We start from the raw sequence: 115343 nt of genomic DNA, 5'->3' as shown, positions 1-115343 counted from the left end.
TTGGTACAAAATGTAAACTGAAACAAAAATTAGGAGTCCCAAATGTTAGCTCACAACACTAGCGAATCTCAATTTGAGCCGATCGACAATTTTCACAAAACCCAAGAATCAGATATTCCCAAATCTGAGATTGGCGACAGCAGACCAACTCAAACCCGCATTCGCATTCGTGTTCCTAAAGAATACCATCAGGAACCTGTAATCTCTAACCTGATTTCTGAATACGGTTTGACGGTAAATTTTAATGCCGCTTTGTTGGGTGTCAAAACTTTAGATGACGGTTGGTTTGATCTGGAACTTAACGGTACAAGTAAACAGATTGAAACGGCTCTGATTTATCTCAATGATTTGGATGTAGAAATCTGGAGCAATTCCAATAATCCCGATGAAGAAACTTGGTAATTAGTGAGTCTGGGACGCACCAACCTGGAAGATCAGCTAAGGATCGCTAATTAAATAATTTACACTCTTGAAAGTGGGATGGGCGTCCCGCCCGTCCAGAAAGGGCGGGCGGGACGCCCATCCCACAAGAACCATCACGCATTCTAAGTTATTTAATTATCATTCCTAATATTCTGGACTGACACGCATATTTTTTTCGACCCGATTTATTGAGCCTAATAGTCTCAAGTAATGTTAGTCATGAGTCAGCCTATCTCTTCCTGTAAAATAACCGTTATCAAGGTTCTAGTGAGGAATGCAAGCCTTCATAAAACTCAGAGGACTTGTTGCATTCCTCCCTACAAAGCAATTTAATGGCGGTTGTTCGTTAGCGAAGCTTGCAGAAGAGGATCGCACATACCCATCATTCAGCAGCTAACAACTACCAAATAACACCAGCTTACAGCTAATAATCGTGACTGATGACTCTTGATTAACAAATATCGATCGCCATCAGTTAACTATTCGATTGACAATTTTTATAAAATCTGGTTTTTTCTCCATCTCTGGCATATCAATAAACAGCGCGCAAGTCTTCTCCAACATTTGTGTAACAGCCGGAACAATATCCCCCTTTAAAACTTCTAAACAATCAAACTAACTCAGTTAGGGTAGGGGTGCATATAAAAACATTTTTGTCAATATTCAATTTAGGTGAAATTTAGGTTAGGTGGCAGTTAGGGGCGATCCTCTTCTGCAAGCTTCGCCAACGACTCTCATCCGCACTCAGCGGGAAAGCTCGATCGCTGCTGCGGTTGGTTTGTGATATGAATTTGATGTGTGCGTGTACCAGGAGAATTTGAACGTGGAACTCTATAAAGAACGGAAACACCAAATAGTTTTTGCTGATTCACAAGTTAAAGATTGCGAAAGTTTAACAGAAACGGTCAATTCCGATACAGAAATTGTTATTCTCAAAGCCGATCGCGACGGCATTGAGCAAATTGCCGAAACACTTAAACAGCGGAAAAACATTGCAGCCGTCCACATTTTGTCTCACGGCGCAGCAGCCAGCTTGCAACTGGGAGCAACAGAACTAAATCTGTGCAACATTGAAAGCTACCGCAATTATTTAGAAACATGGTTTGCTTTGCCAGCAGTCGAAGCAAACTCGAACTCTTCAATTACAGCTAAACCAGAAATTCTGCTTTACGGTTGCAACGTCGCCGCCACAGAAGCAGGTGTGGCGTTCGTCCAAAGGCTGAGCCAGCTCACGGGGGCAAATATTGCCGCTTCCGATAACTTGACTGGCAATGCTGCGTTGGGGGGAGACTGGGAACTCGAAGTAACTACGGGCAACATAGAAACACCTTTAGCATTTTCGGCTGAGGCGAGGGAAGCTTACAGTGGCGTACTGGCTGACTTGAACCAAAGGACTGGCGACTTTAACGGACTGGTAAATGCCATCAATGTTGCCAACATCAACACTGGCATTGACACGATCACTCTCACTGCCGATATTACCCTCGCAGGGCAATTGCCGAGAATTACCGACACCACCACTATTGTTGGCGGTGGTTTCAAGATCAGCGGCAATAACAACCGTGCCTTCGTAGTTGATAACACAACATTTAACATCTCAAACCTCACCATTGATTCCGCACAAGCAGTAGGCAACGCAGGAACCATCGGTGGTGGTGGCGCCGCAGGCTTAGGTGGCGCCCTTTTTATCAACAGCGGTACAGTCACAGTTGACAGAGTTACTTTTTCTAATAACTCTGCCGTTGGCGGTGCAGGTGCGGCGGGGAATGGTGGCAAGGGTGGTAGCGCGGATCTGGCTACTGTCTTTGGAGGCACAGCAGGGACAAATGGTAGAAATGGTAGAAATGGTCTACCAAGTAATGGCGCTGCCGGTGGGGTTGGCGAAGATGGCGAGGCTGGCGGTACTGGTAATGCTGGCGGTACTGGCGGTATTGGCGGCACTGGCGGTACTGGTGTTGGCGGCACAAACGGTGGTGCTGGTGGCATTGGTGGTGCTGGTGGTGCTGGTAGTGTTGTCGGTAGTGGCGGCGGTGGTGGTGGTGCCGGTGGCGGTGGCGGTCCTGCTGGTACTGGTATTCCAGGTAATGGTGGCAATGGCGGTGTTGGCGGTGCTGGCGCCTTTGGTGGCGGCGGTGGTGCTGGCGGTACTTCTGGTACAGGTGCGGTGCTTGGTGCTATCGGCGCTGGAGGCATTGGCGGCTTCGGCGGCGGTGGCGGTAGTGGCAATGGTGCAAGCGCAGGAGGCACTTTTGGCGGTGCTGGTGCTACTGCTGGCGGCGGCGGTGCAGGTTTAGGTGGCGCGATTTTTGTTGGCGGTGGCACTTTGACCATGACCAACAGCACCTTATATAGCAACACAGTTACGGGTGGCAATGCTGGTAATGTTGCCGCAGGTGCGGGTACAGCCGCAGGTGGTGCAATTTTCGTCAACTTAGGTGCTACAGCTACCCTCACTAACAACACGATCGCTTATAACTCTGCAACAGCCGCCACAGTTGGCACACCGGCTAGTCTGATTGCTAGTGCCGGAGGAATTTACAACAACGGCGGTACAGTTACAGTCAAAAACACGATCGTCGCTGGCAACGTTGCTACTACCGACACTGATGTTACAGGGACATTCACCGGGAACAACAACCTGATTGGGGTTCTCGGCAGTAGCACTGGTTTTACAGCGACTCAGCAACTAACCGGTGCTTTGACAAATGTATTAGCACCAGTCGGCTCTGCCGGATTGAATGGCGCAACGGCTCCGGCTCCTTTCACCCTTGCCCTAGTTGATAACAGCCCGGTCACAACTAGCACTAACCAAGCCATTGGCGGTGGCAACAGCGCCGACGCAACAGCGGCCGGTTTAACTACTGACCAACGCGGTACAGGTTTCCCTCGGAAAATCGACAATACTCTTGTCAGCAAACCTAGTGTTGACATCGGTGCTTACGAGTACGGCCCAGTGGTCGTGGGTCAGAAATTCAACGACCTGAACGGGGATAGCCTGCAAGGTGCTGCGGCAACTGAACCAGGTCTAGGCGGCTGGACTATTACCGCAGGTACGAAGACTAATGTAACATCTGCGGTTGCTGCCACTCTCGGCCAATACACTCTCACGGATACTAAGGCCAATACAGCGATCGCAGAAACGTTACAAACCGATTGGGTGCAGACTTTAGCACCAACGGTGACGACTGGTACTGCTGATGTTACGGGTGCTAACTTCGGCAATTTCCAACTGACATCGATCGCGGGCAAAACCTACACCGATCTCGTCGGCAACAAAGTCTTAGACCTTGGCACCGACACCACATTAAACGGCGTCACGGTAACTTTATACAAAGACACCAACAACAACAACACGCTAGAAGTCGGCACAGATACGGTTGTGGGCACTCCACAAACCACTGCGGGAGCCGGAGATTACACATTCGCGGATATAGGCCCCGGCAATTACCTGATACAAGCCACTGCCCCAGCCAACTCCACTATCTCTTTCCCCGCTGCCGCACTTCCCGTTACCGCCCAAAGCGGTACTCCCGTCACCGGTCAAAACTTCGGCATTTTCCAAAACATCACCGTTAGCGGCACCAAATTCACCGACCTCACAGGTAATAGCTTCTCTGCTGACGACACCCCCCTCAACGGCACTACCATTCGCTTGTTCAAAGATACTAACGATAACAGCACTTTAGATAGCGGTGATACGGAAATTGCCTCTCAAGTTACCGGTACAGCGCCAGCGGCGCCTGGGACGTATAGCTTTGCCAACGTCGGCTCCGGTCGGCACTTTGTGAGAGAAGACGTGCCGGATGGTTTCTCACAAACCGCAGGCCCGACTTTTTATCCAATTAACCCGGTCAGCGGCACAAACATTACGGCTCAAAACTTCGGCAATTTCCAACTAGGCAAAATCAGCGGGATCAAATTTAATGACCTCAACAAAAATGGCATCCAAGATGGGCCAGAAGAACCACCGCTAGGAGGCTGGACAATTTACTTGGATGCCAACGACAGCGGCAGCCAAGATGCAATACCAGGCGAAACAGGCACCAACGCCACCGTCACCGATGTCGCCGGTAAGTATCAGTTCACCAACCTGCCAGCCGGCACTTATACAGTGCGGGAAGTGCCACAAACCGGCTGGACGCAAACTGTACCCCCCGTCAACCCAGCTAGGCCTACTGTTCCCGGCGCGTTTACGATCGCCGTCACCAGCGGCACAGACTCCCAAAACAACAACTTCGGCAACTTCAAGCCCAACTCGATTAGCGGTCTGAAGTTCAATGACCTCAACACAAATGGCATCCAAGATGCGCCAGCAGAAACAGGACTACCCAACTGGCAATTCTTCCTCGATACCAACGATAACGGTACTCTCGACACTGGGGAACCGAACACCCTCACCGATGCCACCGGCAACTACAAATTCCTCGATTTGTCAGCCGGAACCTATAAGGTGCGGGAAGTCTTGCAGCCTACTTGGACGCAAACTACCTCCGACCCGGCGGACATCACTGTCACCAGCGGTCAAGATATCGCTAATATCAACTTCGGCAACTTCCAGTCGAGCACTATCAGCGGTCAAAAATTCAATGACCTCAACAACAACGGCGTTAAGGATGCCGGAGAATTGGGGCTAGCTAACTGGCAAATATTCCTCGACAGTATCACTCCCGATGGCATCTTTCAGCAGGGCGAACCGACTACCATCACTGATGCAGCGGGCAACTACACTCTCCGAGATATACCCGCAGGTACTTACCAGGTAAGGGAAGTTCAGCAAACCGGCTGGACGCAGACGACCCCCAACCCCGCCCCCGTTACGGTTAATCCCTCGGATAACATCACAGGCATTGACTTCGGCAACTTCCTGCCCCAACCGGGGGCGATCCGAGGTCTGAAGTTCCAAGACACCAACAACAATGGCACTCAGGATGCTGGAGAACCGGGTTTACCCAATTTCCAAATTCAGTTAACCAATGTCGTAGCTGGAACTGCTCCTGCTCCTGTTACTACTACCACAGACAACAGTGGCAACTACCTGTTCGCGAACCTAACGCCGGGAACCTACCGCGTCAGGGAAGTCAACCAAACTGGGTTTACCCAAAGCACACCCGACCCTGCCGACATCGCCCTAACTTCAGGCGCTATTGTTACGGGCATCAACTTCGGGAACTTCCCAGCGCCGCCGCCGCCGACGCCGACTCCGACGCCGACTCCGACTCCGACGCCGACTCCGCCGCCAGTGCCACTGCCACCTGTACCGACGCCGACGCCTGCACCTGCGCCGACGCCTGCACCTGCGCCGACGCCTGCACCTGCACCTGCGCCGACGCCTGCACCTGCACCTGCGCCGACGCCTGCACCTGCACCTGTAACGACGCCGACGCCTGCACCTGTACCGACGCCGACACCGACACCGGAACCTGTACCGACAGATTTGGTTTGCCCTGAGAACTTCCCCAGGATAGCTACTCCCACTGAACCAGGTACTCCGACCGCGGGTAATGTGATCAATGGCCCTAACGGGGACGATACGATCGTGGGTAGTGCTGGCAGTGACTCTATCTTCGGGTTGAGCGGCAACGATTTGATCTTTGGTCGAGGGGGCGGTGACTATATCAATGGCAATACGGCCAACGATACTGTCTATGGAGGCATCGATAGCGATACTCTCTTTGGTGGCAAAGGGTTTGACCTGATTTTTGGCGATCGCGGTAACGATACGATTTATGGCAATCGTGGCAACGACTCTATTTCTGGCGACGAAGGCAATGACTTATTGTACGGGGGCAAAGCCGATGACGTAATTTTGGGAGGCGCTGGCGACGATGTGCTCTTTGGCGATCAAGGCAATGACACTCTCTGCGGCGACGACGGTAACAATACCTTAATTGGCGGCAGCGGTGATGATTTGCTCTTTGGTGGCACCGGCGATAACTTGCTCTTTGGTGGCATTGGCAGCGATACCCTCGTCGGTGGCAGTGGCAGCGATGGTTTTGTCTTATCAGCGGGGGGAGGAATTGACACGATTTTCAACTTCACTGCAGGAGTTGATTCGATCGAGTTGGTGGGAGGCTTGGACTTCAATCAACTGTCGTTAACCGAAACTAATGGCTCGACGGCGATCGGAATTGCCAACAGCGACCAGATTTTGGCTATACTGACGGGCGTACAGCCGAGCCAGTTATCGGCTCAGAGTTTTAACTTGCTGGTTTAGTCTGCCGATCAAAGTTTCGAGTGTCAGCCAAAGAAGGGGAACGAATTCCGTTCCCCTTCTTTGGTCAAATTTGTTCGAGATACTTCAGCAAGTCGGCCATTTCTTGCGGACTCGGTTGAAACTGCGGCATTGGTGGGGTTTGCCCGCTGGTGACTTGCCGGATCAGATCCAATTCGGATTTGCGCTCGGAAACTCCGTGCAAGTTGGGCCCGACTTGACTGTCTGAAACGGAGATGTGACAACCCGCACAGTTCATTTGAAAGATGGCGGAACCCTGAAACGGGTTGCCCGTGAGGGATAGGACGCTTTTGACGTAAGGATCGGCGACTTGAAATTGACGTATTGTGATAATTGCCAAGATGATGGCAAGCAACACCGCTAGCGCAAATATGGCAAGTCGCTCGATCGGGTTTTTAATTTCATTCCTGGCAAGTTGGTTATTCAAAGGAGTTCAATTAAAAATAGTATCTACAAGAAAATTTATTTCTCATAACATAGCTTAATCGTTCGCAGCGGGGAGAGCAAGGTCTGAGACCCACGGAAGGCTGCTTTTGGGAAAATTCATCTGTGTAAGTGCTGGTAATATTAAAAATAGGTTGTTAAATCTTAACGTTGAGGAGCTCTCATGGTAGAACCGCTACTTTCAGGTATTGTTCTGGGTCTAATCTTTGTTACTCTGGCGGGGCTGTTTTTTGCTGCTTATCAGCAGTACAAGCGCGGCGATCAGTTGGGTATCAATAAGTAAAAGGCTTGTAGGGGCGGTGCCTTGAGTGCCCGCCCTGCCTTGAGTGCCCCCCGACTCATCCGTGTATCCGTGTCCAAATCCGTGTTGGGCTATTCGCCTTTGTTTGTTAAAGATATCGATCGAGAATAGCAGCAGTTTCCAAGCCTGTTTTTTCCCAGCTAAATTGTTTTGCCCTAGCCAAACCGAGCTCCCGCAAGTGCGATCGAACTTTGGCATCGACTGCAAGCTCTTGCATAGCAGAGGCAATTTCCTCGACGCTGTAGGGGTTGACTAATAACGCGCCGTCCCCCGCCACTTCGGGCATTGAAGACAGGTTAGAGGTGATGACAGGAGTGCCGCACCCCATTGCTTCGAGCACGGGGAGCCCGAATCCTTCCCAAAGACTGGGGAAAACCAGGGCGATCGCTTGGTTGATGACTTTGGGTAAGTCTGCCGCGGGGAGGTAATCTAGGAATTTTACTCGATCGGCCAATCCCAATTCTTGAACCTGCGCCTTCAGTAGCGGGGTATAGCGTTTGTCTTCCGAACCTGCTATCCACAATTCGTACTCGGAATTATCATGCAAAGCAGCAAAGGCTGCTACAACTCGCTGCACGTTTTTATACGGATTGTGGCGGCCGATATAAAGAAAATAATTGCTTGTTGGCAAGTCTAAAAAACGGAAAAAACTGGTATCGTATCCGGGGAAAATTGGCGTAATTAAATTAGTAGGAATATTGCAAAAATTAGCGATATCTTTGGCAGTTGATTCAGAGTCACAAATGACGTGTTGAGCCTGCCGCAGCACTTGGGGAATGTAGTAGCGGTGGTAAGGTGTCAGAGGATCGAAGCGGCGGGGAAATCGCAGCGCTATCAAGTCATGTACTGTAATTATATAGCGGCAACCTGCAAATAGAGGAGCTTCGGGAATTGGGGAAAATAACAGGTTAGATTTTAGCTGTTTGTAAATTTTGGGGAGTTGGGTTTGTGTCCACAGCAATCGGTTGATGTGTCCTTTGGTTCCTTGTTCGGGTGTTAGGTTGGCGGGGATTTGGTAGCAGTTGTTATTGGGAATTTTTTCGGCTGTTAGTAATGTTGGGTTGAGGGGTTTTAGGTGGGGAAATAGGTTTTTGGCGTAGATGGCTAAGCCGGTTGGTTTGGAAATTAGGAAGGAGAGGTTGATGAGCAGGTTGGATTGGGGATTGGGCATGGGATAATATGTAGAGTGCGGTTTTTGGGTGGGATTTTTTTTATTTAACCGCAGAGGGCGCAGAGGACGCAGAGAGGAGAAAGGAAGAGAGGGAAGATTTAAAGATATTGTTGTAAGATGTTGGCGGTTGCTTTTCCGGTTTTGTGCCAACTAAACTGAGATGTTCTGGCTAAACTAGCAGTTTTTAAGTTCGATCGCACTTTTGAATCTGTGGCTACTGTTTGCATGGCTTCGGCTATTTCTGGGATGCTGTAAGGATTGACTAATAATCCGGCATCTCCGGCTACTTCTGGCATTGATGACAGGTTGGATGTGATGACTGGTGTGCCGCAAGCCATTGCTTCTAAAATTGGTAAGCCGAATCCTTCCCAAAGTGTAGGGAAAACTAGGGCGATCGCCTGATTCATCAGTACGGGCAATTGAGAATAGGAAACGTAACCGAGAAATTTTACCAAAGATTGTAAACCTAATTCTTCAACTTGTGCTGTCAACTGCGGCGTGTAGGCATTGGGAGGCCCTGCTAGCCACAATTCGTAGTTTGCGCGATCGGGTAAACTCGCAAATGCAGCAATTAATCTCTCCAAGTTTTTGTAAGGATCGTGTCTGCCGGTATAAAGAAAATAATTTTTGGCGGGCAAGTCGAGATATCTAAAATTAATATTATCGCAAGCTAGGGGAATGGCGGTCATTTTCTTAGAGGGAATCTGAAAAAAGTTAGCAACATCTGCCGCCGTTGCTTGAGAATCGCAAATAATGTGTTCTGCTTGTCGCAAAACCTGCGGTATGTAGTAGCGGAAATAAGCTGTTAATCGAGAAAACCGTTGGGGAAATCGCAAAGGAATTAAATCGTGAACTGTGACGATGTAGCGGCAGCCGGAATACAAAGGTGCTTCGGGAATAGGCGAAAATATCAGGCTTGACTGCAATTTTTTGTAAATTTTAGGTAAGTTGAATTGAGTCCACAGCAGCCTGTTAATTTGTCCTTTTGACCCTCGATCCGGTGTCAGAGTTTCTGGGATTTGATAGCAAGTATAATTGTTAATTTGCTGGGAAGTCAGTAATGTTGGTTCTAGCGGTTCCAGTTGCGGGAAAAGATTAGCGGCGTAAGTCCCGATTCCAGTTGGTTCGGGTGTTAAGAAGGACAAATTGATTAACAGTGAATTAGACATGATTTTAGGGAAAGATATCCGGCGACTGGAAGTCGCGACTACACATACAAAGTCCGCCTACGCGGACTAAAGAAAACGCTAATAAAATCGACTTTGATATTAGTCCTATGCAAGAGGACTTTAGCTTTGAGCCCGGGGTTTTAACCCCTGGTGGACTATTTAATTAGCCTTTAAGTTCGATCGAGCATTTGAGCTATATCGGCAGGATTTGGCAGCCGAATTGTAGCATACTCTTGGTGAATAATATCAAAAAAACTATTGACTTTTTTCTCAAAATGTGCAAGTCTAAAGTTCTGACTGCGTTGCTGTGCACCAGCTTGAAGTTCTGCTAGCAAATCGGGATTAACAATTAGTTGATGTGAATGCTGGCACAGTTCCTCAACGGTATTGAACAAAAAGCCCGATCGCCCATGTTCCACAATTTCCGGTTGGCCGCCACCGTTGAAAACAATCGGAGCACAATAGTTGTGCATTGCTTCCACAGTCGCCATCCCGAAATGCTCAAATCTTTGAGGATTGACTTCACCCAAACCGCAGCCGTGCCAAAATATACTTGCTCTAGCATAAAGTGATTTTACCTCATCAAAGTCAGCATTGACTTTTAGCTCGATCGCCCTTGAATCTTGCTTCAATAAGTTCTGAACAGTCTTTAAATAAGGATTTTTCGGAATGCTGCTGCCAACCAAAATTAGTCGCCATCCTTGAAAATCTTCGGGATAATCCGCTAGCAAACTGCGGAAAGCTTTAATTAGTTCAATTTGCTTTTTTGTTCCCCCAGCTTCAAACTGTCCCACAGCCAAAATTATTTTTTCTTTCGGCACTTTAACTGTTGCCATTTCCACGGGCGGATAAAGCAGAAAAGTTGGCTGTAGGTTCCAGCGTTTTTCCAACCACTTGACGGTAAATTGACTGTTGACAATAATGAAAGTGTAATCATCGACAGCAAAGTGACGGTTGCGGAAGGTATTGGGAAAGTGACAGAAAAATACTGAAATTGGCGACAGTGGTTTAACTTTTTCCAGTTGGTTCGCGTTGATGAAAATATCGTAGTTTTTGCTTTCTCTGGCAATTTCATCAAAGGGATTTTCCATATCTTCCACGATGATGCTGGAATCGATGCACTGCATTCCGCGTTTATCGTAAAACGCCAAGGGCATAATTTTAATTTTGCATCCTGAAAGGTTGAGTCCGTACCACGATTCTAAGTCGGAAACAGCAACTGGTTTGTTGGCGATAAAAGTAATGTCAAATTCATTTTGCAGCAGCGAGGCGAGGGTAGCAACGTATTTTTGACCGCCACCAATAAAATGCAGTCCGTGATCGTAAATGGCGATCGACATTTTGCGATCGCCCCGAACCACCTGTAAGCGAGACAAAATGCGATCGATCTTCATCCGACTGTAAATCACCGCCAACTTTTCCGACAACTGTGGCAATACAGTTTCGATGATTTCTGGTTTCTGATAATCTAGCAGTTTTTTAATCGCTACAAATATACTCTCGAACAGCAAATCGTACTGCTTGTTAGTAAAAAAATCCGAAGTATGAATTCCTTTGACTAATTGCAACGGTTCATGTTTTGCCAAATACAAAAACCGATTGCGGTTGCAGAAATACTCGGTAAGTTTGCTACCTTTACTCGAACCCCGATACTCGTGATGGGCGATGGCGGCGGGAGTATAAAGCATTTTCCAACCGCGTTTGTGGCAGCGTTTTGCAAACTCTACATCCTCAAAATACATCACAAAATCTTCATCTATAGGCCCCACATCTTCCAGACATTTCCTGCGGAAAAGCACCGCCGCCCAACAAAGCCCTTCGACTTCCCGTTCTGTATCGTACTGTCCCGCATCTTTTTCGCCAAAGCCGACATCTTGCCAATAAAAGTTAGGTAATTGCTGAATACCAGCGCTGTTAATTCGCCCGTCTTTAAACAACAATTTGCCGCTAGTCGCACCTACTTCTTTATTAGTTTCTAGCCGTTTTACAAGAATCTCTAACCAGCGACTGTCAAGGGTAGCATCGTTATTTAGAAACCCGATATATTGCCCTTTTGCTTCGCTGATGCCGAGGTTGAGGGCTTTCGCAAAGTTGTTGGCAGTATTGACAAAAATCCGAACTTTGGGAAATAGTTCGCGCAGGAAATTAACGGAATCGTCTTGAGAACAATTATCAATTACAATTAAATCGAGTTGCGATTCGGGATACGCAAGTTTTTGTAGAGATTTTAAGCAATCTTTCGTGTGGCGCAGACCGTTATAGTTGACTATAATTAACGAGCATATGGGCAGTGCAGTCATTCGATTTTAGATTTTAGATTTTAGATTTTAGATTGAGGAATTTAAGGATTGAAGAATTTTCGATTTGGGATTAAATCATTGAAAATTTGAATCATTGAAAATTTGAAGAATTGAGGAATTTTCGATTGGGGATTTAGGATTTTAGATTGAGGAATTGAATAATTTTCGATTTTTGATTGAAGCATTGAAGCATTGCTCTCGCGAATAAATCTGGGGCCTTGTGACCAAATTATTTTGGGTCATCTTTGATGCTTTATTTTTGTCGATCGAGCAATTGAGCGGTAATCTTCTCTAAAATAGCAGTATGTTGCTGCTGCACTGCTTTAATTTGCTCTATTTCAGACTGAAAAGTTGCGATCGCTCTTTGTTGAGTCTCAAGCTGTGCTGTAACTTCGGGATATTCGCTGCTGAATTCCGATTCAATTTTTTCAAAGATAGTTTGTTGATTTTCTTGCAATTTTTGCAATTGTGTGCTTAATGTATGCACGACCCGCGTATTAGCAAAATTGTAAATTACTTGTCGTTCGAGTACCGGTCTGAGCAATTTTCGGACTATTTTCCTAACGACGATGACTGCGGAACCGAGTCGCCTTTGGTAAGAGGTAATGGGGATATTATAAATGTCGAAACCTGCTTTTAAAAGGGCGATATCTTCGTCATCTTCATTTTGGGCGATCGCACTATTTTCTGTTCCCAACAGCGACAGCTCAGCAATACCAATTCGCGGCTCCAAAGTTTGCCGCAATTTATGTATTATCTGTTGAGTTGGTATTTCTTCGTACTGCAAACTTTCCTCTCCTTTAGATAACTTACTATGACTTATTATGGAACAGGAATCTTTGCTGTTTCCATCATTGTAATTAATTGTGGAACAGGCCGGAAAGCCTGTTCAAGGGCGGGCAGGATGCCCAACCCCTACTCCCCACAAGAAAATTTATCTCTTGCTAAATCAGGATTATTGCTTCCGATATTGGCAATATCTCAATTTAAGCTATAGCAATCCTAAATCATTTGTGAATTTCTTACTCCCTCCCCGAACCCGCGGGGAGGGTTGGGGGGGGGTAAAAAGTTGACGACTCCTGCAAGGATTGCTATAACTCAATTTGACTGTCATCACCAATCATAAACCGCAGAGCTTTTGGACGAGCCGGTGCATTGGTGAGTTGAGCTCGCTGCCCGATCACGCTGTCAACAATTCGCTGGTGAATGCCAACTATTTTCGCCCCTTGCAATATTACACTGTGTTCGATATCAGCATCAATCATCGTCACGCGATCGGCAATACTGCTGTAAGGCCCGATAAAGCAATTTTCAATGCGGCAATTTTCCCCAATAACCACCGGCCCGCGAACTGTAGAATTAATAATTTCCGTTCCTTCTCCTATTTGCACTCGCCCGATAATTTGACTTTTCGCGTCTACTTTTAATTCAGTTGAAGCTACGATACAGCTATCTAAAATGATTTGGTTTGCACTTAGCAAATCGTCTTTTTTCCCCGTATCCAGCCACCAACCCTCTAAATTGCAGGCTTCTACCTGTTTTTCCTTATTGATGAGTTGTTGAATGGCATCGGTGATTTCCAGTTCGCCGCGGGGCGAAGGTTGAATTTGATCGATCGCCTCGTGGATAGTAGGAGCAAAAAAGTAAATCCCCACCAGTGCTAAATTGGACGGCGGAACCTTGGGCTTTTCTACTAACTGCAAAACTCGGCCTTTCTCATCAACTTTTGCCACACCGAAAGCAGAGGGATTGGAAACGGGACGCAGCATAATCAGAGCGTCTAGTTTCTGCGTGTTAAAAATCTCTAAAAACGGATCTAACTGATTCTGAATTAAGTTATCTCCCAAATACATAATAAATGGAGAATCGCCCAAAAACGGTCTGGCAACTTTTACCGCGTGAGCGAGCCCTGCCGGCTCTGCTTGCAAGATATAAGTAATTTTCGCACCGAAGCGAGATCCATCTCCTGTTTTCGTCTTCACCTCTTCCCCGGTTTCGGGACTAATAATAATCCCAATATCCGTAATCCCAGCCGCCACAATTCCTTCAATTCCGTACCACAGTATCGGCTTATTTGCTACAGGAACCAACTGCTTAGCACCCGTATAGGTGAGGGGACGCAAGCGTGTTCCTTTACCGCCAGAGAGGATGAGTGCTTTCATTGGGTGAACTCTGAGTTATGCTTTAGGGTTTGCGGTGCTGGCAACTATTGCCTGCACTTGTTGCTCTTGTTGATTTTAAACTACCGCTACCCCGCTGGCAATAGTTGCAGTGTCTCCTGACACCAATGATTTATTTTGCTCATACTTTTATAGTGCTGGACACACAGAGTTTCAATCGATTTTAGATTTTAGATTTTAGATTTTAGATTTTAGATTTTAGAATTGACTTGCGCGAGATAAATACGTTCGGCAAGTTTCATCGGATACAGGTTTTTTATTTCTGGACGGATGAATCACGTGGCGGGTATCCTCGATGCTTTCGGTCAGAAACCAGGTTTATTGCCACAGGAAGCAGTTAAAAGCTGAGTTTTTTGTCAAAAAAACCCTTTCTTAAGGTTGCAAGTGCGCCCGTCCCGATTTAATTGTCTACCCTTTTAATAGCGGCCATATCGGGCAATCAATTGACTACCACTATTGTTTTGATTTGTCAACCAAGCCCACATCTGATCGCCCAGACAAAAATGCCACCATTCGTTTGGATGCTGCTGAAAACCCGCAGCTATCATCGCATCTTTTAATATTTTCCTGCGACGGTGATATTCTTGTTTTTTCGGATCCTTACTATTACAGAAGTAATCTGGATAAGAACGTTCTGATATTTCATCAATCGGAGAACCCATATCAATTTGCAGATTGTTTTCATCCACTAAAGTTATATCTAAAGCTGCACCTGTACTGTGAGGGGGCGGCGTTGCGCGATCGAGGCTCGGTACTGCCCAAAATTGATATACGTGTTCTATAATCACTTGGCGTTTGTCTTCGGAAACCGGAAATTCGCAGCCTTGAGCTAGGGCAATTTGATTAAAAGTATAATCTACCATAAATTGCTGAACTTCCACCGGCCGATAAGCGTCAAATATCAGAATTTTCCAATTTTGATGATTTTGCTGTAGCTGGGTTTGAGCGGCGATTAAACTATCTACAACTCCTTGCCGCAAGTAGAAAGGGGAATCTGCTTTGCTGTTGTGATAGGGTGCACCCAACTTTTGATAAGGGTGCGGTATTTCAAAGGCAAAATGTTCTGCTGGAATAGGGACTAAAGGTTCGCCACATTCGTCGATCGCTATTTGCTGGTATGGTTTCATATCAAGGTGTTACCCTACTTTATGATTACTGATGAACTACAATACTCAGTATATGCTTTTCACTTGAGTCAGCCGCGCGGCAAATAGCAAAGCAGCTAGAATATCCTCATGTTCTAAATCGTCATAGTCATCTACAATTTCTTTAGCATTCATACGAGAACTGAGTAATTCAAGAATTAACTCTACTGGATATCGGAGACCGCGAATACAGGGTTTTCCGTGACAGATATTTGGATCGAGTGTGATGCGCTGCAAAAGTTCGTTTTCCATATTTTAGGAGCACATATTAAATATATCCTAACCTAAAGAGCGTAGCTTTCGATCGGTTTGTAGTAAGGACTTTAGTGCTTTCAATCTTCACCTAAAGTCCTAAAGTCCTTACAGCCAAAAAATCCTAACTTTGGCGGTAAGCAACTACCGCATAAAATGGATCGCCGCTTGGTATTCGCAGCATTTGCATAAAACTCGGCAAGTTAGGCTTGCGAGCAATTACTTCCGGCTTGCTAAATCCGGGTATATTCGCTCCTTTGACAGAATCAAAGTAACTCTTGACTAATTCTACCCGATCGCCCTCGGAACCTTCCCGCCAAGCCGCGATCGCCTTTTGATAAAACATCCGGTTGGAAAAGCTCATAATTGCTACGCCACCAGGCTTCAAAATGCGGTGAATCTCGGCAAAAATCGCATCCGGGTGCTGCAAATACTGTACCGAAACACAGTTGACAACGGCGTCAAACTCTGCATCCGGCAGTGGCAATTTGGGATTTGCGTTCAAATTCTGCACGAAATAATGATTCAGTCTGCGATTTTTTGCCAACTCTTCTTCATTCATGCCGTGCCCTTCAACATGGGCAAATTGCATCTCGTCGGGCAAGTGAGAAACCCAACTGCTCATCATATCAAAGACCCGAGTATTCGGTTTCAGCCGTTCCCGATACAAATCGGTTAGTTGCTGAATGAATCCATCGTCTACGTGCGTTACAAACCGAGGATAGGAGTAGAACAAATTGTCGTCGGTGTCATCTAACTTGGTGCGCTGGTCGGCTGGAAGCAACATAAATTCAGATCGCGAACTAGATTTACTCTTTCTAGTTTAAGAACAATTAAGAATTGTTAACATATCCGGCAGAGGGTGGATTCCCGCTTTTAGCGTAGCATTCGATCGCCAAAAAACTGACTTGCACCCTTTGGGGCTTGTGGCAAGAAGACGGTTTGCCGACTTCCAGCATTGGCGACAAACTGCAAGAGGTAGGCCAGACGCTGACAGGCGCGATCGATCGCATGGAAGAAACAGGCCTAGTCCGCCGGGAGAGATCCACGCGCGGCTGACAGATGCAGGTAGGGAACTGCAAAACGTCCTACCGCCGCTAGTAGCTGAAATCCGAGACAAGTCAATGACTGGAATTTCACAGCCCGATCAAGAACGCTTCTGAGAATCGATCGGGCGATCGTCAATCTTTCCTAAACCGACAAATCGCTCTTTTGGATGAAACGCAGGAGCCTCTACCTCTACTAAATTATAAATAACCGCAAAATACTACGCACTCTTAAAAACAGCAGTCTTAATAAATACTTGGACACGGATACACGGATGAATTTATAAGTCGGGGATTTGAGTTGTTTAGGGTTAAGGCCGACTAGCAGCAGAAATCCCGGACTTCTGGGAGTTGGAGAAGTTTGAGAAGTCGGGAATTTGATTATTTTCGGTTAAAGGCGATCGCCCTTGCAATATCATCTTAAAAAGTTAGGTATCTGGTATAGCGATCCTCGCATCATTTCCATAATTCTTGTAGGGGTAGCACTACCCCTACAAATCCTCATGAATGATGCGAGGATTGCTATAGTGAAAACCCAACCGAAATCTCGTTCACCAGCTAGAAAACGTATTGTTGCTTTGTGATGAGTGGCGATCGATTCAAATCGGAAAAATCTAATTGCCAAGAAAACCCTTCTATGGTATACTAGAAGATTGTGAATATTAATCAAAAGTAAAGTAACAAGCCGGGAGAAATCAAAATGACACAGCAAACCCTGCACGGAACCAGCCGCAAAAGAAAAAGAACATCCGGTTTTCGCGCCAGAATGCGTACCGTAACCGGTCGATTGGTAATCAAAGCTCGCCGCAGCAAAGGTCGCCACCGCCTCGCAGTCTAGCACTGCATCAAGGTTGAGAGGCCTCAACGATCGCCCTACGCCATGTTGCCCGATACAAACCGACTTAAGCACCGAAAAGACTTCAGCGCCGTATACCGCAAGGGAATGCGCCGTAACTCGGCCCATTTCAGCTTAAAAGCTCTGCGTAAACCAAAAAGCGCCGACTTTGCGAAACCGACAGCCGAAAAATCCTTGCAGCCAACTCGCACAGGCATTTCCATCAGCCTGAAAGTCAGCAAACGCGCTGTAGTCCGCAATCGGATTAAGCGTCAGATTCGGGCAGCTTTGCGACAGCTATTGCCCCGATTAAAATTCGGGTGGGATTTAGTAATTGTCGTGCGTCCGATCGCACAAGAGTGCAATTATGCAGAAATTCTGCAAGAATTAGAGCAGTTGTTGGTAGAAGCCGAGGTACTAGATGGGAATTCGAGAGGAAGTATATTATGAAGGCGGCCCCGCGCCCGGAGACTTGATCCTCAATTTACTCCTGGGGCTGACTGTGGTGGGAATCCCCCTAGCAGTAGGAGCAATTGTCCGGGCTCTGTGGCTGCGGTATCGGATCACGAGCCGCCGAGTGTCCGTAACTAGCGGTTGGATGGGGGGCGAACAGACAGACGTTATCTACTCAGATATAGTCAAAATCGTCACAGTACCTCGCGGTTTCGGGACTTACGGAGACATGGTGCTCACCATGAAAAATGGCAGCCGCTTGGAACTCAGAGCTATGCCGAAATTTCGAGCAATGTATGACTACATTAACGAAAAACTGCCCGCAGCCGCTCAAAAAGCAAACGCGGCCCAAGCTAAATAACCGAACCGCTTTCACCCAGATTAGAGGCCCAATTCAGTGCGAGTATTGGCAAACTCATTAAAACAAACCCGCAGACCGGGCGGTCGATCGACGGGCAATGTCCTAAGATAGAGACAAAACCCTAAAAATTGAGGCGGCTCGCCTTCAGCGGGTAAAAATAGTTCTCAACAGCAAACATAGAGCACCTAAATTAACTCAAAGCGAATGGATTTCGGTATCTCGTTTCTCTCCAACAACCTCATGCTTCCGATCCTAGATTTTTTCTACGGGATCGTGCCAAGCTACGGTTTAGCGATCGTAGCTCTGACGCTCGTGATTCGCTTTGCTCTTTATCCTCTCAACGCAGGCTCTCTTCGCAATATGCGGCGCATGAAAGTAGCGCAGCCATTGATGAAAGAGCGAGTAGATCAAATTCAAAAACTCTATAAAGACAATCCTGCCAAACAGCAGGAGGAAATGAGCAAAGTATACAAAGAATTTGGTAATCCTCTAGCAGGATGCTTCCCCTTAGTGCTGCAAATGCCAGTGCTGTTTGCACTGTTTGCAACGCTCAGGGGTTCGCCGTTTTCTGACATAAATTACAGCGTTAACGTTCAAGTTTTGCCCAAAGAACAAATCGAAAATGTTCAACCGCAAGCTTTTGCTACACCGCCCCAAAATATTTACGTCACAGGTACTTTTCATGCTCCAGTTGTGGGGGTAATTCCAGGGGGCGACAAAATCGCAGTCGGCGACACAACAAAGATAAATTTTCAAACCCCAGAGGGCAAACCTCTAAAAGTTTTAGCTGCAGAAAATAAGAGCGAAATCGACTTTGAACCCGGCTGGAAAGTCATCAAAGGCGAAGAAACTGTCAAGGTAGATGAACAGGGCAACATCACAGCCTTAGCGCCCGGTGAAGCCACAGTTCAAGGCACAATCCCCGGATTGGCTAGTAACAAAGGATTCCTGTTTATTGAAGCTCTAGGCCGCGTTGGCGCGATCGACTCAGACGGTACACTCCACTGGGATATTTTGGTGATGATCCTGGGCTTCGGCATCAGTTTGTACATCAACCAAACCCTTTCAGGACAAGCACAAGGGCCAAACGACAACCCCCAACAGGCTACAGTTAACAAACTGACGCCAGTCATATTTTCAGGGATGTTTTTGTTCTTCCCGCTGCCCGCAGGCGTGTTGATGTATATGCTGATTGCTAACATCTTCCAAACAGTTCAATCGTTTATTTTGTCGCGAGAACCGCTGCCCGAAAACCTCCAAAAAATAGTGGACGAAGCAGAGGCGAAAACCCAAAAAGAACAAGGATTAGATGCACTTCCCTTTGAGCCCAAGCGTTCTAAGAAAAAGGCTTGATTTTAACAACAATGAAAGACTCTCAAATGCAGCGCGGACAGGCATGGTTAGAAGAATTGCTACAACTGTCCGCAATTCCTTCAAAAGTGGTATGCGAACAACAAAAAGATTGCTATTGGATGACAATAGATGAAAGCAATCTGACTCCCGAACAAGTTGCAATCTTAGTCGGGCCAAACGGTAATGTAATAGATGCCATTCAGTACCTCTGTAACACGGTTCAGAATATAGGTCAGGAAGTAGAGGAGTCAATTCCTTATACAGTTGAACTAAATGGCTATCGCATCCGCCGCCAAGAGGAATTGCGATCGATGGCAGAGTACGCAGCAGATCAAGCCCGATCGACGGGAGTTGAAGTTGAAATAAAATCGCTGTCTTCGGCAGAACGCCGTCAAGTCCACAGCTTTTTGAGCGAATGTGAGGATATAGAAACTTACAGTCAAGGACAAGAACCCGATCGGCGTTTGGTAGTGCGGCTGCGCTGACGCTAAAGAAGGAAGAAGGAAGAAGGAAGAAGGAAGAAGTTAAAAATTAACTATTCCTTTTGACCTTTGAATTCAAGAAGTAGGAAGGCAAAAGATTATGGAGACAATTTATATCCCTCATCTCCTCACAAAAAGTGAGCGGAAAGAGGTCATTGATTTTGAAGAATTTATCCCCGATTTAGAAACTCTTACTCCGGTGCGAGGACGACTGCAAGTGACTCACCAAGGGAATTATCTTGAGGTGAAGGCGAAAGCAGAAACAATAGTTACTCTCACCTGCCACAGATGCTTGAAACAATACAATCATCGTTTGGCACTCAACTCATCGGAACTAATCTGGCTCGAAGAAACAGCAAATCAAACAGATTCCAGTTCAGCAGAAATAGAAGTGGCTTTAGAAGATTTGGTGGAAAATTTGTCCCCAGGTGGCTATTTCTCTCCGGGCGATTGGGTGTACGAGCAAATGTGTTTGGAACTGCCGCACAAACAGATATGCGATATTGAATGTCCGGGAATTTCTTTAACTGATGATGCCAATACAGAAAGCACCGAAACAGTCTCAGACAGTCGCTGGGCGTCTCTGGAAGCACTTAAACGGCAATTGCCTTAGTCAGTTGGCATTGGGCAGTTGGCAGTGGGCAGTTGGCATTAGCTAATAAGAAATAACAAAGAACAAATAACAAATAACCACTGACAACTAACAACTAACCACTGACAACTGACTAATGACTATTTTTAGCGACGAGTTTGAACTACTCCTGCGATCGCGCTACCCCCTAATTTACATTCCCACACGGGAAGAAGAGCGCGTAGAAGCCGCGATCGCCCAAAGTGCCAAAAAACAAGGTTCTCGCGCCGTCTACATCTGGGATTTTGTTGATGGCTACCAAGGCAATCCCAACGATACAGGTTTTGGCAAGCGCAACCCGCTCCAAGCTTTGGAATTTCTCGAAAAATTGCCCGCCAGCGCGCCGGCAATTTTTATTCTGCGCGACTTTCAGCGGTTTTTGGAAGATGTCTCGATTTCCCGCAAGCTGCGGAATTTGGCGAGACTCCTCAAATCAGTACCCAAAAATATTGTCATCATATCTCCTATAGTTTCGATCCCCGAAGACCTCAGCGAAGTGATGACTGTTTTGGAGTTTCCCCTGCCTGCGGCGGCGGAAATCAAAATTGAGGTAGAAAGGCTATTAGGGGCTACCGGACAAGCCATTGAGGGGCGTTTGCTGGACGAAATAGTACGCTGCTGTCAAGGGCTGTCGATCGAACGAATCCGCAGAGTTTTGGCCAAGGCGATCGCCACCAGAGGCGAACTCCATTCCGACGACGCGGAACTGATTTTAGAAGAAAAGCGCCAAACAATTCGCCAAACTCAAATTCTGGATTTTTACCCTGCCCGCGAAAATATTTCCGATATCGGCGGTTTGGACAATCTCAAAGAATGGCTGCTGCGACGTGGCGGTGCTTTTACCGATCGAGCTCGCCAATACGGTTTGCCCCATCCCAGAGGTTTGTTGTTAGTCGGAATTCAAGGAACCGGAAAATCCTTAACAGCAAAGGCGATCGCCCACCACTGGCATTTGCCTTTACTGCGGTTGGATGTCGGGCGCTTGTTTGCCGGATTAGTCGGAGAATCGGAATCCCGCACCAGGCAAATGATTCAGCTAGCGGAAGCTTTGGCCCCCTGCGTGTTGTGGATTGACGAGATTGACAAAGCTTTTGCCGGATTAGACGGTAAAGGGGATTCCGGGACAACCAGCCGGGTGTTCGGGACATTTATTACTTGGTTGGCAGAAAAAACTTCGCCGGTGTTTGTAGTCGCAACAGCCAACAACATCCAGTCTTTGCCGCCAGAAATGCTGAGAAAAGGCAGGTTTGACGAAATATTTTTTGTGGGTTTGCCCAGCCAGGAGGAACGGCGGGCGATTTTTGAGGTACATTTGTTGCGGTTGCGATCGCACAGCATCAAAAATTACGATGTAGAGCGCTTGGCTTACGAAACTCCCGATTTTTCAGGGGCCGAAATCGAGCAAACTTTGATTGAAGCAATGCACATTGGGTTTAGCCAAAATCGAGACTTTACCACTGATGATATTTTAGAATCAGCTAGTCAGATGGTGCCCTTAGCCAGAACGGCTCAAGAACAAATCCAGTTTCTCCAAGATTGGGCCGCTGCTGGGAAAGCTCGCCTTGCTTCTAGATACGGCAGTCTGAGCCGCCGGATTCAAGGCTAACCTTTTGAAGTCAGTAGTCAGTAGTTCGTAATCACTTGTCAGTGGGCAGTTACCAGATTTTACTCAATATTCAGCAGTCAACACTCAACCTTCTTCCTTCTTCCTTCTTCCTTCTTCCTTCTGCCCTCTGCCTTCTGCCTTCTGCCTGACATCCGTTACATCCGTTACAGCATCCGTTGCCGAACTTCCTTCATTTGCGGTTTTATGAACACTGTATATAGCGTTTTCAAATTTTTAGTGGGTTTTCTGCTCGCGATCGTCCTGATGGCAGGTGCTAGCGTGGCTGCTGCACTTTACTTTGCCGCTAAGCTAACTACTATCCCCGAAAAACCTGTTTTTTCCAACGACAAAACACCAGCTCAGGTTGCGGGCGCTGCGCCGAAGTCAACAGCCCAGGCTAGCCCTGTTTCTACATCTAGCGATGCCCCGTCTCCCAAACCGCTGGAACCGGGAGCTTACCGCGCGATGGTGACTCAGCCGATCGGCTTAATTCTCCGCGATACTGGTAGCCGAGACTCGAACCGCATTGGCGGTGTTGCTTACAAGGAAAGAGTCGTAGTTTTGGAAGAGTCGCCCGACAAAGAGTGGCAGCGAATTCGCATTGAGGATGGCAATCGCGAAGGTTGGGTCAAAGGTGGCAATACTGAAAGAATTGAGGGCGAATAGGAATTAGATAACAAATATACTCATCTCATTGTGAGGGCAGCGAACCAATCGCAGTGTGAAAATTGTTCACCAACGCCGGGTTTTTTCCTGTGTATTGTTGCCAAGGGCTATATACACATTTATTGCAAAAAGTCAAGTTAAATTTATTTTCGATATTTGAGATTGCAGTTTGATGCGCTGAGACTGCGGGTGCGATCGCCCCTGCCAAATCCTGAATTTGACATAAAAGCCCAGCAGACAAAAGGTTTCAAGAGCTCAAAGTCAACATAAAAACTTGAAAAAACATAATTTTAACTTATGTAATTCAGGAGAGTATGTTAAGAAAATTAGCAAAATTTTAAGGTTAGTTGCAAAACCCAGGCTGTTGTCACCGCTGAACAGGTAAGAGTGGTAGCTTGGATTACAAGATGTAAGTTTTCTGCTATTGAGCTAGCAACAATAAAAAATATGTACGACAAACGTCCCGATCGAGATTTGGCGACTGCTGCTGTTACTGCGGCTTTGGGAGCTGGGGTCGTTACCTCTTTTGCCGTGAGCAGAGGCCAAAACCCGCTGGTAGCCCTCGCAATTACTGTTTTTGCAGCAGGAGTAGCTGTAATTTGCGATCGGTTCGGCTTAATTTAAGCGAGCGTCGATTTTTTAATACACAGTCAACTTACGAGATGTTACACCATTCTCAATAAGCTTTTTATGAACAGGCAAGAAGCCTATTCCACAAGAAAATTCACTCTTTGTGGAACAGGCATCTTGCCTGTTCTTAAGAATGATGCAAGATGTGAGCTTATCAAAAAATCCCCGCCCTATTTGCAACTAGCAAAAGTGGGGATTTTTAGTGGCTAGTTTTTTCGTTAATCAGCGGTACTTTCCCAGACGCACTCGCCACATGAAGAAGCCGCGTTTCTTAACAAAAAACCTGCGATTTCAGGCTCTTTACCCGACAACAAATTAAGGTGAGGACAACCTGCGCCCAAGTCTTGTGGGAATTTCTGCGGCAGCCAGATAAAATATTAGCCAGCACTACCCCAGAACTTAATTGTCTTTTGACCTTAAAGGCTAAGACTATGCCTGCAAACTTTTTTGCTGAGTCTCGCGTCTCTAGAAGCAGCAATGCTATCTTGGTTGTTACCTGTAATTATTTTTGACAGTAAATTTTTTAGAAAAACGGGTGCTTCGCGCTTTCCCAGTAGAACTTAGCGTTGATAAAATCCAAGCCAAGCGTGCTAAAAATGATTTTTGGCAGTTTGCTCACACAACCCACCCACAATTTCACACTAAAAAATTATGGAATCTCTTGCTTACCTCGAACTTGCTCTTGTTTGCGAAGCACCCGCCGAGTCGAAAATTTTTGATGAGCCCAAGTGGCAAAACCTATCGAGTCAGACTTACGTCCGTTTGCTGTCTGTGGCTTTGATGCTGTCGGTTTTGAGTGCAGCCGGTTCGGCTTTTGCTCAAATAGATCCGGGATATCCAAATTTGCGCTCTGTTCAAGACAGGTTGCGGGAACTCGGTTATTTTCCCAGATCATCGACAGGTCAACTCGGCCCGGTAACAAAACAGGCGCTGACTAACTTTCAGCGAGACTATCAACTGTCGCTGACTGGTAGGCCCGATCGAGCTACTGTGATCGCACTCAACAGTTTTGCCGGGGACGATCGACCTTTTAATACTATTTATACAAATTATCGGGAGCTGCGTTTTGGAGACGCGGGTGCAGATGTTTCAGCTCTCCAGCGCAGGTTAAAGCAGCTAGGCTACTTCAGCGCCCATCCCACAGGGAGTTTTCGCGAAGTTACTCAAAATGCGGTTAGATACTTCCAGCGAATTAATCGACTGCGGGTGACTGGAATTGCCAATAGGCAAACTTTAGCTTTGCTGTTTGGTTCCACCCGGCCGATTCCCCCCGTTACTCTTCCGGGGGATATTTCGGGAAATGGCGGTTGCAAGGGGCTGCGGTTCGGGGACAGAGGGGCGACGGTAGACTTGATCCAGCGGCAATTAAAAGCTTTGGGCTATTTTGAAGGCGGCGTTGACGGCAAGTTTCGGGAACGCACTCTCTACGCTGTGACTCGTTTTCAGCAAGATTACAATCTCGTTTCTGACGGCTGCGCTGACACTGCTACTTTGACTGCTATAGATGCCCAGATGAGGCAAGCTCAAATTACCTCATGGACTGAGGAAGATTATCAACAGAGTAATGCCGGAGATTTTCTGGAGTTGGGCGACAGAGGCCGAGAAGTAGAATTTGTCCAGCGGCGGCTGCAAGAATTGGGTTATTACAGGAGCCAGATTCACGGTTGGTTCGATCGACCAACTCAAGCAGCTTTGATCCGCTTTCAGAGAGATAGCGGGATGTTCGGGACTGGAAGAGTCGATCGCAGCACTCGATCGGCTTTGTGGCAAGGCAACAGGCAGGCCTCCGCGCCTGTGCCGCAAATTGCCGCTGGTTTGCGACGGGGCGATACTGGGCCTGCTGTCCGACAACTTCAGTCTGCGCTCAGAAGTCTGGGCAAAAACCCCGGCCCGGTGAACGGAGTATTTGGAGCCGAAACCGAGTTTGCCGTGCTGTCGTTTCAGCAGGAACGCAATTTGTCACCGGCGACGGGTATTGCCACTCCGGCGACTTGGGCTGCGATCCAAAATGGATTAGCTGGGCGGGTAGCTGTTCCTGCTGTTCCAATTAGCAGCAGTTTCAACTCTCGTCGATCGAGCATTCAGCAATTACAAAGGCGGCTGCAAGACCTCGGCTTTTACACAGGCTCGATCAGCGGAGTTTTTGATACTCCCACGAGAGACGCCCTCGATCGAGCTCAGCGCAGTTACGGGGTCAGCAGCGACGATTTGTTGAGCCAAACTTTTTAGCCCCAGCCTTGCGGCTACATCAAGGAAATCGGGTTTCTGCTTTCCGACTCATTCCTGAAATGATGTATTTTTCCTAAGAAACCCGGTTTCCGCGTAACTGCGATCGCACTTGGGCTACCGATTTTTGTTAAAAATTGTAACAAGCCGTACTTAAAATGCGAAAATAGTGTACCGTCACTCGATTGAATCCGGGGCGCTGCTGCCGTTTTGGGCGATCGACCTCGGACAAGACCAATTGCTGGAAACCAAAGACGGCCATCCCATCCGCAAAGCTTCGTGGCACACCGTATGAATGGTTAGCTGGCAGTCTAGCAGGTGCAACCCGGACTTTTCAGCTTGCTTCATGCCAATTTTCAAAATCGAATCGTTGTTAAATTCGATCGTTCTGTTGCACTGAACGCAGACTAGGTGGTGGTGGTGATGCGGGTAAGGCTGGTTTATTTCATAGTGTTTGTGACCTTCTGCTAGTTCGAGTTCGCGGAGGAGGCTCATCCTTGCCATTAACTTTAAAGTTCGGTAAATGGTGGACAAGCTAATGTTTTCGCCGCGATTTTTTAACAAAGTGTACAAATCCTCCGCACTCAGGTGATTGCCTTTGGGGAGGTTCTGAAACACGTGCAAGATGGTTTCCCGTTGGGGAGTCATCCGCCAGCCTTTGTCATTGAGTTCGGATTTGAATGAGGACGCGGTATAAAGTGCCATAGTGACCCTCTCAAGAAAGTCTGCCTATTGACAATAATACACAACGATCGAGATATTTTGCAAATATCGCAGCTTATTGAAAAAAGATTGAGGAAAAAATTTGGTTTATGATATTTATTGACTTTTAACCAGCTTTATGAATGATATCAAATCCGGTAGCATCGGAATTATTCCTCTCTGTATTCTCTCCCTCTGCGTTCTCTGCGCCCTCTGCGGTTAAATCATTCCGATAGAACCGGAAACGATATGAAAGCATCCAGGATACAAGCCCCCGGATTCATCCGTGGGGTCAATTCTTTAATCTAAAATCTAAAATCTAAAATCTAAAATCGATTGACTTGCTGCAGAGGACAGAGAAGCTGTTGAGAAGTAAATATTGTTACTTCTGCCGAATGCCTCATGCCTTCTGCACAAGTGCCAAATGCCTTGATCCCTGATTAATCGCGCTGACTGACCGCCCAAATTTAAGTCAAAGACTCCAGATAGTCGCGGACGCGGTTGCGACGCTTAGGTTGGCGGAGTTTTTGCAAAGCTTTGGCTTCAATTTGACGCACTCGTTCGCGGGACAAGTCGAGGGCGCGACCGATTTCTGCCAGCGAATAGGGGTGTCCGTCACCCAAACCAAAGCGCATCAGAATTACATCTCGCTCGCGGCTGGTCAAATCTGCCAGCAATTGCTGCAAGTCGCGGTGCAGAGCTTCTCGCATCAGCATTTCTTCTGGGGAGATGCTGTCGGTTTCGAGCAAGTCGCCCAACTCTGTATCTTTTTCGTTGCCCACTTTAGTTTCCAAAGAAACAGAACGGGGGACTCGCAGCAAAACTTCTCGGACTTGGGGCGCCGTCATGTCCAACTCAACAGCGATGTCTTCGATCGTAGCTGTCCGACCTTTTTCTTGAGAAATTTTGCGCTGGGCTTTTTTGATTTTGTTCAGTTTTTCGGTGATGTGGACGGGGAGGCGAATGGTGCGGCTTTGAGTGGCGATCGCCCGCGTAATTCCCTGCCGAATCCACCAGTAGGCATAGGTGCTAAACCGATAGCCCCGCGTCGGGTCAAACTTTTCTACAGCTCGCTCCAGTCCGAGAGTACCTTCTTGTATTAAGTCGAGCAATTCTAAACCGCGATTTTGATATTTTTTCGCCACCGAAACCACCAGGCGCAGGTTCGCCTTAATCATGTGGTCTTTAGCTTCGACGCCTTCAGCTTGAACTCTTTCGATCGTCTCAACCGTCATCTCGGCTAACTCGGCCCACTGGCGCTTGCCTTCGGCCATAATTCGCTTGAGTTCTGGCACGTCACCGACGCCGGCAGTTAATGCCCAGCGTTCCAAGGAAGGTTTGTGTCCCAACTGTGCGGACAAGCGATCGCGCACTTCAATTAAATGCACGAAACGCGCAATTAGCCCTTCTTCCTGGGAGGCGACGGTGTTGCGTAATTCCAGCAATTTGATATAGCGCTGAACTTTTTGAGCTTCCGAGACTTCTTCGTCTCTACCCAAGAGACGAACCCGACCTATTTCTTGGAGGTACAGGCGCACTAAATCTGTAGTGCGACGGTTGGCATTTTTTTGCAATTTGGCTGCTGGGTCTGCATCTTCTGTCTCTGCTGGGTCTTGGTCGAGCAGTTCGTCTCCAGCTTCTTCAACATCTTCATCCAACACATCACCTGGCAAGGGATTGACTCGCAGTTGTTCGTCGAATTCAGCTTCAGCGTAAAAAGAGGTGGCTGGCATAGTGATTTTCTCAGTGGCTCCGGTGAAAAGATGCTACGCTTGGCGGTTATTTATAATTAAGATGCCCACTTGGTTAAGACGAAGCATCACCGCTTTGTGTTTCTTTAGTAACTTTCCTGACTTTTTTGCTGTTGGAGAGATCGAACTTTTGCTGCCCCACTTGTTTTACCAAGATTCTGGAAAACGCTAAGAACTTTCTGATGTAACAGGTTGAAGGCCCGAAAAGTGTGTTGTACTTCTTTGTTTATGTAGCTAGTATAGATAGTGACTCGCTATAAACAAGTGACGTTAGTCAGAAGTTAAGTTAATCTTCATCACCGATTACCTGGTTCCCGATCACTTCGGAAAATTAGCCATTTTTTTAATAAAACTTTATATAACTCGGCGCTCTTGATTAAATACGCTGCCGTGAGCGCGGAAGTTTAATCCATTATAGAATATGGGTCTCAGAGTTGCTAGAGTCCCCTGTACCGAGTTATTGGCTGACGCAAAAACCGGGTTTCTCGATGTCTTTTGCGTAAGTCATGAGTTTGAGGGGGCGATCGACCGATAATTGTTTTGCTATGGGCTGCTGCTTCGGGCTTAACATCAGGCCGAGAACCCCAGCATCAGAAACGGGGTTTTTTGCACCATGCCGTCACAGAAAGCGCAGGTTTTTCGTTGCTGTTGACTCGATCGGGTCTTAAAGCCCTGGACGTAGGGGTGCGTCGAAACCGGGTTTTTTCACCAAAATACTTGATTAAAGCCCTAAATCTCGGTTAAAAAACCCGGTTTCTTTGTGGGCGAGTGGCTCAATCCTATCTTACTGAGAATGGTGCGATCCTCTTCGAGGGCTTCGCTAACGGGCGCGAGTCAACTCAAATTAAAATTGCTAGCGTGGGTAAAGTTTCATCAGTTCCCTCACCTGTTCGGCGTGATAGGAACTGCGAGTTAAGGGAGAAGCGACAACTTGCAAGAATCCCAAAGATTCGCCAAACTTTCTCCAAGCATCAAACTGTTCTGGAGGCACAAAGTTTTCGACGTTCAAGTGCTTTTGAGTCGGTTGCAGGTACTGTCCAACTGTTAAAATATCGCAGCCGACAGCCCGTAAGTCCTGCATCGCCTCCCGAATTTCGGCGTCTGTTTCTCCGAGTCCCACCATGATGCCGGATTTGGTGTAAACCCCAGGTGCGAGTTCGCGGCTTCGCTGCAATAGTTCCAAGGTGCGATCGTACTTTCCTTGCGGCCGCACCTTCCGGTAAAGTCGCTTTACGGTTTCGGTATTGTGGTTGAGTACCTCTGGCCCGGCTGCGAGAATAATTTCTAAAGCTTGCCAGTTGCCGCACAAGTCGGGAATCAAAACTTCTATAGTTGTATCGGGCATCGCCGATCGCACTGCTTGAATGCACTCGACAAACTGAGACGCGCCCCCATCCGGCAAATCGTCCCGGTTGACAGAGGTAATCACGACGTGGTTGAGTTTAAGCCGCTGCACCGCTTGGGCCAATCTTTGGGGTTCTGTGGGATCTAAAGGTTGGGGCTTTTTCTCAAAATCGATGTCGCAGTAAGGACAAGCGCGGGTACAAGCCGGGCCCATAATCAAAAATGTCGCAGTACCTGCGTTGAAGCATTCGCCGATGTTCGGACACGACGCCTCCTCGCAAACCGTATTCAGGGATAAATCCCGCAAAATTTCTTTGACGTTGCCGACGCGCTCCCACTGGGGGGCTTTAACTCGCAACCACTGGGGCTTAACTGTCACGTCTGTCTCCGCCTGAGTAGTGTTTTACAAATAATTATATACGAGGTTGCTAAATTTTTACTTGAATGTGATAAGCTTAAAATCTAGTGACTAATTTCGGGATGTAGCGCAGCTTGGTAGCGCACCTCGTTCGGGACGAGGGGGTCGCAGGTTCAAATCCTGTCATCCCGATTGCTTTTAACTCTTCACGGGTAACGGGTTCCAAATTTATTACCCTCTAGGATATTCCACTTTCCGCTCATCCTTCGCTCAGTCCGACTCTTCTAAGTAGCTGAGTATCTCTAAAACTGTTTGCAGATCAGCCAAGTCCGCTCTCGACTTTTTACGCCGCGCTTTCAACTGATTGAGCAAGTCGGCCGGCTCTGGCAATTCTGCGACGGTGGGAGCTGAGTTTTTATTTGCTTCCCGTGAGCGCCGCAGTTCCTTGAGTTCTTGCTCCAGCATCTGAACCTTCAATCCCAAGTCGATCGGGCGATTCCCTACGGGATAGCTGCGCTTCACGGGCGGGTTAATTTTCCTTTGCCAAAAAATCAACTCTAGCGACTGTTTTGGCAGACGGAATTATAGAATAAAACGTAAACAATCAGAGCAGCAGTAGAGAGTAGAGAACAAGTCTTTGCCTTCTCCCTCTGTGATGATTTGGGACTGTGTTCGATCGCAGGTACTTACTCAATGCTGAGAACTTTGAGCAAGGTTTGAAACCGGAGGCAAGTATAAATACTGCAATAATTCTTAAATACAAGTTAATTAAGATTTACATCTTGAGATAGATGAATTAATAGCTGAATGAGCTTATAATAAAAGATAGTTCTTAGCGGGTCTAAAATTAACCCGAAAACCGGAGGATATTCCAATGCAAATAAGTGGCAAAGCCTTCGGCTCCTGCTCTCGCTGCGAAACAGTACCCGCAAAAATAGAGGGCAGCGGAGGTCTATACCTGTGGTTTCCAGTATCGCACACGCTCAAAAAGGTTATTTCTGCACTAACCAAGGCTAAACTTGAATTCAAGCTTTTAGAAGAGAGCAAGTGTTTGTACGTTATGCTTGAGGGAATAGCGAGAGAAAATTTTAGCGCACTAGCATCATCGGTGCTGACAAGTCAAGAGTTGAAAGAGACTAAAGTTTTGTGGATGCGGGAAGTTGAACAGCCTAAATTTAGCGATTTTTATCGCAGCACTTCCTTAGACTCTTTTATTAATTTCAGCAAGTCTGATTGGCTGTTAGATTTATTGTCCGAAGAACGAATTACTACGCATTTTCAGCCCATTGTTTATACTTCAGATACTTCTAAAATTTTTGCTCATGAAGCCCTACTCCGAGGAATTGACGAGCAAGGAAACTTAATTTATCCGGGTCGGATTTTTGCCCAAGCAGAATCAGCAGGCATAATTTTTCAACTAGATGCTTTAGCCCGGACTCGCGCTATCCGGGAAGCCCATGTGTACGAGCTCAAAGAATTACTTTTTATTAATTTTTCTCCGACTTCAGTTTACGATCCCGCTACGTGCCTGCGAATGACTGTACAGGCTATTGATGAAGCGGGAATTCCTCACAGCAATATTGTTTTTGAAGTAGCGGAATCTCAGCACCCCCCCGATATCGATCACTTGATTAATATTCTGAGGTTTTACCGAGAGGCGGGATTTTTAATTGCCCTAGACGATTTTGGCAGCGGTTCTTCTAATTTAAATTTGATGCACCAATTGCGTCCAGATTTTATTAAGTTGGATATGCAATTAATTCGCAACGTCGATCAAGATTATTATAAGGCCCTAATTACTGAAAAGATGTTAGAAATTGCGTCTAAATTAGAGATTAAAACTGTTGCTGAAGGTGTGGAAACTTTGGAGGAGTTTGAGTGGGTGCGGGAACGGGGAGCAACTTTTGTTCAAGGTTATTTGATTGCTAAGCCGACTTCTCCGCCGATCGCACTTACAAGCTATATTGGTGCTCAACCACTACCTATTTCTGCTTAAATGGTTTTCAGGTGCGATTTTGCGTTACATTTGCTCATTACCAGGCAGAGCCTGGTAACGAGAATTACTAGCACTTTAAACGCTCAAATTGCGCCGCAAAAAGCTTTCTAAGGATTCCATTTTCATGCTGTAGATTGATTCCAAGTTTTGCACTTCTTCGGGAGTACAGAAATACTCATTACCCAGCAATACCCGCAAAGTTCCTAAGTCTTTTTGAGCTTGAGGATTCAATAAACCCAAGGCATTTCTCAAACCGTCAAACACAACCAGTGGCGGGTTGATTACCATCGGTTCGCGCTTGAATAATCGTCCGAAAATGCGGGGAATGTCATCCCTTGTCAGCACATCCGGGCCACCGACTCGCAGAATTTGGTTGCGTGCGCCTTCGACTGTTGGCGAGTTTGCGGCAATATGAGCTAAGTCGTCGGTACTGACAACAGAGGTGCGGTTTTTGCCGTCGCCAATCAGCAGGTAAAGTCCGGTTTCTCGAAATCTTTCTGCTAGGGGTAACAAGCTGGAAGCAAAACCGGCAGGCCGCAAGATTGTATAATTCAATCCACTGTTTTGCAGGTATTTTTCTACTTCTCGCTTGGCTTTGAATACTGCGGAATCTTCGTATCCTCGATCGACTCCCAGTACCGAAAGAAAGACAAAGTGCTGCACTCCGGCTTCTTTGGCACAGTCGATCAATTCTATGTTAGCGCGGTAGTGTACTGCTTGAACGTCGCCCCCGGTGCCGTGGCTGCTGATGATGTACTGCACTCCTTGGCAGGCTTTTTTAATATCTTTGTCTTGTTTCAAGTCGCCAATAAAAATCTCAGCGCCTCGGTTTTCTAGTTCAGAGTAGCGAGATGCGAGGCGAACGAATGCGCGGACAGGCTTTTCTTGCTGTCTGATTTCTCGTACAATTCGGCGGCCTAGTGCGCCTGTTGCTCCGGTTACTAAGAACATGATTTTTGGTTGTTGGTTGTTATTAACTGGATCGGGACTTACGCATAGGATCGAGAAACCGGGTTTCTTAAATTTATCGTTGCTAAACCTAAGATTTATGGTAGAAACCCGGTTTCTTTTGCCTTAGTTTTATTTATAACTCATAAATCAAATTTCGACAATTACGGGGGCGTGGTCGCTGGGTTTGATTAATTTTCTGGGAGCAATGTCTATTGTACAGTTTTTTGCTTGTTCGTACAGGGGAGGGCTGAGATAATGGTGGTCGATTCTCCAGCCGTTGTTGCGGGGAAATGCGGCGGCGCGGTAGTCCCACCAGCTATAATGGCCGCCTTCTGATGTGAATTTGCGAAAGGGGTCGTTTAATCCTAATTCTATGATTTCTGTTAGTGCGAGGCGCTCGGCAACAGACAAGCCGACGGAGTTAGCATTGGCTTTGGGATTGTGGATATCTCGATCGTCCGGGACGATGTTGAAGTCGCCGCAAATGCACAAGTTGGGGGATTTATCTAGTGCTATTTTGAGGTATTCTTGCAGCAGTTTGAGCCACTTTAGCTTGTACTCATATTTCTCGCTGCCGACTTCGGAACCGTTGGGAACGTATACGCAAATAATGCAAATATCGTCTATAATCCCCGCTATGAGGCGTTTTTGTTCGTCAAACATACCTGTGGCTTCGTCGCCGAGAAGGGGGGCAAATCCGGTGCTGATTTGCGTTAGGGGCGATCGGCTAAAAATGGCAACGCCGTTGTAGGATTTTTGACCGGAAATGTAGCAGTTGTAGCCGAGGTTGGTGAAGGGTTCTAGGGGAAAGTCTTTGTCTGGAACTTTGGTTTCTTGGAGGCAGAGAACGTCTGGGGAGTTTGTTTGCAACCAGCTAGTAACGTGTTCTATGCGGGTGCGGATTGAGTTGACGTTCCAGGTGGCGATTTTCATTAATATAGTAATCCTAAAGGTTAGGTGAGAGGGAGAGCGATCGCACCTATTTTAAGCTATTTTTTGCCGGGTCAACTCACTTGATTTGATAAATGTAAGCATCTTCGACCCACGTCTGATTAATCCGATCATTCGTCATTCTTCTGCCTGATAAGTCTAAATTCCAATCTTGTTGTATCTGACGTAAGCCCTCAATTAAGTCATGTTTTGGGCTTACTGCTACGAGGGCTGTCCAATCGATTTTCAATTCAGGTTTAACTTCGCGAAAGACTGACAGAATTTCCCCATAAGTTTTAAGAGGCCCTTCGCTATCGTACAGAGGTGAGGTGAGCATTAGCCGCCATGTTTCTGGTTCTGGTGCGTAGTTCCAGAGAGCAGAGTCAACTGATAGATGTGCTGCATTTAGAGCGTCTATTAGTCTTTGACCTTCTGCTATTTCGTGACTTAATAATGTTGCTGTAGCCATTGTAAAACTCCGTGAGTGGGGTCAGTAATTGCTAAGTATATATCCAGGGCTTTTTGTTGGCTATGTGTTTGGTAACGGCTTTCTTCTGACCAGTCTTTGATCATAGACCATCGCAATGAAAAATTAGGATCGTCGAGGAGAGACTTTAACTCTTTATCAAGTTTAGCAACTTTAACCAACTTTTCTAAATCGTGGGTGTAACTGTCCATAACATTTTTCTTGTCAGGAAAATCAAATTCCTGAGTTTGCTTGGCAATGCAAGCCTTTAAAGCGCATTCAATCACATAACCGCTGAGGTAGTAAGCACCTGAGTATTTATGATTGTCGAGCAGCACTTCTACTTCTTCAAGTCGAGTGAGTGCTAGGTTCTGTAAATCCTGCCTATTCACAAGTTTAGCATAGCTCCATAAAAGTTTACTATCTTAGCTCTAGTTTAGCTGATTCAGTCCTGGACGCATCAATATCAAAGAAACCGGGTTTTTTACCAAATTCTAGGCAGGTATGCAGTATTTTCGTAAAAAACCCGGTTTCTGCCTCCACGACTAAAATTGATAAGTTTATCAGTTTTTGTGTCGGGTTTTGTTGATTATATACTCTCTGATTACTGGCCCGATCGTAAAGTGCGATCGCCCATTTTGTTTTACCGTTTCAACTAATGACCGTCGTCCTAAAGATTGCATGACTTTCAAGAGTTCGGGCGGTGATAATTGCAGGTTTTCTGGTATTTTTGAGATGTCTCCTGGTTCGGGGGTATTGGCTAGCCATGCGATCGCCTGTTGTTCAGATGCGGTTAGGCGATCGAAATGCTGGTGCAGGAGTGATTCTAAGTCTCCTAAGAATAGGGTATCATAGGAGAGGAATTCGGAAACGCTACCGCCGAATAAGTCTTGAATCAAAGTTGCAACTATATTTAACCATAAGGGATTGCCTCGGTAAAGGTCGATTAGTTCTGACCATTTCTCCGGTTCTGCTAAACCTTTTTCTCTGAATATTTCTTGTGATTCCGGGCCTAAACCGTTGAGTGGCAGGGATTTGCAGGGGCGATTTTCGCCTTCTAAGGCGGCAATTTCTCTGGGTTTTTCCCAACTCAGGAGGATTAAGCAACTGTTGTGGGATGATTCTGTTATTTGTTTGAAGAATGCGCCGTAATTTTCATATCCAGGTTGGTAATTTCCTGCGAGTTGTCCGCTGCTGAAGATGGTTTGGATATCATCGAGGATGATGAGACAGCGGTGCGATCGCAGATATTCTAGTAGGGGCAATCCCCCCGTGGTTGCCCTTTCTTCTGGATAGGGGGCGGGCACGGGGGGGGCGGGCACGGGGGCACCGCCCCTACAGAATTTAATTAAGTCGGTTTGGAGTGATGCCAGCGGTGGAGAGTTGCGGAGACTTCGCCAGATGATGTAATCGAATTCGTGTTGAATTTGTGGGATTAGTTGGAGAGTAAGGGCGGTTTTGCCAATACCGGATAAGCCTAAGATGGTGATGAGGCGGGTGCGGCCTAAAATCCAGTTTTGGAGGGTGGTGAGTTCAGATGTGCGGTTATAGAATAGGTTGGGTTCTGGTGCGTCAGCTAAATCTAAATGTACTTTAGGTTCGGAATTGCTTGTTTTTTCGTAAAACTTATTCTTTTCTTTCGGTTCAGATTGTAATTTTTTTGAGGAGTGGGAACTATCAGCAGAGATGTTACCAATATGGATACAGCCATTGCCAAAAAGGGAGATATTACCAACTTGTAAATTTTCCAACTTAGCTCTAAAATTTGCTTTAGATACTTGTTCCTCGCCTAATGCAACTGATAAAAGTTTCCATAATTTAAAGCCTACCTCTTTAACATATTTCTCTGAACGGTTGTGATGCTGTGCAATTTCTTTATATTTCTGATTGTCCCAAGCGCCGCGCAGTATAGCTTTTTGCAGACTATCTAAGTGTTTTCCCGTAGTAGTCAAAGCTAGATGGTCTACAAATTCTAAAGCTTCTTCAACGTCCATCGGTCACGTAGATGCAAGGGGTTGACCTGATTGTAACCCAACTAAATATGACTTTTTCAGTAGCAACCAACTAAATGTGACTTTTTGTGACCTAGTTGGGATGGAAAAAACTACTAAATATGACTTTATATGCCTTGACAAGCTTTGGCATTTAGGAAAGAATTTATACTTAAGACAACAAAAGGTTATGCTCAGCGCTAGTTGTATTTACCTGTTATGACACAACCGAATATTTTGGAACTCGCGAAACAGGGAGATGCAAAGGCGATCGCGCTTCTGCTGAACCGCCAGCTACAAGCTAAGGGCATCACCGCCGCAGCTTCCCTTAAGGATGGTTGTTTACAGGTGATGCTGGAAGCGGCAGAAGCGCCTAGTCAGCAAGTCTTGGCCCCGTGGGTGAGTAAGTCGATCGCTGGTTTGGGGGCTGCATCGATTGAGAAGGTGAAGGTTTACGGGCGACAGACGGGCGCAAAAGTGCCGGCGTGGAGTCAAGAGTTTGAAGGGGCGGGGCAAAAGTTGCCTGTTGCAAATGTCACAGAGGAGCGGGCAAGTTCTAGTGATAATACGGAGTCAAATCAGCTTAGTTTGAAGGAACGGGCTAAGCTTGGGGATGTGGATGCGATCGCATCTCTGTTAAATCTTCCGTTACAGAATAAGGGAATTAGTGCGACTGCGAGTTTGCAAGATGGTTGTTTGCAAGTGATGCTGGAGGGCGATCGGGTTCCTGATGAGGAGGCTTCTATCAGGATTGTCCGCAGGGAGTTGACGAATTTGAAGGCGGGGGCGATCGCTTCTGTGAAGGTTTACGGGCAGCAGGCGGGTGAGGATTTCCCGGCTTGGAATCGAGAGTTTGAGTTGGTGGCACGAGCAAGTCAATCGTCCCATAATCTAGGAGTGAATACTACAAATCAGCTTTCGGCTAATAATTCCTATGCAGAAACAACTCAGGAGCCATCCTTAATACAAATTTTTAATGAAACGTCAACAGGACTATTATCAGACAATCAATGGAATGCTGCATTTATAATCTTGAGTGTAATAGCATTCTTCATGATTTTTGTGAATTTCACCTTGGCAGTTATTCTAGCTATTGCAGCAAGTATTGCTTATGTAAAGTATCAAAATACTCCTACTGGGAAAGCTGCTGCTGCTAAGCGACAGCTAGAAGCTTTACAAAAGGCTGAAGAAGATTTACAAAAGGCTGAAGAAGCTGAACAGGAAAGGTTAAGGCAGGAAGAGCAAAAAAGAATCTTGATCGAAGCGGCTCAATCCCAAGCTAAATTATTAACAACTAATCTAGCTCATACAGCCTTGGATGAATTCAGAAAAGTGAATGCTAGATTAAGCGTAGGTGTAAACTATATGGAATTATCAGGTGTGATAGCTCCAGCTAAATTCGCAACTCAGAAGTTTGAAAAATCCACTGATTACAAAGTTTGCCCATACTTAAGTGAGCTTATAAGTAACAATATGTTATGGTATGAACTTTCTCAGGAATGCTTTCAAGAGAAAGTAATGCATAAATCTTTAAATCCACAATCAAGACAAATTCTACAAGCTGAATTTGCAGAACTCAAGGGCGTATTTACTTCTTTTGGTTCGGACTCAGTTATCAGTAAAATTTGGCAAAAAGCTTACGCTTATTCGGATGAAATAGAAGTAATACTTGAATCATCAGACAATCTTAGTGGCTAGAGGGTTTTTACATTTCAAAAAATTAATTAAAATCCAAATATTGAATAACTTAAGATGTCTGACATAATCTCAATAACCACCGAACACCTAGACTACCCATTCCTATTAGTCACACACATGGTCTGTGCGGATCAGCAGATTCATAGTGAAGAGTCGAAAGCACTACGCGAACTAGCAATGCAGATCAGCGCTTCTCAACGCACTCTAGCTGAGATGGAAAAAATTCTGGCTCAAGATGAAAACCACCTTTCTGTAGAAGATTTAGCTCGGAAAGTGTCGCCCGGTGAGCAAATTGAGGCCATGTCCCAAATGTTGGCGATCGCCTATGTTGACGGTTTCTGTTCAGCATTAGAACGGGAGATGGCGGAACAAGTAGCACGAATTTGGAACTGGCCACCGGGAGAAGTACAGCGGCAGCTTGCAGAAGTTGGAGCCTTTAGTGATACTCGATTTATAGGCGAACATAACCAACAACAGAAACCCTCTATAGGTGCGCGTTTCCTTAAAGGGGCTGATTCTCTCCTTTCACGCGCATTAGTGGATAATGTAGCAAAGCTCACTGGAAGTGAGCAAAAAGTTGAGCAAATACGCCGGGAAATCCTGTTAACTGGGCCAGAATATGACGAGGCAATTCGTCAGTGTGCAGTCATCGCTGATGAAGATTACAAATTTGCAGAATTGGCACTTGAAAGTGCTGATAAAGCTCTTTCCAAGTTGGCAAAAAATATTCAAGTGGCTATCGAAGACATCAAATATAAAACAGGTGGAAAAGATCAAGCTACCACTGCTAAGGAAGTCGCCAAGCAACTTGAGGATACTAAAAACTCTCTGACTGCCGAAATTATTAAAGAAATTGAGAGTGTACGGGAGTCGCTTCGGGCCAAGGAACGCGCTCTTAATCATTTCAGCATCGCTTTTATGGGCAGAACTAAGGCGGGGAAAAGCACTCTTCACGCCATAATTACAGATGGTGGGTGGGATGCGATCGGTGTAGGCAAGCAGCGCACAACTCGGTTGAATCAGGTGTGTGAGTGGAAGAATATCCGCATCATTGATACTCCTGGGATTGGCGCTCCGGGCGGCCAAAGTGATGAAGAAATTGCTAAAAGTATTATCGACGAGTCAGATGTGATTTGTTATGTAGTGACCAATGACAGCATCCAAGAGAGTGAGTTTGGTTTCTTGCGGCTATTAAAGGAAAAAGCCAAGCCATTAATTATTTTACTGAATGTCAAGAATAACCTGCGCGACTCTCGCCGGTTGGAGCATTTCTTAAAGAACCCCGATAAAATGTTTGTGATGGATGGTCAAAGTGGTCTACGCGGACACATTGAACGTATCCGTCGCTACGCTCGCGAGCATTATGCTAATGACTATTTCGATATTGTTCCTGTGATGCTGTTGGCGGCGCAGCTTTCCCGCGAACCTGAACACGCAAAGAAGAAACAGGAGCTTTTTAAGGCAAGTCGGATGCAGGATTTTCTTCATTCAATTCGTGTATCTCTGGTTAATCATGGCGCAATTCGGCGCTCTCAAACTCTTCTCGGTTCTACCGTAGGCGAAATCGATAAGCCTTATAAGTGGGTAAATAAACAAGCTTTAGTCTATGAAAAATTGGCACAAACTCTGAAAAATAAGCGTGAGGCAATCCAAAATAATATCCAAAAAGCAGCTAAGGATGCTAAAGACTCTTTACTGCAACAAATCGAGAGTATTTTTCAAGATGCTATAGAAGCTGTTCCATCTTTTGCAGAAGATCATTGGAACTGTAACGAAGTTACCATGAAGCAGGAATGGGAAAAAAAATTAAAAGCACTTCGATTTGAAAAACGCTTAAAGATAGCTTATGAAGAGGCTAGCAAAAAATTCAATAAGGAAGTTCAGGAAGTTCTGGAGGAAATAGGAAATGAATTACAGCTAATATCTGAGCTTGGCAGTAGCGATTTCAACTTTACTGAGCAGGATTCAAACAATTTTCGAGATTTTGTGCGAATTGGCGGAGGTCTTCTAGGGATAGCAGGAACTATTATAGCGTTATTCGTTGCTCCTCCTGTTGGTATCGCTATCGCGATTGGAACTGGTGTTTTTAGCATGATGACAGGAATGTTTAAATCTAAAGATGAAAAGCGACGCGAGGCTGTTATAAATATCTCTACTTCATTAGAAACTCAGCTAAACACTCATAGGCAAAGGACTCTACAGCAGGCTAAGGGGGACTTTGGTAAGTATTCTGATTCTGTAACCACGAATATCAACATCTATTTTGAAGAATTGATTGCAGGACTAGATGCGATCGCGACTCATTTTGAAAGAGCAAAAAAGAAGTTATCAGGTATAGAAAATTATCTCAATCGTGCTTATGCTATGCGAATCATTGACTGGTGTGCTGGAAAAAATGAAACTCTGACAGATGAGTGTATCAACCAAACCATTGCTACAGTCGAACGAGATTTCGGGCGCAACATGAAGATTGTCACAAAATCCAAAGTTCAACAACTAAAATCACTAGAGGATATTAAACACATCCTTCAAGAGGATATTTCCTTTAGCGATCTCAAATCTCCCAAATAAGGACTAAACTACCATGACTCAGAACAACCCCAACTTTAAAGCCGCTGATGTCGGTGCATCTTTCAAGAAAACGCTAGTAAATTTTGACAACTTACTGGCTCAGGGAAACACAACCGAACTAACAGCTATCCGCAAAAAAGTGCGGGCTGAATTAAAAGATTATCGAGAGCAGGGGATTCTCGGAGTAGCTTTTGTTGGTCAGTACAGTGCAGGTAAATCAACTATCATTTCTGCCATGACAGGACGGCGGGATATCCGCATTGATGCTGATATTGCTACCGATAAAACTACCAATTATGACTGGAACGACATCAAGCTAATTGATACGCCTGGACTTTTTACAGACCGCCAAGATCACGATGAAACTACTTATGAAGCGATCAACAAATCAGACTTGCTGGTTTTCTGCCTCACCTATATGCTCTTTGACTCACTGACAGCAGAGAATTTCAAGAAATTAGCCTATCAAAAAGGCTATCGCTGGAAAATGATGTTAGTCATCAATAAAATGTCTGATGAAGCAGGAGAAGAAGAGCAAAAGATTTCCAACTACCGCCAAAGTCTTGCCGATGCACTGAAGCCTTACAGTCTTGATGAATTTCCGATCTGCTTTATTGATGCCAAAGACTACTGTGAAGGCATTGACGGCAAGGATGATTTCCTGACGGAAATCAGCCGCTTTCCAACTTTTATTGATGCTCTCAATCAGTTTGTAGAGCGTCGTGGCTCCCTTGCTCGTTTTGATACACCTGTCCGAATTGCTCTAAGCTGCGTTGATGAGGCTCAGTTGAGCTTTACTCGCAACTCTAGCGAAGACTCTGCTTTTTTTGAAGTGCTAAACCGTTTATCTCGTACAGTGCGTAAAGAGCGCGATCGCCTGCGAACCAAGGTTAAAAATATAGCCCTAGAGATGTCATCAGGAGTTGCTAGCGAAGGCAACACTCTTGCCGCAGCAGTAGGTAGCGATCAGAAATTTGAAAATCTGAATAAACAAGCTGAACTGAATGTGCAGAAGCACTATGAGAAAGCAGAAACCAAACTGCAAGATGCTGTAAATATAGCAGTTGAAGAGATCCGGCAGGAGGTTGAAAAAGTGCTAGAAGGTGATCTAGTCAAGAGTTTTGTTGCTTGCCTAGATAAAAGTCAAAACATATCAGCCCAAAATCTAGGGGCTGGTATGGATGTGGAGCGACTCAAAAGCCAAGTTAACTGGTTTAAAGCCATTGGTGAGACGGCCGGGGTGAAGCTGACCACTTTGGCATCCAGGAGTTTTGCAAAAACGGCTGCTGAACAAGGATTTCTACGTTCTATAGATGTAGTGGGAGGCGGTCTACATCAAGGTGTTTTGGAGGTAGGCAAATTTGTCGGTTTCAAGTTTAAGCCTTGGCAGGCGGTTGGTATTGCCAAAAATATCGGCAATGCTGCTAAATTCCTGGGGCCTGCTCTAGCAATTGTTTCGGTAGGAGTAGATATTTTACAAATGCAACAGGAACATGAGCGAGAAAGGCAAATGGCTGATGTCCGTCGCGATATTACCAGTCAATTTCAATCAATAGCAAAAGACTTGGAAAATCAGATTGAAATACAGCTCTTTGAATGTGAGCAACAAGTTTACGGAGAGATTGAGAAGCAAATTGCAGCCGCTCGTCAGAAGGAAGAGGAATCGATTTCTACTACCAATACTTGGGTAAAACAATTGGCAGAAATCCGTAAGGATTTTGACGTGATTATCCAGTACATCACGAAGGCAGTAGCTAACCCGAATACTTGAATCTGAAAAAGCGCGATCGCCCTTACGTCCCAACTTGTCACAAAGCGCGTGAAGCGCAGCTATCCCGTAGGGAATCGCGCCTCTTCCCCTGTACTTGCAAAAAAATTACATCCAAGATAAACTAGGAAATAGAAACTAAGCAACCTCTGATGCTGAAAGCAAAAATATAATGAAAACTAAAAGCTTCACAGTCATCATTTACAAGAAGAAGATATGTACATGGCCGAATGTCCAGAAGTCGGCACAATTGACCAACGCGAAACCATAGAACAAGCGATCGCTAATCTCAAAGAAGCTACAAGGCTCTATCTCGAAGAGTGTCCTTTACCCGACGAAATCACTCCCAGGTTTGTAACTAGCATAGAGGTTAGCTATGCCTAGGTTGCCCAGAATATCAAGTAAGCGAAGTAATTCGCGTACTAGAGCGTTTAGACTTTAAAATACAGTCAATCCTAACAAAGCTATTTAATAAACGTGGTGTTCTAAATAGGAAATAACTCCTGATTCTACTTGCTTTAATACCGCTTGGTGCTGATTTAATTCCGGTAAAATATGCACAAAAACATAAGCTACCGAAACCCCACTTGCTGCTGAAAGCCAGCGGTTGCGAGGAATAGGGGCAAACCGCAACTTGCCGCAAAATAAATGTGTCAGCGCTAAACCAATGCCACTCAGCGCGGTTAAAGCTAAAGCATTAGGAGCCGATCGCAAAGCTGCTGTTATTACCATAACTCTGCTCAACAAAATTAATCCTCTCCTAAAGCTTTAATGACTTGGTGATACCGTTCTTGCACATCTTTCTGGTCTTGCTCCTGAGAGATTTGTTCGCGGCTACTATTTAAAATCATCTCCGCGTGACGGCGTAAAGCTTCTCGTTGTTGGGAATTGCGGGTGTAAGTGGCGATGCAAGCTATAGCTTCCAATAAGCGAATTGTTACCGCCACATCTGATTTGCTGTATTGGCGAATTTGGTTAAATGCAGTATTGACTAAGCCTTCAAACGTCACTCCTTCAACAATGACGCGCAAATTATGTTCATCGTCGTAGCGATAGGGGGAGGGAAAATCCCTTTCAGCGAGGCGGGATAATCCGGCGCTGAGTCGATCGATACAGCGAATCGCAGTAAACGGATCGTTGATACCAGGAGAAATTGCACGCAAGGCAATTTCAACTAACTGATCGATGGGAAATTCTACATCTTGATATTCATTCCGTTCTTTGCCCAGAATAAAAGCATCATTAATTTTTTGGTTCAGGCTTTGATTCACCTGTTTTCCCGGAAAAACCATCGCTACATCGCTACCCTTGACGATAAACTTTCCCGGTCGAGTTTTAAGACGTACAAGCAGATTGTACTGACGGGAAATTTTCATTAATTCCTCGTCATCGATTGCTTGCAAATAACCCTCGCCAGTGGCTTTAATTGGACTTGCTTCCGAGTCAAAATTTGCCGGAATTTCTCCCACTTTTCGCGAGTTGTTCGGTTTACCTTCTCCGATTTTTCCGGGAAACAGACGATCTAGAGCTTTGTCTAAATCGCCACTAACCTGAGTAATTACATGGGAGGCTTGAATAATGGTTGATGCGTGATGGATAAAGTAAATCAGTACGCCGATACTGGCAATTGCCAATCCGGTACCAACTGTAACCGAGAGTTGGGGTACAAAGAGACTGTATCCTTCTCCTTCTGCATGAATGGTTCGCAGTACGAGTAAACAGTAAATAAACGTGGCAATGAAGGTGCCAAGCACGATTTGATTGCCCGTATCCTGCATAAAACTACGCAGCAATCGGGGCCCAAAATTGGAGCTCGCCAACTGAAGCGCCACAATAGTAATGGAAAAAGCTGTAGCAACAACGCTGATCATTGAACCGGCAACCGATGAAAGAACCGCTCGCGCACCATCGGCTCCACCCGTGTAAATCCACCTCCAGTTTGGTATATTACCCGTGCGGTCAATTGTCAGCATGGCGATCGCCAAAATCATCGACCCCAGCGCCATCAAGGTTGGGATAAACCAGTAGCTAGAGTGCAGCGAGTCCCAAATTTTGCTTAACTTGACATTTTTCATGAGTTGTGGTGGGGTGGCGATTGTCCGTTGCCGTCAGATTGCGATCGCTGTTCAATTAGTTGTCGCAGAGAACCGCTGATGCTGCGGGGTTTGGGAACTTCGCCATTACCAGCGGGCCATCCTTCGCGTTGACGTTTGCGATCGCCATCCGTCTCTTCGGTTTGGTCGTGAAACAAAATTTGCTGCGTAGGAAAGGGCAAGTCGATGCCATTAGCAGTCAGCTTTTCCTTAATCGCAGAAAGTACCTTGTCGCGCGATCGCAAATCGTCAATTCGTCGCGGCGGAGCAATCCACCATCGAGCGCGGATATTGACGGTACTTCCTGCAAGTTCCATCAGCAGCACGTCAGGAGCAGGGTCATTCAAAACCTCATCCACACTGTGCATGGCTTCCATCATTAACTCCTTGGCTCGGTGAATATCATCCCCGTAGCCGATACCAACGTCGTATTCCATCCGGCGTTTATCAAACGCGGTATTCACCATAACAGAATTGGTGAACAATTCCGCATTGGGAATTACAATCCGGCGACCATCATAGGTTCGGATTGTTGTAGCGCGAGTTTCAATATTTTCTACCGTTCCCTCAAAGTTTTTAAACACAATCTGGTCATCGATTTGGAACGGTTCCGTCAACAGAATTAGGATACCAGCTAGGAAGTTTTGTAAGATATCGCGAAAGGCAAAACCAATCGCTACCCCGCTAATTCCCAGCAGTTGCACCAAATCGCCTGCTCTAAATGTGGGAATTACAATCGACAAGGCAATAAACAGACCAACCAAAACAGTAATACCCTGCGCTAACCTTCCCAAAACCAGTCCCAAATTCCGGGATTGGCGGTGGTTGCGAGTAAGCCGCCTGACCGCTCTCTTAATTGACCTCCCAACAAAGAAAAAGATTCCGAAAACAAGGAACGCTAGTATCATATTAGGCAGCAGGACAATGAAGTCATTGATCATGCTCTCAATCTTGTCCCAGACTCCAGATATTTCTGCTGTCATAAAAGTTCCTCTTGCATCAGTCGTTATTGATAGTAGTGAAATTAGCCACGTCAAACTCTATCTTAAGGCTGTAGATTACTTTAACGTGAGACTAATTTAGGACTTACACAGCCCCAGTAAATATTGGGGATGGTTCGTTAGGCCGAAAGCTAACGCACCAACAATTTTTTTCAAGTGGATATCGAAGCCACATCTTCACCGTTGAGTTTTTGTGCGATCGCATCCAGCACCCTCTGTTCTGCTTCAGAAACCTCTCCGCTATTTTCGGCAATGCGACGGCATTGAGCTAATAGCGGTACTGCAAAGTCCGGGTTAAGTTGCTCTAACAATGCACCCAATGGTTTGGGGGACTTGATGTTAGCAGCAATCCTTTGGAGAGAATCGGCATTTAATTGCAATGCCTTCAATTCTGGCAGAATATCTTCCCAGTTTTTGTTGGGATAACTTGCCAAAATCATGTGAACCATAATTTGATCCATTCCTGCTTGCTGGGCGATCGCCACATCAAGATATTTCTCGCTTTGTTGCTGAATCGCTTGCAGCGTTTCGGTTCCAGGTTCTTCAGTCTCTTCCCTCACTTTGGCTTCGTAAAACTCGCGCGCCGCATATCCCAGCGCGTACAGCATCGTAGCATTCGTACTCGCACCAATCATCGCGCCAGCCAGCGGTACGTTGCGTAAAAAGCCCAAACCAGCTCTCATGGCGTTGCTACCGCCGAGCGCTAACCCAAAAATTGCCAAAACCTCACCTTTTCGGGCTGGCTGTTGCAAATCCATCCCATAAGCGGCGGCAATTTCATAAACCATTTCGGTTTGAATCGCAGTAGTCGCCGCTAAATCGATCGCCAGCAGTGCAGCCGCGACACCCGGTAAAATGCTGCTAGCAAATCCGACACCACCGGCTTGAATCGCTTTTTCCACCATAATGCGATGGGCAATTTCGCTGGGATATTCATTGGGATACTTTTGTTGGAGTTCATTGACTTGAGCTTCGGCTTTGGCTAAGTCGATGCGATCGCTGACCCCAACTAACCAATCAAGCCTGAGTACCCCCGCCACTTGTTTAACAAAGGGAAGATTGCCAACATAAGTTACCGCATCTCCGGTTCCTTGCGTCGCTTGTCCAATCAATCGATAAGTTTGTTTAGCAGCAGCTTCCCCCCAATCAACTGCTGTATCAACAACCGCTTTGCCTGTATTCAGTGCAGATTCTGTTGTCTCGGCAATGAAATTTAACAAACCAGGTTTTTGCTGTGAATTAGTTTCTTTTTTGGGGTTTGATTGGTCATCCATCACTGTTTTTTCAATTAACTACAATACGCCAGGTTTTCAGCTTGGACGTAGCCTCTCAGAGGCACTGTAATCGGCACCCAACCATCTGTTCCTATACTTTCAATCGTCACTCTTCGTCCACTCGCGACGACTCCAACCCTTTCCCCATCAGTGGAAGGTGCTTGATGTACATTAATTCCTCTGGCTGCTGCAACTTGGCGGCAGTCAGTAGGAGGCGGGGCGGTTGCGGCTTCACACGCTCCGAGAAAACCACCATATACGTAGCCTTGTAGCGGGGCTGAAATTGGTACCCAGCCATTCTCACCAAGATTTTGAATCGTCACATTTCGTGCGGAACCGATGATACCAACCGCTTCGCTGTTAGCCGTCGGTTGTCGCCGAACATTAAGGCCATTCCTCGCAATAACCTGGCGACAGTTGTCTGAAGCTTGCGCTAGTAGATAGTCACCTTGAATCTGTTTTTGATTTGTATTAGCGGCGAACGAGGGAGCAACTAATACCGTTGCCGTTAACAAGATCGAACTTGTTAACCTGGTATATTTTTGCCAGATACTCTGCTGTTGCATCGCTTTATCTCCTTTTAAATCTCTATGCCAAAACCTTAGAAAAGGTTTTTAGCTTGTTCATCTGTCTTCCCCCTTGGAGACCCCCACGCTCACCTGTACTCAGGGAGCGTGGTGGGAGTCCAAGGGGGGCAAGGTTTATGCTGCATACGAATAACCATCCTTTCTGTGAATAATTGAACAATATTTGTGGCTAACCCCCGACACCAATTCTGATGCGGAAATATTAAACGAACCACTTGTTCTGACGGCAACACGCCCAACATATTTACCAACTTTCTTGCCAGAAGTAACGATTGCTTTGACAATATCTCCAGTTTGAAAACCTTTAACAAACTTAAGCCGGGGAACATAGCGACATGGAAATCCAAACTTATCGGTACGACACATTTGGCGCGTCCCATGCCCAGTAGCTTTAATTAACAACGGCTTGTTTGTTAAAATTTTCAGCGATTCAACGTTCCCAACACAAGCTGCATCTAACCAGTGAGTTTTAGCTAGACTTAATCGAGTGCGATTGAACTTTGTTAAGCCACCACTGCCAGTAGAAACAGGCAAACCAATCATGCTAAGCCGATTAAATAATGCCCAACGAGTTGAATTGACGGCTGTCGCATCTTTTAAAGAACGCTTTGCTTGAGACAAAACCCGTTTTAAAACATCTGGCTTTTTAGACAGGAATTGCTCTATATTTTGAGTTCCTTTCTTGATATTGCACTTTTCACAAGCAAGGCAAAGATTAGAAATGCGATTAGAACCACCCTTAGCTTTGGGATGAATATGTTCGACTTGTAATGGTGTATTTGTAATACCACAGTAAGCACACTTTCTCTCCCACTTGTTGAGCAAATATTCCCGAACCTCGTAGCCACACAAAACGCCTTGTTGGTACTCAATTCCAGAAATTTCCGGGTTTTCTAATTGTTGTAAGTCAAACCGCACAAGTTCTTGAACAATAGAAACAATGGGGGCTACTTTCATCAATTTAGTCACCCATGTTATAGTTGTTTCAACGCGATGTTGCAAACTTGGGGCTAGCCAACCTTTAAGGCGAGTTCTATTTAGGAATCTAGCTGGACGATAACGAGTATGGCGATTTCTCCGGACTCTACGTAATGAACGACGAGATTCAAGGCTGGCTTTAATAGCTTGACCTCGGTGAGTCAGTTCTGCGCCAAAGATTACTTTTTCTCCTTGCAGTAATGCGAACCCAGTGGTTTGAGAGCCAGGGTCTATTTTGAGAGTGATTGGTTTTTGGGTTGCTGTTACCTCTACCTTGAGAATTAGTGTGAATGGATACCCTTTAAAAACAGCAGCTTTGCCATTAGTTAGCAATTTACGGGCCATTCCTGGGTGGATTGGATTGAGCGGTCGTTTTTGGGTATCTAGTACAAAAACAAAGTTAGACATTTTAAGTCCTCCCTTTCGGGGTAATGTTAGCTTCGTCAATGTTTAAGGTCGGTAACTATCTTAAAAGCACTGGCTTAACCCTTACACCTGTTTAACTTTTAAGTTCTAGAGCAGAGAACTAGCAACGCATTCTCTGGTAGGTCTTTAACACTTGCCTTAAACGTAGTGATTTAACACCTAGACTGGTCAACTTGGCAATTTCTGTGCCCCCACTATATCGGTACTCCGATTAGTGGTGGGTGGTTGACCGCTAATCAAGCATAAACGCGAGGTTTGCGAGCGCCAACAGCACCACCCATCATTGCCGCTGCCAAACTCAGCAAAGAGCCAAGTAGAAAAGACCAAGTAGCTTTAGCTGTATTACCAGCTATATCGCGAACTTGATTTGGGCCTACATTCTGGGCTTGATTGGGTATATTAACGCCGCCCTGTTGTTGTACTTGATTGGCAATTTCTCCAGCATTAGCAGCGGCAGCGCCAACAGCACCCGATATCCCGCTTCCTAATAACCAAGCACTAAGTGCTAATGTAGCTCCCCAAAGAATTGCTGCATTCAAAAATGCTGTTTTCTTGGTCATCGGGCCGCAGCTTTGAGCCATCACCCAACCGCCTAAAAAAAGGGAAATCAGCAAACTGATAATCGACCAAATTACGACCCCAATACCAACGGAACCTGCATCCGCGCCTGTTGCACCTGCGGTTAATCCGATCGCCATTCCCAAAGCGCTTAAAATTAGTTGAGTACCCAGAGCGATCGCAATTCCTGCCAAAATTGGCCCCCACCTCACTCGATCGTGGTAATCCACCGGCGGATTGACGATTGTAGGATCAGTGAGTTGACTGCCCGATCGATCTGGATAAGTCATAAAAGATTAACCCCTGCGTTACGTTGTTACTTGTTTTCGTTGCTTGTAATTTAATTTTACTTAATAAGTATTACTAGAATATCTACCGAGGGGCATAATATTTTCTTATTTGATGATTTTAACGATCGAAAGTAGTAATTTCGATTTATGAGCGAAATCTCATCCAGAAAAAACCCCAGCAGCTAGTTAGAAATGTCCTTAATTTTGTAGGCTCTCGCGTAGTTGAAGTGATAATAAAACCTGAGAAATCCTTGTGAGAGCTTTTGGCATAAAGGTTGTAAGTTGGCTCAACCCAACCTACGAATAATTAGATAAATTTATCACAATCAGTAGGGGAGAGATAAATTCATCTACCTAAAGATAGAAAAATATAAAAAAAAATCGCTCTTTTGATGATTCTCAATTTGCTGAATCATTCATAAGAAGGAAGTATTAGAACTGATATCTATCTAAAGTAGGTACACAAGTTGATCTAGATAGTACAGGAAACAACAATGTTACTTTACAAAATTGAGGATTTTAATCCCAACTACCGCCAAGCCGCTTTTGAGGACGATGATATCAAAGGGCTGGATGTGTATGGCGGAAGTACCGATGATAAAATTGGCACGATCGATACTGTGCTGGTAGATGAGACAGGACGTTGCCGCTATTTTGTGGTAGAGACTGGTTCTTGGATTTTTGACAAAAAAGTTTTACTTCCCATCGCTCTTTGTCACATTGATTTTAATGGGCGGCGTGTTTACGCTACAGGTTTGCAGAGTAAAGACAAAGTGGAAAAACTACCCAGGTATGAGCATGGGATGGCAGTTGATTACGATTATGAAGAACAAGTGCGGGGTATTTATCGAACTTCAACAGTAGAAGCGTCTGTACCAGTAGAAGCATCATTACCTTTAGAAGCACCCGTTCCAGTTTCTACAACGCATTCTGTCTTGCCTCAAGCTAGTAATCCTGCTTATGACCGGGATACCTATACTTACGAGCGAGAGCCCCAATTGTATCAGATGAACGAACAGGATCATCAAAAACTCAAACTGTACGAAGAACGATTAGTTGCAGATAAAACCCGTCGCAAAACAGGCGAGGTAATAATTGGCAAACAAGTTGAGACCAAAACGGTACAACTGGAAGTTCCTGTAGAAAAAGAGCGAGTTGTGATTGAGCACACAACTCCCGAATATGTAGGGAGTCGCGTAACTCCAGATACCGCCTTCAATCAAGAAGAAATGGCACATTTGGAAATCTACGAAGAAACCGTCAATATCAAAAAGCAAGCGTTCGTGCGCGAGGAAGTGCAAATCAGAAAAGAAGTTGAGCAAGATACGGTTGAGGCAACAGACACAGTACGTCGCGAAGAGTTAGATGTTGTAAAAACAGAATGGGAATCGGATAGAAAAAAACGTAATCCGCTTTAACTCAGCCAAATAGTATCGTTAAAAATGCAAAAATCAGGAGGAAATTTATCATGACTAATCGCAGGCATTTACCGTCAATCAGCGTAGCCTTTTTAGCTTTAGCAATTAGTGTCAGTGGCACTGGCTTTGTGCTAACTTCCCAGCAAGTTGCTGCTCAACAAGCTAAATCGAAATTTCCTGATGTACCGCCGAATTACTGGGCGCGTCCGTTTATTGATTCCTTAGCTGAAAAAGAGATTGTTACCGGATATCTAGACGGAACTTTTAGACCCAAACAGGCTGTGGATCGGGATGAATTTTCGGCGATGATCCGCCAAGCTTTTAATCGAGCCAGCGTTAGAAAGATACCGAGTGGAAGTTACTTTAAGGATGTGCCTAAAAACTACTGGGCAGAAACTCCGATTCAAGAAGCTTATGAAACGGGATTTATGAATGATTTTCCCGGAAATGAGTTTCGTCCGAAGCAGTCCTTGACTAAGGCACAAGCATTAGTTGTGTTAATGAGGGGTTTAAATATGGATTACAATCCCCCTGTTGTCAAAACCGATCGATCTGCTGCAACTCCAGCAAGGCAAACTCCAGTAAATAAACGTCGAATTGCTAGGAACCGTTTGGCATTTCCCCTCGCAGCGACTGTTTTGATGCAGCCGTTATTACCTGTAGTCGCAAGGCTGCAGCCTGGGGCGGCCCCCACACCTAAACCGGCTAAGACTGTTCCACCAACAACGACAAAAGCTGCAACTGCGCCTGCTAAAAATTCGGCATTAGATTTTCTCAAGTCGTACTATAAAGATGCCGAGAAACTTCCTAAATATGCGGTTGAACCCGTGGCAGCAGCGACAAAGGCAAAGATAGTGGTCAACTATCCAGATCCCAGAGCTCTTAATCCGAACGAGTTGCTGAGTCGGGGTAGTGCTACTGCCCTAATTCATCAAGCTTTGGTCAATCAAGGTCAGATACAACCGCTTCCAGACAAGAATACTGCTAAGTACATTCCTACGAGCCCACGTCGCTAGTTCTTCCCTCAACATTAACTTTTTTACCCCTGGATTCGATTGACTCGAAACCAGCGATAGCCGTAGGCTTCTAAGGGAATAGATGGCGATTCGGCATCGAGAGATTCATAGAGCCGATCGCCAAATAAGTCGCACAGATTGCTGTATTCGTTAGATTTGAGCGTAGCGGTACAAGGTTTGTCGGCGAGATTGTGGACAGCAATCACCGTCCTGCCTTCCCAGTCGCAGCAGTGGGCTAACACCGAGGGACAGTCGGTTTCCAGAAGGTGCCACTTGCCCCTACCCAACTCAGGACATTGCTTGCGGATGCTGATTGCACGTTCCATCCAGTTAATTAATGAGCCAGGATCGCGCTGCGCTGCGACGACATTGACTTGTTTGTAACCATATTCTCCCGTGGCGATCGCAGGTCTGGCAAGAGTATCAGTTGCAGCCGTCGAGAAGCCACCATTCGCTGCATCTGACCATTGCATCACCGTGCGAACGCTGTCTCTACCTTCCAGCGAAAGGTCATCCCCCATGCCAATTTCTTCCCCATAGCGCAGCATGGGTGTACCAGGCAGGGTGAACAGCAAGCTGTAGACAAGTTCAATCCGGCGACGAGATCCTCCCATCATCGGTGGTAAGCGGCGACGAATCCCGCGCCCGAAAATTTGCATAGTTTTCTCAGGCGCAAATGCTGCAAAAATTTCCTCTCGTTCCGATGAAGTAATGCGATCTAGCGTCAGTTCATCATGGTGGCGCACAAAATTAAGCCACTGACAAATATCAGGAATATCCGGTAAGGTTTTTAGTCCCTCGCGCAATGCTGTGGATTCTTGACGCGCCAGGGCCAAAAACAGATGCTGGTTCAGCAAAAAGTTGAACAGGATGTGCATTCTGTCGCCCTTAGCAAAGTAGATAGAAATTTGCTCGCGATCGACATTTGCTTCTGCCAGCAACACAGCATCACCCTGACGCGATGACACAAAATCTCTCATTTCTTCCAAGAAACCTCGCAGCTTTTCGGGGTCTGCACCTTCGATGCCAATTCCTTCAATTAAAAACGGAACAGCATCAATGCGAAATCCAGACACGCCCAGTTCTAGCCAGAAACCCATAATTTTGCAGATTTCTTCTCGTACCGCCGGATTGGCAATATTCAAATCTGGCTGTTCTTTGTAGAAGTGATGCAAATAGTAAGCGTTTGCTTGTTCGTCGTACTCCCAAATACTTTCCTCAGCATCGGGAAACACCAGCAACTCTGGATCTGTTTTGGGTGGATTTTCTGACCACACATAGTAATCGCGATACTTGGAGTTTTTATCGCTTTTGGCTGCCACAAACCAAGGATGCTGATTGGACGTATGATTTACTACCATATCGATCAGTACGCGAATGCCTCGTTCCCTTGCTTGGTGCATGAACTCGACAAAATCTCCCAGGGTTCCCAGTCGCGGATCGATGTTGTAGTAATCCATCACGTCATAACCATTGTCCCGGTTAGGGGAAGGATAAAACGGCAGCAACCACAAACAAGTAATTCCTAGCGCGGATAAATAGTCTAGGCGGTCGATCAGTCCTTGAAAGTCGCCGACACCATCGCCGTCCGAGTCCATGAAGGTTTCAACATCGAGGGAGTAGACAATTGCGTTTTTATACCAGAGGTCTTTCATTGCAGTAAATTTCTTAATAGAGAAACTGTTGGAAATGGCTTTGTTCAGAAACCCTGCCACAGGGCTATTTAGGAAGCTGAATGCCACCGATATAGCTCATTTTTAGGAATATGAGCCTAAGTTTTGTTTGTCCAGATTCAAAATCTATCCATCTCAAGCTCGATGAAATATCTGTCGCTATAATAAATCAATTACGAAAAAAAATGGTTGCTCAGACTGACTACCATTAGCAGGAGCGATCGCTATTTCCGATTAGATGTTCATGCAAATAGCCAACTTGTTTAGCTTGTAGCTGCACTGTCTTCGCTCTCTGGGAGCCAAGGCAGTGCTTTCGCCACCAACCTTAGTTAAATCGGCCAGGCCTTGTCAATCATAAGGACATAGAAGTTGTGTTTGCCTTTAGCGATCGCCCATGGTGCCAACTACTCTTCTACCCAATTGAGTAACCCAAGAGAAGTAACAGCTCCAAAAAAGTGAGCGCCAATCAGATTGACGTTTGCCATCGTCACAAAAATATCTAGAGAACGAATCACATTTTCTGGCGTATAAGCTGCGAGCGCTTGCGGTTGACTCAGAGTTTTTGCTAGGACTACAGCCACTGTTTCTTCAGATGCGACAAACGCGATTAATACCCCCACCAAACTAGAAACTAATCCAATCCGTAAGGTGTGAGTAATATGTTCTTTGCTGGGATATACCTGGGAATTTTCGGCGTGCAAAAGTCGGCCTAAAAGCCGATAGCGAAAATCCCAAAATATTCTAAACGCCAGCAATAACAGGCCCACTATTGCTAAAACTACCCCGAAACCAATACCTGCATTATTGGTTTGTTCGCCCATGTTGCGACCCAACATAGCAAATAATAAAACAATGCCGGAAACAGCACCCAAGAATAACTGTATCCAGAAGCTAAATCTACTAAACAAGCGAAAAGTTGCGACGAATTCGCTTTGGGTCAGCGGTTGCGGCACGGATTCTGGTTGATTCATTATATCCACCTTATTGCTGAATTGAGCATCAAAATAAACGAGGTAAGAAAGAGGTTCTGCTTGTCTTCCTGTCGCAAGCGATCGCCTGGTGGTTAGCTATTAGACTTCTGCAGAAAACTCGGTTAAGGGCAGGACAGGATGCCTAACCCCTACTCCCCGCAGTAGTTATGAGAGAGGTGTATTGGTTACTGAGGAATGGCTGACGGATATACTCCTGTAGCAACTAAGACAGGTTTGTTGGTATACTCGGCTTCTAGCTTCTGCTTCAAGGTCAAATCCCATTGCAGATCGTAGTCCCGCTCAAGTTCAGCGACGACAAACGAACGCAACTCGCCGGTTACGGCAACCTTCTCACCTTCTTGCACGGTTGGTTTTGGAACTGTGTGTATCACTAACAAGTCTTGTCCGCCAATTAATTTGTCTTCATCCAAAGTGAACGAGTTTGGACTTCTGAGGCTTTCGACTTCACCGCTCACCGCCAGTGTCTTGCCGTAGTATTTTTGGGGGTTTGAGGTGAGTTCACCCGGTGTGGGGGCTAGCGCCATCGATTGTGCAACGATCGCAGGTTTACTTTCGTACTCAGCGTACAAGTTTGGCTCTAAGCCTAATTTGTACTCGCGCTCAATATCTGCAAGGACAAAATTGCGAACTGTTCCTGTTACTTGAACTTCTTGATCTGATTCAGTCGGCAGCACAAAGGGCTTGCCGGTGGCATTGACAACCAAAATCGATTCGGTGCTAAAAAACTCCTTATCGCTAACTGTAAAGGTCGATGGCCCCAATTTTTTGACTGGTTCGCTTCTGATGGTCACAGTTTTGCCAAGCAGTTGTGCTGTGTTATCAACCACATTCTCGGTTGTCGTGGGAACCGTACCGGGTGTTGCAGGTGCAGGTGCAGGTGCCGTTGCTTGTCGCTGTGGGGTAGTACAAGCCGGAAGCAGGATAGCTGCTAGTGCGAGGGCGATCGCTCCTCCCTTAGCATTCGAGAGCTTTTGAGTGTAATTGTTCAAACGATTATTAACCATTGAAAAACCTCCTTGATTTTTTCTGTTTATTTTGTTGATGAAGCTACAGAATTTGTGTTTAAAACCGGGTTTTTTTATAGCCTAATTCAAAAACACTTGACCGTCAGGGTGAACTCTTAAAACTCCTTAATTGCCATCCTATTTAGTCGTTTCATCTGAGGAGTTGCTGATGCAACAAGAGGCATGGTTGGCATACCGATTAATAAACTGCCAGAGATGATTTGTAATATCCCTGGCGTTTTTTTTCAGGGATTTTTTAGTTGATACATAGATATCTCCTGATGGAATCTTTCAAATTTAGTCAGGTGTGCCCGATTTTGCGCGGGCAAATAGTCGCGAGTCACCGCTCAATTTTGAAACAGTACCAAAGTTTCTTCGCTGGTGCGATCGCCTCTGCTAGAAGTGAGATTCACCTCGTATCGGGTTCCTGGTAAAGAAATGGTCGGCTTAAAAGCAAAGCTGAATTTACCTTGTTCATCCGCCCGAATTGTGCGTTCGAGGATATTTCGTTCAACTCCAAATAAACCTGCCACAGAAGAGGTAGCCTGAACGTTGACATTAACTGTCGCATTTGGGGCGCTGCGTCCTTCCACTTCAACCGTCCCGCTGACGCGAGCATTTTCTTCGGGAGTGATAATTTCTAGCGGGATTTCGGCAGTGTTGGAACTGCCATCATCGCCAGCAATTAGTTCTCGATCTAAACGGGAACGAATAACTTGATTTCCCGACTGCAAACTAGCAGTAACCGCCGCACCTGCAGGGGGGAAATAATCTTGGCTGCGGATCGTATATTCCCCTGTGTAAACGCCGTTGGATTCTTCCCGCATGGGAATGTTATAAGCAACTCCTTCAATGGAGAAATTAGCTGTAGCGTTGGGAGTGCCGAGCAATTTGAAATTGAGCGTGGTTCCCGGCTCTAACTGCGGTACGGATTGAGCAGTGAAGCGGTTAATAGACAAAGATTGAAAGCGGCGATCGCTATAACCAGCTACTAGAGGTTGTTGCAAGCGGGTGCTGCTGATGCGATCGCCTTGTTGCAAATTTGCCCGCACAACTGTATTTTCGGAAATACGATCGCCCTCGCGAATCATGTAGTTTGCCTCGTAAACTCCGGGTTGAACCTCCCGCATCGGCAGATTTTGCACTGCATTTGGGATAGTCAAGGTAGCTCTAGAATACGGGGTTCCTCGCAGCACGAAAAAGAGTTGAGTTCCCGGATCTAATCGCTGTACTGGATACGCGGTAAAACTGTCTATATCCGAGCCGACTACTCTTCGTTGAGCTACTTGGATAGAGGGTTTGGCGCTAGCTAGGGCAATTTCCGGTAAATAAATGGTTGAACCCAACAGAACCAGTCCAATTGCCGTTGAAAATGATTTTATTTTCATAAAATCCTCCTAAATCGCAACAACCAACCTCTTGCAGTAATGTGAAAAGAAAATTTAAATTATTAAAAATTTACTTTGGCTCAAGGTCGATTGTCTGTGTTCTACGTTCTACATTCTTTCAAAATGTTGCTTATATATCCATTTAACCTCAAGTCTCCAAAGCTTGCCATCTGTCGGAGGCAATAAGAAAATATCTATCTGATGAAAGATGATTGAAGAAAAAATGATAATATTCCTTTCAGTTCAGTTAAGTGCGATCGCTCGGACTATTGGCGATAGATGCTTGATTCCCCACTGTCGCACTGGGGCGCATCCATTCTTGCAACGTCCATAAGCCCGTTATGGCAGCTATTGCAGCTCCCAAACTATCCATAATTAAATCAATAATCGTATCATCCAGGCTCCCAATCACTTCGGTTGAGAGAACAATACCAGCCGTCCACTCGGTAATTTCCCACAAAGCACCAATCGCAATCCCAAAACTGGTTATTGTTAGCAAGTACAGCAGTTTATGGTTGCGAAAAATAGTCAGCATTGAACTGTATGCTAAAAAACTCAATGCTAAAGTCACGGCAAAAGTCGTGAAAGCATGAACAATTTCATCATAAGGTCCCGGTTGGTAAAACAGTCCGAAAACCCAGCCTCCGGCGTTGAGTAAGGCAGCAAGCACAAACAGGAAATCAAACAGCGTTGGCAAGCGATCGACCATCACCACAAACGCCAGGGATGCTACTAAGAATAAGGCTAACCCCAAGGCATTTTGCCATTTTCCCTGACTCAGAGCACCTATTACTGCTATTGTTAATAACGCCTGTCCTACCCAAGCTGCAACTCGATAGCCACGCCAGTTTGTAGTCATCATCACTCTCCTTCTATATTAAGATCGCACCTCCCCGACTTCTTAGAGAAATCGGGGTTCTCCATGTCCTTAATACCAATTTTTTATGAGGCTGCACATATCTCGATCCCCCCTAGCCCCCCTTATTAAGGGGGGGACAAGATTCTTCTCAAAGTCCCCCTTCTTAAGGGGGATTTAGGGGGATCGAGATATGTGCAACTTCACCTTAAATTGGTATAATGTCGTTTATTTTAGCTCAATTTCTAGAGGTCATCTTGAGCAACTTGGGCATGGTTTAAGGCAGCGACTAAGGTAACTCCGCCTAAAATATTACCAATTAGGGTAGGTATCATGAATTTGCCAAAATATTCGGGCCACGAAACAGCTTTAATTGCCACTGCATAGAAAACTTCCACCGATCCGGCAATAATATGAGGAAATTCACCTAGCCCAACCAGGGAAGTGATGATAACAATTACCCACAGTTGGGAAGACTCAGCGGCGGGGAGAAGCCACACCATTAAAGCAATTAACCAACCCGCAAAGATTGCCCGCAATAAAGTTATCCAAAATCCTCCATCGATAACTCTTAAACCTATTTCGCCAAACGCTGTTTGAATTTCAGGCGGGAAGACTCCAACCTGTGCAACTATTGAGGCAAATATGAATGCACCTAACAAATTGCTTGCTAACACAATTCCCCATAATCGCAGCACTCGCATAAAAACTTTGGGTCTGCGATCGTTTAACAAAGGCAGAATGACAGTCAGGGTATTTTCAGTGAACAACTGCTGACGCCCCATCACCACAATGACAAAGCCGATACTGTACCCAAGGCTGACAATGATGGAACTCCAAGATTGCTGCGGTAAATTTGCTTGGAGTACACCTTGAGCCACTAGGGAAAATCCCATAGATAGTCCTGCAGCTAATCCAGACCAAGCTAGGGCTGAAACTGGACGCAACAACTCACTTTCACCCTCAATCCTAATCGTTTCGTGAATGATTAAGGCAGTGGGACGGATTCGCTCAATGATCTCTTCACGATCGCGATCGCTTAGTTCCAACTTTTGTTGACCCAGCAATTCTATTGCTTGGCTGGCTCGATCGCTATTTTGTGTCATCTCGCTCTTGTTAAATTATATGAACTTCGTAGTTCTCAGCATACAAACTAAACAATAGCGACGCGCCTAACCTGAGAATGAGCTTTGGGTTTTTCTAAAAAGTGTCTGTAGAGAAAAAATAGTTGTGCAACATCTATCTTAAGTTTGGTGATTTTAAAATTGAATGTAAAAGCAATATATCTTAAGTAAGATATTCCGCTATTTGCTTTAATTTTGCACAATCTTTGCCATACAGAGGTGTAGGGTGAAAATGTAAGAGTGGCAGTGTTAGGAGGCATCTTTGTACAAAATTAATTCCTTGAGTACAAGAAAACCTGACCCATTCAAAAATTCAACCACGAATGCGATTGTGGAGGCTTCTAGCTGGTTCGATCGCTGTAATTGGGAAGGAAAACTCCTCTCTCAAATTTGAGAACCTAGTCAAGCCTGAGTGCGATCGCATTCGTCGTGGAGATTGCCGTTTTTTTGGGACTAGCAGCAGTTTTTTTGGCTTTGCGCGTACCCTCATTTGCAATTGGCAAAGACCTGCGGTGAGTTTTACGTTGGCACAATCATGCAAGTGGCTTTGACATTCAGTTCAATGTAACGTTTTTGCTGGCGATCGCAATTGTCTTTGGTTTAATCGGGCTTTGGGGAAAAGCCACCAGCAAGCGTCGTTTTAACGAAGTGTGAAGCACCGGAATATGAAAATCCACAATTTCAACCTCACCATAAATCGTGGGTAAATCGATCGGTGTTGACCAGTTACTAATCTAGTAATAACAATGAATAGAGATAGCGATGATCGCAGTTCTTCTGCACAAATAACTAACCAACAGGGTGAAAATACAAATCAACAAATCCCGCAGCCACCAGAGGGTTGGGATCGCTTTAAATGGTTGGGGCCGAGTTTTTTATGGATGCTGTCGGCTGCTGGTTCTGGTGAGTTACTATTTACACCTCGAATTGCAGCACTTTACGGCTACTCGCTGTTGTGGGCGCTGCTAGCGGCTGTTATCCTCAAGTGGTTTATCAACAACGAAGTCGGGCGGTTTTCGGTTTGTACGGGTGCAACAATTTTAGAAGGTTTTAAGCAAATTCCTGGACCGAAAAATTGGACGATTTGGCTGATTTTATTGCCGCAGGTGGTAGTAGCAATTTCCACAGTTGCCGGACTTGCAGGTGCCGCCGCTACAGCACTGATTCTAGTAACAGGAGGAACAGTTAAACTTTGGACGGTGATTATTATCGCTGTGACGGCAGCAATTGTGTTCATGGGGCAGTATAAAGTTGTTGAAAAAATTTCCTCAATTATCGGCATCGGCCGCACGTTGGCCGTGGTAGCCGCGGCGATTTTTGTTTTTCCCAACCTTCGACAATTCGCAGCGGGGTTAGTACCTCAAATTCCCCAAAACGTGCAATATCAAGAAATCCTACCTTGGCTGGGTTTTATGCTAGCAGGGGCAGCAGGATTGATGTGGTATTCCTATTGGGTGGAAGCCAGAGGATACGGTGCTGCTTCCCTCAAACAAGAACAACCCCTTGATTTTGATCAAATCAGCCACGAACAAGTAAAAAGGTTGCAGGGTTGGGTGACTTTAATGAGTTTCTCCAACACCTTAGCAGTCGTGGGTGCGCTGTTAGCGGCACTCGCTTTTTTGATTCTCGGTGGCGAGTTGTTGCGTCCCCAAGGATTAGTGCCAAAAGAACAACAAGTAGCAGAAATTTTGGGTAGTTTGCTAGGCAACCTTTGGGGGCCATTTGGCTTTTGGTTTATGGTGGCAATTGTTTTTATTACTTTTTGTAGCACCACGCTTTCAGTCCAAGATGGCTTTGGGCGGATGTTTGCCGATGGCACGCAAATTTTACTGCAAGGATTTGGCGTGCAGGGTCGCTGGACGAATGAAAAATTTTTGCAGCGATTTTATATTATAGTGCTGTTAGCTGCGTTACCCATTGCGATTTATCTGATTTTCGGCGAACCCGTTTCCTTGTTACAAATGGCTGGAGGCATTGAAGCAGCTCACATTCCCATTGTGACTGGATTAACGCTTTATGTGAATCATCGAATGCTGCCCAAGGAATTGCGACCCTCGAAGTTTATCTGGGGTGGAACGGTAATTGCAGGGATCTTTTTTGCCTGCTTTGCAGTTATCTATCTTTTACAACTGACCGGGATAATTGGCACGAGTGGAGGAGGAAGTTAAACAGTGTTTTTCTCAGATATTACAGCATTCGTGCCGGATCTGTAGGGGCGGGTTCACCAATAGTCTTAAAGCTTGCAAACAGGTTAAATAAACCCGCCCGACTCCACGAAAAATCCCATTATTGACATTGGTGCAATATCTCAGTTTTTACACTTTACCTGTTTGGGAACTATTTCCCAAAATTGGGAAAATCGCAACTATCAAGTTGCTGTTGTTAGTTAACCTTCACTTTCAAATTGTTATGACTCTCGCAACCAAACCTTTATCTAACTATATCGCCGTCGTGTTTGACTTCGACGATACCCTTGTCCCGGATACCGTCGATAGTCTGTTAGAAAGTCTCAATATTGATGCCCTCGCCTTTCGTCGCGAGCGAATTCAACCTTTAATTGATAGCGGTTGGGACAATATTCTAGCCAGATTTTACGCAATTATCGAGGAATCTAAGCGTCAAGGGAACAAAATAACCCAGGAATATATAGCAAATTTTGGGAAAAAATTAGCGCCCTTTGATGGCGTTGCAGAAATGTTCGATCGCCTACGCCAAAGCGCTTATGCAATCAACCCCAAAGTGGAAGTTGAATTTTATATAATTAGCTGCGGCATGGTGGAAATTGCCCGTAATAATTGCATCGCCCCCAAGTTTAAGGCGATGTGGGGTTGCGAGTTCCATTATGGTAAAGAGGGCGAGATTGAGTTTGTCAAAAAAATTGTAACTCACACGGAAAAAACTCGCTATTTGTTTCAACTTGCCAAAGGCGTTGACAACAATCCAAAAGACGATGGCAAAACATTTGTTTATCGGGATGTTCCGGCGGAAGAATTGCACATCCCGCTAACACAAGTCATTTATGTGGGTGATGGGGCATCAGATATTCCTTGTTTTTCGCTTTTGAATGAACAACAGGGAATAACGATTGGGGTTTATAAAGATAGTACCGCACAAGATTGGAGCCAGGAAATAGAAATTAGCCAAAGTCAGCGGCTGATGAATTTGGCTTCTGCAGAATACAGTGAGGATTCGGAATTGATGCGATCGCTCACTCTCGCTGTAGAAAGTTTAGCCAAAAAAATCTCCCTGCTAGAGTTAAGTGTTGGTGAATAGAGAGAGGCTTTTGTTGTGAGTTTAGGAAAGTGGATCGGTTTTTTGGCTTTGGTAGCCTCGCTCTATATTTTGTGGAAAATTAGAACGATTGTTTTACTGTTTTTTACCGCCGTAATTTTAGCGATCGCTCTCAACCGTTTAGTGCGAAGATTGCAGCAGTCGGGTGCGAAGCGGGGAGTGGCGATCGCCTTAGCAGCGGCGATTCTAGTCACAGCGAGCGCTGTCTTGCTAACTCTCATCGTAACGCGCCTGAGCAATCAATTTCAAGAGTTGTCCGAACTCGTCCCGCTAGGAATAGAACAACTGCGACTTTGGAGCAATTGGTTGCAAGCAAGATTACCCGGACAAATAGTTGATAACCTTCCCAGTATTGACGATTTAACCCAAGAAATTAAAACGCTTTTTCGGTGGACAAGTTCGCATATTTATCTGTGGTTTTCCAACTATCTAACCTTGATTATCAATACCTTATTAATTACCGTTTTGACAATCATGCTTCTGGTAAATCCGATGCCATACCGCCACGCAATTATCAGCCTTTTTCCGGCTTTTTACCGTCAGCGAGCCGATGAAATTCTCTCAAAATGCGAAGAGGGTTTAATGGGTTGGTTGGCCGGCGTTGCATTAAGCATGAGTTTTATTGGTATTACCAGCATTATTGGTTTGTTTGTTTTGCAAGTTCCACTGCCTTTTGTGAACGGGCTTCTGGCATTCATATTAGCCTTAATTCCCTATATGGGCGCAATTTTAAGCGTAATTCCACCGCTGCTGCTGGCTTTATTAGATTCGCCTTCAAAAGCAGGCGCGGTGTTGTTGCTTTATTTCCTAATTCAACAAATTGAAGGCAACTTGGTCACACCTATCATTATGGAAAAGCAGGTATCTCTGCTTCCCGCTTACACCTTAGCTCTCGTGACAGCATTCGGATTTTTCTTTGGTTTTTTGGGATTATTTTTAGCGCTACCAATTCTAATTGTTATTCAAATTTGGGTTAAAGAAGTTTTAATCAAAGATATACTAGACCGCTGGCAGACTCCTCCATCATGGAAGCCATCTCATAGCCCCTAAAGCTATATTTGTCAAGCCCAATAAATGTGAAATTTATTACTCAATCAACCGATGAGACTCCCGCTCAAGACAGATTTTAAAAAAATCTAAACAAGCTAATCTTTAAATTAATAAATAATCACATAAATTATCTGTTTAAGAACTCAGTTAGCTGGACAGGAATGCACTATTGGGTATGGCAGCAGTCGTTAACAACTAAATTGTCAAAAAATATGAAACGGGACAACTCACCCACCGACAGCATTAAAGACTCAATTGGACAGGCAGCTTCTCATCCCTGGTTTGAGCGACTGGCAAGATTGGGATATGCTTCCAAAGGCTTAGTTTACTTTATTGTCGGTTTTTTAGCAGCACAAGCCGTCTTCAGTATGGGCGGCCGGACAACCGATACTAGCGGTGCATTATCAGAAATTGTTAACCAACCCTTCGGTAAATTTCTGCTATTTCTTGTAACGATTGGCATTATTGGTTATGCCCTTTTGCGTATCGTTCAGGCAATTCTCGACCCAGAAAACCAAGGACAGAAAATGGATGCCAAGCGAATTGCCCAACGCATTGGCTACGCCTTAAGTGCTTTAGCTTACGCAGGTTTAGCTTTAACGGCTGTAAAACTGATAATGGGTTCAGGCGGCGGCGGTAAGAGCGATACAACCGAAGATTTGACAGCCCAAATTTTAGCGCAACCGTTTGGAGAATGGCTGGTAGGATTGGCAGGCTCAATTGTTATTGGTGTCGGTTTTTCTTATTTCTACCAAGCATATAAAGCCAAATTTCGCCGCCATTTCAAGCTAAATGAAATGAGCCAAACCGAGCAAACTTGGGCGACACGGTTGGGTCGATTCGGAATTGCTGCCCGTGGAGTTGTTTTCGTTATAATCGGTTTTTTCTTAATTCAAGCAGCAAGGCTATCGGATGCCAGTCAAACGAAAGGATTGGGCGATGTGTTGGGAATTGTGGCACAACAGCCTTTTAGTCCAGTGATTTTGGCTCTAGTACCTTTGGGTTTAATTGCCTATGGCATCTACTCGGTAATTGAAGCTCGCTATCGGCGAATTTTCGGTTCATAAGCTTGCCCGTTATGCAGAAAGTTATGAATTTTGAGTACAACAATTTTTTTGAATTAAAAACTTATCTAACTCAAAGCTCAAAACTTTTACAAGGCGTCCTGATTAAATCACCTGCTTTTAAGTCTGGATATTTTAACTCAAAACTCAGGGCGGGCACGGGGGCACCGCCCCTACTGTACTCAAAACTCCTAAAAACTTATGGCAAAAATTGGTTATCATGCTTCCCACGAACAGTTTAAGCCCAGCGAACTGCTGAAATATGTCCAAATGGCAGAACAAGCTGGCTTTACCCATGCCCTTTCTTCCGATCACTTTCATCCTTGGAGTGAAGCGCAAGGACAAAGTGGTTTTGCTTGGTCTTGGTTGGGTGCAGCAATGCAAGCAACGGCGAGGCTTTCCTATCGGGTTGTTTGCGCTCCCGGACAGCGGTATCATCCGGCTATTATTGCCCAAGCTGCGGCAACGTTGGGAGAAATGTTTCCCAATCGTTTTTGGCTAACGGTTGGCAGCGGTCAAGCGTTGAACGAACATATTACTGGGGATAAGTGGCCTACTAAGAGCGATCGCAACGCGCGCCTCAAAGAATGTGTCGATATTATCCGCGCCCTTTGGGCAGGAGAAACCGTCACCCATCGCGGTTTAGTGTGCGTAGAAGATGCAAAACTCTATACCCGCCCGGAAATTCTCCCATTAATTATCGGCGCCGCAGTTACGCCAGAAACCGCAGAATGGGTGGGCAGTTGGGCAGATGGATTAATTACTACTTCTCGCCCACCTGAAAAGTTAAAAAAAGTCGTCGATGCGTTTCGTCGCGGTGGCGGAGAAGGGAAACCAATGATTTTGAAAGTGCAGCTTTCCTATAACAGTAATGCAGAGAAAGCACTACAAGGCGCTCATCATCAATGGCGTAGTAATATCTTCAAAAGTAAAATGCTGACAGAACTGATAACACCCGATCAATTTGATGCGGCCGGGGAGTTTGTGCAACCAGAGGAGTTATATCAACACGTCCGCATTTCGGCAGACCAAGAGCAGCATATTGAGTGGTTGCAACAAGATATGGAATTGGGGTTTGATGAACTAATTTTGCACAACGTTAACCGATCGCAAGAGCAGTTTATTGAGGCGTTTGGCGAAAAAGTAGTGCCAGTGCTGACAAAAACTTGATGTTGGCATCTACCTAATTCAAGACTTTGAATTCTGATTTAATAATTGCTGAATCTCAGCCCGCAAGGCAGCAATTTCCGTTTGAAGTGCTGCAATTGATTTCGCTCCTGCTAATTCTGCCTCGTCATCCTCTGCATCGCGACCAATAAAAAATGTGGCGATGGTCGCAGTTACATAACCAAAAACCGCAAACGCATAGAGTGCCAGAACAAGGCAAAGTATGCGACCTTCTGGCGTTTTGGGCCAATATTCCGAACCCATTGTCATCATTAGCATTGCCGTCCACCATAACGCTGTGCCGTAATTATTTAACCCGGAGGAACCATCGGCGACATCTTTTTCAAAAGCATACATCCCTGCTGCACCTACCAAGGTAATAATTATCGTTAGTCCTACGACATAACCAAATCCGCGACGGCTAACACTCGCAGCTAATGCCCGCATCCCTCGATTCGTACCAGTCATAACTCGCAACAACTGCAAACTTCGCACAGCCCGTGCTGTTTTGAATGCTCGCACCACTCGTACAATCCTCAAGGTACGCAAAGCAGGCAACAGCAGAGAAAAAGCCGTTATCCAATGGCTTTTAATATAGGAAATTTTGCGCGGAGCTAAGGCAAATTTAACTAGAAAATCGGCAATAAAGATAATCCAAATAGTAGTGCTAACGACTTCTAGCAGTGGATTTAATCCCCAAGTTAATTCAATAATAAATAGGGCTAGCCACACAAATGCCAGCACCAGCATGGGAGCTTCCAGCCAATCTTCTAGCTGTTGCAAAATTTCGCCTTGCTCTTGTTCTATGGCTTGTTTTTTGGCTAGGTTGGGGTTGTTCATCTACCTACCAAATCATTAAAAGTTTGTCTTTTACGCTGCATTTTAGTATAAGGTTTCGCCAATGGCACAGCAGTAAACCAGTGGGCTATTATTGACACGCAAATAATTAGGCTACCAATGACCCAAGCTGACTCTAACCCCGTTTTACGTAGCGCCAGCATGGCATAGAAAATCGCTGCCACACCCATTGAACCAAACCATCCTAAAAACAAAGTATCCTGCCAGCTTTTTAGCTGACCCAGCTCATGTGGGTGAAGACAGCGCAACTAACTACAAACCCTTGTTAAATTCATTCGCACTCTAACGCCCTTCCCTCTTCACGTCCAACTCTTCACGACGCAGTGTTTCCGTTGCCTCAACGGTCTCCGTTTCAACTTCTTTCCTGATGTTAACTTCTTCGCGCACGAAAGCTTCTTTTTTGATATCAGCACTTTCTTCGTAAACTTCCATACGCATCACCTTTTCCTGCTTGAAGGGAGTATCCAGATTTACTGGCGCACCTGCCTTTTCTGGAGTTATACTCTCAATTACCACTCGCTCTTTTTCTGTTGGAACGGAAACTCGTGCCGTTTCGGTTTCAACTCGCTTGCCAATTGCTACCTCGCCAGCTTTGTGACGGCTTTTTTCTGCAACCAGTCGTTCTTCGTAGAGTCGGAACTTGTGATGCTCGCGATCGTTCATCTGATACAATTGAGGCTCTTGTTCGTAAGTGTATGTGTTGCGGTCATAACCAGCAGCCTTAGCTTGGTTAGAGACAGAACGCGGCATAGAAACTGGTGCAGATGCTTGTACAGGCAATGAGGTTTCTAAAGGCAATGATGCTTCTACAGGTGCAGACCCTTCTACAGTTCGAGTACGATAAACACCCCGCACTTGTTCTTCATAATCGTAATCAACCACCATCCCATCCTCATACCTGGGTAGTCTTTCTGCTTGGTCTTTACTCCTCAAACCCGTCGCGTAGATGCGTTCTGCATCAACCTCAACTCGACAAAGTGCAACTGGAACTAATACCTTCTTGCCAAATATCCAGAAACCCGTGTCAACCACAAAATATCGGAAACGTCCTGTCTCATCAACTAGCGCTGTATCAATTGAGCCAATCTTCTCATCTGTATTTCCAGCATAGATATCCAGACCTTTGATATCTTCGCCATTAAAAGCAGCTTCGCGGTAGTTGGGATTAAAATCTTCAATTTTGTAAAGTAACATACCAGTCCTTCCTTTTCTATCTATATCAACTTATGACCCCATTTTAGATATATCTCAAATTTGATGCTTCCTTCTTATGAAGGATTAAGTGAAACAAAATAGTAGGATGAGTATATTTATTTTAATTTTTTTCTGTCTTTGGATAGATGACTTTTTAATTTTTCATCCACCTTCCGCACCCTCAAGTTTCACAATCGGTTTCTAACTATTTATATAGAAAAATACTTTTAGAAATTAGACTTTGATACTGTACATTAACGGAGCAAAAAAATATATAGCAACCCTAAATTATTCGCGTAATTATTGTAGGGGCAATCCGACCCCTACTCCCCGTGGTTGCCCCGATAGATAGGGGGTAGGCACGGGGAGTAGGGGTAGCACTACCCTACAAATTTACATGAATGATTTAGGATTGCTATATACATAATTTATTACTTTAAAAATAGACTTTTAGGTGAGATATTTGGGGCAAACACATTTGAAAAACTTTGCCTTGATTATGCTACACCCTATGTTTAAAATCATTATGAATATATGCCCGGTAGCCTCTTCAGCAAGCAATTTGTCCTAACTAATGACTAATGAGTAATGACTAATGAGTAATGAGTAATGACTAATGAGTAATGACTAATGACTAATGAGTAATGACTAATGGCTAATGACTACTGACTACTGACTAATAAAAACAAATTCCCCGGTCTAACCAGGGAACGAAAGATATTAAAAAAAGTAATGTTGTTTTAATAAATTGAATTTGCCAATAAGCGGCGATAAATTAGTAGCAGCCCTTGTTGAGTTGAGAGCGGACGCCGGGGCGGGCAGTCCTGTGTAGATGCCGCACCCGATCGCATTTTCCAGTCTCAAGAAAACAGTTGCATTCATATTTGAGTACCACTTAAGCTTGGTTGCTGTTGCGAGTCTGGCTAGCCAGCTCCAACAGTTGCGCCCAGCGTTTTTGGACTTGTTTGGGAGTGCATTTGATCGCGGTGGCGATCGCCTTGTCGCTTTCTTGATTCCGCTTCATTTCTAACAATTGCTGCATTTCCGGCGACAGTTGAGCGCGAAAAGCTTCCCATTTGTCCGAAGTCATTCCCAGCTTTTGATCGACATCAGCACCCAGCCATTCGTGGACGAGTTTCCAATTTTGAGTGCGGGCAAATTTTTCGACGTGGTACTTAAACCGTTGTTGCAAGTAGTCGCGCTGGCGGGAAGACAAACCGAGCACGCGGTCAATTTCCGAAGCCGAAAGGTCTTGCAATTTTAAAGTTAAGTAATTCACGCATTCTGGCTGATTTTGCGATTCCAGATAGGCGATCAATTCCGAGACTACTCGATCGCGCAGCACAGCATCAGCAGGATCGACAGTTTCCGATACCATTTGCTCGCGCACTTGTTGCAGCGCCGGAGAGCGGCTGTAAATTTCCGCATCTTCTCCCTTGCCGGATTCTACAGCCATTTCAATGTCGATCGCAGTTTCGGGAGGCTGGCCCTTGGCAAATCCTTGAGCGCGCAACACGATCAGGCGTTGGCGGTTGCGGCCGGGCAAACCGATTTGGCGCTTGGCGTAGTGTTCGGTAAAAGCCATGTACTCAGCCAATTCTAGCTGCGTGCGGGGCTGGTAGGTGACATCGAGTTGATGTTCGCGACGGAAAGCTCGCAGAGATTCGATGTAAAAGCCTTGCAAAAAGTCTTCAATCATGTTGTAGCGAGCTTGGAAGTTCAAGTTCGATCGGAAAGAAGCAACATGGCGGTAAATCATCGCCGCGAGGTGAGAATGCAGTTCGACGCGGCCTTGTTTGGAACCGAGGCGGTAGTATTGCAGGGTTTTTTGCAACCGGTGCTCGGCCAAGGTGATTTGCCAAGCTTCAACTTCGCCGGAAATTTGGATGCGATCGCTTTTTTGGCAAATCCGTTCAACTTCCTTAGCAATCCGCATCGCCACTGCTTGAGCGCTGCGGCTGGCAGTTTTCATTTCCCCTTGCAATTCTTTGAGGGCGAAGTCAGCCAAAGCGAGGATATCGATGCTGGGAACAGTATTGATTTCGGCGTTTGGTTCGCTGGAGGTAGCCGGAATGCAGTTGAAGCCAGAAGCGGTGTTGCAGTTGACGGTGGTGGCAGTTTTGGCAGTCATGGCATTTATCGGGTGGTAGGGCACAGCGGGTGTGCGAGGACATTTGTCAGAGTGTGAGGCGGCAGTTGCTGGCGGTTTCGCTTGCTGTGCTGATTCAACTCTCTATACATTGAATGTTACGGAAGTAGAGATAACCGTAGTTATGCCAGTGTTCCACTCTCTCATGCAACAGTTTTTGGCTGCTGAATCTGATTCTAATCGCTGGCTGTGGAAGATTGGTTTTATTGCCGTTAAAGCCTTACTTTACAAGCATTCTGAGCTGTTATGTGCGTGGGGCGATCGCCAGGAAAACTGAGGGTGCTGCCAGGCCGCTGAGTGGACAATCTAATAACTGGCTATTTGAGGGGGTTTTGGCCGTTAGAGATTGTGGAATCGAGACTTGGCAGAGTGTAGCTATCTGCAATGTCTTCAGAACCTACGCAACAGCAGTTAGGAAACCCGGTTAATCTGAAAATTTGATCTTATCCAAGAAGGAAGAAGGAATCAGAAAGAAGCACACAGAGCTTTGTTTGCAAACAATTCACCCTGATTCTTTCTCTAATACCAAAGTCACCGGCCCGTCATTCTCGATCGAGACTTGCATCATCGCTCCAAACAAGCCTGTTTCGACTTTTAAGCCGCTCTGGCGCAACTTTTCGACAAATTTATCATAAAAAATTTCGGCTCGTTCAGGAGCCGCTGCTCGGTCAAAGGAAGGTCGCCGACCTTTGCGGCAGTCCCCGTAGAGAGTAAACTGACTGACAACCAGCAACTCGCCGCCAATGTCTTGTACTGACTTGTCCCAGCGCCCGGTATCCGTGGCAGAGTCGGGAAACAAACGCAATTCCAGGCATTTGCGAGCCATCCAATCGAGTTCTGTTTCGGTGTCGGTGTCTGCAATACCTACAAGCAAGTTAAGTCCGCGGCCAATTTTGCCAATAATTCGATCGTCAATTTCGACTTGAGATGATTTTACTCGCTGGATGATGACTCGCATGGGAAATCGGTAATTGGTAATAGGTAATTACTCGTTACCAGGCTCTGGCCTGGTAACGCAGATCCAGAGGCTCTGCCTCCTATCTTCCTAAGTACCAGAGATGCAGAGCCTCGCTTACATCGGTTCCCAGGCCAGAGCCTGGGAACCAGTAACCTTTAGTTTTTCCCAAAACCTTTGCCGCGATTGGTTGAAGGCATACAAAGACAGTTTTCGAGTTGCGATCGCAAAGTCTCGGTATCCAAACCCTGACCGATGAGAACAAGCTGGTTTTTGCGATCGCCTTTCCACTGGTCATCGTCCATCGTAAATCGCTTGCCGCTCAAGTGAAAAATATGCCGTTTGGGACTTTCTTCAAACCACATAATCCCTTTCGCGCGAAACACATTTGTTGGCATTTGTTTGTCTAAGAAATATTGAAATTTTCTCAGAGAAAACGGCTTGTCACTCAGGAAAGAAATTGAGGTAAATCCGTCATTTTCTAAATGGTCGGAGTGGTCGTGATGGCTGTGGTCGTGATGGCTGTGGTCGTGATGGTCGTGATGGCTGTGGTCGTGATGGTCGTGATGGCTGTGGTCGTGATGGTCGTGATGGTCGTGATGGTCGTGATGGTCGTGATGGTCGTGACTGCTAGGAGTTTCTTCAGATTGGAAATATTTGTCCGATTCAAACAATCCGACGCTGAGGACAAGCGGTAGGGGAACTTGCGATTTTACTGTTCGCAGAATTCGAGCACCTTCTTTGACATCCCGAATCTTAACTTCCAACAAATCTAAATCTGCTTCTTCAACCAAATCAGTTTTGTTGAGGATAATTATATCGCCGTAAGCTATTTGACTGTAAGCTGCTTGAGAGTTGAATAAATCTAAGCTGTAGTTGGCTGCGTCTACTACTGTAACTATCGAATCGAGACGAGTCAGGTCGCGCAGTTCTGTGCCTAAAAAAGTCATTGCTACTGGCAGCGGGTCGGCGAGTCCGGTTGTTTCGACTACCAGATAATCGAGATTTTCTTGACGTTCCAGAACTTTGTAAACTGCATTAACTAAATCTTCATTAATAGTGCAGCAAATGCAGCCGTTGTTCAGCTCAACCATGTTGTCGTCGGTGGTGACAATCAGTTCGTTGTCGATGCCGATTTCGCCAAATTCATTTACCAAAACTGCTGTTTTCAAACCCTGCTGGTTGGTCAGGATGTGGTTGAGCAGGGTTGTTTTGCCGCTGCCGAGAAATCCTGTAATGATGGTAACGGGTAAGCCGTGTTTGGGAGCGTCCATCGCCGGTTCTGTCTCGGACTGAGTTGTAGATTGCATAGCTTGAATGTCAAATAATGTCGATCGCACTTTCTTTGTGGCTCTTATTGTATCTTAATTAGGACAAGGCCTGGTAAACCCAGTTTCTCGGAGAAATGTTGGGTTTGGTGGCATGGTATCTACGCATCAACCGGGAATCAGCCCGAGAGTGCAAAATAAGTGGGCCGCTAATTATCGGCAATTGCTAACGCGATCGCACTTTTTTATTTTTTTGATAAAATTTTGTCCAGAGTACCTGTCGCAGTTTTTGCCACTAACTCCAGCAGCGACAAATTTGGGACAGACTCAAGCCCAGTGCGATCGGCCAATTCCCCCTACTCTATAGCAATCCTAAATCATTTGTGAATTTCTTACTCCCTCCCCTTACCAAGGGGAGGGTTGGGGTGGGGTAAAAAATTTACGACTCCTGCAAGGATGGCTATATAATAGTTTTAATTATTGAGCAGCCTAAAATATTTAAACCTCAACGAAAACAGGGCGGTGGCTAACAACAGCCACCGCCCTCAAGATAGTATTGCGCTATCTAAATCTGTGCTTACGCAGGAAGCAAGACTGAATCAATAATGTGGATGACACCATTATCAGCAGCAACATCGGCTGTTGTAACGGTAGAATCATTGATTTTGACACCATTGGAAGCATCAATTTTAACTTCTGAACCTTCCACTGTCTTGGCAGATTTCAGCTTGACCACATCAGCGGCCATAACTTTGCCAGAAACGACATGATAAGTCAAGATTTTTGTCAGCTTAGGAATGTCCTTAAGCAGTGCTTCTACAGTACCTGCGGGAAGCTTAGCAAAAGCTTCGTCAGTAGGCGCAAAAACAGTGAAGGGGCCAGCGCCTTTAAGAGTATCTACTAAACCAGCGGCTTGGACGGCAGCAACTAGGGTAGTAAAAGAGCCTGCCGAAACGGCGGTATCAACGATGTCAGCCAAGTGAGTCACCTAGTTTTTGTAATCTGTAAATCACTATAACGCTAAAAAGTTAATTTAGCTACAGATATTTTTTCTCGTTCAGTTTGGTTTTCTTATATAAAATAGAACATTTTTTTATATATAACTCATGTCAGTAAATACCTACCTAAAGGTAGATTATAATTTACCGATTTTACTGTATTTTAATTTAGAAATGTAATCCTAAATACATTGGTAAGCCGATCGCCCCTGCGCGCTGTTTAAACTAAACGCAGGGGCGAGACAGCATCGCCCCTGCTACGACATTTTGATTGACTTGGCAAAACATTCAACCTTCAGCGCAGCGCTAACACATTACAAAAGCCTGCCACCCCGACTGATGGCAACAGTTTGGGAAATCCCGATCTAAACTGTTAACAACCACTAACTAGCGGAAGGGTGACATGAGATACAAACTACTAGGTCACAGCGGACTTCGCGTTTCGGAAATCTGCCTCGGAACCATGACTTTTGGCGAAGATTGGGGTTGGGGCGGTTCCTACGACGAAAGCCGGAAAATGTTCGACGCCTTTGCAGAAGCGGGCGGCAATTTCATTGATACCGCGAATCTCTACACCAACGGTACTAGCGAAAAATATGTCGGTGAGTTCATCGCAGCCGATCGCGAAAAATGGGTAGTTGCCACTAAGTATAGCCTCAACATGAAGAATGGCGAAATCAATGGTTTTGGCAACCACCGCAAAAATATGGTGCAAGCAGTAGAGGCCAGTTTGAAGCGATTGCAAGTCGAATACATAGATTTGCTGTGGCTGCACGCTTGGGATTTTACCACACCCGTCGAAGAAGTAATGCGCGCTTTTGACGATTTGGTACGCGCCGGCAAAGTTCTTTACATCGGCATTTCCGATACGCCGGCTTGGATTATTTCTCAAGCAAATACGATCGCCCACCTGCGCGGTTGGACACCATTTATCGGCTTGCAAATCGAGTATTCTTTAAAAGAGCGAACTCCTGAACGGGACTTGATCCCTATGGCAAAAGCCTTTGATATTGGCGTCACAGCTTGGAGTCCCCTAGCAGGCGGTTTGCTAACAGGAAAATACAACACTTCAGAAACAGCCAGCGAAGCTAAACGGCTGAATTCACCTGAATCGGGAAAAATTAACGAACGCGACCTCAAAATAGCTGACCAAGTTAGCAAAATAGCAGCCGAAATTGGCAAACCTGCTTCTCAAGTAGCCCTAAATTGGCTGATCCAACAGCCAGTCGAAGTTATTCCAATTGTGGGTTCGCGCAAACTCTCGCAACTTCAGGAAAATCTGGCTTGTTTGGAGTTTAAATTAACCCCCGAACAAATGCAGCAGTTAGACAAAGTAAGTGCAATTGAATTGGGTTTCCCTCACGATTTCTTAAAGAGTTCGACGGTGCAAGATTTTGCCTTTGGAGGAGGAATGGCCAAAATTGACAGCCGCCGACTGTAAAGTTGCTGCTATTTTCTAGTTGCGGGTTTACGTGGATATTTGGCGTTTGATTGCAGATATCGGCGAACCCGCCCTTAGAGGGATGATTGACATTGGTGCTGTGGGCGCGAGATTAAACTGACGCCCACAGCGCAAATGTCATCATCTTGGTTTCTTGGCATATACTCGCGCAAAATCTTAGGTTTATCGTTGCCGTTACCTGTTTTATTTGATATTGTTGAGATAGGTGATATTTTGTCAGTTTAACCCCACTGCATAAACTGTTAATTGTTAATCTATCGGAAGTTAGAAATCTTTGACGAAACTGTGTATATTAGGACACAAATTTTCCCTAAGAGCGATCGGATGAGTTAAAAAAAAGCAAGGTTTGTCAAATCAAAAAGCAACATAAACTTGATGGCAAATTTTCTCTCATCTTCAAATAAAGCAATAAAACTCGCTCTTTTTTCACCCCGTACCTGCCAGTTAAGAGTCATTTTACAAGGTCGATCGGCATTTTAAAGGCTTTTGAACCCAGCGTGCAAGCTAGGTGTCTCCTGAGAGAAAAGTCATCCTTCAGATAGAAGTTATGGCAGAAAAACTGGGTTACATTTAACAACAATAGCAAATCTAACAATATTAACTTATCTCAAAGTTTCAATTCTGAAAAAAGCAGATAAGCCGGTTTTTCCCGCAGCTAAACAGTTTCTTTGTTTGGCTCACTGAATGCGGCGCTTGCTCGTAAAACTTCTCACATTTATGCTTGCGACTTTCAGTAAGACCCTGCTGAGAAATATATCCTCTTGACCAATTTTAACTGACAATTTTTCATTGACAAATTCCAGAGGCTAATATGTCGCCCCCAGAAAACTCAGTCAACAATAATTATAGCAATAAAGAGCGAGCATGGGAGATCCGATTTACCTCTATAGATCCCGCCAAATCCCCCTCTCAATTCGCTCCCTCGCCCGCAGTGCGCGCCAACTTATCAAAAACTGAGGCTGTAGAAGCACCAGATTTAGTTTGCTTGTCTCATTTGCGGTGGAATTTTGTCTATCAGCGTCCGCAACATCTCTTGAGTCGTTGTGCCAAAACTCGTCGCGTATTCTTTGTAGAAGAACCTGTATTTAGCGCAGCTACAGATTGGTGGCTTGATGTCAGCATCCACGAAAGCGGAGTCTGGGTAATAGTACCGCACCTGAGCGAAGGAACCAGCGAAGCAACAGCACAAACTGCTCAGCAAGCCATGCTAGATGATTTGTTTAGAGCGGCAGAAATTAGCCAGTACATTCTGTGGTATTACACACCAATGGCTGTCAGCTTCACAAGCCACTTAAAGCCGCTAGCTGTAGTCTACGACTGCATGGATGAATTGTCAGCATTCAAAGGCGCACACCCCGATTTAAAAGCCAATGAAAACCAACTATTAAAGCGCGCCAGCGTAGTATTTACCGGAGGACACAACCTTTACGAAGCCAAACAGCACCAGCACCCAAACATTCACCCCTTCCCCAGCAGCATCGAAAAAGAACACTTTGCGACAGCCAGGAACCTTTCAGAAGAACCGGCGGATCAAAAAGACATTCCTCACCCGCGTTTGGGGTTTTATGGCGTCATAGACGAACGCATGGATATCGAACTGCTGGCGGGCATGGCCCAAGCAAAGCCAGACTGGCATTTAGTCATCATTGGCCCGGTGGTGAAAATCGACCCGGCAACTCTGCCAACTCACCCCAATATTCACTATCTCGGTGGCAAATCTTATCAAGAATTGCCAGCGTATCTTGGCGGATGGGATATCGCCATGCTGCCTTTTGCGATTAACGAATCGACTAAGTTTATTAGTCCGACGAAAACTCCAGAATACCTCGCTGCCGGCAAACCTGTCATTTCTACTCCTATCCGCGACGTGGTGCGGCCCTACGGAGAAAACGGCTTGGTTCGGATTGCTAGCAATTGGGAAGAATTCGTTGCTTGTGCCGAAGAAATCCTTAACGAAAGTTCGGACGTTCGCACCAAGTGGCTGAGTGAAGTAGATGCCTTTTTAGCAGACAATTCTTGGGACAATACCTGGGGCGAAATGCTGGGGTTGATCGAAAGTGCGATCGACGATAAAAAGCAGAAAGCTGAAGGCAGGATGAAAGTTTTAAGTTAGGAATGTTGAGGTTGAAGTTAAAGAGTTACACGTTACGGATTCAAAAATTAACACTCAACACTCCTCGCTGTATGTCCAATTACCAATTATTTCTTACCCTTACCCTTACCCACAATCAGAGGTGTTTCCATGTTTGACTATTTAATCGTCGGAGCCGGATTTGCAGGTAGCGTCATTGCCGAAAGACTAGCAAATGAAGCCGGAAAAACAGTTCTGATAATTGATACCCGCAACCACATCGGCGGTAACGCATACGATCACTACGACAATCATGGCATCCTCGTACACAAATACGGCCCCCACATTTTTCACACCAATTCGCGCCCTGTTTTCGAGTATCTTTCGCGCTTCACCGAGTGGCGGCCCTACGAACACCGCGTCCTCGCCAGCGTTGACGGTCAACTGCTGCCAATTCCGATCAATCTCAACACCGTAAACAAACTTTACGGACTGAATCTCACCTCATTTGAAGTAGAAGATTTCTTCGCGAAAGTAGCAGAACCAAAGGATTATATTCGCACTTCCGAAGATGTCGTTGTCAGCAAAGTCGGCCGCGAACTTTACGAGAAATTCTTCCGCAACTACACCCGCAAACAGTGGGGAATGGATCCGTCGGAACTCGACAACTCAGTGATTGCGCGCGTACCCACTCGCATTAACCGGGACGATCGCTATTTTACCGATACCTATCAAGCAATGCCCCTGCACGGCTACACTCGGATGTTTGAAAAAATGCTTTCTCACCCAAACATCAAGGTGATGCTGAATACCGACTACCGGGAGATTGAGGGTTTTATTCCTTACGGGGAAATGATTTACACCGGGCCAGTCGATTCCTATTTCAATTATTGCTACGGCAAACTTCCTTACCGTTCCTTGGAATTTAAGCACGAAACACTGAACGTAGCCGTACACCAAGAAGCACCGGTGGTAAATTACCCCAACGAGCATTTATATACTCGCTGCACCGAGTTTAAATACCTCACCGGACAAGAGCATCTAAAAACTAGCATTGTCTACGAATATCCCCAAGCTGAGGGAGACCCTTACTACCCGGTTCCGCGTCCAGAAAATGCCGAAATATACAAGAAATATAAGGCTTTGGCTGATGCAACTCCGGGAGTTTCTTTCGTGGGAAGGCTGGCGACTTACAGGTATTACAACATGGATCAAGTAGTCGCTCAAGCTCTAACAACTTACACGCAACTTACTACCAAGCCGATGATTGAATTGATAGAAAATGTTAACGGTTCTGCCTCTAATGTCAGCTCATCCAATGGAGTCGCCCATCGCCCAGCCGCAGCTTCTCTAGAAGTCGCTGCTGTCAACAACGGCAACGGCAAATCTCCTAGTAAGTAGCTGGAAGCTGCGAGTTACGGGTAAAAAGGTAAGGTGCTCATAGAGCACCTTACTCGGTTTTCATCAAAAGTTATTTAATAATTCAAACAAGCATTGAGGTAAAAATGAACGTTCTAGTTAAAATTGTTTTGTCTCATGAGGTTTTGGAAATTTCTCAGTTTGCTCAGTTTCAGAAAGAAATACAGCGCCTCATTGAAAGCGGTGGCAAAATTCTGATGCTGGACTTCTCAAAAATAAATTTCCTGAAAAATTCCGAGTTAATGGCTGTAGTGGCGATCGTGAAATTAGTGAGAGACAGCCAGTGTATACTTTTGATCTCTGCCATGAGCGAACAAGTTAGAATTCTATTTGAACTCACGGGACTACAGCAAATATTTCAGTGTTTGCCGTTTGCCGAAGAATTTTCTCTCACAAGTGAGCTAACTGAACAGTTAGGAGGTTTGCCAAGTCTTGCTAGCTAGAGGGAGAGGGAGAGAGGGGGGATAGGAAAAATCTTCCTGGTTTATTGTTCCTTCTTCTGACTAATGACTTCAGCACAAGACAGCCTTTAGATGAGGCTGTTTTAATGTGCAGAACTTTGGCAAATTAATTAGCAAAAAACTTGTCAAAGTGGGGGTAATTGTAGCTAACCTATAAATATAACTTTGGGTAGATGTGCCGATGAGTTGGTTAGGTAGAGAACTAGAAAATTGCGAGATAGAAGAGTCTGCAACTCTTGATAGTAAGGTGACAGTTCAAGGACGCAAAACAGGTTATCCGCGCCCCCAACTGCGCCGGAGCAACTGGATTTGTCTCAATGGTAAGTGGAGGTTTGCTTACGATGACGCGGGCCACTGCGTGCAGCCGATCGATATTTCTGAGTGGACTCACACTATAGAAGTGCCGTTTGCTCCAGAATCGGCAAAAAGCGGGATCGGCGACACGAATTTTCACCCCAACTGCTGGTACGAACGCGAATTTGACGTACCCCACACAGAAGGCAGAGTTCTCCTCCACTTTGGGGCCGTAGACTACCGCGCCCGCGTCTGGGTGAACGGTCAGTTTGTCATCGAACACGAAGGCGGACACACTCCTTTCACCGCAGACATTACAGCAATTGTGAACCTCAACGGGATGCAGCGGGTGACAGTCTGGGCCCACGACGACCCCCAAGATTTGGAGCAACCGCGGGGCAAGCAAGACTGGCAAATAGAGCCCCACAGTATTTGGTATCCGCGCACGACGGGCATTTGGCAGACAGTCTGGGTAGAATTGGTGCCTCACACTTATATCGAGCGCATCCGCTGGACTCCCCAGTTTGAACGCTGGGAAATCGGTTTTGAAGCGTTTGTCGCGGGCGATCGCCAGTCGGGAATCCAAATTAAAGTTAAACTGTCGATCGGCTGTATGCTGCTGGTCAACGACACCTACGAAGTCATCAACGGCGAAATCCACCGCCGCATCGCCCTCTCCGACCCCGGTATCGACGACTACCGCAACGAATTGCTGTGGAGTCCCGAAAAACCGACGCTAATTAACGCTCAAGTGCAGTTGTGGGCCGACGGCAAACTGCTCGACGAGGTTAAATCTTATACCGCCATGCGGACGGTCAGCATCCAGCGCGATCGCTTCATGCTAAACGGCCGCCCCTACTATTTGCGGCTGGTGCTCGACCAAGGTTACTGGCCCGACACCATGATGACTGCCCCTTCCGACGAAGCTTTGCGGCAGGATGTCGAATTAGTCAAAGCAATGGGTTTCAACGGCGTCCGCAAGCACCAAAAAATCGAAGACCCCCGATTTTTGTACTGGGCTGACGTGCTGGGGCTTTTAGTTTGGGAAGAAATGCCCAGCGCCTACCGTTTCACTCCCAAAGCCGTGCAACGGCTGACGCGGGAGTGGACAGAAGTCATCGAGCGCGACGCCAGCCACCCCTGTATCGTAGTCTGGGTGCCGTTCAACGAATCCTGGGGAGTTCCGAATTTAGTCGAAGCCGCAGCCCACCGCAACTACGTGCAAGCGCTGTATTTCTTGACCAAAACCCTGGATTCGACTCGCCCCGTCATCGGTAACGACGGCTGGGAAAGCATCGATACCGACATCCTGGCGATTCACGACTACGACAACAACCCGCAAACCCTAGCCAAGCGCTACGGGCCCGAAGTCCAGCTAGCCGATTTGTTCGATCGGGGGCGTCCCGGCGGGCGAGTCCTCACCCTCGACGGCCACCCGCACCAAGGACAGCCGATGATGCTGACAGAATTCGGCGGCATCGCCTGCGCCGGTCGCGAAAACCCTGATTTTTACCGGGTTTGGGGCTACGTGCGCGCGTCGGACACGCTGGAACTGCAAAGGCGCTACTGCGCGTTGTTGAAGGTGGTAAACCGAGTGGAAATGTTCAGCGGATTTTGTTACACGCAGTTAACCGATACTTTCCAAGAAGCTAACGGTTTGCTGTATGCCGATCGCACTCCCAAGTTTCCCCTAGAGGCGATCGCCGCGGCAACTCTCGGCTGGGATATTCCCGAAGAAAGTTCACAGCCGCAAGCTATTACTCAATGCTAAATAGACTAAAGAATCAAGAGGGTATTTAAGTAAAAGTAGGGTGCGTCGCTGCCACAATCCCAGCTATTTACAAAGATTCCTTAGCGACGCACCATAACGCCATAACTAAAAGTAGAGTGCGTCGCTGCGACAATCTCAGCTATTTACAAAGATTCCTTAGCGACGCACCATAACGCCATAAGTCTGACGTAACTTAAGGTTTAGTCTGGTGCGTCGCTACTGAGATTTTTGCTTTGAGTTGAAGCTAGTCGAGGGCGACGCACCCTACGATACTAAAGTCATTACTACGAACCTTAAAACCTCACTGTCAACTGTCAACTGTCAACTATCAACTATTTAACAACGATGTTTCAAAGTTTTTTCATGGGCGGTTTTGAGTGCTCTACCCACAAATTGCGTTCGGGAAAGCGTCTCGACGTAACAGCCGCCACCGGTCACGATAAATTTGCAGCCGCCGACTACCAACGCTTGCAGCAGCAAGGCATTTACACAGTCCGCGAAGGCCTCCGCTGGCACTTAATTGAACAGTCGCCCGGAAAATATGATTTTTCCAGTTCCCTGCCAATTATCCGCGCCGCCCGCGACATGAAAATGCAGGTAATTTGGGATTTGTTTCACTACGGCTGGCCAGACGATATTGATATTTTCAGTCCCGAATTTGTCTCCAGGTTTGCAAGCATGGTGCGCGCTTTTATGGAAGTGCTAACGGAGGAAACAGACCAAACACCTTTCGTGACACCTGTCAATGAAATTTCATTTATTGCTTGGGCCGGCGGCGATGTCGCCTACATCAATCCGTTTGCGAAAGGGCGGGGAGACGAGCTAAAAATCCAGTTAATCAAAGCTTCGATCGCCGCGATAGAATCAGTTTGGGAAGTCAATCCCAACACCCGGATCGTTCAAATCGACCCCACAATTAACATTATTGCTGACCCTGACAAACCGGAGGATCGGGACGCGGCGGAAGGTTATCGCTTATCTCAATATCAAGCTTGGGATATGTTGGCTGGACGTTTTCGCCCGGAACTCGGCGGTAAGGAAAAATATCTCGATATTATTGGGGTGAATTATTACGATCGCAATCAGTGGATTCACAATGAAGCTCCGATGAAATACACCGATCCGCTGTACCGCCCGTTTCGCGAAATGCTGCAAGAAGTGTTTGAGCGCTACGGCCGCCCCTTATTTATAGCAGAAACAGGCACTGAAGACGATTTTAGACCTGTCTGGTTTAATTATGTGTGCACTGAGGTAGCGGCGGCGATGAAAGCAGGAGTTCCGATAGAGGGAATCTGCTTGTATCCGATTGTCAACCATCCGGGTTGGGACGACGACAGGCACTGTTACAATGGTTTGTGGGATTATTGCAATGATCAGGGCGATCGGGAAATTTACCAGCCTTTGGCGGATGAATTGCAGTTTCAAAGACAGCAGATTGAACCGCTGTTGAAGTTGCAGAATTGATGATTGCTATATAATTCTGTAGGGTGCGCTGCGGCGCACCTTATACTAAATCTGCGTTAAAAATTCCCGATGATTTCCTAATATTTTATTCGCTCAACTCAGCATAAAAGAGTCAAGCTCATCTACATTGTGAATAATCTTGGAATCAGAAACGCCATAAGCTTCAGCTAATTCGATACTAGCTTGTAATCTCACTTCGAGGTTTAAGTTAGGATCAAAAGCTGCTTCTGCTAAATTACCTAGTCGTTCATAGGTAGCAAGAAGATTAGCAACGGCTACCTTGTAAGCTCGGTCAATTTTAGCCAGGGACTGTTGATAATATTGTTCCACTTGTCGAGCAAGATGAGTATCTTGTCCCAATAACTGCTTGCAAAAACCAGTCACGATTCGACCCGCGATCGCACCAATGACAGCGCCAACAACAGGAATCGGAATCAAAGCTTGTCCGATAGTAGCTCCAGCAGCAACAATGGCTGAATCAGCACAAGCAAATAAACTTAATTCAACGAATTGATCTCCAGTAATTTCCCCTCGATTCAAACTACCGACTAAACTAGCAACTTCCAAGCCGGCACTAACAAAAGCACCAGCTAAAGGTGCAGACATTTGGGTAAAATTGGTTAACCCATAAATAACTGTTGCCGATATACCACTAAGTGCAGCTCCTTTTGCGGTATCAATTCCAATTTCTTGCCAGTCTTCGGGGGTTAACTCACCCTTAAAAACGTTTTTACCTTGCTTATACTTAGCGTAAAGCTTAGTAGCAAATCGAATACTACCACCAATAACCGCGCCTTTAAAAGCAACGTTACCAAAATCAGTCAGAGTAGGTTGAGCCTCGTAGCGTATCCCATCCTTAATTTGTTTGTGTTCTTGCTTTAATTCATGCTCTTTGCGGTCTAGCGTATCGTCAACTTTGCCTATTTGCACATCTTCATAGTTAGACGATCCAGCTTGAACAGTCTGACTGAAAGGACGACCAGACATCTGCTCTATTTCTTGAGCTTTTTCTTGTATTTTTTGAGCAGTACGGCTGGTTATTCCCTCGACTTGTTCCCCTTTCAATATTTTATCAATAATTTCATATTGGTTTTTAGGGATATGGTAATATGACCCATCTCTGCCAAAGTTTTCGTATTTCTTCATGTGGTCGAGAACGTGGTCTAAATTATTGCCAACGCCATTCACAAATTTAGACTGTACTTTAATACCATCAATTAAATAATCTTCCGGTGCTGTTCTACCCACTCCATCAAAAGTAGCGCGAGTTTCAGAGGAGTTCAAAAGAGATTTTGCATTGCGAATACCAACTTCCACTTGCTCAGCTATTTCACCGTGTTTTGTGCTTGTGTTTCCCAGAATTTTTTCGGGAGTACCCACAAAATCACGAACTTTATCAATCTCCCCGACCGCTGCAAAAAAAGCTCGGTCTTGTTTACTGAGTTCCCTTGCAAGCTGTTCTGCATGGCGCAGATTTTCCTCTGCTACTATTGCAGCAACGAATTGAGTTGTCAGATGTCTATCTTCTCTGTTTTCCATGCTTAAAAAATTGCAGCATTACTCCCTAATTGCTAGAGGATAATGCTGCACTCCAAATTATAATTACATTTTCAGGTCTACGGTCTTTTTAATAGACTCGCTCAGGGAAGTAATGGAATTGATTAAAGTCCCCAGCCTTTGTTTGAGAGCTTGGCTAAAATTCAGGTAATTCAAAGGTGCATTCTGCTTGAAGTATTGCAGTTCACTTTGAATCAACTTAGCTAGTTTGACAGTTTCCCCCTCAAGAAGATTGACTTCTTTCTTGGTTATGTTGACTTTAGCTGTGTCACCTTCAATTTCAAGAGCGCGGTTGTTGGCTTCGTCACCAATTTTTTCATTCTCGTTACTTGCCCAAAAAGCACTACCAGCCAAAGCTACACCACCAATCCCCCAGCCAATCGGCCCTGCTAGTGCCAGCAGTGCATTTCCAGCCACCATACCGCCACCACCCACAGTAAGAGCGCCACCTCCTAACCAGGCTAAAGCAGCATTAACGGCGGCTGCACCGGAAAGAGAAGCAATTGCAGTACCTGTTGAGGCTGTTCCAAAAGTTGTGGCAATTGCCATTGCTGCTGCTGGCCCAAAACAGGCAACTCCTGCTCCAGCCATGACTCCTGCACCACCTGCTGCTGCTACATTGCTGTTATGAGCCGAATAAATTAGATCCCAATCTTCGCCAGTAATTTCCTTGAGCTGAAACTTCAGTTTTGTAACAACTTTGCTAAATTCTTTTGGCGAATTGGCCAGCGTGTTAATGTAATTTTCGCATAGTTGGATAATCTCAACCCCACGATTAACTCGCGTTTGATAAAGACTTCCAGCGGCATTTTGTAAATACTCACAATCTCTTTGGTACTTTTCTACTGCACGGCGCAGTTTCTCTTGTGCCTCTTTTTTGTATTCGTGGTTAAACATTTACGGGTAAATACCTAATTATGAGGAGTTTGTGTTGATAACTCTGTCCAGCAGATAACTCTACCGCGCCAGCAGTGAGCCTTCCCCGATTCCAGGTGTAAAATTAATCACGATCCTGCTTTCCCTGATCTTAACCTAACCACCTTTAACAAAGAAACTAATAAGCATTAGGAATCGTGTTAGACTTTGATTATAAAAAATCCAGAAACCTATCCCCTGCAATGGCATCCTCTAACGATCGCTTCCCCGAAGCTGCCCGCGACTGGGACTTAGAAACTCTTTACACAGACCTAGCATCCGCCAAGGGAAAGCGGCTCACGCCCACAGAGAAACAACATCTACGGGGTCTACTCTGCGGCTACAGTCCCGCCGAAATTGCCGAAAGACTCAGTAAAAACCCCAAGGGAATTGCCGTAGATTTCTGTAATACTTTATACCAATACGTAAAAAATCTTGTAGGTAAAGCTGATGAAAAGGTAGAAAACTGGAGGAAGATTTGTGAATGGCTGGAGGACGCAGGATATAAAACTCAGCCATCTCCCGAACCTGAATCAGGCGATTGTTTATCCGCAAAAATTATAATAAAAAAAGCAAATGTAGTTCTTGATAAAAATCAAATCATAGTTGATATAAACCTGCGAATAGTCGCCTCCTCACCTTCAGAGATTCCCATTATAGAAAAGTTTGATATCAATAGCAATGGTGCAAACTAACGAAAGTGCGATCGAACTGAGATGTTGCACCATTCTCAATTACTTGTTTATGAACAGGCTTTTCGGCCTGTTCCACAAGAAAATTCACTCTTTGTGGAACAGGCCGAAAAGCCTGTTCTTGAGAATGGTGCAAGATGTGCGATCGAACGCATCAACTTAATGTTAGTCCTAATAGCAATAAGGGCGGGCAAGATGCCCACCCCACATACTAGATATCAATTTGATATCAGACTTAAATTTTCAATACCCCCAGGGGAATTCGAATCCCCGTCGCATCCGTGAAAGGGATGTGTCCTAGGCCTCTAGACGATGGGGGCGCGTCGTTGCGTTTGCTTGTGTTCCGCACCTTTATTACCTTAACTAATCTTTCCCAATCTGTCAACTACTTTGCGAAACTTTTTTTTCTACTCGTCCCAAAGCACGTCACAGTAGGCTTTGAGGATGGCGGCGCAATTGCCGATCGCCCCGAGATGAGCAATTTCAAAGCCGTGGGTGTTCTGGGTGGGGAAAGCCAAACAAGCGGCGCGGGCTACGTGGCCGAACTTCATGGCGATCGAAGCATCGCTCCCAAAACCGCTAATTACCGCCAACTGCACCTCTACATCGGCTGCTGCGGCGGCTGCGCGCAATTGGGCGTTCAATCCTTCATCGTAGACTCCGTAGCCGTCCTGAACCAGCAAAACCGGGTTTTCGCTGTCACGAATCGGGTATTCCGGCGCCAGAGGGCAAATTTCCAAAGCGATCAGCGCGTCCAACGGCTGGCGCTGGGTGAAATACAAAGCTCCAATCGCCCCAACCTCCTCCTTCGCCGACGCTACCAAATAAACATTCACCGCAGGCTCTTTCAAACATTCCGCCAGAGCCAGCAAAATCGCCACTGAAGCCTTGTTGTCCAGAGTGTAGCTCGCGATCCAGTCCTTCAACCGCAGCGGGCGCTTGCGGTGCTTTCCCACCACCATCCGCGTGCCCGGTCGAATTCCGGCCTCGGCTAATTCCTCGGCGGTACACTTAGTTTCGATCCAGGCATTTTCCCACTTTAAAGAAACATCTTCCTGCTGAGCTTTCTGAGGAGATTCGTGAGAAACATGGCGGGAACCGAAGCTGAGAATGCCGCTAATTGTTTGCTTGTCTCCGAGCAAATCCACCACGCCTTCGCCGTAAACCCAAGGAAATGCGCCGCCCAATCTGCGGACTTCCACGCGGCCACTCTCGCCTATTGTTTTAACTAGGGCGCCAATTTCGTCTTTGTGGGCGGTAATGGCGATCGACTTTTCGGGATTGCGACCCTTAATTAGGGCGATCGCATTATCCGCGCGATCGACCCAAGCATTCACTCCCAGGGCGGCGAATTTTTCCATCAACCGCTGGTTAATTTCCGATTCCGCACCGCTGGGTGAGTGCAGCATTACTAATTCTTCGATTGTTTGGAATAGGCGATCGAACTCTAACATTTTTTATTTTCGTTTTTAGGAGCGAATTTTGACATATATTAAAGCACATTTACTCACTCTTTCCCGGCGGTACACTTAGTTTCAATTCAGGCATTTTCCCACTTGAAAAAACATCTTCCTGCTGAGCTTTTTGAGGAGCTTAGGAATGAAGCAATTGGAGGCAGTAAAGGGCCATTGAGTAACAAGATTCATGCGATCGCGTGGATGCGTTGGGCAATCCGTTGGAGTTTCACCTCACCCCCCGACAAACTGGTGACGCGAGCAGGAGGCGACCAACTGCAGCCATTACTGGTGGCGGATACACTGCTGGCTAACAAGGGCTATGATCCAGATCAGCGCGTGATTGACCGCCTCAATGCCGAGGGGAAGACCACCGTCATTTCACCTCGCCGCAATTGCAAGACCCTGGAAACTTACGATGCTCAATTGTACAAAGCCCGTCATTTGATTAAGAACTTTTTTCCCAAGCTGAAGCAGTATCAGGGAATCGCGACGCGCTATCACCCTAGGCGGTGAACTTTCCGGCGTGCGATTCTTCTGGTTGCTGCCGTCATCGGGTTGAATTGATGACACCCCCTAAATTAACTTGACAGTGCCGTAAACTAATATGCCTAACCTCTTGAGCACCTTCTTTTCTAGTAATTTCATTCCTCACGGGCATTGTTACCTCTGGAAACCGGGGTTAGTCTGGCTGCACTTAACGTCCGATGCCTTGACTACCCTCGCTTATTACTCGGTGGCGTTTGCCATTGTTTACTTTACGAATGAGCGTAAGGATCTGCCTGCTCACACCGTGATGCTGCTGGTGGGTTTCTTTTTTATTTTTGCCTTATGTGGCACGACGCACCTAATGGGAATAGTGACACTTTGGCACCCCATTTATTGGGTTTCAGGACTGATCAAAGCTGTCACTGGTGTTTGGTCTTTCTATACGTTCACTTTTTTACTGATTCCCTTAATTCCAGTGGCACTCGATACGCCCAGTCCAGCTCAACTTGCCCTTACAAACCAGGAACTAGAAAATAGTCGCCGCCGTATCCAGGCGATTAATGTGGAGCTAGAGCAACGGGTGCAGGAACGCACTGCCCAACTGGAAGCGTCTAATCGCACCAAAGACGAATTATTGAAGCGTGAACAAGTAATTCGGGCAGAGGCAGAGGCCGCCAACCGTGCCAAGGATGAGTTTCTCTCGATTCTTTCTCATGAACTCAGAACTCCTCTCAACGCGATCTTAGGATGGTCAACGATGTTACGGCAAAAAAACCTGAGTGAGGATAAGGTGGCGCGGGCTTTGGAGACGATCGAGCGCAACGCAAAGTCTCAAGCCCAGCTCATCGAAGACATCCTCGATGTTTCTCGCATCATCACAGGTAAACTGCGCCTCCGAGTCCGGCCTGTCAACCTCGTGCCGGTGATTGAATCGGCGATTGAGTCTGTACAATTGGCTGCTGAGGCAAAGTCTATTCGCCTGCAAAGCGTGCTCGATTCTGAAGCTGGCCCGCTCTTGGGTGATGCCGATAGGTTGCAGCAAGTTGTGTGGAATCTACTTTCTAATGCCCTCAAATTTACCCCTAAAGACGGGCGAGTCCAGATTCGTTTGCAGCGGGTTAATTCCCATGTTGAAATTACTGTCAGCGACACTGGAGCAGGCATCAGCTCGGACTTTCTACCGTTTGTCTTCGATCGCTTCAGCCAGCACGACAGCACGACTACTCGCAGTTATGGGGGGTTGGGTTTAGGGTTAGCCATTGTGCGTCAATTAGTTGAATTACATGGCGGGACTGTAACGGTAGTGAGTCCAGGGATAGGACAGGGGACGACTTTTACAGTCAAACTGCCGGTGATGATTATCCATCTACCACCGAGCGATCCAGAGCCATTAAACTCGATCGTCGAGGCGAATGGGAGGTTTCAGGCCTCGCCCACCCTTGAAGGCTTACAAATCTTAGTGGTAGAGGACGAGGCTGACGCCCTAGAGTTGCTGAGCACAATTCTGGAAAAGTATGGTGCTCATGTCATGGCTGTGGCTTCGGTAAAGGAGGCTTTGAGCATTATCGAAACCGCAACTGATCGCAGCCCCGATGTTTTAGTGAGCGATATTGGGATGCCGGATGAGGATGGCTACTCCCTGATCCGCAAGCTGCGTCAACTTGAAGCGCTGCGGGGCGGTAGGCTACCCGCGATCGCGCTGACGGCTTATGCCCGGAATGACGATCGTCAGCAGGCACTATTAGCAGGTTTTCAGATGCATTTGACCAAACCCGTAGATGCTGCCGAGTTAGTGGCGGTGGTGGCCAGCCTCACCGGACGTACAAGCAGGTGCTAAAACCCAGGTGTTCAAGAACAAATGTTGCGTTTGAGAATAATGGGCTTTTTGTCAGCAGCACAAACCTCTGTTAACTTGATTCAGGCAACAAGTCTACTGTATCCAGGATAGGAAGCACTCAGAGTGGTTATCGAGTAGAGCCTGCGTGAGTGCTAGATTCTCTAGGGTGCGAATTTCATCTTTGTCAGCGGTAATGGCGATCGACTTTTGGGGATTGCGGTCGGGAATTAGGGCGATCGCATTGTTTGCACGATCGAGCCAAGCATTCACTCGCGGGCTGGCGAATTTTTCCCTCAACCGCTAGTTAATTTCCGACTCCGCAGCCCTGGCGAAGTGGAGCCTTACTAACTGTTCAATTGTTGGGAGCAGTCGATCGCACTCTAACATTTTTCAATTCCGTGTTTTGCAGCGCCTTTTGACATATATTAAAGCATATTTACTCTTGTGAACAAAAAAATAACTCTCTGTCATGATATCTAGCGCCTTCTCAACAAACTCCGAATCAGCCGGATTGGTTGACTAAAACTATCGCCTTCAGGTTGAATTTGCATAGTTCAACTAGATTTACAAGCGGTGCAAAATGTGAATTAAGCTGTGGAGCATTTAAACCAGTAACGAGGCTAGTAGGGTGCGTCAGGAGTGAACCCTTACGCTGAAACGGAAAACCTTAGATGCTGACGCACCTTACGCAAGCCCTTTAAATGCCGAACAGCTTATTACTTAGGAATGAGAATTAAATAACTTCCACAAGTGTGTGGGATGGGCGTCCCGCCCGTCCCACAATAACAATTAAAATTGTAAGTTATTTAATTCGCGATCCTTAGAGGCTTTTCCATCATCGAACGTTATGTTAAAAAAATGAAAACAAATCTCCATCTCTCCCTATGCTTGTCCATAAACTTCAGCAACTCGTGCAGGGCCAAATTAGAGCAAAAAATTTAGGGATTAAATTTAACAGAGTTGCTAACTTTCAATTACCCGAACAATTAATTGTGCAAGGAAAACTGCATCAAGTAAACGTGCCTTCAGAGAAAGGCATGGACGGAGAATTTATAGAAGTGCTTTTAGACGACTGCTACGGAGTCGAGAAATTATCTGAATTGCTGACGACAATTATTGATATTGGAGCCAATGTCGGCTTATTTCCGATTGCTGCGAGGAACAGATTTCCCCAAGCCGTAATTCACGCCTACGAAGCTACTCCATACCTAGAAAATTATCTCAAACATCAATCTCAAATCGCAAAATTTACATATTTTATGGAAGCAGTAGGATGTCGAGATGGTAAAGTAGTCCTCGACATTCGGGAAGTTTCGGCAAAAACCCGATCGACAGTTAGCGAAAGCGGCGAAATACCAAGGATATAATTTCGTAGGGCGATCGAGCGAATTGGTGGTAGCGTCGATTTAGCCAAATTATACTGCGAAGGTGCAGAATGGCTGTTATTTGAAGATCGAGATACTTGGCAACTTGTGCAAAACCTTTCTTTAGCATCCCGAACCTGCAACCCTCAAGGATATAGCAGATGTTGAAGAAGGAAGTTCGGCAACGGATTCGCTTTCTTCTGATGTAACGGAGCTCAGAAAGAAAGTTGGTTGTGCTGGAGTTGTGGTGATAAGTTACAGCAGAGGGAGATCAGGGTTTGGATCGCGGGCTTACAGTGGCATTTTTTTTGCGGAGTGGCATAACTACTCGGAATCCACAAATATGGCAATTCGTCAAGCGCTAGTGGGAGAGGGTAAATTAGTGTTAGGTAGAGAAAAATCTACAGGCAGTATCGAAGTGCCTGTGCCATTCGGCTTGCCAGCAGGATCGGGCTGGTAAAGTTGGATACGATCGCGCCCAAGTCGTTTAGCTTGATACAGCGCTTGGTCGGCTGCAGCAATCAGAATTTCGGCTCCCGATTCAGATCCAGGAACAATACTCGCTACGCCCAGGCTGAGAGTGACGTAGGGGCTCACCTGAGAACCAGCGTGAGGCAGCTCCAAAGCTGCTATTTTGAGCTGTATGTGTTCGGCTACCAACACCGCGCCTTGAATCGCGGTATTGGGCAAAATAACGGCAAATTCTTCGCCTCCGTAGCGAGCTACTAAATCTGCTGGCCGATTGACTGCATCGGCGATCGCCGCGGCGACTTGTCGCAAACATTCGTCTCCGCCTTGATGCCCGTAGGTATCGTTGTAGCTTTTAAAAGAATCAATATCGCAGAGAATCAGGGACAGAGGCGTTTGTTCCCTGGCTTGTCTGTGCCACTCCATTTCTAAATACTGATCGAAACGGCGGCGGTTGGCTAGCTGCGTGAGTTCGTCTAAAGTTGCCAAGCGCTCTAACTTGAGGTTGGCCGCTTGCAACTGCTGGTAGAGTTCTGCTTGCTTGATGGCGATCGCCAACTGGGTGGCCAGAGAAGACAGCAACTCTACTTCCAACTGCATCCACTGCCGGGGACTGCACTGGTGGGCCATCAGCAGCCCCCACAACTCCTCTCCTTGCACTAAAGGCACAACCAAATAAGCTCTCACCGCGAATTGTGCGAGCAAGTCAATTTGATATTGCGGCAAATCTGCGGCCAAGACATCGGCGATCGGTCGGATCGCTCGATGTTGGTACGCTTCGAGATAGAACTCGTCAAAACAGAACTTTTCCAGGGTTTCCCCCAACATCGGCTTGCAGTTGGCAGCTACAGATTCCACTGTTACCGCCCCCGTCGCCGGGGCGGCGCAGAGACTGCCGGTACAGGGGTTAAACCGGACAATCATCACTCGATCGGCCTGAAGGAACTGACGCACTTCTGTCACTGTTGTGCGGAGCACTTCGCCCAAATCCAGAGACTGGCGGATGTGCTGAGTAATCGTCGCCATCAGCAGTTCTCGTTCGTTCTGCTGCCGCAGCGTCTCTTCTGCCCGCTTGTACTCAGTGATATCTTGAGCGGTGCCGAAAATTTGTTTGGGACAGCCGTCGGCTGTGCGGGCGAAAACTTGGTCGCGGCAGCGAAACCAGCGCCATTGGCCCGATCGATGTTTGAGCCGATATTCCAACTCCAAAATATGCCCGTCTTGAGTCGAGGGAAATTTTTTCTGGTGGGCTTTGAGCCTCGGCAAATCTTCTGGGTACACCAAACTGGAGTACAAAGCAGTTTGCATCTGTAAAATTTCTTGGGGAGTGTAGCCCAGCAATTTAGAAGCTTGACCGTTGACGTAGACGTTGCGCTGTTGGGTCAAATCGTAGATGTAGAGCAAATAAGGCGCCGCGTCAGCAATTTGCTGGATGAAATGCTGGCTCGATCGCAATTCTTCCTCCACCCGCTGACGCACTTGCACTTCTTCCACAGCTTGATCCCGCATTGTGCGGTAAGCTTGGATGCGATGGGTGAGGTCGGTCACGTCTTGAATCACCAGCAGCGCGTAGAACGATGGGGCATTGACCCCCGGCCATATTGATGACGAAACTGAGGGTGGAGATTCCCTAGACACAAAAGCACTTCTTGACGATCGGGAGCCGACAGTACCGTCTGATTCCAACTCAAGAGTATGGAGAACCCAGTCTCTAATCTCCTGTTCTTCAATGCCAGCCTCTACGGCCGGCACAGCAGTCACAGTAGTTTGCTGAATTCGCTGCTGGCCGTCTTGCCAAGTTGCCGGAATCAGGTGTTTGTGAATTTGAGAAGAAAAAATTGTTGGCGGGCCTCCTGCAAAGATTTGCTTGAAGCGAGTGGCGTACTTTAACTGACTCAGGTGAGGAAAATGGGTTGTGATCTTTGTTCCCAATATTTGGCTGCGGGAAATTTTAGTCCACTCTTCGAGACAAGTGTTCCAAAACAGCACCACAAAATCCTCTTGCAGCAAGCAGGCGCCGACTGGTACGCTGTCGAGAACCCCAAACTTTTCCTTAATACTTTTGCTCTCCTCAATCATAGACCCCCGGCAAGTTGATTGATAGCAGTCAACAAGGTGTCAAAGGAATTAACATTGAAAATAAGAATGATATCTCCTTCAATGTGAAGCCTTTCAATCATGAAACTGGTCTGGGCTAATAAAACAACTGTATCAGTAGCTAAACCGCCAGATATCAGCAAACTAGCAATCGTCCCTTCGCTATAAGTGGGAATTGAATAGTTCAGGCGCTGCTGAAGTACGTTGCTGATTGCACCCATGACCCCATTAATTACAATATTTCCCACTTCACTCAGCGTACCAATTTTGACTGAATCGAGATCCTGAGTTCCAGCTTCTTCCCCTGTCAGCATTGTCACCAGCAGGGCAGCGCTGTTTGTGGGAAAGACTAGCTGGGCAATGCCTCCAAAGGAGCCTGTGAATTTGAGCTGGACAGCGGCGATTTGCTCGCCGTTGAGGTGTTGCTCTAACTCTTCTGCCACGTCGATGGGAGTCAGAATCTGAAGGTAGGGAATTTGCAAGCGAATCGGGGAGTCGATCATGTCGTTCAAAACCCCTGCGGCTTGACCGATCCCGATGTTGACGAGTTCCTGCAAAGCATCGAGCTGTCGAGTGCTTAATTTCATTGGGTGTTCTCCTCGCTGACACTGAGAGCTTTTTTGATCCACCCGATTAGTTCGTCTGAGTTGGGCATTTTGTGAATGACTGCTAGGGCTCCGAGTTCCATGCACTCGGAGCGTGTGCTGGCTTGGATGTCTGCGGTAATGACGATCACTGGAATTTTATATCCTCGATCGCGCATGGCTTGCAGGACTTCCCTACCTTCCATTTCCGGCATCAGCAAATCCAAGAGCATACAGTTTGGGGTTTTAGTGCCGAGCAGTTCTAGAGCTTCTGGGCCGCTGGATGCTTCCCAAGTCTCGTATCCTTCTGCTCGCAGGATTTTGCAGATTACCCTGCGAGTCAACCACGAATCTTCGACAACGAGAATTGATGTCACTACGTTCTCCTCCTTCTATTGTTTAGGACTGACCGGCGTTGCAGGTACTGCTTTTATCTTGACAGTAATTTAAAGTGCTGAGACGGTGTGCGATCGAGCTTCACTTGCAATTCCTGTTCTTAAAAACTAACGCATTAATGTATTGGATAGTTTAGTATCTTGGACTATGTGAAGAAAAAACCCGGTTTCTGAATGAAACCAGGTTTGCGGGATCTCTATTGCTCCTAACATGGGCGCTCAATTATAGATTACCAAACGCTTCCGGAGGGACTCTACTCGCTGTTTAGCCGTGGTATTGTCTGGCTCGCAGGCGAGAGCTTGTTCGTAGATTTCCAAGGCTTGAGCTGTTAATTTTTTGCGCTCGTAGGCGTGACCCAGATTATTGAGAGATGTAACGTATTCTGGCTGCAACTTCAGGGCTTCTTTGTAGTTGCGGATGGCGATGTCGTACTGTTCTTGGCCAAAGTGTGCAAAACCGAGGGCGTTGTAGATAACAGCTTGATTTTCTTCGCCTTCTAAGTCTTTGGCTTTCAGGGCTTTTTGAAACAGTACGATCGCCTGGGAGTAAAGCTTCTTATCTAGATAGATACTTCCTAATTCGTAGTATTCCTGCGCTGTTCCTTTTTCTACGGTCAGCTTATTTTCTAAGCGTTCCAGAGACATTTCCAGCTTCCGAGTTTTGAGAATCTGGCGCACCACAAACCAGGAAGTGCTGCCGAGTATAGCGAGCAGGACTGACAAGTAAATAATGAGCAAATTACTATCCATGTTTTTCTTAAAATTAGGTAGGTCTGTGGAAGGTTTTATTTATTTTAAGGCAGTAGAAATCTCTGATATCTGCTTCTGCAACTGTATAAAAAACAACGAAATAGCGATCGACTGGCCCGATCGCGATTTCTGAAAAAGCAAGAGTCCAGAAGTAAGAACAAAGAAGGAAAGTTTGTCTCAACCTCCTAAATTTATCAGGAGTTTTCCTTCTCTGGCAGACCGTTAAATCTTTCTTACTTCTGCTTTCTGCCTTCTGAAAATCAAGCTAACTTTCAGCCTCCGGCTCGATTAGCCATTTCCACGACTTTACCGAATGTTGCCGGGTCAACGATCGCCATTTGTGCCAGCATTTTGCGGTTGATTTCGATGTTGGCCTTTTTCATGTTGCCGATCAGTCTGCTGTAGCTCGTGCCGTGCTGGCGCGATGCAGCATTGATCCGAGCAATCCACAGGCGGCGGAAATCGCGTTTGCGTTTTTTGCGATCGCGATAACCGTTACGCAGGGCCTGCATCACCCGTTGGTTAGCTGTGCGGAACTGTTTCGACTGTGCGCCTCGGAAACCCTTGGCTAATTTGAGAATTTTTTTGCGGCGCGCTCTGGCGACATTACCGCGTTTTACCCGTGTCATCTTTAATTTCCGTTAAACTTTACAAGTATGGAAGCATTAACCGCACGTTAGCGTCGTTGGTCTCGTCGATGACGACCAGCTTAGAGAGACGGCTTTTGCGAGCTGAACTTTTGTGCTGTAGCAAGTGGCTTTTGTAAGCTTTGCGGCGCACAATTTTACCGCTGCCGGTCGCTCTAAAGCGCTTTGCGGCTGCTTTGCGAGTTTTGAGTTTTGGCATGGACTGGTGTTATTTGGACACAAGCTTCAACCGTATCACATTTGTGGTACTTTCTGCAAGGGAGATTTGCGGGTTGGGGGCGGCACTGTATTTACTGCGATATACAGGAGGGGCGATCGGGCGATCGGCTAATCTTGTGGTTGTTTGCTGCAGTTAACAAATAGTATAAAATGTTATACTGCCGTTGCGGTATCATAAAGGCTTATCAACAGAGTTAATATTTGAAACCTGTTCGTGAGGCAGGATAATTAAATTGAATATCCAACCTTAATTATTGATTCGGGCGCTTACATATCCCATGGAAAAAATCCCTGGAAAATATCCATTGCTCAGTAATGACAACTTCAACGAACATTACTTTGCTAATTATAGCGGTTCTGGGGTAAATGAGGTACACAATTCCACTAAAAAAGCTTGATAACACAGGGTTTTGGCGTACTCCATCTTTCTGAGAAAGGCTATATGTCATAAATGTACTGGCGAAATCAATAAGTGCTTAATTGGAATTACCCGAAATATATAGCGTAAAAGCTTCAGCCGGGAAAGATTCTTGGGCAAAAGTTCCTTGGATAGCAATATTTAACAACCTTGTAACTGAGAGTTTCCAGTCGTGGTTTTACGGGAGCATCTCATATTTGTAAAAACACTTCTTCTGGCTGCTTCCTTCTGACTCTTTCCTCCTGCCTCCTGCTCCGCAGCAAGAGAGCCTCAAAACTCCAATTTCTAGCTTAGCTGCTTTCATTGAGATGCTCCCGGTTTTACTGTGTTTATTTCGCGCCTACTTCTCGGAAATTTATCCTTCTCTCAATCAAGGAATAGCAGATCAAAGAAATACAGCATATTCCATGTATATGTAGTACACACAAGAAGAGAGACGCGAGTAAGGTGCAGATACACCCGTCAATCTACAATCTTTATCAAATATGAAGCAGATCCGCACCCTACCGATTAACACCACATAAGGAATGAGAATTAAATAACTACCACTCTTGAAAGTGGGATGGGCTCTTATAGCCCGTCCTTTTTGGACGGGCTATAAGAGCCCATCCCACAATAACAATTAAAATTGTAAGTTATTTAATTCCCGATCCTAAGCCTCGTTACTCGTTTAAATGCTCCACAGCTTAGGGGATGTCGCTCACCCGATGCGACCATCCTTATGATTAGGGGTTACTATCGCATTTGAGCAAGACTTAAGTGTCAAATAATTTGCTAAACTTGTCCATAGTTAATCGCCGAGAGAAAGTTCTATGTGGAAAGTGGCAGAATTCGCAAAATTAGTGGGAGTCTCAAGCTCTACGTTACGGCGCTGGGAAAAGGAAGGCAAGTTAATCCCTGAGAGGACACTGGGTAACCAGCGTGTTTATTCAGAAAGTCACCTAAATATAGTCCGGAACCTCAAAACCGGTAAAACGCCACCCCATCGGGTGATCGTATATTGTCGCGTCTCGTCCACTGGACAAAAACAAGACTTACTTCGTCAGACACAAGCTATGGAACAATTCTGCTTGGCGCAAGGAGTTGCTATCACAGACTCCATTCAGGAGATTGGGGGTGGACTTAATTTCAAACGTCCCAAATTTCTGCAAATCTTACAATGGGCGATGCTGGGCGATGTTAGGGTGTTGTACGTGGCCCATAAAGATCGCCTGTGCCGATTTGGTTTTGAACTTGTCGAGCAAATTCTAGAGTGGAATGGCGGGACAATTATCGTCGCCAACGCCGAAAGCCTTTCACCGCATGAAGAATTGACTCAAGACTTGCTTTCGATAATCCACTGTTTTTCTTCCCGCCTCTACGGACTGCGGAAATACAAAGCTAAAGTTAAGAATATTGTAGAGGGTATAGATCCTTGTTCGGATTCCTCTATAGTGAATCAAGTAAGCAGCTCCAAGTAAGTTTAACTATATTTGGCGTCAAACTATCGCTAAAATTGAATAACAATGAAGCAACCTTGGTGGCCAAACACCTAGGATTTTGGCACGTAGTATTTAATTGTGGATTAAGCCGGAGAACCCAAATGTATAGCAATGGGAAGCTTTCTGACTCCAAGGTACTCAACGAAGTCAAAAAAATTCTCACCAACCACGTCAAGAAACAGCCTAAATTCGTTTGGATGAACCAGTTGTATAGTCGAGTTTATCAAAATGCTTTGATTGACTTGAAAGATGCGTTTAGTCGATATCGTTCGGGAAAAGCAGGTTATCCAAAATTCGCTAAGCTGTGGAGCATTTAAACCATTAACGATCCAGGTAAGGTGCGCCATTCGCGAACACTTACTATACATGGGAAACGCTTATTGACCAAGAATTTCTTGATGGTACCCGCCACGTGATTTATCCGTGGAATCAATCCAAAATCTAAAATCTAAAATCCTTGCGTCCCCCGAATTTATCTCGCGCAAGTCAATCCAAAATCTAAAATCTAAAATCTAAAATCGAATGACGCTGGGCCCCCTACTATCCTCCTTTAAAGGTCGAACAGCTTAGCCTCCGGGGAGGTATTTAAGTTGGATATAGTAGTGAACTCTCAATACAAACCTTTCGGGATTTTCGGGATTGGGAATTAGACGCGGATTTTTGCAATCTACTAGCAAATCGAAAGTGTCTAACACAGTGTGACCGATGAATACGATATCGCCTAAAACCATTACCGCATCAATCGTTTCGCGCCCTTGCATTTCAATGATAATCGGCCCAGTAAAACCCACTGTTTCTTGTCGGCTATCAGCATATTTTGCTATTTCCTGACCACCAATTTCTTCATGTGGTAGCCGCCACGTGATTTATCCGTGGAATCAATCCAAAATCGAAAATCGAAAATCCTCAATAAAGAGCATTTATCTGTGGGGTCGCCTCTAAAATCTAAAATCTAAAATCTAAAATCGATTGACTCCTAATTCTTAAACCCAGGTGTTCGCGGACTTCTACAGGAATAGCTGTGCGTACCGTACCAGTATCTATGAGTGCTTCTGCTTCGTACACACGCAACAGATTTGGATTGAGCAATCCTCTTTGGACTACCTCTGCATCAATGGCATTCGTTAGCTTGACTTTGACTCGAACTGCACCCATATTTTTGCGGGATTGAGTTTGAGCGCGATCGAGATTTATCATATCGCCTCTTTTCGTCTAGAAAGTCTACCTTTGATTCTAGCCCTAATTGATGGTTGTAAGGTTCGCAATGCACACCCTACAAGTAGAGTTTGTACGTAAGTCTTACAGCGTATTTCTGGTTTAGGAAGTGCAGTAGGGACAAAGGCTTTCGCCGTATCCCTACGGGCTTCTATCACTCTTGTGGGGAGTAGGGGTTGGGCCTAAGAGCCCGCCCTAAACATACAAGTTAAATGCACAACAGCTTACTCATCTTCTGCATAGATAAACCGATACAATTCGCTAGGATCTGGTTCAGCGCTTTTCTCAGCAAAATCCACTGCATCGTCAATTACTGCTTGAATCTTACGATCGATCTCTTTCAATTCTTCAGCCGTTGCCAAAGTTCGATCGATCAACTCAGCAGCCAACTTCTTAATCGGATCGCGGGGGAACCAATATTCCTTCTCTTCCTTAGAACGCAACTCATCAGGATCGGCCAAAGAATGCCCGCGAAAGCGATAAGTCAAAGCCTCGATCAAAGTCGGTCCCTCGCCGGCCCGCGCCCGCGCCACAGCTTCCTTCGCCACTTCCCGCACCGCCAAAACATCCATCCCGTCAACCTCAAAACCAGCCATGCCAAAAGCATGAGCCTTCTTGTAAATTAGCGGGTCAGAAGTAGCTCGCTCGTGGGCCATCCCGATCGCCCATTTGTTGTTTTCCACAACATAAATAATCGGCAACTTCCACAAAGCCGCCATATTCAAACACTCAAAAAACTGCCCGTTATTTGCAGCACCATCGCCAAAAAAACAAGCAGTCACGCCATCGGAACTCTCATCCCCCAAAGCTTCGCGCCGGTACTTCGATTGAAAAGCCGCACCCGTAGCTACAGGAATTCCCTCAGCCACAAAAGCATAACCTCCCAACAGTCGGTGTTCTGCCGAAAACATGTGCATCGAACCGCCGCGGCCCTTCGAGCAACCCGTTTCCTTCCCGAACAACTCCGCCATTACCTCCCGCGCCGGCACGCCCGCGCTCAAAGCGTGAACGTGATCGCGGTAGGTGCTGCTAACGTAATCAGTGTCATCCCGGCGCATCGATCGAATCACGCCAGTAGACACAGCTTCCTGACCGTTGTACAAGTGGACAAAACCAAACATTTTGCCCCGGTAGTACATCTCAGCACACTTGTCCTCAAAGTAGCGCCCCAAGACCATATCCTCGTAGAGCATTAAGCCCTCATCCCGAGAAATGGTTACGCTTTGCGCGTCAAAAACTGGTAAAGTCCGTTCCTGAACCATAAATAATTAATACCCGACGATCGGCTTCCTAGACATGTGAACTACCCAGCGCTGACATAAAGGTACAGCGTGAGCTTCTGACTTCTACGGGGATTGCGTCAACTTGGACTTGCGTCCCAGTCTCGGACTCACATCCCCTCCATCAGCAGCAGTCCTGGTTCCCAAGACCGATAGCATTCTGATTCCTTCTGCTCTGATATTGGTTGCAGCGTTGCCATCTCTATCGTGATGAGTACCACAACTAGGGCAAGTCCATACCCTAACACCTAATGGCATTTCATTCACCTGATAGTGACAATTTGAGCAGAGTTTCGAGCTAGGGAACCATCGGTCAATCTCTACTAACACTTTACCTTCGCGGTCAAGTTTGTAATGCAAGAAATTGACAAACATTCCCCAACCTACATCAGAAATTGCTTGAGCTAGTTTGTGATTACGAACCATGCCCTTAACGTGAAGGTTTTCGACTACGATGACTTGGTTATCGTCAACAAGCTTTCTTGACAGCTTATGCAAGTAGTCTTGGCGGACATTGCTAATTCGTTCGTGAACCCTAGCCACCAGTTTCGTGGCTTTATTTCTAGACTTGCTTCCTTTCTCCTTTCTGGCTAATTTTTGCTGCTTTCTTTTCAGGTTGCGTTCATGTTTTGCTAAATGCTTGGGATTAGGGTACTTGGATGTCTTGATGCCATCATTAACAACAGCAAAATCTTTCAATCCCAAGTCAACTCCGGCAACTTTTCCATCGGTGCAAGCAACTGGTTTATCTCCTTCGAGTTTTGTCAGCACAGAGGCATAGTATTTCCCCGAAGGAGTAACACTGACTGTTACAGTTTTGATGGTTCCTTCAATCGGTCGATGTAACTTGGCTTTGACAAGGCCGACACGACCGGGAAACTTGAGGGAGCCGTCAACCAGTTTGACTGATTGCGGGTACTGGATTGACTGCCTATTTTTCTTGGATTTGAATCTAGGGTATTTTGGCCTAGACTCAAAAAAGTTCTTGTAAGCAGTTACCAGGTTAAGCGTAGTAGCTTGCAGAACCTGAGAGTAACACTCAGACAACCATTGTGTTTCTTCTTGTTTTTTAAGGTTTGGCAGGAGTTTGTTTAACGCAACTTGGGTCAAGCCTTTACCCGTGGCTTTGTAGGTTTCAATACACATATTTAGTGCGTAATTCCACCACCAGCGGGAACAGCCAAAGTGTTGAGCTAGTATCCCCTGCTGTTGGGTTGTCGGATATAGCCTAACTTTGACGGCTTGATGCTGCATTGTTTTCACATCCCTTTAGAATTATATATATTTCTGATAAAATTATTCCCTCTAGCTTGCAAATTTTACGCCTGATTGACCAGATAAAATTTGCTTGGGGGAGTCCATGTATCCCAACGCTGACCCAACGGGTACAGGGTGGGACTTAGAGCTGCCCCAAACCCCCTCAAAAGTTAAAATGAGTTTGGCCCTCGGGGCGGATTGCCGGGACTCGGAGAACAAACTCCCATCTAAACCCCATGCACACGAATGATATAATTCCATTACTCTCAAACCCGAAAATGCTCAAGAGTCAAACCACTCATTTAGCTGACGGGCAATGGGCCTTGGCATTTTCCTCACTGTAAAACGCCCTAGAGGGAAAAAAATCAGAGTATCTCTACGGCAAGTCCAACATACCGTGAAGGGGGCGGTTGGAAGCCAACACCAGAATTTTTGATTTGGTTTGCGGGAGTATGTCACTTAAGATAGGCTAATTCAGTTGCTAGCGCTTTGGGGAAGTGGACAGTTCTTTAACTTATGTTAATTCCACTAGATTACTACCGGATTTTGGGTCTACCGATTCAAGCTACTGCCGAACAGTTGCAGCAGGCTCACCGCGATCGAACTTTACAGCTTCCGCGCCGGGAGTATTCCGAAGTTGCGATCGTCGCCCGCAAACAACTGCTCGATGAAGCCTGCGCCGTTCTGTCAGACTCAGAGGGGCGCAAAGCTTACGATGCCAGTTTTTTAGCCAAAACTTACGATCGAGAGTCGGAAGCGGCACAGGAAGCCAAGCACCAGAGGTCAAAAACCTCAGCAGGCCCGGCCACCTTCCTGCAAGACGCAGGAGAAACCGTTCCGGCAGAGTCCAAGGCTTTAGAGGCTGCTCCCGACCCCCACACTCCAAGTATTGAAATCGATGACAACCAATTCGTAGGAGCCCTGCTCATACTGCAAGAACTGGGAGAATACGAACTCGTACAGAAGCTGGGTCGCCCGTATCTTAACAATGGCAGCATCGCGATCGCAGAAGGTCGTTTCGGCGACCCGCAGCTCGTGAGGCCAGATATAGTTTTAACCGTCAGCCTTGCCTGTCTAGAACTCGGCCGCGAACAGTGGCAGCAAGGTCAGTACGAAAATGCCGCAAAATCATTAGAAGCAGGTCAAGAATTGCTGCTGCGCGAAAGCCTATTTGCAAGCGTGAGGGGTGAAATGCAAGCCGACATATACAAACTCCGTCCGTACAACATTTTAGAGCTATTATCACTTCCCGAAGAAAAAGTCGCTGAGCGTCGCAAGGGACTGGAAATCCTGCGAGAAATGCTTCAAGAACGAGGCGGTATCGACGGTTCGGGAGACGATCGATCGGGTTTAGGAATAGAAGACTTCCTCCGGTTCGTGCAGCAAATGCGTAAACACCTAACCAGCAGCGAGCAGCAGGCGCTATTTGAAGCCGAAGCCGGCCGCCCCTCCGCAGTCGCCACTTACCTCTCGGTCTACACCTTGTTAGCCCAAGGATTTGCCGCCAGACAGCCATCGATGATCCGTCGGGCCAAGCTGATGCTGATGCAACTGGGTCGCCGCCAAGACGTTCACCTGGAAAAAGCCGTCTGTTCCCTGCTGCTGGGCCAGACAGAAGAAGCCAGCAGAGCCCTGGAACTGAGTTCGGAAAAAGAACCCCTGGCCTTCATTCGCGAACATTCCCAAGATTCACCCGACTTGTTGCCCGGACTGTGCTTGTACGCCGAACACTGGCTACAAGAAGAAGTGTTTCCCCACTTCCGCGACTTGGCCAACGAGTCAGTGTCCTTGAAAGATTACTTTGCTGACCCGAAAGTACAAGCTTACCTAGAAGCTTTGCCACAGGACGCAGAAACCGCCAACGAATGGGTCGTGGTGCAGCCCCGCTCCGGCAAGCTTCCAGGGCGACTGCAACCGACAGCAGGCCGATCGCCCGCTGCCATACCCACACCGGCACCCACAGCCAAGCAGGGAGCCAGTACGGTCACGTTGACCCCCGTACCGGGCGCGGATTCCACCGCAGCCTCTGGCGCGAAATCCCCGGCAACGGTGGCCGCGCCTAGCGCTGTTGCCCCCGTCTCTCTCCCGATAGCTACAGTGCCACACCCTGCAGAATCGACTTCCAAACATCGCAGACGCCAACATTCAGGGCGCAGCGGAGCAAGTGGCAAGGGGCTAAAGGGCGATTTTGTCGATCGAGCGCGCACCAAGGCAACAGAAATTACCGCCCAAGTCAAGTCCATGCCTCCAAACAAGCTGGCTTTGCTTCTAGTGGCAGGTGTCCTGAGCCTGTTATTCCTGTGGTTAATACTCAGTCTGTTGGCTAGCGCGATGCAAGCCCTATCGGGCCCCCTCCAAGGAGAGCAAGCCCTCGTTCGCCTGGAAGAACCGCCCATAGAAATCCCTGCCTTGGCCCCAACCCCAGAACCGAGCGCCACAGGCGCAGTATCGGGAGCAATCACTGAGGAATCAGCCGGACAAATAGTTCAAAGCTGGCTATCGGCGAAAGCAGCGGCTTTGGGCCCCAATCACGCTGTCGAAGAATTAAAGCAAGTTCTCACAGAACCGGCTTTGTCTCGCTGGCAATTAATGGCAGAAGCTCAACAGCGTAACAACGCGCACCAGCGTTATGTACACAAGCTGCAAGTTAATGGAGTTACCACAAATCCGACTAATCCCGATCGCGCCCAAGTAGATGCCCAAGTCGCGGAAAAAGCCGAAGTGTTCGATCGTTCTCAACTCGTTTCTTCCCGCAATGAAAACCTGCGGGTGCGCTACGACTTGATCCGCCAAGAGGGACAGTGGCGGATTATGGATTGGCAAGTGATTAAGTAAGGAATTGGTAATTAGTAATTGAGCAGAAGGAGTCAGAAGTCAGAAGTCATATTATGTCGAGTAGATTACGCCTAATAAGGTAGGGGCGGGTTCACGAAAAATATCTGCCAATAATTGACAATCTCAAAAACCCGCCCTTTTAATCGCTCGATATCCATCCGATATGATATCAGAAGAAAGAAGACTGGATTAAGCATACCTATGCCTGAAGTCAGGGGTAACTGTCACGGAAAGAATTTTTTGGTGTCCACGATTAAAATCGCGGGATTTAAAGCTCGATTCTCCATCCTGTCCCACAGAAACTGTTCTGGATTCTGGCTCCTGAATTATTCGTAATTGGTAATTTATGCTGGCTAATTACTAATTACCAATTTCTGATTATTAGGTGAATTTTTAATTCCAAAAGCGGGAGTTTTGAATTGCAGATTATTGTTGAAGGCTGGCGTTTTATTTATCATTCCTATTGCGTAGCCAATCAATTTCAACTGCTGGAAATGCACGCGCGGCGCAGCTATCCCGTAGGGAATCGCCCGCGAGGACAAATTGAGCTTTTTCACCGCGATATGCCCTACATTGACCCAGCTTGGGAGACGAAAATTAGTTTATTCGATCGCCCAAATGAAACTTTACTCCGCAGCATTAAGAGCCCTGCGGTAAATCAGTCAGCGGATGTTACGCTGCGAATATACTGCCCGTGGGACTTCTCGGCATCCAGCAGCGCTCAAACTTGGGTATTTGCAGCTACAGAATGGGGGATTATTACGAGTTCAGTATTACAGGGGATGGGTGTTAAGTCGATCGCCGAAACTGCGGTTAACTCAGAAACGAAAATTATTACACCTTCAGCTTGGTCAAAAGCTGGCTTAATTCGCAGCGGTGTTGAGGCCGATCGCATTGCCGTCGTACCTTTGGGAGTCGATCCTAAGATTTATTATCCTGCTGCGGGCGATCGGCGTCAATCACTGCGCCAAAGCTTGGGCTGGTCAAACTATTTTATATTTTTAAACATCGGAGGACAAACGGATCGCAAAGGCATTCGCCCTTTATTAAAAGCCTTCGCTGCGGTAGTTGACAAATATCCAGATGCGAGATTAGTTTTAAAAGGTTCAGAACTGCTTTATCCGTCGAGAGACGAGATTGCCCAAGCCTGCCGAGTTGTGCTCAACGATGCGGAAAGAGCGAGGGTTTTACCAAGATTAATTTATACTGGTAGCCAGCTATCTTTTGCTCAAATAGCAGAGTTTTACCAAGCAGCAGATGTTTATGTTTCTCCCTATTTGGCAGAAGGTTTTAATCTGCCGGTGTTGGAAGCTGCCGCTTGTGGTTTGCCGGTTATTTGCACGGCGGGCGGCCCTACAGATGATTTTACGCGATCGAACTTTGCACAGCGGATTGAGAGTAAATTTACGGCTGTGGTGAGTGACGGGGAAACCTTATTTATCTTAGCTCCTGATGGGGAACATTTGATTGATTTGATGTGCAGGGCGATCGAACAGCCTGGATTGGCTGCGAAAGCGAGGGTTGCGGGCCCGGCTTTTGTGGCTGAAAATTTTACTTGGAGGCGTGTAGTCGATCGATTGCTTGAGGTTATGGGAGGAGATAAAAAGAGAGAGGAGAGGTCTATTTTTGAGCCAATAATTTTGTAGTTTGGGCGTTTCAAGCCCTAGATGGGGAAATAGGTTTTTTCCGGCGGATGATTTTTTGTCATTGGTCGTAGTTGCCGTTGAATTCGTTTCAATCCCTGATAGGGTTTTAGGTTTTTTCCGGCTTAAGTGATAGCAGGGTGATAGCAGGGTGATACCAAGTTTCAATCCCTGATAGGGTTTTAGGTTTTTTCCGGCGGGGTTTGCAGATTGTGTCGGAAGTATGAAAGGTTGGTTTCAATCCCTGATAGGGTTTTAGGTTTTTTCCGGCGAATTGTTCTATCAGTGTCGAAAGAGGTTTGGATGGAGGTTTCAATCCCTGATAGGGTTTTAGGTTTTTTCCGGCAATGTGACGGGTCAGTTTTGCCCGTGAACGTGACATTGTTTCAATCCCTGATAGGGTTTTAGGTTTTTTCCGGCAACTTAATCGAATTCAGCCAATTTGTATCGCTGGCAGTTTCAATCCCTGATAGGGTTTTAGGTTTTTTCCGGCTCTAGCTGTCCGTGATCGGTCAGCCAGTTCGTCACGGTCATTAGATCGGTGGGACGTTTCAATCCCTGATAGGGTTTTAGGTTTTTTCCGGCTCATCTCTGCCAACCCCAACAGACACATCAATTCTCGATGTTTCAATCCCTGATAGGGTTTTAGGTTTTTTCCGGCCTACGAATCTGGGCCCCTCACGCCAGAGATAGTGGTTTCAATCCCTGATAGGGTTTTAGGTTTTTTCCGGCGGGAGTTGTCACCCAAAGTGAGTAAAAGCGATCGTCGTTTCAATCCCTGATAGGGTTTTAGGTTTTTTCCGGCCAGAGATGGAATTGCTCAAAGAAACTGAGCCAAAAGTTTCAATCCCTGATAGGGTTTTAGGTTTTTTCCGGCCAAGCAGCACTGCCTGTATATGTGCTCTTCAAGAGATATTAGTGTTTCAATCCCTGATAGGGTTTTAGGTTTTTTCCGGCGTGATGGATTAGCAGTTTCCTGCCGCAAGCCTGGTTTCAATCCCTGATAGGGTTTTAGGTTTTTTCCGGCACAAAAAGGCAGTCATCTTCCTTGTCAATACTTTCGTTTCAATCCCTGATAGGGTTTTAGGTTTTTTCCGGCCCATCTTCTGCGAGTGGGACGACATACCGATCGCCGGTTTCAATCCCTGATAGGGTTTTAGGTTTTTTCCGGCGGCATGGTTCCTGAATTAGCTCACGAAACCCCAAAAAAAGTTTCAATCCCTGATAGGGTTTTAGGTTTTTTCCGGCTAAAATGATGGTTACTCAGGCGACTATCAGAGAGTTTCAATCCCTGATAGGGTTTTAGGTTTTTTCCGGCTTTCATTCATTACCTATTAATTGATATGCCTAAGTTTCAATCCCTGATAGGGTTTTAGGTTTTTTCCGGCCATCAACGCGAAAAGCTCTAACCCTACCAATCAAGTTTCAATCCCTGATAGGGTTTTAGGTTTTTTCCGGCCCGAAAACGCACCACAAAGGCGATGGCCAGAATGTTTCAATCCCTGATAGGGTTTTAGGTTTTTTCCGGCAAATCTTCTGGCCCATTTCCCGGTGGATTGAAAGTTTCAATCCCTGATAGGGTTTTAGGTTTTTTCCGGCGCGAATCAAAGAGACTCAAGAAACTATCAACGAATTAGTTTCAATCCCTGATAGGGTTTTAGGTTTTTTCCGGCTCGATCGTCACAAACTCTACCTCAATGCCACCAGTTTCAATCCCTGATAGGGTTTTAGGTTTTTTCCGGCTCAAAGCTGAGGCCACGCTGCAAAAAGTACAGCGCGTTTCAATCCCTGATAGGGTTTTAGGTTTTTTCCGGCTGATTCAAAAGTTGAATGATACTCTCGACAAATTAGCTAGTTTCAATCCCTGATAGGGTTTTAGGTTTTTTCCGGCCCAGGGGCTTATCCTCAGCCCTTATATCTCTTGTGTAGAAAGTTTCAATCCCTGATAGGGTTTTAGGTTTTTTCCGGCCCGGCTTTCTCGGTCAAGTCGAGCGGTTCTCTGGCAGTGTTTCAATCCCTGATAGGGTTTTAGGTTTTTTCCGGCAAAGCAGCTTAAGTCAGCAGCGCCGCCGAAAGATCCTGTTTCAATCCCTGATAGGGTTTTAGGTTTTTTCCGGCACAGATATGAGTAGCTTAAGATTCCCCGTCAAAGTTTCAATCCCTGATAGGGTTTTAGGTTTTTTCCGGCGCGAAATATACAGAGCTTGGCGCTTCTTATGAGCGTTTCAATCCCTGATAGGGTTTTAGGTTTTTTCCGGCCTTTACTAAGGTGATCGGCTCCTGGTTGTTCTCGCGTTTCAATCCCTGATAGGGTTTTAGGTTTTTTCCGGCTCAAGAGGCGATCGCCAACAATCGGGAAGTGTCCCCGGCGTTTCAATCCCTGATAGGGTTTTAGGTTTTTTCCGGCGTTGCTGCAGCGACTTGTTCACGAAATCGGGTGGTTTCAATCCCTGATAGGGTTTTAGGTTTTTTCCGGCTTGCCAGTGCCAGCCGCACAGATAGGAGAAATCGTCAGTTTCAATCCCTGATAGGGTTTTAGGTTTTTTCCGGCTTTCCGGGAAATGATGGAAGTTTTACAGGTTCAGATTGGGGTTTCAATCCCTGATAGGGTTTTAGGTTTTTTCCGGCGCAGCCCGGAAAGCCGCATCGACGCCACGCGCGCAACCCACAAAGTTTCAATCCCTGATAGGGTTTTAGGTTTTTTCCGGCTTGAGAGCTATCATTAGTTGAGCAATATCTTCTTCGGTTTCAATCCCTGATAGGGTTTTAGGTTTTTTCCGGCACAACTCCGTAGTTTGGTCGCCCTTGATCCAATCCCATGTTTCAATCCCTGATAGGGTTTTAGGTTTTTTCCGGCCGCCCGTTCCAGAAGCCAGGGTGTATTTGGTTTTCAAGGTGCAGTTCCGTGAATCTAAAACAAAAGTACCATTCCAGCCTTCGGGTTGTCAATACCAAAAATTTCATATTCACTCCAAAACCTTATCCTGTAAAGCTTACAGATTTTCCGTGAATGTTTTTTTCAGACGAGGGGCATCAAACTCTTGCTGCACATGAGTTTGAGCCGAAAAATTTGATGCCCCTATTTTAACACCTACCGGTTCACGGAAACTAGGCAAAAAATATTGTGCGATCCACTGGCACTACCCCACCAATACCTTCGATCTTACCCTGACAGCAAGCGCACAGCGGAAAAAACCAAATACTGTCTTCCTTGGGTTGGATGACTTTGTTCGGCGGGGCGATCGTAACTTAGATTTTAGTCCTAGCCGGAATCAATCTCCTCAACTGGTTGGATGACTTTGTTCGGCATGGCGATCGTAACTTAGACTTGAGTCCTAGCCGGAATCAATCTCCTCAACTGGTTGGATGACTTTGTTCGGCATGGCGATCGTAACTTAGACTTTTTGGGCTGCGAAATAGGCTTCGCCCCGAGTAAATGACTTTGTTCGGCGGGGCGATCGTAACTTAGACTTGAGTCCTAGCCGAAATCAATCTCCTCAACTGGTTGCATGACTTTGTTCGGCATGGCGATCGTAACTTAGACTTGAGTCCTAGCCTCCATCCATCTCCTCAACTGGTTGGATGACCTTGTTCGGCGTGGCGATCGTAACTTAGACTTGAGTCCTAGCCGGAATCAATCTCCTCAAACTATTCCGCCAACCAGAAAGCAAAGCGATTAAAAAACAACTCCGATCTATCAAAAAAAATTAGCTCATATTCAACAGCTAACGGCTTAGACACTTATCTCTAAAATCTCACGAAAAAGCCATATAAAAACTGCCAAGTCGTAGACTTATCAAAATCTAGGCTTTAGAAAATCACAGACCAAAACTTATATTTTACCGAAATTGAATCTCCAATTAATTCCTATGAGTGATTTGCCCCAACTTGTTCAGCCAAACCTAAACCTTCAACAATAAGCGAATTTTTACCTGCCATATTTGCGGTTTTACGCTTCGCGGTTCCGAAAAATATTATTGGTAAATTGCATACAAAATCCCCAAATTAACTTAAAATTAGTAGAGTGGCATTTACCTTAAAATTACTTATGACAAAAGCCGAAATTAGCACCGAAAACATCACAGTTCCTAACGGGGATTTACAAATAGCTGCATACCTAGCCCAGCCAGCCTCCCCAGGGCAATTTCCCGCAGTTATCGTGATTCAAGAAATCTTTGGCGTCAACTCGCACATCCGCGAAGTTACTGAAAGAATAGCAAAAGAAGGATATGTGGCGATCGCCCCAGCCATCTACCAGCGTCAAGCCCCCGGCTTTGAAACCGGCTACACACCCGAAGCCATCCAAATCGGCAGAGAATACAAAGAAAAAACCACCGCTTCCGAACTTCTCGGCGATATCCAAGCCACGATCGATTATCTCAAAACTCTACCCTCAGTCAAACCAGAAGGTTTTGGCTGCATCGGTTTCTGCTTTGGAGGGCACGTCGCCTACCTTGCCGCTACTTTGCCCGAAATCAAGGCTACAGCGTCGTTCTACGGCGCCGGTATCGCCACCCAAACCCCCGGCGGCGGCACCCCCACGATCGCCCGCACAGCAGACATTAAAGGCACTCTCTACGCCTTTTTTGGCACTCAAGACCCCAGCATTCCCTTAGAACAAGTTGACCAAATCGCCGCCGAATTGCAAAAACACAGTATTTCTCACCAAATTTTCCGCTACAATGCCGATCACGGCTTCTTCTGCGACCACCGCGGCAGTTACGACGCTACGGCAGCAGCCGATTCGTGGAGGCAGGTGAAGCAGCTATTTCATCAGAAAATATGGGTGGAAACCCCGTCCTTCTAGGACGGCTTTGCCTTTTTACCGCAATTTAACCAGAAAGTTGAGAGGTTTCGCTGTAGAATAGAATATGCAGCGAGACCAATAGGATGTACCTGACTCAAAAGAACCAAATCCGCAATCTAAACAAGTCTGAGTTTTTGGCACTGCGAGAGTTGTGTCGTCTTAGCAAAAATCTCTACAATGTAGGGCTTTACACTGTTCGACAATACTACTTTCAGGAGCGCAAACACTTGCGTTACGAATCTGCCTACCATCTGTGCAAAGAAAACGAGAACTATCGTTTGCTAAACACGGATATTGCTCAACAGACTTTGAAAGTAGTAGACAGAACGTTTCACAGTTTCTATGCCTTGATTAGCGCTGTTAAATCTGGCCGCTATCAACCGAAGGTGAGATTGCCTCACTACTTACCCAAAGATGGCTACTTTGTATTGATAATTCCTCGGATCGTGGTTAAGGACGGACGGTTTAATGTACCGATGTCAAATGCTTTCAAGAAGCTGTTTGGAGCGGTATCTATTCCATTCCCTGAGAGACTTAATCCTGAAGCTATCAAAGAAGTTCGGATACATTCTAAGTACAATGCTCGATTCTTTGAAGTCGAGTTTGTTTCCCAGGTTGAACCAGAACCTGTTGAAACAGTCGTTGATAGCGCTATTTCCATTGATTTGGGATTGGACAATTTGGCTACTTGCGTTGACACCAATGGGGCATCCTTTATTGTGGATGGTCGTAAACTTAAATCTATTAACCAGTGGTTCAACAAAGAAAATGCCAGATTGCAATCTATCAAAGATAGACAAAAGATTGAGCGGATAACTGAGCGTCAAGCTAGATTGCTTGTCAATCGAAACAATCAAGTTAGGGACTATCTCAGCAAAACGGCAAGGCTGATTATTGACCATTGCATTGCCCAGAAAATTGAGCGCGTGATTGTCGGGTTCAATTTGGGCCAGAAGCAGGAAATCAATATTAGCAGTCGCAACAATCAGAACTTTGTCCAAATTCCTTTTCATACTTTGAGAGGTAAGCTGAAATCGCTTTGTGAGCGTTACGGCTTGCTCTACCTTGAACAGGAAGAATCGTATACAAGCAAAGCTAGCGCTTTGGATGGTGACGATTTGCCTGTCTACAATGCCGGCAAACCAGCAACTTACCAATTTTCTGGCAAGCGTGTTAAGCGCGGATTGTATCGGACTTGGGAAGGACATTTGATTAACGCTGATTGTAATGGTGCTGCAAATATTGGCAGAAAAAGTAAGCAGAATGGTTTTACCGGACTGTCTAGAGGCTGTTTGGCACAGCCATTACGAATCAAGATCCACGCTTGATTGCGGTTCTTAAGAATCCCCTCGCCTTCAGGCAGGGGAGTGTCAACAGCAACTTCAACCAGCTTAGAGAGTGGGAGATGGGGAGATGGGGAGATGGTCCGATAGTCCGATGGTCCGGGTGGGAAAATTTTTCTACTGACAACAGACAACTAAATTACTGACAACTGACAACTAAACTGACATGAATTCCAAATCTACAGGTTCTCAAAGCGCAAAACCATCCTTTTCAATGGATGATTTTGCTAAAGCCCTCGAACAGCACAATTACGAATTCCAGAAGGGACAAGTAGTGCGCGGCAAAGTGTTCGAGTACGACTCAAACGGCGCGTATGTTGATATCGGCGGCAAGTCTTCGGCTTTTTTGCCGATCGAAGAGGCTGCTTTGAGAACAGTAACGGATTTGTCGGAAGTGGTTCCGCTGGACGAGGAACGGGACTTTTTGATTATCCGCGAACAAGATGCCGATGGCCAAGTTACCTTGTCTCTGCGGCAGTTACAAATTCAGCAAGCTTGGGAAGATTTAGTGGAATTGCAGGAAACCGGTAAAGTTCTTCAGGTGCGGGTTTCTGGCGCAAATAAGGGCGGCGTGACTGTAGATGTTCAGGGAATGCGCGGCTTTATTCCCCGATCGCACTTAGTCGATCGCGATAACCTAGAATCGCTGATCGGTCAATCTTTGAGCGTTAATTTCTTGGAGGTCGATCGCGAACGGGAAAAACTCGTACTTTCCCAGCGGATGGCCACTCAATCGAATGCTTTCAAGGACTTGCAAATTGGTCAGTTGGTGGAAGGAAAAGTCAGCAGCATCAAGCCTTTTGGCGTGTTTGTGGACTTGGAAGGAGTTAGCGGTTTGCTGCACATCAAGCAAGTCAGCCAAAAATATATTGATAACCTTGGCAAGGTGTTTGCTCCCGGTCAACCCCTGAAAGCGATCGTGCTTGACCTCGATGAAAGTCGTGGCCGAATTTCACTTTCTACCCGGGTACTAGAAAATTACCCAGGGGAAATGGTGGATAAGATGGCGGATGTTATGGAGACTGCAGAAGAGCGATCGGAACGTGCTAGAAAGACTCTTTCTTAAGTCTTGATCTAATTACCACCCCGACTTTTAAGAAGTCGGGGTGGTAAGAGTGCGATCGTTTTACGTTTAATTAAGTTGATTTACTTATTTTGCATTTTACATCGACTTCTTATACCAGTTTCCCAAAAGAATCCCACTATAGCAATCGTCGCATCATTTAGGAATTTCTTACTCCCTCCCCTTACCAAGGGGAGGGTTGGGGTGGGGTAAAAAATTTACGACTCCTGCAAGGATTGCTATATAGGCTAACTCCAAACCCCTATCCAGTAAGTTAATACCTCTCGCCCATCAAAAATCCCAAATAGTCTTACGTCTTCCTTTCCCTATCTAACTCCATTTTTAGCGTTCGTTATTTAACCCCATTAGCTACTACTCCCAAGACTTTAAAATCTGCTACATTTAGTTGATCTAAAGCTTTATTTACCATCCCGCGATCGGTTTTTTCTATTTTTACTATCAGCACTGTACCATCAGTTTGAGAAGCTAGTAAATGACCGTCTGCTAAACCAATTAAAGGTGGTGTATCGTAAATGACTAAATCAAATAAGGCTAGGAATTGTTCCATTAAATAGTGCATCTTTCTCGAAGAAAGTAATTTAATTGGATCAGAGGGAATAGTACCTGCTGTGAGGACAAAAAGATTGTCATCGTCGGGTAATCGCTGAATAGCCTCATTTAAGCTTAAATCAGAACTTAAAACATTACTTAAACCTTTCATATTTGACAAGCCAAGATATGTGTGCAGTTGAGGCACACGCATATTAGCATCCACTAATAATACTCGTTTACCAACAGCAGAAGCAGTTTTAGCTAAATAAAGTGCTACAGTTGACTTACCCTCACCTTTAATGGTCGAAGTGATGGTTAAAGAACTTATTGGGTGTTCAGCATTTAATAATTGAATATTTGTGTATAAGTAGTGAAATGCCTCGACTACAGGAAAATCTTTGTAATTTGAAACTATTATTCGTTTTAAGCTTGCACTGTTAGTATTTGAACTTACGCTAGTGAATTTAGCTGGAACACGTTCACCTCGACCAGATTTAATTTTCATCGCTTTGGCGATCGGAATGACTCCCAAAATAGGGCGTTTAGTTGCTGATTTAATTTCTTCGGGAGTATGGAAAACAGTATTTAAAACTTCTACTAGGAAACCTATAGCAATGCCTAGTAAAGTGCTAATAACGATCGCAATGGCTAGGTGGCGACGGGTTGGTTTTTCTGTTACTGGGTAAAAATCACCATTTTCGTTTGTGATTAACTGTGGTTTAGATATAATTTGCCAAGAGCCATCAATTTGACCAGCATCTAGTTGTAAAGTTTTTTGTTTTTCGAGGAAGAGTTTGAGATTATCTTTAGCTAGTTCTAGTTTTAATTGTATGTCATCATAGCGAAGTTGAGCTTGAGGCATTTGAGTGATTTTTGCTTGCAGTGAATTTTGGCTATTAGTTATCAATCGCTCGCGAGCTTCCAACTGTTTTAGTTGTGATTGCATCTGCAAGAGGACAATATCAGCTTCTTTTTTGATTAAATCACGCAAACTTTGCTGCTTTTCCCGCAAAGATTGAATGGGAAGGCTATTTTCATAAAATTGAGTAGAGCTTAAAGCTAATTGCGACTCTATTTCATTTACTTTGCTAATTAAATTTTCATAGGATTTGGGGCTAATATCAACAATCCAACGATTATCGCCCGTTAACGCTCTTTTTTTGTAGCTTTCATATTGAAGCCTACTTTCTGCCAGTTGTGCTTGCACTTCTAGGCGACGATTAGTTAAATTATCGAGCTGATCTGATAGGCTGCGGCTGCGTACTTCGGGTTGATTAAAGTTATACTGAAGCCTTAACATTTGTAATTCTTGTTGCAATTTATCGACTCTCTGCTGGAGTGGGGGCAGTTGTCGATCTATAAAATCAATACTTTGTTTGCTAACTTTCAAACGCTCTTTATCCATATATTCTAGGTAATATTTTGCAGTTTCATCCAGCACATATTGGATGCGCTTTGGATCTCGATCGCGATAGCTAATATCTATGAGTTTAGTACCACCCTGCTTCCCATCTCGCAAGAAAGTAATACGTTGGATAGTCAAGCGGCTACTGAGACTTTTATAGTCAAATTTTGGATATTTTGTTTGCAATTTATTGACTAATGGTAGTAACACTTCTGGGCTTTTTAAAACCCGCGCTAAACTTTGATAATCCACCGAGGAACCGTCTTCCGCTGATGATTTAATTTTGTTCAAGTCTGTGATGCCTAAACTGTTATTTTGAGCTTGAACCAATAGTTTTGATAGCCGATCGTCAGCCGTAATCGGTTCTGCTAAAACTGTGAATTTTCCTTCATACTCAGTAATAGAGTTTTTGGCAGCCCTGAGCACGAAACTACCGCTTAAAGTAGCTATGCTGGCAGCTACTATGCCCATCACCAGAAGGCGACGTTTGATGACAGCTAGTACCCAATTCATATCAAGAACTTGGTCAT

General features: G+C 45.9%; 97 protein-coding genes, 2 tRNA genes, 1 pseudogene and 1 CRISPR repeat array (1 of these 101 cut by a window edge). Of the genes and pseudogenes, 46 read left to right on the top strand and 54 right to left on the bottom strand.

Annotated elements, in window-relative coordinates; translation table 11 throughout:
- Positions 1 to 42 precede the first annotated feature (42 nt).
- Together QUB51_RS03585 and QUB51_RS03580 are read left to right on the top strand one after the other, a co-directional pair.
- A complete protein-coding gene (locus QUB51_RS03585) occupies positions 43 to 402 on the top strand; it encodes an NIL domain-containing protein (protein ID WP_333057940.1) in 360 nt (119 codons plus the stop codon).
- Positions 403 to 1246: 844 nt separating this feature from the next.
- Positions 1247 to 6637 carry a DUF4347 domain-containing protein gene (locus tag QUB51_RS03580; RefSeq protein WP_333259112.1) on the top strand — a complete coding sequence of 1797 codons (5391 nt, stop codon included), beginning with the start codon at positions 1247 to 1249 and terminating at the stop codon, positions 6635 to 6637.
- Between the two features lie 64 nt (positions 6638 to 6701).
- Here the strand turns inward: QUB51_RS03580 and QUB51_RS03575 are convergent, their stop codons facing one another.
- Positions 6702 to 7082, bottom strand: coding sequence for a cytochrome c (locus QUB51_RS03575; RefSeq protein WP_333057942.1), 381 nt, complete (start codon positions 7080 to 7082; stop codon positions 6702 to 6704).
- Positions 7083 to 7262: 180 nt separating this feature from the next.
- On the opposite strand from QUB51_RS03575, the gene petG reads away from it, so the two are divergent.
- Positions 7263 to 7382: a cytochrome b6-f complex subunit V gene (petG, locus tag QUB51_RS03570; protein ID WP_006632329.1), complete on the top strand. Its 120-nt coding sequence runs from the start codon at positions 7263 to 7265 to the stop codon at positions 7380 to 7382.
- A gap of 106 nt (positions 7383 to 7488) precedes the next feature.
- On the opposite strand, the gene QUB51_RS03565 is transcribed toward petG, so the two are convergent.
- The 8 genes from QUB51_RS03565 to QUB51_RS03530 form a co-directional block, all read right to left on the bottom strand.
- Positions 7489 to 8571: a glycosyltransferase family 1 protein gene (locus QUB51_RS03565; protein ID WP_333057943.1), complete on the bottom strand. Its 1083-nt coding sequence runs from the start codon at positions 8569 to 8571 to the stop codon at positions 7489 to 7491.
- Between the two features lie 98 nt (positions 8572 to 8669).
- Positions 8670 to 9740, bottom strand: a complete 1071-nt coding sequence (locus QUB51_RS03560) for a glycosyltransferase family 1 protein (protein WP_333057944.1) — start codon at positions 9738 to 9740, stop codon at positions 8670 to 8672.
- Between the two features lie 170 nt (positions 9741 to 9910).
- The gene (locus tag QUB51_RS03555; RefSeq protein ID WP_333259115.1) at positions 9911 to 12040 is read right to left on the bottom strand and encodes a glycosyltransferase; all 2130 of its coding nucleotides are present in this window, start codon (positions 12038 to 12040) and stop codon (positions 9911 to 9913) included.
- A 253-nt stretch (positions 12041 to 12293) separates the two neighbouring features.
- Positions 12294 to 12827, bottom strand: a complete 534-nt coding sequence (locus tag QUB51_RS03550) for a hypothetical protein (protein ID WP_333057946.1) — start codon at positions 12825 to 12827, stop codon at positions 12294 to 12296.
- Positions 12828 to 13131: 304 nt separating this feature from the next.
- Entirely contained in the window at positions 13132 to 14202 is a 1071-nt protein-coding gene (locus QUB51_RS03545; protein WP_333209822.1) for a glucose-1-phosphate thymidylyltransferase, read from the bottom strand.
- A gap of 434 nt (positions 14203 to 14636) precedes the next feature.
- On the bottom strand, positions 14637 to 15347 hold the full coding sequence (locus QUB51_RS03540) for a M15 family metallopeptidase (RefSeq protein WP_333231449.1): 711 nt from the start codon (positions 15345 to 15347) through the stop codon (positions 14637 to 14639).
- Positions 15348 to 15392: 45 nt separating this feature from the next.
- Positions 15393 to 15617, bottom strand: coding sequence for a DUF433 domain-containing protein (locus QUB51_RS03535; protein WP_333057949.1), 225 nt, complete (start codon positions 15615 to 15617; stop codon positions 15393 to 15395).
- A 124-nt stretch (positions 15618 to 15741) separates the two neighbouring features.
- A complete protein-coding gene (locus tag QUB51_RS03530) occupies positions 15742 to 16404 on the bottom strand; it encodes a class I SAM-dependent methyltransferase (RefSeq protein ID WP_333209826.1) in 663 nt (220 codons plus the stop codon).
- 137 nt (positions 16405 to 16541) lie between these two features.
- Between QUB51_RS03530 and QUB51_RS03525 the strand changes: the two genes are divergently transcribed.
- From QUB51_RS03525 to QUB51_RS03475, 11 genes are all read left to right on the top strand, one after another.
- Entirely contained in the window at positions 16542 to 16676 is a 135-nt protein-coding gene (locus QUB51_RS03525; RefSeq protein ID WP_333231454.1) for a MarR family transcriptional regulator, read from the top strand.
- Between the two features lie 687 nt (positions 16677 to 17363).
- Complete coding sequence (gene rpmH, locus QUB51_RS03520) at positions 17364 to 17501, top strand: 50S ribosomal protein L34 (RefSeq protein WP_015174196.1); 138 nt, start codon at positions 17364 to 17366, stop codon at positions 17499 to 17501.
- Between the two features lie 42 nt (positions 17502 to 17543).
- Entirely contained in the window at positions 17544 to 17948 is a 405-nt protein-coding gene (rnpA, locus tag QUB51_RS03515) for a ribonuclease P protein component (protein ID WP_333057956.1), read from the top strand.
- The gene (locus QUB51_RS03510; protein WP_333057957.1) at positions 17920 to 18312 is read left to right on the top strand and encodes a PH domain-containing protein; all 393 of its coding nucleotides are present in this window, start codon (positions 17920 to 17922) and stop codon (positions 18310 to 18312) included. Before rnpA ends, QUB51_RS03510 begins: the two co-directional genes overlap by 29 nt.
- 204 nt (positions 18313 to 18516) lie before the next feature.
- The gene (gene yidC / locus QUB51_RS03505) at positions 18517 to 19665 is read left to right on the top strand and encodes a membrane protein insertase YidC (RefSeq protein ID WP_333057958.1); all 1149 of its coding nucleotides are present in this window, start codon (positions 18517 to 18519) and stop codon (positions 19663 to 19665) included.
- Between the two features lie 11 nt (positions 19666 to 19676).
- The gene (locus tag QUB51_RS03500) at positions 19677 to 20150 is read left to right on the top strand and encodes a R3H domain-containing nucleic acid-binding protein (protein WP_333039170.1); all 474 of its coding nucleotides are present in this window, start codon (positions 19677 to 19679) and stop codon (positions 20148 to 20150) included.
- 97 nt (positions 20151 to 20247) lie between these two features.
- Complete coding sequence (locus tag QUB51_RS03495) at positions 20248 to 20760, top strand: YceD family protein (protein ID WP_333057959.1); 513 nt, start codon at positions 20248 to 20250, stop codon at positions 20758 to 20760.
- Positions 20761 to 20875: 115 nt separating this feature from the next.
- Positions 20876 to 22384 carry an AAA family ATPase gene (locus QUB51_RS03490; protein WP_333259118.1) on the top strand — a complete coding sequence of 503 codons (1509 nt, stop codon included), beginning with the start codon at positions 20876 to 20878 and terminating at the stop codon, positions 22382 to 22384.
- 204 nt (positions 22385 to 22588) lie between these two features.
- Positions 22589 to 23050 carry an SH3 domain-containing protein gene (locus QUB51_RS03485; protein WP_333057961.1) on the top strand — a complete coding sequence of 154 codons (462 nt, stop codon included), beginning with the start codon at positions 22589 to 22591 and terminating at the stop codon, positions 23048 to 23050.
- 447 nt (positions 23051 to 23497) lie between these two features.
- Entirely contained in the window at positions 23498 to 23674 is a 177-nt protein-coding gene (locus tag QUB51_RS03480; protein ID WP_293253839.1) for a hypothetical protein, read from the top strand.
- Positions 23675 to 24331: 657 nt separating this feature from the next.
- Entirely contained in the window at positions 24332 to 25909 is a 1578-nt protein-coding gene (locus QUB51_RS03475) for a peptidoglycan-binding protein (protein ID WP_333259121.1), read from the top strand.
- A 174-nt stretch (positions 25910 to 26083) separates the two neighbouring features.
- Here the strand turns inward: QUB51_RS03475 and QUB51_RS03470 are convergent, their stop codons facing one another.
- The 3 genes and pseudogenes from QUB51_RS03470 to lipA all read right to left on the bottom strand — a co-directional run.
- Positions 26084 to 26611, bottom strand: coding sequence for a transcriptional repressor (locus tag QUB51_RS03470; protein WP_006632310.1), 528 nt, complete (start codon positions 26609 to 26611; stop codon positions 26084 to 26086).
- A 464-nt stretch (positions 26612 to 27075) separates the two neighbouring features.
- Positions 27076 to 28341, bottom strand: a complete 1266-nt coding sequence (gene sigC, locus QUB51_RS03465) for an RNA polymerase sigma factor SigC (protein WP_333231458.1) — start codon at positions 28339 to 28341, stop codon at positions 27076 to 27078.
- A gap of 871 nt (positions 28342 to 29212) precedes the next feature.
- A pseudogene (gene lipA / locus QUB51_RS03460) lies at positions 29213 to 30088 on the bottom strand (lipoyl synthase); the annotation flags it as partial.
- 91 nt (positions 30089 to 30179) lie between these two features.
- On the opposite strand from lipA, the gene QUB51_RS03455 reads away from it, so the two are divergent.
- Positions 30180 to 30253: transfer RNA gene (locus QUB51_RS03455), tRNA-Pro, on the top strand.
- A 78-nt stretch (positions 30254 to 30331) separates the two neighbouring features.
- On the opposite strand, the gene QUB51_RS03450 is transcribed toward QUB51_RS03455, so the two are convergent.
- Positions 30332 to 30583: a flagellar alpha dynein gene (locus tag QUB51_RS03450; protein ID WP_333259124.1), complete on the bottom strand. Its 252-nt coding sequence runs from the start codon at positions 30581 to 30583 to the stop codon at positions 30332 to 30334.
- A 352-nt stretch (positions 30584 to 30935) separates the two neighbouring features.
- On the opposite strand from QUB51_RS03450, the gene QUB51_RS03445 reads away from it, so the two are divergent.
- Positions 30936 to 32057 (top strand): EAL domain-containing protein, encoded by a 1122-nt coding sequence (locus QUB51_RS03445; RefSeq protein WP_333053780.1) that lies wholly within the window; start codon positions 30936 to 30938, stop codon positions 32055 to 32057.
- A gap of 75 nt (positions 32058 to 32132) precedes the next feature.
- Here the strand turns inward: QUB51_RS03445 and QUB51_RS03440 are convergent, their stop codons facing one another.
- From QUB51_RS03440 to QUB51_RS03420, 5 genes are all read right to left on the bottom strand, one after another.
- Positions 32133 to 33008 (bottom strand): SDR family oxidoreductase, encoded by an 876-nt coding sequence (locus tag QUB51_RS03440; RefSeq protein ID WP_333053779.1) that lies wholly within the window; start codon positions 33006 to 33008, stop codon positions 32133 to 32135.
- A 147-nt stretch (positions 33009 to 33155) separates the two neighbouring features.
- Complete coding sequence (gene xth, locus QUB51_RS03435) at positions 33156 to 33941, bottom strand: exodeoxyribonuclease III (RefSeq protein WP_333259127.1); 786 nt, start codon at positions 33939 to 33941, stop codon at positions 33156 to 33158.
- A 76-nt stretch (positions 33942 to 34017) separates the two neighbouring features.
- Positions 34018 to 34407: a hypothetical protein gene (locus QUB51_RS03430; protein ID WP_333212820.1), complete on the bottom strand. Its 390-nt coding sequence runs from the start codon at positions 34405 to 34407 to the stop codon at positions 34018 to 34020.
- Complete coding sequence (locus QUB51_RS03425; RefSeq protein ID WP_333259130.1) at positions 34386 to 34796, bottom strand: HEPN domain-containing protein; 411 nt, start codon at positions 34794 to 34796, stop codon at positions 34386 to 34388. The genes QUB51_RS03430 and QUB51_RS03425 overlap by 22 nt, the downstream gene beginning before the upstream one ends.
- A 171-nt stretch (positions 34797 to 34967) precedes the next feature.
- Positions 34968 to 36398, bottom strand: a complete 1431-nt coding sequence (locus tag QUB51_RS03420; RefSeq protein ID WP_333259133.1) for an ATPase — start codon at positions 36396 to 36398, stop codon at positions 34968 to 34970.
- 216 nt (positions 36399 to 36614) lie between these two features.
- Between QUB51_RS03420 and QUB51_RS03415 the strand changes: the two genes are divergently transcribed.
- From QUB51_RS03415 to QUB51_RS03400, 4 genes are all read left to right on the top strand, one after another.
- On the top strand, positions 36615 to 38093 hold the full coding sequence (locus QUB51_RS03415) for a hypothetical protein (protein WP_333259135.1): 1479 nt from the start codon (positions 36615 to 36617) through the stop codon (positions 38091 to 38093).
- 54 nt (positions 38094 to 38147) lie between these two features.
- The gene (locus QUB51_RS03410; RefSeq protein ID WP_333259138.1) at positions 38148 to 40664 is read left to right on the top strand and encodes a GTPase; all 2517 of its coding nucleotides are present in this window, start codon (positions 38148 to 38150) and stop codon (positions 40662 to 40664) included.
- 13 nt (positions 40665 to 40677) lie between these two features.
- Complete coding sequence (locus tag QUB51_RS03405; protein ID WP_333231718.1) at positions 40678 to 42435, top strand: GTPase; 1758 nt, start codon at positions 40678 to 40680, stop codon at positions 42433 to 42435.
- A gap of 213 nt (positions 42436 to 42648) precedes the next feature.
- Positions 42649 to 42816 carry a type II toxin-antitoxin system HicB family antitoxin gene (locus QUB51_RS03400; RefSeq protein WP_333231720.1) on the top strand — a complete coding sequence of 56 codons (168 nt, stop codon included), beginning with the start codon at positions 42649 to 42651 and terminating at the stop codon, positions 42814 to 42816.
- A gap of 84 nt (positions 42817 to 42900) precedes the next feature.
- On the opposite strand, the gene QUB51_RS03395 is transcribed toward QUB51_RS03400, so the two are convergent.
- The 7 genes from QUB51_RS03395 to QUB51_RS03365 form a co-directional block, all read right to left on the bottom strand.
- Positions 42901 to 43164, bottom strand: a complete 264-nt coding sequence (locus tag QUB51_RS03395; protein WP_333248169.1) for a hypothetical protein — start codon at positions 43162 to 43164, stop codon at positions 42901 to 42903.
- A 17-nt stretch (positions 43165 to 43181) separates the two neighbouring features.
- On the bottom strand, positions 43182 to 44507 hold the full coding sequence (locus QUB51_RS03390; protein ID WP_333259141.1) for a DUF2254 domain-containing protein: 1326 nt from the start codon (positions 44505 to 44507) through the stop codon (positions 43182 to 43184).
- Positions 44504 to 45508 carry a mechanosensitive ion channel family protein gene (locus QUB51_RS03385; protein WP_333053768.1) on the bottom strand — a complete coding sequence of 335 codons (1005 nt, stop codon included), beginning with the start codon at positions 45506 to 45508 and terminating at the stop codon, positions 44504 to 44506. Before QUB51_RS03385 ends, QUB51_RS03390 begins: the two co-directional genes overlap by 4 nt.
- Before the next feature lie 170 nt (positions 45509 to 45678).
- Positions 45679 to 46800 (bottom strand): hypothetical protein, encoded by a 1122-nt coding sequence (locus tag QUB51_RS03380; RefSeq protein WP_333211180.1) that lies wholly within the window; start codon positions 46798 to 46800, stop codon positions 45679 to 45681.
- Positions 46801 to 46814: 14 nt separating this feature from the next.
- Positions 46815 to 47366, bottom strand: a complete 552-nt coding sequence (locus tag QUB51_RS03375; protein WP_333053765.1) for an SH3 domain-containing protein — start codon at positions 47364 to 47366, stop codon at positions 46815 to 46817.
- Between the two features lie 135 nt (positions 47367 to 47501).
- A complete protein-coding gene (iscB, locus tag QUB51_RS03370; RefSeq protein ID WP_333053764.1) occupies positions 47502 to 48773 on the bottom strand; it encodes an RNA-guided endonuclease IscB in 1272 nt (423 codons plus the stop codon).
- A gap of 254 nt (positions 48774 to 49027) precedes the next feature.
- Positions 49028 to 49639: a hypothetical protein gene (locus QUB51_RS03365; protein ID WP_333259144.1), complete on the bottom strand. Its 612-nt coding sequence runs from the start codon at positions 49637 to 49639 to the stop codon at positions 49028 to 49030.
- Positions 49640 to 50133: 494 nt separating this feature from the next.
- Between QUB51_RS03365 and QUB51_RS03360 the strand changes: the two genes are divergently transcribed.
- The gene (locus tag QUB51_RS03360) at positions 50134 to 51057 is read left to right on the top strand and encodes a DUF2382 domain-containing protein (protein ID WP_333053762.1); all 924 of its coding nucleotides are present in this window, start codon (positions 50134 to 50136) and stop codon (positions 51055 to 51057) included.
- Between the two features lie 50 nt (positions 51058 to 51107).
- On the top strand, positions 51108 to 52073 hold the full coding sequence (locus tag QUB51_RS03355; RefSeq protein WP_333259147.1) for an S-layer homology domain-containing protein: 966 nt from the start codon (positions 51108 to 51110) through the stop codon (positions 52071 to 52073).
- A 23-nt stretch (positions 52074 to 52096) separates the two neighbouring features.
- On the opposite strand, the gene QUB51_RS03350 is transcribed toward QUB51_RS03355, so the two are convergent.
- The 7 genes from QUB51_RS03350 to QUB51_RS03320 form a co-directional block, all read right to left on the bottom strand.
- A complete protein-coding gene (locus tag QUB51_RS03350; RefSeq protein WP_333231729.1) occupies positions 52097 to 53728 on the bottom strand; it encodes an alpha-amylase family protein in 1632 nt (543 codons plus the stop codon).
- A 422-nt stretch (positions 53729 to 54150) separates the two neighbouring features.
- Positions 54151 to 54717 (bottom strand): DUF3611 family protein, encoded by a 567-nt coding sequence (locus QUB51_RS03345; RefSeq protein WP_333053759.1) that lies wholly within the window; start codon positions 54715 to 54717, stop codon positions 54151 to 54153.
- Between the two features lie 185 nt (positions 54718 to 54902).
- Positions 54903 to 55742: a hypothetical protein gene (locus tag QUB51_RS03340; protein WP_333211185.1), complete on the bottom strand. Its 840-nt coding sequence runs from the start codon at positions 55740 to 55742 to the stop codon at positions 54903 to 54905.
- A 347-nt stretch (positions 55743 to 56089) separates the two neighbouring features.
- On the bottom strand, positions 56090 to 57130 hold the full coding sequence (locus QUB51_RS03335; protein ID WP_333211187.1) for a hypothetical protein: 1041 nt from the start codon (positions 57128 to 57130) through the stop codon (positions 56090 to 56092).
- A 247-nt stretch (positions 57131 to 57377) separates the two neighbouring features.
- Positions 57378 to 57992, bottom strand: a complete 615-nt coding sequence (locus QUB51_RS03330) for a hypothetical protein (RefSeq protein WP_333053753.1) — start codon at positions 57990 to 57992, stop codon at positions 57378 to 57380.
- 239 nt (positions 57993 to 58231) lie between these two features.
- Positions 58232 to 59092 carry a formate/nitrite transporter family protein gene (locus tag QUB51_RS03325; RefSeq protein ID WP_333259151.1) on the bottom strand — a complete coding sequence of 287 codons (861 nt, stop codon included), beginning with the start codon at positions 59090 to 59092 and terminating at the stop codon, positions 58232 to 58234.
- Positions 59093 to 59664: 572 nt separating this feature from the next.
- Positions 59665 to 59787, bottom strand: coding sequence for a hypothetical protein (locus QUB51_RS03320; protein WP_333053750.1), 123 nt, complete (start codon positions 59785 to 59787; stop codon positions 59665 to 59667).
- A gap of 69 nt (positions 59788 to 59856) precedes the next feature.
- Here QUB51_RS03320 and QUB51_RS03315 point away from each other — a divergent pair, with 69 nt between their 5' ends.
- From QUB51_RS03315 to QUB51_RS03295, 5 genes are all read left to right on the top strand, one after another.
- Positions 59857 to 61278, top strand: a complete 1422-nt coding sequence (locus QUB51_RS03315) for an Nramp family divalent metal transporter (protein ID WP_333053748.1) — start codon at positions 59857 to 59859, stop codon at positions 61276 to 61278.
- A 241-nt stretch (positions 61279 to 61519) separates the two neighbouring features.
- Positions 61520 to 62383 (top strand): HAD hydrolase-like protein, encoded by an 864-nt coding sequence (locus QUB51_RS03310; RefSeq protein ID WP_333259154.1) that lies wholly within the window; start codon positions 61520 to 61522, stop codon positions 62381 to 62383.
- Positions 62384 to 62398: 15 nt separating this feature from the next.
- Positions 62399 to 63451, top strand: coding sequence for an AI-2E family transporter (locus QUB51_RS03305; RefSeq protein WP_333259157.1), 1053 nt, complete (start codon positions 62399 to 62401; stop codon positions 63449 to 63451).
- A gap of 212 nt (positions 63452 to 63663) precedes the next feature.
- Positions 63664 to 64518, top strand: coding sequence for a DUF1206 domain-containing protein (locus QUB51_RS03300; RefSeq protein ID WP_333053745.1), 855 nt, complete (start codon positions 63664 to 63666; stop codon positions 64516 to 64518).
- Between the two features lie 198 nt (positions 64519 to 64716).
- Positions 64717 to 65685, top strand: a complete 969-nt coding sequence (locus QUB51_RS03295; RefSeq protein WP_333053744.1) for a TIGR03885 family FMN-dependent LLM class oxidoreductase — start codon at positions 64717 to 64719, stop codon at positions 65683 to 65685.
- A gap of 18 nt (positions 65686 to 65703) precedes the next feature.
- Here the strand turns inward: QUB51_RS03295 and QUB51_RS03290 are convergent, their stop codons facing one another.
- From QUB51_RS03290 to QUB51_RS03280, 3 genes are all read right to left on the bottom strand, one after another.
- Positions 65704 to 66522: an ion transporter gene (locus tag QUB51_RS03290; protein WP_333053743.1), complete on the bottom strand. Its 819-nt coding sequence runs from the start codon at positions 66520 to 66522 to the stop codon at positions 65704 to 65706.
- 300 nt (positions 66523 to 66822) lie between these two features.
- Positions 66823 to 67734, bottom strand: coding sequence for a DUF2382 domain-containing protein (locus QUB51_RS03285; protein ID WP_333259160.1), 912 nt, complete (start codon positions 67732 to 67734; stop codon positions 66823 to 66825).
- An 895-nt stretch (positions 67735 to 68629) separates the two neighbouring features.
- Complete coding sequence (locus QUB51_RS03280) at positions 68630 to 69865, bottom strand: HetZ-related protein (protein WP_333053741.1); 1236 nt, start codon at positions 69863 to 69865, stop codon at positions 68630 to 68632.
- 43 nt (positions 69866 to 69908) lie between these two features.
- On the opposite strand from QUB51_RS03280, the gene QUB51_RS03275 reads away from it, so the two are divergent.
- Complete coding sequence (locus QUB51_RS03275; protein WP_333053739.1) at positions 69909 to 70160, top strand: hypothetical protein; 252 nt, start codon at positions 69909 to 69911, stop codon at positions 70158 to 70160.
- A gap of 225 nt (positions 70161 to 70385) precedes the next feature.
- Here the strand turns inward: QUB51_RS03275 and dtd are convergent, their stop codons facing one another.
- The 3 genes from dtd to QUB51_RS03260 form a co-directional block, all read right to left on the bottom strand.
- Positions 70386 to 70841: a D-aminoacyl-tRNA deacylase gene (gene dtd, locus QUB51_RS03270; RefSeq protein ID WP_333053738.1), complete on the bottom strand. Its 456-nt coding sequence runs from the start codon at positions 70839 to 70841 to the stop codon at positions 70386 to 70388.
- Positions 70842 to 70996: 155 nt separating this feature from the next.
- Positions 70997 to 72148, bottom strand: coding sequence for a GTP-binding protein (locus QUB51_RS03265; protein ID WP_333053737.1), 1152 nt, complete (start codon positions 72146 to 72148; stop codon positions 70997 to 70999).
- Between the two features lie 535 nt (positions 72149 to 72683).
- Entirely contained in the window at positions 72684 to 73085 is a 402-nt protein-coding gene (locus tag QUB51_RS03260; RefSeq protein ID WP_333053794.1) for a fasciclin domain-containing protein, read from the bottom strand.
- Positions 73086 to 73507: 422 nt separating this feature from the next.
- Here QUB51_RS03260 and QUB51_RS03255 point away from each other — a divergent pair, with 422 nt between their 5' ends.
- From QUB51_RS03255 to QUB51_RS03230, 6 genes are all read left to right on the top strand, one after another.
- Positions 73508 to 74545, top strand: a complete 1038-nt coding sequence (locus tag QUB51_RS03255; protein ID WP_333053736.1) for an aldo/keto reductase — start codon at positions 73508 to 73510, stop codon at positions 74543 to 74545.
- Between the two features lie 832 nt (positions 74546 to 75377).
- Entirely contained in the window at positions 75378 to 76679 is a 1302-nt protein-coding gene (locus QUB51_RS03250; RefSeq protein WP_333053735.1) for a glycosyltransferase family 1 protein, read from the top strand.
- A gap of 129 nt (positions 76680 to 76808) precedes the next feature.
- Positions 76809 to 78038 carry a UDP-galactopyranose mutase gene (gene glf, locus QUB51_RS03245; RefSeq protein WP_333259164.1) on the top strand — a complete coding sequence of 410 codons (1230 nt, stop codon included), beginning with the start codon at positions 76809 to 76811 and terminating at the stop codon, positions 78036 to 78038.
- Positions 78039 to 78142: 104 nt separating this feature from the next.
- Complete coding sequence (locus tag QUB51_RS03240; RefSeq protein WP_333053731.1) at positions 78143 to 78499, top strand: STAS domain-containing protein; 357 nt, start codon at positions 78143 to 78145, stop codon at positions 78497 to 78499.
- Between the two features lie 199 nt (positions 78500 to 78698).
- Positions 78699 to 80582 (top strand): glycoside hydrolase family 2 TIM barrel-domain containing protein, encoded by a 1884-nt coding sequence (locus QUB51_RS03235; protein WP_333298219.1) that lies wholly within the window; start codon positions 78699 to 78701, stop codon positions 80580 to 80582.
- A 345-nt stretch (positions 80583 to 80927) separates the two neighbouring features.
- Positions 80928 to 82046, top strand: a complete 1119-nt coding sequence (locus QUB51_RS03230) for a beta-glucosidase (RefSeq protein WP_333298217.1) — start codon at positions 80928 to 80930, stop codon at positions 82044 to 82046.
- Positions 82047 to 82139: 93 nt separating this feature from the next.
- Here the strand turns inward: QUB51_RS03230 and QUB51_RS03225 are convergent, their stop codons facing one another.
- Positions 82140 to 83585, bottom strand: coding sequence for a hypothetical protein (locus tag QUB51_RS03225; RefSeq protein WP_333298215.1), 1446 nt, complete (start codon positions 83583 to 83585; stop codon positions 82140 to 82142).
- A 63-nt stretch (positions 83586 to 83648) separates the two neighbouring features.
- Positions 83649 to 84500, bottom strand: coding sequence for a hypothetical protein (locus QUB51_RS03220; RefSeq protein ID WP_333206328.1), 852 nt, complete (start codon positions 84498 to 84500; stop codon positions 83649 to 83651).
- Between the two features lie 221 nt (positions 84501 to 84721).
- Here QUB51_RS03220 and QUB51_RS03215 point away from each other — a divergent pair, with 221 nt between their 5' ends.
- Positions 84722 to 85213, top strand: a complete 492-nt coding sequence (locus QUB51_RS03215; protein WP_333298213.1) for a helix-turn-helix domain-containing protein — start codon at positions 84722 to 84724, stop codon at positions 85211 to 85213.
- A gap of 244 nt (positions 85214 to 85457) precedes the next feature.
- Here QUB51_RS03215 and QUB51_RS03210 read toward each other — a convergent pair.
- Positions 85458 to 85530: transfer RNA gene (locus QUB51_RS03210), tRNA-Glu, on the bottom strand.
- 87 nt (positions 85531 to 85617) lie between these two features.
- Positions 85618 to 86664, bottom strand: a complete 1047-nt coding sequence (locus QUB51_RS03205; protein WP_333298212.1) for a M42 family peptidase — start codon at positions 86662 to 86664, stop codon at positions 85618 to 85620.
- Positions 86665 to 86766: 102 nt separating this feature from the next.
- Here QUB51_RS03205 and QUB51_RS03200 point away from each other — a divergent pair, with 102 nt between their 5' ends.
- On the top strand, positions 86767 to 87180 hold the full coding sequence (locus QUB51_RS03200) for a hypothetical protein (RefSeq protein WP_333053721.1): 414 nt from the start codon (positions 86767 to 86769) through the stop codon (positions 87178 to 87180).
- A gap of 91 nt (positions 87181 to 87271) precedes the next feature.
- Positions 87272 to 88990: an ATP-binding protein gene (locus tag QUB51_RS03195; RefSeq protein ID WP_333053720.1), complete on the top strand. Its 1719-nt coding sequence runs from the start codon at positions 87272 to 87274 to the stop codon at positions 88988 to 88990.
- 93 nt (positions 88991 to 89083) lie between these two features.
- Here QUB51_RS03195 and QUB51_RS03190 read toward each other — a convergent pair whose 3' ends face one another.
- On the bottom strand, positions 89084 to 89287 hold the full coding sequence (locus QUB51_RS03190) for a hypothetical protein (RefSeq protein ID WP_333053719.1): 204 nt from the start codon (positions 89285 to 89287) through the stop codon (positions 89084 to 89086).
- Positions 89288 to 89874: 587 nt separating this feature from the next.
- Here QUB51_RS03190 and QUB51_RS03185 point away from each other — a divergent pair.
- On the top strand, positions 89875 to 90357 hold the full coding sequence (locus QUB51_RS03185; protein WP_333053718.1) for a hypothetical protein: 483 nt from the start codon (positions 89875 to 89877) through the stop codon (positions 90355 to 90357).
- 351 nt (positions 90358 to 90708) lie between these two features.
- Here the strand turns inward: QUB51_RS03185 and QUB51_RS03180 are convergent, their stop codons facing one another.
- The 6 genes from QUB51_RS03180 to rpmI all read right to left on the bottom strand — a co-directional run bounded on the left by QUB51_RS03180 (position 90709) and on the right by rpmI (position 95494).
- Positions 90709 to 92901: a diguanylate cyclase domain-containing protein gene (locus tag QUB51_RS03180; RefSeq protein ID WP_333259179.1), complete on the bottom strand. Its 2193-nt coding sequence runs from the start codon at positions 92899 to 92901 to the stop codon at positions 90709 to 90711.
- Positions 92898 to 93506, bottom strand: coding sequence for a chemotaxis protein CheC (locus tag QUB51_RS03175; RefSeq protein ID WP_333053716.1), 609 nt, complete (start codon positions 93504 to 93506; stop codon positions 92898 to 92900). Before QUB51_RS03175 ends, QUB51_RS03180 begins: the two co-directional genes overlap by 4 nt.
- Complete coding sequence (locus QUB51_RS03170; protein WP_333053715.1) at positions 93503 to 93880, bottom strand: response regulator; 378 nt, start codon at positions 93878 to 93880, stop codon at positions 93503 to 93505. The genes QUB51_RS03175 and QUB51_RS03170 overlap by 4 nt, the downstream gene beginning before the upstream one ends.
- Positions 93881 to 94117: 237 nt before the next feature.
- On the bottom strand, positions 94118 to 94648 hold the full coding sequence (locus tag QUB51_RS03165; protein WP_333231755.1) for a tetratricopeptide repeat protein: 531 nt from the start codon (positions 94646 to 94648) through the stop codon (positions 94118 to 94120).
- 272 nt (positions 94649 to 94920) lie between these two features.
- Positions 94921 to 95277, bottom strand: coding sequence for a 50S ribosomal protein L20 (gene rplT, locus QUB51_RS03160; protein ID WP_333053713.1), 357 nt, complete (start codon positions 95275 to 95277; stop codon positions 94921 to 94923).
- Between the two features lie 19 nt (positions 95278 to 95296).
- Entirely contained in the window at positions 95297 to 95494 is a 198-nt protein-coding gene (rpmI, locus tag QUB51_RS03155; protein ID WP_006634164.1) for a 50S ribosomal protein L35, read from the bottom strand.
- A 500-nt stretch (positions 95495 to 95994) separates the two neighbouring features.
- Here rpmI and QUB51_RS30365 point away from each other — a divergent pair, with 500 nt between their 5' ends.
- The 3 genes from QUB51_RS30365 to QUB51_RS03145 all read left to right on the top strand — a co-directional run bounded on the left by QUB51_RS30365 (position 95995) and on the right by QUB51_RS03145 (position 97730).
- Positions 95995 to 96135, top strand: coding sequence for an MrcB family domain-containing protein (locus QUB51_RS30365; RefSeq protein ID WP_445243015.1), 141 nt, complete (start codon positions 95995 to 95997; stop codon positions 96133 to 96135).
- A gap of 609 nt (positions 96136 to 96744) precedes the next feature.
- On the top strand, positions 96745 to 97392 hold the full coding sequence (locus tag QUB51_RS03150) for an IS607 family transposase (RefSeq protein ID WP_333053712.1): 648 nt from the start codon (positions 96745 to 96747) through the stop codon (positions 97390 to 97392).
- A gap of 122 nt (positions 97393 to 97514) precedes the next feature.
- Positions 97515 to 97730: a hypothetical protein gene (locus QUB51_RS03145; protein ID WP_333053711.1), complete on the top strand. Its 216-nt coding sequence runs from the start codon at positions 97515 to 97517 to the stop codon at positions 97728 to 97730.
- A gap of 249 nt (positions 97731 to 97979) precedes the next feature.
- Here QUB51_RS03145 and QUB51_RS03140 read toward each other — a convergent pair whose 3' ends face one another.
- From QUB51_RS03140 to QUB51_RS03125, 4 genes are all read right to left on the bottom strand, one after another.
- Positions 97980 to 98174 carry a hypothetical protein gene (locus tag QUB51_RS03140; protein WP_333338503.1) on the bottom strand — a complete coding sequence of 65 codons (195 nt, stop codon included), beginning with the start codon at positions 98172 to 98174 and terminating at the stop codon, positions 97980 to 97982.
- A 184-nt stretch (positions 98175 to 98358) separates the two neighbouring features.
- Entirely contained in the window at positions 98359 to 98610 is a 252-nt protein-coding gene (locus QUB51_RS03135) for a hypothetical protein (protein ID WP_333053709.1), read from the bottom strand.
- A gap of 242 nt (positions 98611 to 98852) precedes the next feature.
- Positions 98853 to 99890 carry a pyruvate dehydrogenase (acetyl-transferring) E1 component subunit alpha gene (gene pdhA, locus QUB51_RS03130; RefSeq protein ID WP_333053708.1) on the bottom strand — a complete coding sequence of 346 codons (1038 nt, stop codon included), beginning with the start codon at positions 99888 to 99890 and terminating at the stop codon, positions 98853 to 98855.
- A gap of 84 nt (positions 99891 to 99974) precedes the next feature.
- Entirely contained in the window at positions 99975 to 101162 is a 1188-nt protein-coding gene (locus tag QUB51_RS03125) for an RNA-guided endonuclease TnpB family protein (protein ID WP_333053707.1), read from the bottom strand.
- A gap of 519 nt (positions 101163 to 101681) precedes the next feature.
- Here QUB51_RS03125 and QUB51_RS03120 point away from each other — a divergent pair.
- The 5 genes from QUB51_RS03120 to QUB51_RS03100 all read left to right on the top strand — a co-directional run bounded on the left by QUB51_RS03120 (position 101682) and on the right by QUB51_RS03100 (position 112859).
- On the top strand, positions 101682 to 104000 hold the full coding sequence (locus QUB51_RS03120) for an IMS domain-containing protein (protein ID WP_333208181.1): 2319 nt from the start codon (positions 101682 to 101684) through the stop codon (positions 103998 to 104000).
- A 419-nt stretch (positions 104001 to 104419) separates the two neighbouring features.
- Positions 104420 to 105646: a glycosyltransferase family 4 protein gene (locus QUB51_RS03115; protein ID WP_333259183.1), complete on the top strand. Its 1227-nt coding sequence runs from the start codon at positions 104420 to 104422 to the stop codon at positions 105644 to 105646.
- Positions 105647 to 105731: 85 nt separating this feature from the next.
- A CRISPR array of direct repeats spans positions 105732 to 108500; the repeat unit is 37 nt; unit sequence GTTTCAATCCCTGATAGGGTTTTAGGTTTTTTCCGGC.
- A gap of 1191 nt (positions 108501 to 109691) precedes the next feature.
- Positions 109692 to 110450 carry a dienelactone hydrolase family protein gene (locus tag QUB51_RS03110; RefSeq protein WP_333053703.1) on the top strand — a complete coding sequence of 253 codons (759 nt, stop codon included), beginning with the start codon at positions 109692 to 109694 and terminating at the stop codon, positions 110448 to 110450.
- 83 nt (positions 110451 to 110533) lie between these two features.
- Complete coding sequence (locus QUB51_RS03105; RefSeq protein WP_333053702.1) at positions 110534 to 111778, top strand: transposase; 1245 nt, start codon at positions 110534 to 110536, stop codon at positions 111776 to 111778.
- Between the two features lie 181 nt (positions 111779 to 111959).
- Positions 111960 to 112859 (top strand): S1 RNA-binding domain-containing protein, encoded by a 900-nt coding sequence (locus tag QUB51_RS03100; RefSeq protein ID WP_333053701.1) that lies wholly within the window; start codon positions 111960 to 111962, stop codon positions 112857 to 112859.
- 349 nt (positions 112860 to 113208) lie between these two features.
- On the opposite strand, the gene QUB51_RS03095 is transcribed toward QUB51_RS03100, so the two are convergent.
- Positions 113209 to 115343 carry the 3' portion of a polysaccharide biosynthesis tyrosine autokinase gene (locus QUB51_RS03095; RefSeq protein WP_333053700.1) on the bottom strand. The gene runs 97 nt beyond the window's last position, so the window shows 2135 of its 2232 coding nt (coding positions 98-2232); the start codon falls outside the window, past its right edge; the stop codon is at positions 113209 to 113211.

Origin of the sequence: Microcoleus sp. AT8-A3, from assembly GCF_036705675.1 — a bacterium.
Taxonomy (GTDB): domain Bacteria; phylum Cyanobacteriota; class Cyanobacteriia; order Cyanobacteriales; family Microcoleaceae; genus Microcoleus.
Note: the sequence above shows the minus strand (reverse complement) of the source record. Positions and strands in the feature narration are given on the sequence as shown.

What these genes read in the sequence shown, in the direction of transcription:
- dtd (WP_333053738.1), bottom strand. Translation starts at nt 70,841, where the DNA reads ATGCGAGTCATCATCCAGCGAGTAAAATCATCTCAAGTCGAAATTGAC.
- pdhA (WP_333053708.1), bottom strand. Translation starts at nt 99,890, where the DNA reads ATGGTTCAGGAACGGACTTTACCAGTTTTTGACGCGCAAAGCGTAACC.
- rpmI (WP_006634164.1), bottom strand. Translation starts at nt 95,494, where the DNA reads ATGCCAAAACTCAAAACTCGCAAAGCAGCCGCAAAGCGCTTTAGAGCG.
- QUB51_RS03390 (WP_333259141.1), bottom strand. Translation starts at nt 44,507, where the DNA reads ATGAAAAATGTCAAGTTAAGCAAAATTTGGGACTCGCTGCACTCTAGC.
- QUB51_RS03100 (WP_333053701.1), top strand. Translation starts at nt 111,960, where the DNA reads ATGAATTCCAAATCTACAGGTTCTCAAAGCGCAAAACCATCCTTTTCA.
- QUB51_RS03485 (WP_333057961.1), top strand. Translation starts at nt 22,589, where the DNA reads ATGAACACTGTATATAGCGTTTTCAAATTTTTAGTGGGTTTTCTGCTC.
- QUB51_RS03500 (WP_333039170.1), top strand. Translation starts at nt 19,677, where the DNA reads ATGAAAGACTCTCAAATGCAGCGCGGACAGGCATGGTTAGAAGAATTG.
- QUB51_RS03565 (WP_333057943.1), bottom strand. Translation starts at nt 8,571, where the DNA reads ATGCCCAATCCCCAATCCAACCTGCTCATCAACCTCTCCTTCCTAATT.
- QUB51_RS03420 (WP_333259133.1), bottom strand. Translation starts at nt 36,398, where the DNA reads ATGGACGTTGAAGAAGCTTTAGAATTTGTAGACCATCTAGCTTTGACT.
- QUB51_RS03110 (WP_333053703.1), top strand. Translation starts at nt 109,692, where the DNA reads ATGACAAAAGCCGAAATTAGCACCGAAAACATCACAGTTCCTAACGGG.
- QUB51_RS03405 (WP_333231718.1), top strand. Translation starts at nt 40,678, where the DNA reads ATGACTCAGAACAACCCCAACTTTAAAGCCGCTGATGTCGGTGCATCT.
- iscB (WP_333053764.1), bottom strand. Translation starts at nt 48,773, where the DNA reads ATGTCTAACTTTGTTTTTGTACTAGATACCCAAAAACGACCGCTCAAT.
- QUB51_RS03330 (WP_333053753.1), bottom strand. Translation starts at nt 57,992, where the DNA reads ATGATGACTACAAACTGGCGTGGCTATCGAGTTGCAGCTTGGGTAGGA.
- QUB51_RS03285 (WP_333259160.1), bottom strand. Translation starts at nt 67,734, where the DNA reads ATGTTACTTTACAAAATTGAAGATTTTAATCCCAACTACCGCGAAGCT.
- QUB51_RS03300 (WP_333053745.1), top strand. Translation starts at nt 63,664, where the DNA reads ATGAAACGGGACAACTCACCCACCGACAGCATTAAAGACTCAATTGGA.
- QUB51_RS03295 (WP_333053744.1), top strand. Translation starts at nt 64,717, where the DNA reads ATGGCAAAAATTGGTTATCATGCTTCCCACGAACAGTTTAAGCCCAGC.
- QUB51_RS03195 (WP_333053720.1), top strand. Translation starts at nt 87,272, where the DNA reads ATGCCTAACCTCTTGAGCACCTTCTTTTCTAGTAATTTCATTCCTCAC.
- QUB51_RS03360 (WP_333053762.1), top strand. Translation starts at nt 50,134, where the DNA reads ATGTTACTTTACAAAATTGAGGATTTTAATCCCAACTACCGCCAAGCC.
- QUB51_RS03340 (WP_333211185.1), bottom strand. Translation starts at nt 55,742, where the DNA reads ATGGTTAATAATCGTTTGAACAATTACACTCAAAAGCTCTCGAATGCT.
- rpmH (WP_015174196.1), top strand. Translation starts at nt 17,364, where the DNA reads ATGACACAGCAAACCCTGCACGGAACCAGCCGCAAAAGAAAAAGAACA.
- glf (WP_333259164.1), top strand. Translation starts at nt 76,809, where the DNA reads ATGTTTGACTATTTAATCGTCGGAGCCGGATTTGCAGGTAGCGTCATT.
- QUB51_RS03510 (WP_333057957.1), top strand. Translation starts at nt 17,920, where the DNA reads ATGGGAATTCGAGAGGAAGTATATTATGAAGGCGGCCCCGCGCCCGGA.
- QUB51_RS03255 (WP_333053736.1), top strand. Translation starts at nt 73,508, where the DNA reads ATGAGATACAAACTACTAGGTCACAGCGGACTTCGCGTTTCGGAAATC.
- QUB51_RS03230 (WP_333298217.1), top strand. Translation starts at nt 80,928, where the DNA reads ATGTTTCAAAGTTTTTTCATGGGCGGTTTTGAGTGCTCTACCCACAAA.
- QUB51_RS03380 (WP_333211180.1), bottom strand. Translation starts at nt 46,800, where the DNA reads ATGGATGACCAATCAAACCCCAAAAAAGAAACTAATTCACAGCAAAAA.
- QUB51_RS03535 (WP_333057949.1), bottom strand. Translation starts at nt 15,617, where the DNA reads ATGGAAAACGAACTTTTGCAGCGCATCACACTCGATCCAAATATCTGT.
- QUB51_RS03325 (WP_333259151.1), bottom strand. Translation starts at nt 59,092, where the DNA reads ATGACACAAAATAGCGATCGAGCCAGCCAAGCAATAGAATTGCTGGGT.
- QUB51_RS03430 (WP_333212820.1), bottom strand. Translation starts at nt 34,407, where the DNA reads ATGGCTACAGCAACATTATTAAGTCACGAAATAGCAGAAGGTCAAAGA.
- QUB51_RS03355 (WP_333259147.1), top strand. Translation starts at nt 51,108, where the DNA reads ATGACTAATCGCAGGCATTTACCGTCAATCAGCGTAGCCTTTTTAGCT.
- QUB51_RS03165 (WP_333231755.1), bottom strand. Translation starts at nt 94,648, where the DNA reads ATGGATAGTAATTTGCTCATTATTTACTTGTCAGTCCTGCTCGCTATA.
- QUB51_RS03250 (WP_333053735.1), top strand. Translation starts at nt 75,378, where the DNA reads ATGTCGCCCCCAGAAAACTCAGTCAACAATAATTATAGCAATAAAGAG.
- rnpA (WP_333057956.1), top strand. Translation starts at nt 17,544, where the DNA reads ATGTTGCCCGATACAAACCGACTTAAGCACCGAAAAGACTTCAGCGCC.
- QUB51_RS03415 (WP_333259135.1), top strand. Translation starts at nt 36,615, where the DNA reads ATGACACAACCGAATATTTTGGAACTCGCGAAACAGGGAGATGCAAAG.
- xth (WP_333259127.1), bottom strand. Translation starts at nt 33,941, where the DNA reads ATGAAAATCGCCACCTGGAACGTCAACTCAATCCGCACCCGCATAGAA.
- QUB51_RS03540 (WP_333231449.1), bottom strand. Translation starts at nt 15,347, where the DNA reads ATGAAACCATACCAGCAAATAGCGATCGACGAATGTGGCGAACCTTTA.
- QUB51_RS03290 (WP_333053743.1), bottom strand. Translation starts at nt 66,522, where the DNA reads ATGAACAACCCCAACCTAGCCAAAAAACAAGCCATAGAACAAGAGCAA.
- QUB51_RS03470 (WP_006632310.1), bottom strand. Translation starts at nt 26,611, where the DNA reads ATGGCACTTTATACCGCGTCCTCATTCAAATCCGAACTCAATGACAAA.
- yidC (WP_333057958.1), top strand. Translation starts at nt 18,517, where the DNA reads ATGGATTTCGGTATCTCGTTTCTCTCCAACAACCTCATGCTTCCGATC.
- QUB51_RS03120 (WP_333208181.1), top strand. Translation starts at nt 101,682, where the DNA reads ATGTTAATTCCACTAGATTACTACCGGATTTTGGGTCTACCGATTCAA.
- QUB51_RS03445 (WP_333053780.1), top strand. Translation starts at nt 30,936, where the DNA reads ATGCAAATAAGTGGCAAAGCCTTCGGCTCCTGCTCTCGCTGCGAAACA.
- QUB51_RS03225 (WP_333298215.1), bottom strand. Translation starts at nt 83,585, where the DNA reads ATGGAAAACAGAGAAGATAGACATCTGACAACTCAATTCGTTGCTGCA.
- QUB51_RS03400 (WP_333231720.1), top strand. Translation starts at nt 42,649, where the DNA reads ATGTACATGGCCGAATGTCCAGAAGTCGGCACAATTGACCAACGCGAA.
- QUB51_RS03475 (WP_333259121.1), top strand. Translation starts at nt 24,332, where the DNA reads ATGGAATCTCTTGCTTACCTCGAACTTGCTCTTGTTTGCGAAGCACCC.
- petG (WP_006632329.1), top strand. Translation starts at nt 7,263, where the DNA reads ATGGTAGAACCGCTACTTTCAGGTATTGTTCTGGGTCTAATCTTTGTT.
- QUB51_RS03560 (WP_333057944.1), bottom strand. Translation starts at nt 9,740, where the DNA reads ATGTCTAATTCACTGTTAATCAATTTGTCCTTCTTAACACCCGAACCA.
- QUB51_RS03545 (WP_333209822.1), bottom strand. Translation starts at nt 14,202, where the DNA reads ATGAAAGCACTCATCCTCTCTGGCGGTAAAGGAACACGCTTGCGTCCC.
- QUB51_RS03240 (WP_333053731.1), top strand. Translation starts at nt 78,143, where the DNA reads ATGAACGTTCTAGTTAAAATTGTTTTGTCTCATGAGGTTTTGGAAATT.
- QUB51_RS03555 (WP_333259115.1), bottom strand. Translation starts at nt 12,040, where the DNA reads ATGACTGCACTGCCCATATGCTCGTTAATTATAGTCAACTATAACGGT.
- QUB51_RS03315 (WP_333053748.1), top strand. Translation starts at nt 59,857, where the DNA reads ATGAATAGAGATAGCGATGATCGCAGTTCTTCTGCACAAATAACTAAC.
- QUB51_RS03585 (WP_333057940.1), top strand. Translation starts at nt 43, where the DNA reads ATGTTAGCTCACAACACTAGCGAATCTCAATTTGAGCCGATCGACAAT.
- QUB51_RS03135 (WP_333053709.1), bottom strand. Translation starts at nt 98,610, where the DNA reads ATGATAAATCTCGATCGCGCTCAAACTCAATCCCGCAAAAATATGGGT.
- QUB51_RS03335 (WP_333211187.1), bottom strand. Translation starts at nt 57,130, where the DNA reads ATGAAAATAAAATCATTTTCAACGGCAATTGGACTGGTTCTGTTGGGT.
- QUB51_RS03105 (WP_333053702.1), top strand. Translation starts at nt 110,534, where the DNA reads ATGTACCTGACTCAAAAGAACCAAATCCGCAATCTAAACAAGTCTGAG.
- QUB51_RS03220 (WP_333206328.1), bottom strand. Translation starts at nt 84,500, where the DNA reads ATGTTTAACCACGAATACAAAAAAGAGGCACAAGAGAAACTGCGCCGT.
- QUB51_RS03265 (WP_333053737.1), bottom strand. Translation starts at nt 72,148, where the DNA reads ATGCAATCTACAACTCAGTCCGAGACAGAACCGGCGATGGACGCTCCC.
- QUB51_RS03150 (WP_333053712.1), top strand. Translation starts at nt 96,745, where the DNA reads ATGTGGAAAGTGGCAGAATTCGCAAAATTAGTGGGAGTCTCAAGCTCT.
- QUB51_RS03395 (WP_333248169.1), bottom strand. Translation starts at nt 43,164, where the DNA reads ATGGTAATAACAGCAGCTTTGCGATCGGCTCCTAATGCTTTAGCTTTA.
- QUB51_RS03385 (WP_333053768.1), bottom strand. Translation starts at nt 45,508, where the DNA reads ATGACAGCAGAAATATCTGGAGTCTGGGACAAGATTGAGAGCATGATC.
- QUB51_RS03145 (WP_333053711.1), top strand. Translation starts at nt 97,515, where the DNA reads ATGTATAGCAATGGGAAGCTTTCTGACTCCAAGGTACTCAACGAAGTC.
- QUB51_RS03345 (WP_333053759.1), bottom strand. Translation starts at nt 54,717, where the DNA reads ATGAATCAACCAGAATCCGTGCCGCAACCGCTGACCCAAAGCGAATTC.
- QUB51_RS03440 (WP_333053779.1), bottom strand. Translation starts at nt 33,008, where the DNA reads ATGTTCTTAGTAACCGGAGCAACAGGCGCACTAGGCCGCCGAATTGTA.
- QUB51_RS03215 (WP_333298213.1), top strand. Translation starts at nt 84,722, where the DNA reads ATGGCATCCTCTAACGATCGCTTCCCCGAAGCTGCCCGCGACTGGGAC.
- QUB51_RS03185 (WP_333053718.1), top strand. Translation starts at nt 89,875, where the DNA reads ATGCTTGTCCATAAACTTCAGCAACTCGTGCAGGGCCAAATTAGAGCA.
- sigC (WP_333231458.1), bottom strand. Translation starts at nt 28,341, where the DNA reads ATGCCAGCCACCTCTTTTTACGCTGAAGCTGAATTCGACGAACAACTG.
- QUB51_RS03375 (WP_333053765.1), bottom strand. Translation starts at nt 47,366, where the DNA reads ATGCAACAGCAGAGTATCTGGCAAAAATATACCAGGTTAACAAGTTCG.
- QUB51_RS03180 (WP_333259179.1), bottom strand. Translation starts at nt 92,901, where the DNA reads ATGATTGAGGAGAGCAAAAGTATTAAGGAAAAGTTTGGGGTTCTCGAC.
- QUB51_RS03350 (WP_333231729.1), bottom strand. Translation starts at nt 53,728, where the DNA reads ATGAAAGACCTCTGGTATAAAAACGCAATTGTCTACTCCCTCGATGTT.
- QUB51_RS03235 (WP_333298219.1), top strand. Translation starts at nt 78,699, where the DNA reads ATGAGTTGGTTAGGTAGAGAACTAGAAAATTGCGAGATAGAAGAGTCT.
- QUB51_RS03125 (WP_333053707.1), bottom strand. Translation starts at nt 101,162, where the DNA reads ATGCAGCATCAAGCCGTCAAAGTTAGGCTATATCCGACAACCCAACAG.
- QUB51_RS03140 (WP_333338503.1), bottom strand. Translation starts at nt 98,174, where the DNA reads ATGCAAGGGCGCGAAACGATTGATGCGGTAATGGTTTTAGGCGATATC.
- QUB51_RS03175 (WP_333053716.1), bottom strand. Translation starts at nt 93,506, where the DNA reads ATGAAATTAAGCACTCGACAGCTCGATGCTTTGCAGGAACTCGTCAAC.
- QUB51_RS03410 (WP_333259138.1), top strand. Translation starts at nt 38,148, where the DNA reads ATGTCTGACATAATCTCAATAACCACCGAACACCTAGACTACCCATTC.
- QUB51_RS03495 (WP_333057959.1), top strand. Translation starts at nt 20,248, where the DNA reads ATGGAGACAATTTATATCCCTCATCTCCTCACAAAAAGTGAGCGGAAA.
- QUB51_RS03280 (WP_333053741.1), bottom strand. Translation starts at nt 69,865, where the DNA reads ATGACTGCCAAAACTGCCACCACCGTCAACTGCAACACCGCTTCTGGC.
- QUB51_RS03310 (WP_333259154.1), top strand. Translation starts at nt 61,520, where the DNA reads ATGACTCTCGCAACCAAACCTTTATCTAACTATATCGCCGTCGTGTTT.
- QUB51_RS03365 (WP_333259144.1), bottom strand. Translation starts at nt 49,639, where the DNA reads ATGACTTATCCAGATCGATCGGGCAGTCAACTCACTGATCCTACAATC.
- QUB51_RS03205 (WP_333298212.1), bottom strand. Translation starts at nt 86,664, where the DNA reads ATGTTAGAGTTCGATCGCCTATTCCAAACAATCGAAGAATTAGTAATG.
- QUB51_RS03480 (WP_293253839.1), top strand. Translation starts at nt 23,498, where the DNA reads ATGTACGACAAACGTCCCGATCGAGATTTGGCGACTGCTGCTGTTACT.
- rplT (WP_333053713.1), bottom strand. Translation starts at nt 95,277, where the DNA reads ATGACACGGGTAAAACGCGGTAATGTCGCCAGAGCGCGCCGCAAAAAA.
- QUB51_RS03490 (WP_333259118.1), top strand. Translation starts at nt 20,876, where the DNA reads ATGACTATTTTTAGCGACGAGTTTGAACTACTCCTGCGATCGCGCTAC.
- QUB51_RS03530 (WP_333209826.1), bottom strand. Translation starts at nt 16,404, where the DNA reads ATGTTGCTTCCAGCCGACCAGCGCACCAAGTTAGATGACACCGACGAC.